Origin of the sequence: Microvirga sesbaniae, assembly GCF_025460805.1 — a bacterium.
Taxonomy (GTDB): Bacteria; Pseudomonadota; Alphaproteobacteria; order Rhizobiales; family Beijerinckiaceae; genus Microvirga; species Microvirga sesbaniae.
In genome coordinates this window covers 57,672-173,014 of sequence record NZ_JAMXFJ010000009.1, presented here as the reverse complement: position 1 = coordinate 173,014, position 115,343 = coordinate 57,672, and the positions used below count along the sequence as shown (strand labels likewise).

The 115,343-nt window shown below is 62.3% G+C and carries 100 protein-coding genes and 2 pseudogenes (2 of these 102 cut by a window edge); 38 read left to right on the top strand and 64 right to left on the bottom strand.

All coding sequences use genetic code 11. The features are described from left to right. The 13 genes from OCW50_RS14915 to OCW50_RS14855 all read right to left on the bottom strand — a co-directional run. A protein-coding gene (locus tag OCW50_RS14915; protein ID WP_262298107.1) for an ABC transporter permease subunit crosses the window boundary here: on the bottom strand, positions 1-374 show its 5' portion. Its footprint begins 634 nt before the window's first position; the window shows 374 of its 1,008 coding nt (coding positions 1-374); the start codon lies at positions 372-374; its stop codon lies off the left edge, out of view. Further along, positions 358-1,671 carry an extracellular solute-binding protein gene (locus OCW50_RS14910; protein ID WP_262298106.1) on the bottom strand — a complete coding sequence of 438 codons (1,314 nt, stop codon included), beginning with the start codon at positions 1,669-1,671 and terminating at the stop codon, positions 358-360. The genes OCW50_RS14915 and OCW50_RS14910 overlap by 17 nt, the downstream gene beginning before the upstream one ends. Before the next feature lie 713 nt (positions 1,672-2,384). Then, positions 2,385-3,332, bottom strand: coding sequence for a sugar-binding transcriptional regulator (locus OCW50_RS14905; RefSeq protein WP_262298105.1), 948 nt, complete (start codon positions 3,330-3,332; stop codon positions 2,385-2,387). A 7-nt stretch (positions 3,333-3,339) separates the two neighbouring features. After that, a complete protein-coding gene (locus tag OCW50_RS14900; protein WP_262298104.1) occupies positions 3,340-4,017 on the bottom strand; it encodes an HAD family hydrolase in 678 nt (225 codons plus the stop codon). A gap of 353 nt (positions 4,018-4,370) precedes the next feature. After that, positions 4,371-5,264 carry a class I tRNA ligase family protein gene (locus OCW50_RS14895; RefSeq protein ID WP_262298103.1) on the bottom strand — a complete coding sequence of 298 codons (894 nt, stop codon included), beginning with the start codon at positions 5,262-5,264 and terminating at the stop codon, positions 4,371-4,373. 358 nt (positions 5,265-5,622) lie between these two features. Then, complete coding sequence (locus OCW50_RS14890; RefSeq protein WP_262298102.1) at positions 5,623-7,134, bottom strand: alkaline phosphatase family protein; 1,512 nt, start codon at positions 7,132-7,134, stop codon at positions 5,623-5,625. A 71-nt stretch (positions 7,135-7,205) separates the two neighbouring features. Further along, positions 7,206-8,072 (bottom strand): inositol monophosphatase family protein, encoded by an 867-nt coding sequence (locus tag OCW50_RS14885; protein WP_262298101.1) that lies wholly within the window; start codon positions 8,070-8,072, stop codon positions 7,206-7,208. Positions 8,073-8,168: 96 nt separating this feature from the next. After that, on the bottom strand, positions 8,169-8,999 hold the full coding sequence (locus OCW50_RS14880) for an inositol monophosphatase family protein (RefSeq protein ID WP_262298100.1): 831 nt from the start codon (positions 8,997-8,999) through the stop codon (positions 8,169-8,171). 15 nt (positions 9,000-9,014) lie between these two features. After that, positions 9,015-9,638 (bottom strand): dual specificity protein phosphatase family protein, encoded by a 624-nt coding sequence (locus OCW50_RS14875; protein WP_262298099.1) that lies wholly within the window; start codon positions 9,636-9,638, stop codon positions 9,015-9,017. 111 nt (positions 9,639-9,749) lie between these two features. Then, positions 9,750-10,877 carry an ABC transporter ATP-binding protein gene (locus OCW50_RS14870; RefSeq protein ID WP_262269662.1) on the bottom strand — a complete coding sequence of 376 codons (1,128 nt, stop codon included), beginning with the start codon at positions 10,875-10,877 and terminating at the stop codon, positions 9,750-9,752. A gap of 35 nt (positions 10,878-10,912) precedes the next feature. Further along, complete coding sequence (locus OCW50_RS14865; protein WP_262298098.1) at positions 10,913-12,151, bottom strand: ABC transporter substrate-binding protein; 1,239 nt, start codon at positions 12,149-12,151, stop codon at positions 10,913-10,915. Positions 12,152-12,199: 48 nt separating this feature from the next. Next, positions 12,200-14,035, bottom strand: a complete 1,836-nt coding sequence (locus tag OCW50_RS14860) for an ABC transporter permease (protein ID WP_262298097.1) — start codon at positions 14,033-14,035, stop codon at positions 12,200-12,202. A 773-nt stretch (positions 14,036-14,808) separates the two neighbouring features. Continuing rightward, a complete protein-coding gene (locus OCW50_RS14855; RefSeq protein WP_262298096.1) occupies positions 14,809-15,864 on the bottom strand; it encodes a LacI family DNA-binding transcriptional regulator in 1,056 nt (351 codons plus the stop codon). A 295-nt stretch (positions 15,865-16,159) separates the two neighbouring features. Here OCW50_RS14855 and OCW50_RS14850 point away from each other — a divergent pair, with 295 nt between their 5' ends. The 3 genes from OCW50_RS14850 to OCW50_RS14840 all read left to right on the top strand — a co-directional run bounded on the left by OCW50_RS14850 (position 16,160) and on the right by OCW50_RS14840 (position 18,585). Continuing rightward, a complete protein-coding gene (locus tag OCW50_RS14850; protein WP_262269702.1) occupies positions 16,160-16,552 on the top strand; it encodes an NUDIX hydrolase in 393 nt (130 codons plus the stop codon). A gap of 364 nt (positions 16,553-16,916) precedes the next feature. After that, the gene (locus OCW50_RS14845; protein ID WP_262269658.1) at positions 16,917-17,561 is read left to right on the top strand and encodes a DUF47 domain-containing protein; all 645 of its coding nucleotides are present in this window, start codon (positions 16,917-16,919) and stop codon (positions 17,559-17,561) included. Between the two features lie 13 nt (positions 17,562-17,574). Then, positions 17,575-18,585, top strand: coding sequence for an inorganic phosphate transporter (locus OCW50_RS14840; protein ID WP_262298095.1), 1,011 nt, complete (start codon positions 17,575-17,577; stop codon positions 18,583-18,585). Between the two features lie 258 nt (positions 18,586-18,843). On the opposite strand, the gene OCW50_RS14835 is transcribed toward OCW50_RS14840, so the two are convergent. From OCW50_RS14835 to OCW50_RS14805, 7 genes are all read right to left on the bottom strand, one after another. After that, on the bottom strand, positions 18,844-19,785 hold the full coding sequence (locus OCW50_RS14835; protein WP_262269656.1) for a 2-hydroxyacid dehydrogenase: 942 nt from the start codon (positions 19,783-19,785) through the stop codon (positions 18,844-18,846). A gap of 52 nt (positions 19,786-19,837) precedes the next feature. Then, a complete protein-coding gene (locus OCW50_RS14830) occupies positions 19,838-20,599 on the bottom strand; it encodes an amino acid ABC transporter ATP-binding protein (RefSeq protein WP_315974430.1) in 762 nt (253 codons plus the stop codon). 23 nt (positions 20,600-20,622) lie between these two features. Further along, the gene (locus tag OCW50_RS14825) at positions 20,623-21,351 is read right to left on the bottom strand and encodes a transporter substrate-binding domain-containing protein (RefSeq protein ID WP_262269655.1); all 729 of its coding nucleotides are present in this window, start codon (positions 21,349-21,351) and stop codon (positions 20,623-20,625) included. Positions 21,352-21,490: 139 nt separating this feature from the next. Next, positions 21,491-22,147 (bottom strand): amino acid ABC transporter permease, encoded by a 657-nt coding sequence (locus OCW50_RS14820; RefSeq protein WP_262269654.1) that lies wholly within the window; start codon positions 22,145-22,147, stop codon positions 21,491-21,493. Positions 22,148-22,159: 12 nt separating this feature from the next. Then, positions 22,160-22,834: an amino acid ABC transporter permease gene (locus tag OCW50_RS14815; RefSeq protein ID WP_262269653.1), complete on the bottom strand. Its 675-nt coding sequence runs from the start codon at positions 22,832-22,834 to the stop codon at positions 22,160-22,162. Between the two features lie 134 nt (positions 22,835-22,968). Beyond that, complete coding sequence (locus OCW50_RS14810) at positions 22,969-23,727, bottom strand: 2-keto-4-pentenoate hydratase (RefSeq protein WP_262298094.1); 759 nt, start codon at positions 23,725-23,727, stop codon at positions 22,969-22,971. A 41-nt stretch (positions 23,728-23,768) separates the two neighbouring features. Continuing rightward, positions 23,769-24,797, bottom strand: coding sequence for a LacI family DNA-binding transcriptional regulator (locus OCW50_RS14805; RefSeq protein WP_262269651.1), 1,029 nt, complete (start codon positions 24,795-24,797; stop codon positions 23,769-23,771). A gap of 321 nt (positions 24,798-25,118) precedes the next feature. On the opposite strand from OCW50_RS14805, the gene OCW50_RS14800 reads away from it, so the two are divergent. From OCW50_RS14800 to OCW50_RS14790, 3 genes are all read left to right on the top strand, one after another. After that, entirely contained in the window at positions 25,119-26,114 is a 996-nt protein-coding gene (locus OCW50_RS14800) for a tripartite tricarboxylate transporter substrate binding protein (RefSeq protein ID WP_262298093.1), read from the top strand. A gap of 376 nt (positions 26,115-26,490) precedes the next feature. Further along, on the top strand, positions 26,491-26,988 hold the full coding sequence (locus OCW50_RS14795; protein ID WP_262298092.1) for a tripartite tricarboxylate transporter TctB family protein: 498 nt from the start codon (positions 26,491-26,493) through the stop codon (positions 26,986-26,988). Further along, the gene (locus OCW50_RS14790) at positions 26,988-28,493 is read left to right on the top strand and encodes a tripartite tricarboxylate transporter permease (protein ID WP_262298138.1); all 1,506 of its coding nucleotides are present in this window, start codon (positions 26,988-26,990) and stop codon (positions 28,491-28,493) included. Before OCW50_RS14795 ends, OCW50_RS14790 begins: the two co-directional genes overlap by 1 nt. Before the next feature lie 261 nt (positions 28,494-28,754). Here the strand turns inward: OCW50_RS14790 and OCW50_RS14785 are convergent, their stop codons facing one another. Beyond that, positions 28,755-29,648: a LysR family transcriptional regulator gene (locus tag OCW50_RS14785; protein WP_262298091.1), complete on the bottom strand. Its 894-nt coding sequence runs from the start codon at positions 29,646-29,648 to the stop codon at positions 28,755-28,757. 144 nt (positions 29,649-29,792) lie between these two features. Between OCW50_RS14785 and OCW50_RS14780 the strand changes: the two genes are divergently transcribed. Then, positions 29,793-30,758: an MBL fold metallo-hydrolase gene (locus tag OCW50_RS14780; protein WP_373371400.1), complete on the top strand. Its 966-nt coding sequence runs from the start codon at positions 29,793-29,795 to the stop codon at positions 30,756-30,758. 34 nt (positions 30,759-30,792) lie between these two features. After that, positions 30,793-31,455 (top strand): pyridoxamine 5'-phosphate oxidase family protein, encoded by a 663-nt coding sequence (locus tag OCW50_RS14775; protein WP_262298090.1) that lies wholly within the window; start codon positions 30,793-30,795, stop codon positions 31,453-31,455. A gap of 397 nt (positions 31,456-31,852) precedes the next feature. Here the strand turns inward: OCW50_RS14775 and OCW50_RS14770 are convergent, their stop codons facing one another. The 12 genes from OCW50_RS14770 to OCW50_RS14715 all read right to left on the bottom strand — a co-directional run bounded on the left by OCW50_RS14770 (position 31,853) and on the right by OCW50_RS14715 (position 45,398). Beyond that, positions 31,853-33,265: an FAD-dependent oxidoreductase gene (locus OCW50_RS14770; RefSeq protein WP_262298089.1), complete on the bottom strand. Its 1,413-nt coding sequence runs from the start codon at positions 33,263-33,265 to the stop codon at positions 31,853-31,855. Continuing rightward, positions 33,262-33,876, bottom strand: coding sequence for a cysteine hydrolase family protein (locus OCW50_RS14765; RefSeq protein WP_262269643.1), 615 nt, complete (start codon positions 33,874-33,876; stop codon positions 33,262-33,264). Before OCW50_RS14765 ends, OCW50_RS14770 begins: the two co-directional genes overlap by 4 nt. Further along, the gene (locus OCW50_RS14760) at positions 33,873-35,936 is read right to left on the bottom strand and encodes a hydantoinase/oxoprolinase family protein (protein ID WP_262298088.1); all 2,064 of its coding nucleotides are present in this window, start codon (positions 35,934-35,936) and stop codon (positions 33,873-33,875) included. Before OCW50_RS14760 ends, OCW50_RS14765 begins: the two co-directional genes overlap by 4 nt. Further along, complete coding sequence (locus tag OCW50_RS14755; protein WP_262298087.1) at positions 35,933-37,666, bottom strand: hydantoinase B/oxoprolinase family protein; 1,734 nt, start codon at positions 37,664-37,666, stop codon at positions 35,933-35,935. Before OCW50_RS14755 ends, OCW50_RS14760 begins: the two co-directional genes overlap by 4 nt. Continuing rightward, entirely contained in the window at positions 37,663-38,541 is an 879-nt protein-coding gene (locus OCW50_RS14750; RefSeq protein ID WP_262269640.1) for an isocitrate lyase/PEP mutase family protein, read from the bottom strand. Before OCW50_RS14750 ends, OCW50_RS14755 begins: the two co-directional genes overlap by 4 nt. Continuing rightward, positions 38,538-39,968, bottom strand: coding sequence for an MmgE/PrpD family protein (locus OCW50_RS14745; RefSeq protein WP_262298086.1), 1,431 nt, complete (start codon positions 39,966-39,968; stop codon positions 38,538-38,540). Before OCW50_RS14745 ends, OCW50_RS14750 begins: the two co-directional genes overlap by 4 nt. A 13-nt stretch (positions 39,969-39,981) precedes the next feature. Then, positions 39,982-40,683, bottom strand: a complete 702-nt coding sequence (locus OCW50_RS14740) for an ABC transporter ATP-binding protein (RefSeq protein ID WP_262298085.1) — start codon at positions 40,681-40,683, stop codon at positions 39,982-39,984. After that, on the bottom strand, positions 40,676-41,419 hold the full coding sequence (locus tag OCW50_RS14735) for an ABC transporter ATP-binding protein (RefSeq protein WP_262298084.1): 744 nt from the start codon (positions 41,417-41,419) through the stop codon (positions 40,676-40,678). The genes OCW50_RS14740 and OCW50_RS14735 overlap by 8 nt, the downstream gene beginning before the upstream one ends. Then, a complete protein-coding gene (locus OCW50_RS14730; protein ID WP_262269636.1) occupies positions 41,412-42,380 on the bottom strand; it encodes a branched-chain amino acid ABC transporter permease in 969 nt (322 codons plus the stop codon). Before OCW50_RS14730 ends, OCW50_RS14735 begins: the two co-directional genes overlap by 8 nt. Then, positions 42,377-43,249 carry a branched-chain amino acid ABC transporter permease gene (locus OCW50_RS14725; RefSeq protein WP_315974431.1) on the bottom strand — a complete coding sequence of 291 codons (873 nt, stop codon included), beginning with the start codon at positions 43,247-43,249 and terminating at the stop codon, positions 42,377-42,379. The genes OCW50_RS14730 and OCW50_RS14725 overlap by 4 nt, the downstream gene beginning before the upstream one ends. A gap of 62 nt (positions 43,250-43,311) precedes the next feature. Continuing rightward, the gene (locus OCW50_RS14720) at positions 43,312-44,529 is read right to left on the bottom strand and encodes an ABC transporter substrate-binding protein (RefSeq protein ID WP_262269634.1); all 1,218 of its coding nucleotides are present in this window, start codon (positions 44,527-44,529) and stop codon (positions 43,312-43,314) included. Further along, positions 44,526-45,398 (bottom strand): GntR family transcriptional regulator, encoded by an 873-nt coding sequence (locus OCW50_RS14715; protein WP_373371399.1) that lies wholly within the window; start codon positions 45,396-45,398, stop codon positions 44,526-44,528. Before OCW50_RS14715 ends, OCW50_RS14720 begins: the two co-directional genes overlap by 4 nt. A gap of 150 nt (positions 45,399-45,548) precedes the next feature. On the opposite strand from OCW50_RS14715, the gene leuC reads away from it, so the two are divergent. Continuing rightward, the gene (gene leuC, locus OCW50_RS14710; protein WP_262298082.1) at positions 45,549-46,967 is read left to right on the top strand and encodes a 3-isopropylmalate dehydratase large subunit; all 1,419 of its coding nucleotides are present in this window, start codon (positions 45,549-45,551) and stop codon (positions 46,965-46,967) included. Continuing rightward, positions 46,967-47,605 (top strand): 3-isopropylmalate dehydratase small subunit, encoded by a 639-nt coding sequence (gene leuD / locus OCW50_RS14705; protein ID WP_262298081.1) that lies wholly within the window; start codon positions 46,967-46,969, stop codon positions 47,603-47,605. Before leuC ends, leuD begins: the two co-directional genes overlap by 1 nt. A gap of 351 nt (positions 47,606-47,956) precedes the next feature. Here the strand turns inward: leuD and OCW50_RS14695 are convergent, their stop codons facing one another. The 3 genes from OCW50_RS14695 to OCW50_RS14685 form a co-directional block, all read right to left on the bottom strand. Beyond that, positions 47,957-48,994 (bottom strand): magnesium transporter CorA family protein, encoded by a 1,038-nt coding sequence (locus OCW50_RS14695; protein WP_262298080.1) that lies wholly within the window; start codon positions 48,992-48,994, stop codon positions 47,957-47,959. Positions 48,995-49,368: 374 nt separating this feature from the next. After that, positions 49,369-49,506, bottom strand: coding sequence for a hypothetical protein (locus OCW50_RS14690; protein ID WP_262268748.1), 138 nt, complete (start codon positions 49,504-49,506; stop codon positions 49,369-49,371). A 210-nt stretch (positions 49,507-49,716) separates the two neighbouring features. Continuing rightward, positions 49,717-49,986: a helix-turn-helix domain-containing protein gene (locus tag OCW50_RS14685; RefSeq protein WP_262298079.1), complete on the bottom strand. Its 270-nt coding sequence runs from the start codon at positions 49,984-49,986 to the stop codon at positions 49,717-49,719. Positions 49,987-50,136: 150 nt separating this feature from the next. On the opposite strand from OCW50_RS14685, the gene OCW50_RS14680 reads away from it, so the two are divergent. After that, the gene (locus OCW50_RS14680; protein WP_262298078.1) at positions 50,137-50,445 is read left to right on the top strand and encodes a DDE-type integrase/transposase/recombinase; all 309 of its coding nucleotides are present in this window, start codon (positions 50,137-50,139) and stop codon (positions 50,443-50,445) included. A 107-nt stretch (positions 50,446-50,552) separates the two neighbouring features. On the opposite strand, the gene OCW50_RS14675 is transcribed toward OCW50_RS14680, so the two are convergent. The 7 genes and pseudogenes from OCW50_RS14675 to OCW50_RS14645 form a co-directional block, all read right to left on the bottom strand. Then, positions 50,553-51,710 (bottom strand): mandelate racemase/muconate lactonizing enzyme family protein, encoded by a 1,158-nt coding sequence (locus OCW50_RS14675; RefSeq protein WP_262298077.1) that lies wholly within the window; start codon positions 51,708-51,710, stop codon positions 50,553-50,555. Positions 51,711-51,915: 205 nt separating this feature from the next. Beyond that, positions 51,916-52,653, bottom strand: coding sequence for a ribonuclease activity regulator RraA (locus OCW50_RS14670; RefSeq protein WP_262298076.1), 738 nt, complete (start codon positions 52,651-52,653; stop codon positions 51,916-51,918). A gap of 20 nt (positions 52,654-52,673) precedes the next feature. Next, positions 52,674-53,203 (bottom strand): annotated as a pseudogene (locus OCW50_RS14665) (enolase C-terminal domain-like protein); the annotation flags it as partial. 152 nt (positions 53,204-53,355) lie between these two features. Beyond that, positions 53,356-54,453, bottom strand: coding sequence for an ABC transporter ATP-binding protein (locus OCW50_RS14660; RefSeq protein WP_262298075.1), 1,098 nt, complete (start codon positions 54,451-54,453; stop codon positions 53,356-53,358). A gap of 12 nt (positions 54,454-54,465) precedes the next feature. Then, positions 54,466-55,344 carry a carbohydrate ABC transporter permease gene (locus OCW50_RS14655; RefSeq protein ID WP_262268754.1) on the bottom strand — a complete coding sequence of 293 codons (879 nt, stop codon included), beginning with the start codon at positions 55,342-55,344 and terminating at the stop codon, positions 54,466-54,468. Then, a complete protein-coding gene (locus tag OCW50_RS14650; protein ID WP_262298074.1) occupies positions 55,344-56,303 on the bottom strand; it encodes a carbohydrate ABC transporter permease in 960 nt (319 codons plus the stop codon). Before OCW50_RS14650 ends, OCW50_RS14655 begins: the two co-directional genes overlap by 1 nt. 60 nt (positions 56,304-56,363) lie before the next feature. Then, entirely contained in the window at positions 56,364-57,848 is a 1,485-nt protein-coding gene (locus tag OCW50_RS14645; protein ID WP_262298073.1) for an ABC transporter substrate-binding protein, read from the bottom strand. Between the two features lie 183 nt (positions 57,849-58,031). Between OCW50_RS14645 and OCW50_RS14640 the strand changes: the two genes are divergently transcribed. The 4 genes from OCW50_RS14640 (at position 58,032) to OCW50_RS14625 (ending at position 62,807) form a co-directional block, all read left to right on the top strand. Next, on the top strand, positions 58,032-58,745 hold the full coding sequence (locus tag OCW50_RS14640; protein ID WP_262268757.1) for a GntR family transcriptional regulator: 714 nt from the start codon (positions 58,032-58,034) through the stop codon (positions 58,743-58,745). Positions 58,746-58,797: 52 nt separating this feature from the next. After that, a complete protein-coding gene (locus OCW50_RS14635; RefSeq protein ID WP_262298072.1) occupies positions 58,798-59,958 on the top strand; it encodes a mandelate racemase/muconate lactonizing enzyme family protein in 1,161 nt (386 codons plus the stop codon). Between the two features lie 169 nt (positions 59,959-60,127). Beyond that, positions 60,128-61,486 carry a mandelate racemase/muconate lactonizing enzyme family protein gene (locus OCW50_RS14630; RefSeq protein ID WP_262298071.1) on the top strand — a complete coding sequence of 453 codons (1,359 nt, stop codon included), beginning with the start codon at positions 60,128-60,130 and terminating at the stop codon, positions 61,484-61,486. Positions 61,487-61,604: 118 nt separating this feature from the next. Then, positions 61,605-62,807 carry a mandelate racemase/muconate lactonizing enzyme family protein gene (locus OCW50_RS14625; protein WP_262298070.1) on the top strand — a complete coding sequence of 401 codons (1,203 nt, stop codon included), beginning with the start codon at positions 61,605-61,607 and terminating at the stop codon, positions 62,805-62,807. Between the two features lie 251 nt (positions 62,808-63,058). Here the strand turns inward: OCW50_RS14625 and OCW50_RS14620 are convergent, their stop codons facing one another. The 3 genes from OCW50_RS14620 to recA form a co-directional block, all read right to left on the bottom strand. After that, on the bottom strand, positions 63,059-63,883 hold the full coding sequence (locus OCW50_RS14620) for a hypothetical protein (protein WP_262298069.1): 825 nt from the start codon (positions 63,881-63,883) through the stop codon (positions 63,059-63,061). An 818-nt stretch (positions 63,884-64,701) separates the two neighbouring features. Then, positions 64,702-65,055 (bottom strand): hypothetical protein, encoded by a 354-nt coding sequence (locus OCW50_RS33375; RefSeq protein ID WP_373371398.1) that lies wholly within the window; start codon positions 65,053-65,055, stop codon positions 64,702-64,704. Positions 65,056-65,284: 229 nt separating this feature from the next. Continuing rightward, entirely contained in the window at positions 65,285-66,328 is a 1,044-nt protein-coding gene (gene recA / locus OCW50_RS14610; RefSeq protein ID WP_262298067.1) for a recombinase RecA, read from the bottom strand. Positions 66,329-66,824: 496 nt separating this feature from the next. Here recA and OCW50_RS14605 point away from each other — a divergent pair, with 496 nt between their 5' ends. Next, positions 66,825-67,334 (top strand): 3'-5' exonuclease, encoded by a 510-nt coding sequence (locus tag OCW50_RS14605; protein WP_262298066.1) that lies wholly within the window; start codon positions 66,825-66,827, stop codon positions 67,332-67,334. Here OCW50_RS14605 and OCW50_RS14600 read toward each other — a convergent pair. Next, entirely contained in the window at positions 67,331-67,699 is a 369-nt protein-coding gene (locus OCW50_RS14600) for a hypothetical protein (protein ID WP_262268766.1), read from the bottom strand. The two genes, OCW50_RS14605 and OCW50_RS14600, sit on opposite strands and share 4 nt — an antisense overlap. A 2,026-nt stretch (positions 67,700-69,725) precedes the next feature. Here OCW50_RS14600 and OCW50_RS14595 point away from each other — a divergent pair. Further along, entirely contained in the window at positions 69,726-69,995 is a 270-nt protein-coding gene (locus tag OCW50_RS14595; RefSeq protein WP_262268769.1) for a hypothetical protein, read from the top strand. Between the two features lie 146 nt (positions 69,996-70,141). On the opposite strand, the pseudogene OCW50_RS14590 reads toward OCW50_RS14595, so the two are convergent. Then, positions 70,142-70,297 (bottom strand): annotated as a pseudogene (locus OCW50_RS14590) (IS6 family transposase); the annotation flags it as partial. A 560-nt stretch (positions 70,298-70,857) separates the two neighbouring features. Here OCW50_RS14590 and OCW50_RS14585 point away from each other — a divergent pair. The 4 genes from OCW50_RS14585 to OCW50_RS14570 all read left to right on the top strand — a co-directional run bounded on the left by OCW50_RS14585 (position 70,858) and on the right by OCW50_RS14570 (position 76,460). Further along, on the top strand, positions 70,858-71,016 hold the full coding sequence (locus tag OCW50_RS14585; RefSeq protein WP_262298065.1) for a hypothetical protein: 159 nt from the start codon (positions 70,858-70,860) through the stop codon (positions 71,014-71,016). A gap of 33 nt (positions 71,017-71,049) precedes the next feature. Continuing rightward, the gene (locus OCW50_RS14580) at positions 71,050-71,307 is read left to right on the top strand and encodes a hypothetical protein (protein WP_262298064.1); all 258 of its coding nucleotides are present in this window, start codon (positions 71,050-71,052) and stop codon (positions 71,305-71,307) included. Positions 71,308-73,919: 2,612 nt separating this feature from the next. Beyond that, a complete protein-coding gene (locus tag OCW50_RS14575; protein WP_262298063.1) occupies positions 73,920-75,434 on the top strand; it encodes a coiled-coil domain-containing protein in 1,515 nt (504 codons plus the stop codon). Positions 75,435-76,145: 711 nt separating this feature from the next. Then, the gene (locus OCW50_RS14570) at positions 76,146-76,460 is read left to right on the top strand and encodes a hypothetical protein (RefSeq protein WP_262268774.1); all 315 of its coding nucleotides are present in this window, start codon (positions 76,146-76,148) and stop codon (positions 76,458-76,460) included. A gap of 601 nt (positions 76,461-77,061) precedes the next feature. Here OCW50_RS14570 and OCW50_RS14565 read toward each other — a convergent pair. Beyond that, positions 77,062-77,700 (bottom strand): SGNH/GDSL hydrolase family protein, encoded by a 639-nt coding sequence (locus tag OCW50_RS14565; RefSeq protein WP_262298062.1) that lies wholly within the window; start codon positions 77,698-77,700, stop codon positions 77,062-77,064. 1,793 nt (positions 77,701-79,493) lie between these two features. On the opposite strand from OCW50_RS14565, the gene OCW50_RS14560 reads away from it, so the two are divergent. From OCW50_RS14560 to OCW50_RS14540, 5 genes are all read left to right on the top strand, one after another. Continuing rightward, the gene (locus tag OCW50_RS14560; protein WP_262298061.1) at positions 79,494-81,038 is read left to right on the top strand and encodes a sugar ABC transporter ATP-binding protein; all 1,545 of its coding nucleotides are present in this window, start codon (positions 79,494-79,496) and stop codon (positions 81,036-81,038) included. 5 nt (positions 81,039-81,043) lie between these two features. Then, positions 81,044-82,039, top strand: coding sequence for an ABC transporter permease (locus OCW50_RS14555; RefSeq protein ID WP_262298137.1), 996 nt, complete (start codon positions 81,044-81,046; stop codon positions 82,037-82,039). Positions 82,040-82,144: 105 nt separating this feature from the next. After that, positions 82,145-83,086, top strand: coding sequence for an ABC transporter substrate-binding protein (locus OCW50_RS14550; RefSeq protein WP_262298060.1), 942 nt, complete (start codon positions 82,145-82,147; stop codon positions 83,084-83,086). 742 nt (positions 83,087-83,828) lie between these two features. Next, positions 83,829-84,098, top strand: a complete 270-nt coding sequence (locus OCW50_RS14545; protein WP_262298059.1) for a hypothetical protein — start codon at positions 83,829-83,831, stop codon at positions 84,096-84,098. Positions 84,099-84,627: 529 nt separating this feature from the next. Next, positions 84,628-85,218 (top strand): TetR/AcrR family transcriptional regulator, encoded by a 591-nt coding sequence (locus OCW50_RS14540; protein WP_262268781.1) that lies wholly within the window; start codon positions 84,628-84,630, stop codon positions 85,216-85,218. A 23-nt stretch (positions 85,219-85,241) separates the two neighbouring features. On the opposite strand, the gene OCW50_RS14535 is transcribed toward OCW50_RS14540, so the two are convergent. The 3 genes from OCW50_RS14535 to OCW50_RS14525 all read right to left on the bottom strand — a co-directional run bounded on the left by OCW50_RS14535 (position 85,242) and on the right by OCW50_RS14525 (position 91,598). Next, positions 85,242-88,448, bottom strand: a complete 3,207-nt coding sequence (locus OCW50_RS14535; protein ID WP_262298058.1) for an efflux RND transporter permease subunit — start codon at positions 88,446-88,448, stop codon at positions 85,242-85,244. A 29-nt stretch (positions 88,449-88,477) separates the two neighbouring features. Further along, positions 88,478-89,686 carry an efflux RND transporter periplasmic adaptor subunit gene (locus OCW50_RS14530; RefSeq protein ID WP_262298057.1) on the bottom strand — a complete coding sequence of 403 codons (1,209 nt, stop codon included), beginning with the start codon at positions 89,684-89,686 and terminating at the stop codon, positions 88,478-88,480. A 556-nt stretch (positions 89,687-90,242) separates the two neighbouring features. Continuing rightward, on the bottom strand, positions 90,243-91,598 hold the full coding sequence (locus tag OCW50_RS14525; RefSeq protein WP_262298056.1) for an RNA-guided endonuclease InsQ/TnpB family protein: 1,356 nt from the start codon (positions 91,596-91,598) through the stop codon (positions 90,243-90,245). An 18-nt stretch (positions 91,599-91,616) separates the two neighbouring features. On the opposite strand from OCW50_RS14525, the gene tnpA reads away from it, so the two are divergent. The 4 genes from tnpA (at position 91,617) to OCW50_RS14505 (ending at position 95,993) form a co-directional block, all read left to right on the top strand. Further along, the gene (tnpA, locus tag OCW50_RS14520; RefSeq protein WP_262298055.1) at positions 91,617-92,027 is read left to right on the top strand and encodes an IS200/IS605 family transposase; all 411 of its coding nucleotides are present in this window, start codon (positions 91,617-91,619) and stop codon (positions 92,025-92,027) included. A gap of 185 nt (positions 92,028-92,212) precedes the next feature. Continuing rightward, a complete protein-coding gene (locus tag OCW50_RS14515; protein WP_262298054.1) occupies positions 92,213-92,743 on the top strand; it encodes a (2Fe-2S)-binding protein in 531 nt (176 codons plus the stop codon). Beyond that, on the top strand, positions 92,740-93,756 hold the full coding sequence (locus OCW50_RS14510; protein ID WP_262298053.1) for an FAD binding domain-containing protein: 1,017 nt from the start codon (positions 92,740-92,742) through the stop codon (positions 93,754-93,756). Before OCW50_RS14515 ends, OCW50_RS14510 begins: the two co-directional genes overlap by 4 nt. A 5-nt stretch (positions 93,757-93,761) precedes the next feature. After that, positions 93,762-95,993 (top strand): xanthine dehydrogenase family protein molybdopterin-binding subunit, encoded by a 2,232-nt coding sequence (locus OCW50_RS14505; RefSeq protein WP_262298052.1) that lies wholly within the window; start codon positions 93,762-93,764, stop codon positions 95,991-95,993. Positions 95,994-96,041: 48 nt separating this feature from the next. Here OCW50_RS14505 and OCW50_RS14500 read toward each other — a convergent pair whose 3' ends face one another. Genes OCW50_RS14500 through OCW50_RS14485 form a run of 4 tightly spaced genes read right to left on the bottom strand, consistent with a single transcriptional unit; the run spans position 96,042 to position 98,663 of the window. Next, on the bottom strand, positions 96,042-96,629 hold the full coding sequence (locus tag OCW50_RS14500) for a nucleotidyltransferase family protein (RefSeq protein WP_262298051.1): 588 nt from the start codon (positions 96,627-96,629) through the stop codon (positions 96,042-96,044). Further along, positions 96,626-97,645 carry a molybdopterin-binding protein gene (locus OCW50_RS14495; protein WP_262298050.1) on the bottom strand — a complete coding sequence of 340 codons (1,020 nt, stop codon included), beginning with the start codon at positions 97,643-97,645 and terminating at the stop codon, positions 96,626-96,628. Before OCW50_RS14495 ends, OCW50_RS14500 begins: the two co-directional genes overlap by 4 nt. Beyond that, on the bottom strand, positions 97,642-98,334 hold the full coding sequence (locus OCW50_RS14490; RefSeq protein ID WP_262298049.1) for an XdhC family protein: 693 nt from the start codon (positions 98,332-98,334) through the stop codon (positions 97,642-97,644). The genes OCW50_RS14495 and OCW50_RS14490 overlap by 4 nt, the downstream gene beginning before the upstream one ends. A 5-nt stretch (positions 98,335-98,339) precedes the next feature. After that, the gene (locus OCW50_RS14485; RefSeq protein ID WP_262268790.1) at positions 98,340-98,663 is read right to left on the bottom strand and encodes an XdhC family protein; all 324 of its coding nucleotides are present in this window, start codon (positions 98,661-98,663) and stop codon (positions 98,340-98,342) included. A 564-nt stretch (positions 98,664-99,227) separates the two neighbouring features. Here OCW50_RS14485 and OCW50_RS14480 point away from each other — a divergent pair. The 8 genes from OCW50_RS14480 (at position 99,228) to OCW50_RS14445 (ending at position 106,968) form a co-directional block, all read left to right on the top strand. Next, positions 99,228-99,686 (top strand): iron-sulfur cluster assembly scaffold protein, encoded by a 459-nt coding sequence (locus OCW50_RS14480; RefSeq protein ID WP_262298048.1) that lies wholly within the window; start codon positions 99,228-99,230, stop codon positions 99,684-99,686. A 164-nt stretch (positions 99,687-99,850) separates the two neighbouring features. Continuing rightward, on the top strand, positions 99,851-100,312 hold the full coding sequence (locus OCW50_RS14475; RefSeq protein ID WP_262298047.1) for an SRPBCC family protein: 462 nt from the start codon (positions 99,851-99,853) through the stop codon (positions 100,310-100,312). Positions 100,313-100,487: 175 nt separating this feature from the next. Then, positions 100,488-100,982 (top strand): (2Fe-2S)-binding protein, encoded by a 495-nt coding sequence (locus tag OCW50_RS14470; protein ID WP_262298046.1) that lies wholly within the window; start codon positions 100,488-100,490, stop codon positions 100,980-100,982. Positions 100,983-101,121: 139 nt separating this feature from the next. Next, a complete protein-coding gene (locus OCW50_RS14465) occupies positions 101,122-103,485 on the top strand; it encodes a xanthine dehydrogenase family protein molybdopterin-binding subunit (protein ID WP_262298045.1) in 2,364 nt (787 codons plus the stop codon). A gap of 11 nt (positions 103,486-103,496) precedes the next feature. Continuing rightward, positions 103,497-104,303: an FAD binding domain-containing protein gene (locus OCW50_RS14460; RefSeq protein WP_262298044.1), complete on the top strand. Its 807-nt coding sequence runs from the start codon at positions 103,497-103,499 to the stop codon at positions 104,301-104,303. Positions 104,304-104,326: 23 nt separating this feature from the next. After that, positions 104,327-105,295: an AAA family ATPase gene (locus OCW50_RS14455; RefSeq protein WP_373371397.1), complete on the top strand. Its 969-nt coding sequence runs from the start codon at positions 104,327-104,329 to the stop codon at positions 105,293-105,295. Next, on the top strand, positions 105,292-106,512 hold the full coding sequence (locus tag OCW50_RS14450) for a vWA domain-containing protein (RefSeq protein ID WP_262298042.1): 1,221 nt from the start codon (positions 105,292-105,294) through the stop codon (positions 106,510-106,512). Before OCW50_RS14455 ends, OCW50_RS14450 begins: the two co-directional genes overlap by 4 nt. Positions 106,513-106,731: 219 nt before the next feature. Next, on the top strand, positions 106,732-106,968 hold the full coding sequence (locus tag OCW50_RS14445; protein WP_262268798.1) for a hypothetical protein: 237 nt from the start codon (positions 106,732-106,734) through the stop codon (positions 106,966-106,968). 582 nt (positions 106,969-107,550) lie between these two features. On the opposite strand, the gene OCW50_RS14440 is transcribed toward OCW50_RS14445, so the two are convergent. The 8 genes from OCW50_RS14440 to OCW50_RS14405 all read right to left on the bottom strand — a co-directional run. Next, positions 107,551-108,606 (bottom strand): malate/lactate/ureidoglycolate dehydrogenase, encoded by a 1,056-nt coding sequence (locus tag OCW50_RS14440; protein ID WP_262298041.1) that lies wholly within the window; start codon positions 108,604-108,606, stop codon positions 107,551-107,553. A gap of 73 nt (positions 108,607-108,679) precedes the next feature. Next, a complete protein-coding gene (locus tag OCW50_RS14435) occupies positions 108,680-109,483 on the bottom strand; it encodes a transporter substrate-binding domain-containing protein (RefSeq protein ID WP_262298040.1) in 804 nt (267 codons plus the stop codon). An 87-nt stretch (positions 109,484-109,570) separates the two neighbouring features. Beyond that, entirely contained in the window at positions 109,571-110,239 is a 669-nt protein-coding gene (locus tag OCW50_RS14430) for an amino acid ABC transporter permease (protein WP_373371396.1), read from the bottom strand. A gap of 18 nt (positions 110,240-110,257) precedes the next feature. Then, positions 110,258-110,983, bottom strand: coding sequence for an amino acid ABC transporter permease (locus OCW50_RS14425; RefSeq protein ID WP_262298039.1), 726 nt, complete (start codon positions 110,981-110,983; stop codon positions 110,258-110,260). Beyond that, entirely contained in the window at positions 110,980-111,903 is a 924-nt protein-coding gene (locus tag OCW50_RS14420) for a C-terminal binding protein (RefSeq protein WP_262298038.1), read from the bottom strand. The genes OCW50_RS14425 and OCW50_RS14420 overlap by 4 nt, the downstream gene beginning before the upstream one ends. Positions 111,904-112,016: 113 nt before the next feature. Then, on the bottom strand, positions 112,017-114,443 hold the full coding sequence (locus tag OCW50_RS14415) for a thiamine pyrophosphate-dependent enzyme (RefSeq protein WP_262298037.1): 2,427 nt from the start codon (positions 114,441-114,443) through the stop codon (positions 112,017-112,019). Between the two features lie 3 nt (positions 114,444-114,446). After that, the gene (locus OCW50_RS14410; RefSeq protein ID WP_262298036.1) at positions 114,447-115,244 is read right to left on the bottom strand and encodes an SDR family NAD(P)-dependent oxidoreductase; all 798 of its coding nucleotides are present in this window, start codon (positions 115,242-115,244) and stop codon (positions 114,447-114,449) included. 80 nt (positions 115,245-115,324) lie between these two features. Further along, on the bottom strand, positions 115,325-115,343 hold the 3' portion of the coding sequence (locus tag OCW50_RS14405) for a GntR family transcriptional regulator (RefSeq protein WP_262298035.1). It continues 755 nt past the right edge of the window; the window shows 19 of its 774 coding nt (coding positions 756-774); its start codon lies off the right edge, out of view; it ends in the stop codon at positions 115,325-115,327.

Genomic DNA, 115,343 nt, shown 5'->3' with positions numbered 1-115,343 from the left:
GTCAGCACGTTCTGGGCGATGGTGAAGATCAGCGTGACCTGCGCCGAGGACCAGTAGACTCCGCTGCGGAACAGTCGTTCGAAATTCTCGAACCCGACCCATTGCGTCGTGGCGCCGAAAGGGTCGGTCAGCTGGAAGGCCTGGATCAGAGCCCGGACCGACGGGATGAAGAAGAACAGCAGCAGGATGAAGAGCTGCGGCGCCAGCAGCCAGATGGGCAGGCGCCATTCCCGGAAATGCGCACGCTTCAGCCCGCTTTCGGACTGTGCATCGTCGGCGCTCCTGAGGAAAAGGCGCCTCAGTGGCCAGCGGAGGCGCAAAGCGCCGCCGCCGGCCGTGCCGGGGAGAGCAGCCGTGCTATTTCTTGCCGGCATTGAGCTGCTCGTAGCGGCGTAGCGCCTCGTTGCCGCGAGCCACGGCGTCGTCAAGCGCCTGCTGCACCGGCTTCTTGCCGAGGAAGGCGGCCGAGACCTCTTCCATGATCGCGACGTTGATCTGGTTACTGTTGCCGATGCGGAAGCCGAGCGAGTTGTCGCTGGGCGTGCCGCGCATCAGCTGCAGCACGGCGATCTCGCGCGTCGGGTTCTTCTGGTAGTAGCCTTGCGCCTTGGCCGCTTCATACGCTGCGGTCGTGACCGGCACATAACCCGTTGCCTGATGCCACCAGACCTGCGTGTCGGTTTTGGCGAGGAAATCGTAGAAGGCCGCGACCGCCTTGTACTTCTCCGGCGAATGCCCCTTCAGTGTCCAGAGCGCCGCGCCGCCGATGACGCTGTTCTTCGGGGTGACACCCTGCTCATAGGGCAGCTCGGCCGCGCTCCAGTCGAATTTCGCGGCGGCGACGACCGCGGCGTGCGAGGCGGTGGAGGCGATGATCGTCGAGCATTCGCCCGAGGTGAAGAGCTGGATTGGAATGATGCCCTGGCCGGCGAGCTGCATCACACCGGACGAGACCAGCCGCTTCATGCGCTCGACCTGATCGACGAGCTTGCCCTTGTTGAAAACGTAGCTGGTGTCCAGACCATCCATGCCGTTGCGCTTGGTTGCATACGGGATGTCGTTCACCGCGCTGTAATTCTCGAGGAAGCTCCACTCGTAGTCGCCGGGGAGCACCATCGCGCATTTCGACACCCCCTTGGCCTTGATCGCGTCGAGCTGCGGCTCGAGCTCCTGCCAGGTCGCGCCGGGCTTGTCGAATCCGGCGGCTTTGAAGTGGTCGCGATTGTAGAACAGGATCGGAGTCGAGGAGTTGAACGGCATCGCCTGGAGCTTGCCGTCGATCGCGTAGTAACTGACGACCGGAGCGATGAACTGCGAGGCGTCGATCGGGTGGCCCTCCTGTGCCATCAGATCGCTCGTGGGAACGATGGCGCCGGAATTGACCATCGTCAGGAAAGAGCGCTCGTTCGACTGCACGATCTCGGGCTGGCGCTTGGCGCGATAAGCCGCAATCGTGCCGTTCAGCACCTCGTCATAGGTGCCCTTGCCGATCGCCTTGACGACGTATTCCTTCTGGGAGTCGTTGAACTTCTTGACGAGTTCCTCGACACGCTCGCCGAGCGCGCCGCTCATGGCGTGCCAGAACTCGATTTCAGTCGCCGCCCGCGCGGGAGAAAGCCCCGCTAGCAGCATTGCGCCCGCACCCGCCAAAGCACCGTAGAAAGATCGCATGTAAAGCCCTCCCTCATTAGGTTGTGTGAGCATATGCTCTTTATTGAAGCATATGCTCGCACACTGGCTTGTTATGTCAACCGTTGATGACGGGTCGATGACGGCTGGGCCTGCTTGGGCCTGGAGGGCAATGGGGCAAGGCGGATCAGCGCGTTGGAGCATCCTGAAGCAGCGCATCGATCGGGGCGGCCCGCTTTTCGTCCGCACGATGCGCGCGGCGGTCTTTCGATCGCGTTCACCGGGACGAACCTGGTGACGACGTGGTGCGTGTGTGGTCCGGTCCTGCCACCTTCCCACGTCATGGCCGGCCAGTCATTACCCGCCTCTCGCCGGCCATCCCGATCCGGTGAGGCGCGGCGCCTCTCGGAAGCGGGATCACCGGGACGAACCTGGTGATGACGTGGTGTATGTGTGAGGCGGTGCGAACACCCTCTCACGTCATGGCACCCTCCGCCCTTCCTGCCACCCTCCCCACGTCATGGCCGGGCCTGTCCCGGCCATCCCGATGGTTTGAAGCGCGGCGCTCTTCCGACCGGGATCACCGGGACGAGCCCGGTGATGACGTCAAGGGTGGTGTGAGCGGATGCTCAATTCCCTCAGTGGCGCACCGTTCGGCGCGAAAAGCCGGGTCCACTTTTCACTGACGTGGCCCTTCGGGTCGCTGACGCGGCCCTTCGGGTTGCTCGCGTGGCCCGCTGGGTCCGCACGGTGCGCTAGTCCGCCAGGAGGGCCCGGGCCGTGTCCTCGTCGGTGACGAGGCCGTTGACGATTCTCCCTCTCAGCGCGGCGCGCAGGGGCGCGACCTTGGCCGGGCCCTGGCCGATGCAGATGCGCCGCCGGGCGCTTCCGGACTCGGGCGGCACGCTGGTCACGCGCAGGTTGGTGCCGCGGTCGAGGAATCGGCCTTCGGCATCGAAGACCCAGCCGGTCACCTCACCGACGGCGCCGTGGCGAACCATGTCGAGCAGCTCGCCGCGCGTCATGAATCCGTCCCGATATAGCACTGCATCCTCGCCGATCTGGCTGATGCCCATCACCCAGAGATCGGCCTCGCTGGCGATGGCGCGGATGCGCCTGATCGACTCGATCTGGATGAGCTGAGCGCGCTCTTCGGGGCTCGACACATAAAGGGGCAGCGGCATTGGAAAATACTGCGCCCGGGTAATTTCGGCGAGCTTGACCAGCGTGTCGAAGGGGCTGGCCGAGCCATCGGGCGAGATGGTCCCGACCAGCGAGACGAGCCGATGCAGCGGGCAGGACATGGGCGGAACGCGCTCGATGCTGGCCCGCATGGAACGGCCGGTGCCCAAGGCCATGACCAGCGATTGGCGTGAGCGCAGCCAGCGCTCGATCAGCACGCCGCCGAGCGCGGCGACGCCGGCCGCGCCGGTCTCCGCCGAGCCGTCGGACGGGGCAACGTCGCAATGCAGCAGCTCGAAGCGGTCGCGCAGCCGCGCTGCGAGCTCCATGCAGGTGCTGATCGGGTGGTTCATGCGGAAGCTGATCAGCCCCTCGCTGCGGCAGAGCGAGACGAGGCGCTGCGCCGCCGGGCGCGAGATGTTCAGGATCTGGGCGATGTCGTCCTGCGTGCGGCCGGCAATATAGTAGAGCCAGCCGGCCCGGGCGGCGTCGTCGAGGCGGGTGCTGTCGTTCTCGGCCATCGGACGCTCAACCGGTTGCAGGCATCGGTGCCAGTTCCCGCCAGGATTCGAGCACCTTGTCGGCTCCGGCGTCCAGGAGCGCCTGTCTCTGGTCCAGAACTGCGAAATGGCTGCCGGCGGCGAGGCCATAGGCTGTCATACCAGCCGCCTTCGCCGCCATGACGCCGCTGACGCTGTCCTCGATCACAAGGCAGCGCTCCGGCGCCACGCCGCGCTCCCTGGCGGCCAGCAGGAACAGGTCGGGCGCCGGCTTGCCGCGCGGCACGCGGGTCGTGCTGAAGATCCGCCCCTCGAAGAGATCCCATAACCCAACTTTCCGGAGGCAGATCTCGATGCGCTCCTCGTCGCTTGACGAGGCTACGCAATAGTCGCTCGCGAAGGCCTCGACCGCGCCGCGCACTCCTTCCACCGGCTGAAGCTCGCGCGCGAATGCGGCAAACAGGCGGGCCCGCCAGCCCTCCGTGAAGTCGCCCGAGGCCGGGCGGCCTGTCATTCTCTCGTAATCCTCGACGACGACACTCGAGGGGCGCCCGAGATAGCGGCGCATCACCGTCTGCAGATCGTAGCCCGGGTCGAGAGGAGAGAGAATATCGACCAGAGTCCGGCAGCTGATGACCTCACTGTCGACGAGCACGCCGTCGCAATCGAGGATGACGAGGTCGAAGGGCGATCTCTGGACGGGCATGGGACAGCAACAACCTTGAGCGGATGCTCGCATGAAGAGCATCTACCCGATTTGCTGTCAAACCCAAAATGTCGGGGGCCTCCAGCACCGCCCAGGTCGCGCCGCTGCCATGGTCACCCTCCACGTCATCACCGGGCTCGTTCCGGTGATCCCGACACGGTGAGGCGCGGCGCTCTTCCCATCGGGATGGCCGGCACAAGGCCGGCCATGACGTGAGGAGGGTGACGCGAACCGAACGATCAACCGCCACGTCATCACCGGGCTTGTCCCGGTGATCCCGGTCGGAAGCCCACCGAGCGCATCGTGGGGCCCTTCGGGTCGCTGACGCGGCCCTCTGGGTCACGTCCGAGGCTCTAGTGTGTGCATGACCGGAATCCCGGCGCGAAGACGCGCAGCACCTCCTCGATCCGTCGGGCCGTGTCCTCGTCCGGTCGCAGGTGCTTGTGGCGGTTGTAGAACTCCATGAACCCGCTCACGACCTTGTTGAACTTGAAGGCCCGTGTGTCATGGTCGACCTGATCCTTGAAGGCCGAAAGATCGATCCGGTCGGAGCCCCGGCTTTCCAGCCACCGCCGCATCCGGGACAGGAACCGGCGCTGCCCGGTGATGTGCTCGTCCGACCACTCCCCACCCTCGAAATAGGGACCGATGAACATCAGGTACAGCCGCAGCTCGTCGGGATCGTAGTCGTCAGGGCTGACGGCATTCCCCTTGGACTTCGACATCTTCGCTCCGTCCTTCCTGATGACGCCCTGATGGATCACCTTCCTGAATGGCTCCTCCCGTGGGACGACACCTAAGTCGAACAGCACCATGTGGATGAACCGGGTGTAGATCAGGTGCATGCAGGCGTGCTCGGCCCCGCCGACATACAGATCGACGGGCTGGTAGCAGCCTTCCGGCAGGAACTCGGTGTCGCTGTCGGTCAGGTAGCGCAGGTAGTAGAATGAGGAGTCGACGAACGTGTCCAGGGTGTCCGTCTCACCCTCGACCGGGATTGGGCACCCCCATGTCCGCTGCCGCGAGACGCACCAGTCCCTCAGATCGGCCAGCCACGCCCGCTGCATCCGCTTGGTGGAATCAGGCATGTCGATCCTGTCCAGGCCAGTGATCAGACGGTCCCGGTAGTCCGTAATCCGGAAGGACCACTGGTTCATGGTCCGGCGCTCGACCGCGCTGCCGCACCGTTCTGTGCGCGGCTTCGCCGCCCTGGAAGGTGCCTGTCGCCATAGCTGCCCTGCTCGCATAAGGTGGAGTTTGAGCCGACCCAGGTCTTCTCGCCTGGATTCACTGCCGTGTTGAATGGTCAACGAGGCTTACTGCTGCGGCATGTCGAGTCAAGGTATATATTCAGGCACGAAGCAGGCTTGATGGTCCTGTGACATATTGAGCGGGCGAACCTCTCTTGGCTTGTTACTGTGTTCGAATGCATCCTTGCTCTGGGGGCGGCTCTGGGTTGAACGAGCCTTCGGGCGTGGCCTCACGAAGGTCAGTTGATCCGATGCCGGCGGAAATCCGGCATTCGTTCCAGGGCATATCGGTCGGCTCAAGGACATATGGATCTGCGGGGCGGATGGGCCGGGTCCGGCCCACCCGCGAGAGCTTCTACTGAGCGGCTGCACGCAGGCCTGAGCGTTCACCCAACTTCGTGGCATGATCGATCACGTGGTAGATGTAGTTCTGTTCCACCACGCCGGCGAAGAGGTGAGCCCAGGGGCCGCCGGCAAAGATCGCGACGTCCTCGCCGCCGTGGGTCTCGCTGTCGAGCGGGACCAGGGACTGCTGCTTGTAATCCGGCGCGGTGGTGTCAGCTGGCGTCGGACGTGGTTCATTCGCTTTCACGGCGCCCGGGCCGTTGGCGTAGCCGAGTGTCGTGAACGGCTTGCCATCCTTGCCGAGCTTCGGCTTGCCGTCCGGCTCGACGATGGTCTCCAGGATCGGGTTGCCGCGCTTCGGATATCCACTGATCGTCAGCGTATGGCTGTGGTCTGCCGTCACGATCACGAGCGTCTCATCGAGGTTCACCTTTTGCAGCGCTGCCTTGATGGCATTGTCGAAGGCGACCATGTCCTCGAGCGAGCGGTACGCATTGCCGTCATGGTGCGCGTGATCGATGCGCCCGCCCTCGACCATGAGGAAGAACCCGCTCGGGTTCTGGCTCAGGATGTCGATGCCCTTCACCGTGAGTTCCGCCAGGGACGGCTCGCCGCCATTGTCCTTGAGACGGTCCGCCTCGTAGCGCATGTGCGAGCGCTCGAAGAGGCCCATCACATGAGGGGTCTTTCCATCGAGCTTGTCGAACTGCTCCTTGTTCCAAAGAAACACGCCGCTGTTGGAGTAACGGTTCTGCCATTCCTGGACGAGGTTGCGCCCATCCTTGCGCGAGCCCTTCTTGTCCGTGTCCTCGGGGTCGTTCACGGTCTCCGGGAGGAAGCGGTCGCGTCCGCCGCCGAAGATCACCTCGAAGCCGTCGCCTTGGGACCAGGCGGCAAGCTGCTGGGCGATGTCCTTGCATCCGGCCGCCATGGCCTCCGGCGTCATGTTGGCGTCACCTTCCCAGTCGCGGTGAGGTGTATGGGCGTACATGGAGGCCGGCGTGGCATGGGTGATGCGGGCGGTGGAGATGACGCCGGTCGCCTGCCCGGCCCGCTCGGCCATGGCCGCCAGGCTCAGCACCTCCTTGCCCTTGGACCCGGCACAGTCGCCGACCTCGACCTCGCTGTTCACGCCGATCACGTCGTTGCGCGTTTTCACGCCCGTTACCATGGCCACGGCGGTCGGGGCGGAATCGGCCACCTGCGCGTCATGGGTGTAGGTCTTCGAGAGAGCCGCAAAAGGCAGCTTTTCCATGGTCAGCGAGTTCGACTCGCCATCGACGCCGCGCTTCTGCCCCTCGTAGATGCGGCCCGCGGTAACCGTGGAGATGCCCATACCGTCGCCCACGAACAGGATCACGTTCTTGGCGCGATTGGTGTTCGGCGTCACGCGCAAGCGCTCCTGGAGCGCGGACTGAGCTGCGCGGAAGTAGGCGTCGTTGGTTTGAGGCAGGGTGTTCTGAGCGTACGCAATGCTCCCTGAAGCGGCCAGCAAGGCCGCAACACTGACGAGTCGTCTCATGATTGTCCTCCCGTGCTGCCGACGGCCCGCGTGCGGGCAGTGGCGCACAGGAGTAAATAGCTCACGCGCGCTTACCGCCCAGCCCCGAAAGGGCTCGCGAGCGACATTGCAGAGAGGCCAAAGAGCCTCTCGTGAATCGTCCGCCAGCTCTCTGCATCGGGAGCGCATAGGATGCCCCCATCATGGAGGGTGGGGCGATAAGGCGCTCCGTCAAACCGCGCGGCGTAGCCGCCGGCCTCCCGATGGAGCAGCCAGCCTGCCGCATGATCCCACGGCATCAGCTTCCCGTGGAGAAGGAAGTGGCAATGTCCGGCGGCGGCCATCCGATACTCGTGCGCCGCGCAGCGATAACAGGCAACGGCCCCGAAACCCGGGAGGTTCGCCGCCACGGCGGACCGCATGGGCTCCGGCATATGGTGCCAGGAGGCGCACCCTGACATTTCTTCGATCGCGACCGAAGACGCAACCCGAAGATCGGTTCGTCTGCCATCGGGATGCTTGATCCAGGCCCCCTCCCCGCGGATGGCCATCGCCGTGTCGTTCCCAACCGGGTCATGGATCCAACCGGCAACGACCTCCCCTCGCACAACGGCCGCCGCCATCACCCCGAACAACGGGAGACCCGAGGCGAAATTCTTGGTGCCGTCCACCGGATCGATCAGGAAGGCAAGGTCCGCGTCCGCCAGCCTGTTCAGCAGAGACGGGTCGCACTCCGTGGCCTCTTCGCCAATCAGGACAGCATGCGGAAAGGCCCGCCCCAACTCTCTGGCGATCATCCGCTCGGCAGCCACATCGGCATCCGTCACAAGATCCATGGCCGACGACTTCTGCCGAACCTCATGCGCCGACAGGTTCCGGAAGCGGGGCATGATCTCCGACCGGGCCGCTGCGCGGAGCAGCTGCTCCACGAGGCCGGCATGATGGGTTGAGAACAGCATGGGCAATCGCTTTCACAATTCCCGGGAGCGCAAGCCCCGCCGCGACAACCCGGGATCAGGATCCGTCGCGCTCCAGGATCGAACACTTGAGTGCGGTCAGGCCATTCCCATCAGCCGGACGAGCGGGTCCCTCAGACCGGACGTGCAGCCGAGTACGATGTTGCCGTCGCGCAGTCCTGAACCGGTGAGAAAGTCATTCACCCAGCCGCCCGCCTCCTCGATCAACAGCATCCCGGCCAGGGCATCCCACGAGTTCATGTGCAACTCGCAATAGCCGTCGATCCGGCCCGCCGCCACGGAGGCCAGGGCCAGGGCGCCCGACCCTCCGCGACGAACGCCCGCCCCGGCCGCCAGGATCCGGCCGACGAGATCGACGTACTGGCTGAGCGGAAGCCGGGTCGACCAGCCGGCCTCGATGGTGGCGGACTGCATGTCGCCCAGCCCGCTGACACGGATCGGCTCGCCGTTCAGCGTCGCACCCCGGCCCCGCTCGGCCGAGAACAGTTCATCGTGCATGGGATCATAAATGATCCCGATCCGGGTCTGGCCATCGCGGACATAGGCGATGGAGATGCAGAATTGCGAGATCCCGCGCACGAAGTTCGCCGTGCCATCGATCGGATCGACCACCCAGACATTGTGATCGAACGATCCCCCGCCCTCTTCGCCGAAGAAGGAATCCTCGGGAAAGCTCTCCAGCAGCCGGCTGCGCACCAAGCTCTCGACCTCGGCATCCACCGCCGAGAGATAGTCCTGATGTCCCTTGAGGTTGATGCCGGTCGTTCCGGGGCGTCCGTTGAACCGGCGGCGGGCCAGGGCCCCCGCCTCCCGCGCCACAGCGGACGCGACAGACAATCTGAGGTCGGATTTCTCCGCTGCGGACAACGAGACGGGATCCGCGACCCTGGCTATGGTGGAGACGGGCATGAAGGTTTGTCCTGCTTACTGGCTGGAGGAAACGGGCTCTCGTGCCGGATGCTTCTCGCGCTCGATCCGCCGGATCCACGCAGCGGCATGGCGGGCGGCTTCGATCAGCATCGGCTTTGGTGTCTCCATCCATTCATCAGGATGAAGCTCGCGCGTGACGCGCAGGTGATCGATGGCGGCCTCGAGGGTCAGGAACCGGTCAGGCATCTGGATGTGGATGTACAGGGCCGCCAGGATCACGGACCGGCTGCGCCCGCCGCGGCAGTGCAGCAGCACGTTCCCACGGCGACGGTGAGGATAGGTGCGGCGGTCGGGCAGCTGCTGATGCAGGGCGCCATCGAGCAGGTAGTAGCCGGCCAGCAGCATCGTGTCCGGGTTGCCTGCATCGTCGATGAGACCCAGCTTGTAGTTTCGGACCGGCCCGTGCGGCGACGCGATGTCGGAGGCTCCGACCCCGGCCGTATAGTCGATATCGAGGTTGACGGCGCAGTTCACCACGATGGCGATGTCGTTGCTCTTGAGCAAGGCCTTGTCCGACGCCGCATTGGCGTCCCCGACGAAAAGCTTCACCCCGAACGGCGGGAGATCCTCGACGATGAGGCTCATCGGAGGGCGTGGAAAGTTGAACTGGGTCACCATCGAAACTTTGATCCTGATCTTCGTGGTATGGCTGTTGCGGCACGCTCATCGGGAATGGCGTGCCACAGGGTTGAGCGTTCTGCCTGTTCGACCGGCAGCCGACCGTCGCCTTCAGGCCGCGTGGGAGGCTCCGACAGCGGGTGGGGCCGACGGGAGCCGATTTCCGCTGCCCTTATCGAAGAATATGATCTGGTCGGGCGGGAACTCGACCCAGATGGTTTTCTTCGGGAGCGAGGTCTCGAAGCGGGGAATGAGCGCCGTGACCCGGTGGCCTTTGACCGTGAGCGAGATGATCGTCTGCGATCCGGTGGGCTGGACGATGTCGACCTCGGCCTGCAGGCTGAACGGGCCCTGCCGCTCGACGATCGTGATGTTCTCCGGGCGGATCGCGAACGTCACCGGGCCATCCGGGCCCCGCAGGCCGGTCGGCGCGGGAATGGCCGCATCCTGGAAGCGCACGGCCCGCTCGCCCCCGGCGGTCGCCAAGGTTCCGTCCAGGAGGTTGATCCTGGGATCGCCGATGAACTCGGCGACGAAGAGGTTGGCGGGGTTGTGATAGATCTCGTAGGGCGAGCCCTGCTGCTGGATGACGCCGTCCTTCATCACCACGATGCTGTCCGACATGGTCAGTGCCTCGACCTGATCGTGCGTGACGTAGACCGTGGTCGCCTGCAACTCGCGGTGCAGGCGCTTCAGCTCCGTGCGCATCTCCGTCCGGAGTTTCGCGTCAAGGTTGGACAGCGGCTCGTCCATGAGCAGGATCGCGTTGCGGGCCGCAATCAGGCGGGCCACGGCCACCCGCTGCTGCTGACCGCCCGACAGCTCGGACGGATAGCGGTCCGCAAGCCCGGTCAGCTGGACCTTCGCGAGCGCCTCCGCAAGGCGCTCCTTGACCACTCGCGCGGGCTGCCTGGCCTCCGACAAAGCCAGGGTGATGTTGCGGTCGACCTTCATGTTGGGCCACAGAGCGTAGCTCTGGAAGATGAAGCCGAGGCCGCGCCGCTCGGGCGGAACGAAGATTCCGGTCCGGCTGGAGTAGACCGTCTTCCCGCCGAGCACGACCTCGCCCGTGGTCGCCTGCTCCAGGCCGGCGATGACGCGCAGGGTCGTGGTCTTGCCGCAGCCCGATGGCCCGAGCAGGGTCACGAAGCTGCCCTTCGGGATGTCGATGTCGAGGCTCGGAAGGGCCAGATGGCTTCCGTACGACTTGGTGATGTTTCTGAGGGTGATTTCAGACATGGGCACTCTCTCGTGCGGAAGCCATTCAGGTCAGGTTACCGGCTCGTCTCGGCCATCCAGAAGTCGCTGATCTTCGCGATGTTGTCCTTCACGAACGCGGGCGACGCGGTGAGCTTGTTGGCCTTCGGCCACATCTCGCTGTAAGGCGGCGGCGGCACGTCCGTGCGCGGTGAGAAGGTGCCGACCTGGTAAAAGGCGGCCATGCCCTGCAGCAGGTCCAGGGACTTTCCGGACCGGAACGGCGCCTTCAGCTCCGAACTGCTGTTCAGCTCCTTGCTGCCCATGAGGAACGACACGAAGAGCTTCGCGGCATTCGGATGCGGCGCCTGTCCGGCAACCGCCACATAGGTCGGATACGAGAACAACGCCGCGGGCTGCAGGTCGTAGGGGATCGCATTCGCGTAGTTGTCGGACTGGTTCTTGGTCAGGTAGTGGATCACCGAGAACGCCATCGGGGGCTTGGCCTGGCCGCGCAGCCCGACGGCTGTCGCGATCTTCGAGCTGTTGTCGGAGATGACGATGTCGTTGCCGATCAGCCGGTGCAGGAACTCGTAGCCTGCGTTCTCGATGCCGGGCGAGAGCTCGAGCTTCTTGCCATAGTGATTCTCGTACGCCTTCTGCATCTCGTCGGAGTGCTCGACGATGGCAGCGAGCATCATCAGGGTGGTTAGCGAACCGGCCGGCGACTTCATGGAGAAGCGGCCCTTCCATTGCGGTTCGGTGAGTTGCCAGATGCTCTTGATCGGCGGCTCCGGGTAGGTCTCTGAGTTGTACAGAACACCGTAGGCTTCGATCACATGCGTCAGCAGCGGCTCCCGGTGTTCGGCGGGAATCCTGTCGACCAGGTACGACGGCACGTAATTGACGATGTGTTGGTTGGGAAGCAGGTCGAACACCATCTGCTCGGTGCCGCCCGAGTAGATCACGTCGGCCGCGTACACGCCGGCCTGGTGCTCGCGCACGACCTTCTCAATGGTCTTCTCGGAGCCGAGGTCATAGGCCTTGACCTTGATCTCTGGATAGAGCTTCGCGAAGTCCTCCGCCACCTTCAACATCGTGCCCGATGAGGAATAGACGACGACCTCGCCCTCCTTCTTCGCGCCGGCAATCACCTCGTCCCAGTTCTCGTTCTTCTGATAGGGGCCGAGCTGGCTTTTCTGGAGCCAGGCGTCCCACTTGGGGTCGGGCTGCTGCGCCATGGCCGGCGCTGCGAGGGCAAAGGTCAGGGCTCCGGCCGCGAGCCAGGCTTTGGCACTGCGGAAAGTCGGTGTCATGATGGGCTTCCTCCTTCGTTTCTCGTTGTGTCGACCTGGATGGATTGGTCAGGCCGCCCCGATCCTCGCCTTCGTCGACAAGGCGCGGACGGCCAGGTTGACCGCAATCACGATGGCGACGAGCAGCACGGTGGCGACGCCGACGAGTTGGGGCATGTCCTGGTTCTGGTAGTTGTAGATGACGCCGGCGAGCACGTTGGTCGACGGCGTGACGAGCAGGATGATGAGCGACAGCTCGCGCATGATGCTGATGAAGCTCAGCAGCATGCCGGAGAGAAGCCCGCCGGCGGCGATGGGCACGATGATCCGCACCATGCGGCGGAACCAGCCGATGCCCTGGACGCGGGCCGCCTCCTCCAGCGACTTGTCGATCTGCAGGAGCGCCGCGATGCCCGTGCGGGACGTAAACGGCAGCGTCTTGACCGAGCAGATCAGGACGAGCAGCGCGAAGGTGCCGTAGAGGGCCGGGATCGGCCCGAACGGACGGGCGAACATGCCGATATAGATCGCCCCGAAGGCCAAGGCCGGGAAGATATACGGCAGGAAGGCCACCGTCTCCAGGGCGCGCGAGGTCAGCGAGCCGCGGGTCCTGACGACGACATAGCCGATGAGGAAGCCGAAGACGCCGGTCGTCATGGCGGTGAGGAACGCCAGCTTGAGGCTATTCCAGGTCGCATCGAGGATGTTGCCGTTGTCGACCAGGGCAGCCTGGAGTTGGTCGACGCCCTCGCCTCCCTGGCCGGTCCAGTAATGCAGGGTCAGGTTGCCGAGGCTGTAGTTGCCTGCCGTCTTGATCAGCGACTGAAGGACCAGCAGGACAAGCGGGAAGGCGACGGCTGCCGTCATGAGCAGCATGACAAGGATGAAGAGCGGCCAGCGCCAGCGCCCGAGATCGATCTCCTTGCTGCGGAAGCCCTTGCCGGAGAGGGTCACGAAGCTCTTGCGGACACCGATGAGACGCTGGTTGATGAAGATGAACAGGCAGGCGAGGACCACGAGCACGAGCGCAAGCAGGAAGCCGTCGCCCGCGTTGCGCGTCCCCATGGCGGCATAGATCTGCGTCGGCAGCACGAAATAGCGCACCGGCATGCCGAGCACCGCGGGCGTGCCGAACGATCCGACCACACGGATGAAGGTCATCACGACCGCGGATCCGATAGCGGGCAACAGGAGCGGCGCGGTGATCCACAGGAACTGCTTGAGGCGCGAGAGGCCCGCCATGGCCCCGGCCTCCTCGAGCTGGCTGTCGACGCTCGTGATCGAGCTCGACACCGAGAGATAGGAGTAGACGTAATAGTGGAGCGACAGACAGATGACGATCGGGATCGGGCCATAGGCGATCCAGTCCGGCGGCTGCACGCCGAAGAAGTATGCAAAGGCACCTGACGCTCCGCCGATGCGGTCGTTCTTGAAGAACGTGATCCAGGCCAGCGCCATCACCCAGGACGGGAGCATGTACGGGATCATCACCAGCGTGTGCAGAAAATTCCGGAACGGAATGTTCGTGCGCACGATCAGCCAGGCGAGACCGGCGCCGAAGGCCAGGCAGATGGCGGTGGCGGCACAGGCCGTGACCAGCGAGTTGAAGAAGGGTTTGTAGAAGATCGCCCAGGAGAGGCGACCGGCGAAGACGCGCTCATAATGGAAGAGCGTGAACTCGCCCGGCTGAGCCTTGGGCAGATAGGCGCGGTCATAGGGCTGAACGGTGAGGGTCTCCCGGACCAGCTCGAACAGCGGCACGAGGACCAGCGCCCCCAGCACAACGGCGAGCAGGATGCCGAGAAGGCGTTCGGGCTGGGTGAAGACGTGCCGCAGGTACCCCACGATGGCGCGTGCGGACGATCGGCTCGATGGGGTGTGTGCTGGCGCCGCCGAACTCGTCATTCCGTCACGTCCTTCCCGGAGCCGGGTGCAGGCTCACAAGCGTTTCCCATGGGCGGCCGACTTCTGGTGCTCTCGTCCGGTCGGGCCGGAGGGCGGTCAGCTCGCGATTGTCCTGTGCGTCCCGTTGCGGCACGGCTCGGCCGCTCGAGGATCACAGGATGAAGCCAGAGGAGCTTTGCACACGTGTGCAAAGCTTGCAAGCAAGCATTTTTCGGCGAAGTGGATCCGGGTTTGGGATCCGATCCGATCTCATCCTCCCACGTCATCACCGGGCTTGTCCCGGTGATCCCGCTTCTGAGAGGCGCCGCGCCCTTCCGGATCGGGATGGCCGGCACAAGGCCGGCCATGACGTGCGGAGGGTGGAGCGCGAACCGAACGATCATCCTCCCGCTGTCATCACCGGGCTTGTCCCGGTGATCCCGATACGGTGGAGCGCGGCGCCCCAAAAGATCGGGATGGCCGGGACAAGCGCGGCCATGACGTGGGAGGGTGGCAGGACCGGCTTCTACCAACACTCCACGTCATCACCGGGCTCGTCCCGGTGATCCCGATGCGAGAGGCGCCGCGCCCTTCCGATCGGGATGGCCGGGACAGGCCCGGCCATGACGTGCGGAGTGACCCAACGGGCGGAGGGTGGCCATGACAGCCATGACAGGGCGGACTCGGAGGGTCACGAGCGTGGCCCGCTTTCATCCGCACGATGCGCTCGGCCAAGAAGAGAGATGATTCCCCATGAGGGGAAGCAACACCAGGCCTTCTGAATGAGGAACGGACTAGGATCGGATGGAGGGACGGACGGTCGCCCGCTCGACGAGTTCAACCGGAAGGACTTCATGCACGAGCGCCATGCCCTCTCCATGCATCTCCCGCTCGATGGCCGTCAGCACGGATCCCGTGAGATCGCTCATCGACTGCCTGACGGTCGTCAGGCGATAGGGAGCCCATGCGGATTGCGGGATGTCGTCGAAGCCGACGACCGAGAGATCCTCGGGAATGCGCCGTCCCATGCCACGGGCACCATCGAGGAAGCCGAGCGCGAGGAGATCGGTGACACAGAAAACGCCATCCAGGTCATGGGAGCCAAGCAGGCCCTCGGCGGCCTCCATGCCGGTTTCGTAGGTGGTCTCGCCCGACGACCAGACGACCGGCTTGAACCCGGCTTCCTCGATGCACTCGGCAAAGGCGACGCGTCGGCGGATCTGGGTTGGCGTCCGTGCCCCGCTGCCGACGACGCCGATCCGCCGGCATCCGGCCCTGAGCAGACGCTCGGCCGCAATGTGGGCACCGCCCAGATCGTCGCTGATGATCGTATCCGCTTCGGCGTCGTCGGCCTGCCGGTTGACCAGGATCACTCGAACGCCGTTGGCCATGCACTCATCGATGATCGACGAGGGCGGCGAGCCGGACATCACCACGATGGCCCGCACGCGGAACTCCAGGATGAGTTCGATCAGCGGCGTGATCCCCTGCTCCGCCTCGGCGGCGTTCAGGAGCAGGCACTGCATGCCGCGCCTCAGAAGCGCCCGGCTCAGCTCGTCGAGCTGGCGCGCCATGAAGGGCAAGGACAGGTTGGCGCCGACGACGCCGATGAGATTGGACTGATCGCTGATCAGGCTCCGAGCCAGGCGATTGACCCGGTACCCTAAGGTCTTCGCGGCCTCCTGGACCCGTTGCCTCATATCGGCCGAGACACTGGCTCCCGGCGTGAACGTGCGGGACACGGCCGACCGGGAGACGCCGGCGTGACGGGCGACGTCTTCCGCCGTAACGAAATTACGCGGCGCGCGGTCGCGCTTCAGCTGGTCTTCACGGTCTGAAGACGCCTCCATGAGGGCTTGCTCCGGTCAATCGATGCTCTGCGTGAGGGCGACAGGCATTCTGCGATCAGGGATGGATTTGCCGTCAAGCTCACGTCAAAAGTCTATGCACACGTGTTCAGCAACGCAAGCTATGGGATGGCTCGGGACGTTGTCAGCGGGAGCCCTCATTGGCGTTGCAGCCTACACCGCCCCCCGTGCGTTTGTTCGCGGAGGTCACAGGAGTCAACCCGGTTTGGACCAGCCGTCCGTCACCCAGTACGCCTGCCTGCCCTTTCGGGAGCGGGCCGATGGCAGCATCGAGGTCATGCTTATCACCTCCCGTGGCACCCGCCGCTGGGTCATCCCGAAGGGCTGGCCGATGAAAGGGCGTAAACCGCATGCCTCGGCCGCGCGCGAGGCTCTGGAAGAGGCTGGTTTGGTTGGCGAAGTCGGCAAGGTGCCGATCGGCTCGTATGGCTACGGTAAGCGTCTCAAGAGCGGAGAGGTGGTCCCCTGTCAGGTCGACGTCTTTCCGCTCAAGGTGAGAAGTCAGCGCAAGCGCTGGCCGGAGAAGGGGCAACGCAGCCTGCGATGGTTCGACCCGGCGCAAGCCGCCGAAGCGGTCGATGAACCGGAACTCAGGGACGTCATTCAGAAGGCGAAGTCACTTCTCTCGAGGGTGGGGTCTGCCCATGTCGGCGATGGAAGCAGGAGTTGATATCGTCTTCCCGGCTCCGGCTCATCCAGCCGGCGCATGGTTCACCCATGACCCCGGGAAGAGCCCCGACGACGGGATCGGAGTGGTTCGAAGGATCGCGATATCCGCCGCGTCAGCTTGGAATGCCCACCCTTGCGGCGCGAGGGAACGTCTGTGGCGTGACCGCGGCAGCACCCCTCCGAATGCCGAGCTCGATCGGCATGGACCCCGAAAGTCCCATGCACCCGATCGCTCCCGCCGGTTTGATTGTCGCGATGCCGATCGTCCCCGTGCCGCGCCTTGCCGCGACATTCCTCCGGGTGGCCCGGGCGAGATCGCTCATGACGGCCGACATGCGTGCCCTGCCCTTACAAGGAGATGACCCATGCTTCGATGGTTCCGTGCGCTGATGCCCAAGGAAGATCAGTTCTTCGATCTGTTCGAGGAGCATTCGAGGATCGTTCTGGCCGGCGCGGAAGCCCTTCGGGCGACCTTGGCGGGTGGCCCCGGGATCGAGCAGAACATCGCAACCGTGATGAACCGCGAGGACGACGCGGACAAGATCACCGGAGAAGTGCTCGCTGCCATCCGGCGATCCTTCATCACGCCGTTCGATCGGGGCGACATCAAGGACCTCATCACGTCCATGGACGATGCAATCGACCAGATGCGCAAGACCGTCAAATCGGTGGCCCTCTTCAAGGTGAGCCGGTTCGAACCTGAGATGGTCGAGATGGCGGATTGCATCGTCCAGGGCGCCCGAATCGTCCAGGAGGTCATTCCGATGCTGCGCTCGGTCGGCACGAATGCGGGCCGGATCAGCACCCTGTCGGAGCGCATCACGCAGATCGAAGGACAGACGGACGATCTTCACGATGCTGCCCGCAGCCGCATGTTCCAGGCGATGGGATCGGCTCACGCTCTCGACTTCTGGGTCGCGTCCGAGGTGCTTGACCATCTCGAACGGGTGATGGACCGTCTGGAGGATGTGGTCCACGAGGTCCACAGCATCGTGATCGAGCACGTCTGAGGAGCGCCGCACAATGGATGCCGCCTCCATCTCGCTGCCACTGCTGGTCGGTCTCATCACGGTGGCCTTGCTGTTCGACTTCATCAACGGCCTTCACGACGCCGCCAATTCCATCGCAACCATCGTCTCAACCCGGGTTCTGAGGCCGCAACTCGCGGTGATCTGGGCTGCGTTCTTCAACTTCATCGCCTTCCTGTTCTTCGGGCTCCATGTGGCGAATACCGTCGGCAGCGGCATCGTTTCGGCCTCCATCATCGATGCCGCCGTCATCTTCGGCGCCCTCATGGGGGCGATCATCTGGAACATCATAACCTGGGCGGGCGGCATTCCCTCCAGCAGCTCCCACGCCCTGGTCGGCGGCCTCGTGGGCGCGGGCGTTGCCAAGGCAGGCCTGGGAGCCGTCGTGTGGGGCGGACTCGGGCCCACTCTTCTGGCCATCGTCCTGTCGCCCCTGATCGGGTTCGGGCTCGCACTTCTCCTGGTTCTCATAACCACCTGGTCGGCTTCCCGCTCGTCCCCCTTCGCTGCGGACCAGGCCTTTCGCGGCCTACAGTTTCTGTCGGCCGCCCTCTATTCCCTCGGGCACGGCGGCAATGACGCCCAGAAGACCATGGGCATCATTGCCGTGCTGCTGTTCTCGCAGGGCCATCTCGGCAGCGAGTTCTACGTCCCCTTCTGGGTTGTCATCTCCTGTCAGGCCGCCATGGGCCTGGGCACCCTGATGGGCGGCTGGCGGATCGTGCATACGATGGGATCGAAGATCACCCGCCTCACCCCCATGCAGGGCTTCTGCGCCGAGACGGGAGGAGCCATGACGCTCTTCATGGCAACCTGGCTCGGCATTCCGGTCTCGACGACCCACACGATCACAGGGGCGATCATCGGGGTCGGAGCCGCGCGGAGGACCTCGGCCGTCAGGTGGGGCGTCGCCAAGGGCATCGTGATGGCCTGGGTTGTGACGATCCCGGCCTCCGCGATCATCTCGGCGTTCTTCTACTGGATCGCAGCCTCAGTCCTGTTGTGAATCGGCCCGGCGACCGTAGAGGTCATGGTCCGGGCAAGCCCGCCTATCGGGTTGCCTTGAATCGGCGGCTGGCGGAGGGCATCGGACAGGCCCCCTTCAGGCCATGTTGCTTGATGGACAGCCTCACCAGGAATTCCGCCCGAACGGCCTTGAGCTGATCGTCGACCGCTTTCCTCGCGTCACTGTGTTGGCGCGCGGCTGCTGCGGACGACACCGGGTTGGGCTTTCTCGGTTCCGCACCCGTGAGCCGCGCCGCGCTCAAGTCACCGGGGACGGCAACTCCTGGCCTGCGAAATAAGCCGCGACATTCCTGAGCACGAGCTCGCCCATTGCAAGACGAGTTTCAATCGTGGCGCTGCCCTGGTGCGGCATCAGGACCACATTATCGAGGTCGAACAGCTCCGCTGGCACATGCGGCTCGTGTGCGAACACATCGAGGCCCGCGCCCGCGATCCGACCCTCTTTGAGCGCGCTCACGAGTTCCAGCTCATCGAGCACGCTGCCCCGCGCCACATTGACCAGAAAGCCCTCCGGCCCGAGAGCATCCAGCACCGCACGATCGACCAAGCCTCGGGTCTGAGCGCCGCCGGCGACGCTGACCACAAGGATGTCGCTATCCCGGGCCAATGCCTCCAGCGACTCGGCGCGCGGCCATGGCGCATTGGGCACATCGGATCGGTTGAAGTAGCTGACCTGCGTCGAAAAGGCCTCAACCCTCCTGGCGATAGCCTGGCCAATCCGTCCAAGCCCAAAGAGCCCGACGCGCTTGCCGCTGATGCTCCGGCCGAGCGCGAGCCGCTTTCCTTGCGCCCACGCTCCCGCCCGCACCAGGCGGTCGCCCTCGGCTATGCGCCGGCAGCTCGCCAGCATGAGCGCGATGGCTAGGTCGGCGACATCGTCCGTGAGAACGCCAGGCGTGGTGGTGACCCGCACTCCTTGGCGGCGGGCCTTGTCGAGATCCACCGCGTCCGTCCCGATGCCGTTGATGGCAATGAGGCCGAGCTGCGGCAAGGCGTCAAAAAGAGCCGGGCTGACACCCGTTCCTCCCCCTGTCACCACGGCGCGAACACTGGGGCCGATCTCTGCCAGAAGTGCCGCGGGATCCTCTGCTCGGGACAGGCGATGAACGTGGTAATCGGCGTCGAGCGCAGCTTCGATGGGAGCCATCATAGGCTCGACGAGGATGATGTCTGGCTTCATGTCGATATCCCGGCGTCGCAGCGACGCCTGTGTGGTTCGGGCAGAGGAACTCTCAGTGAGAGAGGATCTGGCCCAGGAAGTTGCGGGTCCGTTCGTGCTGCGGGTTGCTGAAAAAGGTGTCCGGCGCCCCCTCCTCCACGATCTCGCCCCGGTCCATGAAGATGATGCGGTCAGCGACGCTGCGGGCGAAGCCCATCTCGTGGGTCACGCAGAGCATGGTCATGCCCTCCTCGGCCAGGCTCACCATGGTGTCGAGCACCTCCTTGACCATCTCGGGATCAAGTGCCGAGGTCGGCTCGTCGAACAGCATGATCTTCGGGCTCATGCACAGCGCGCGGGCAATCGCCACGCGCTGCTGCTGGCCGCCCGAGAGCTGGGCCGGGTACTTGTCTGCCTGATCCGGAATGCGCACGCGCGTCAGATATTTGCGCGCGGTCGCCTCGGCTTGGGCCTTGGATGTGCCGCGCACCTTCATGGGCGCCAGCATGCAATTCTCCAGCACGGTCATGTGCGGGAAGAGGTTGAACTGCTGGAACACCATGCCCACCTCGCGGCGGACGGCATCGAGATCGCGGCTGCTCGCGCCGACGTCGATGTTGTCGACGATGATGCGACCCTTCTGAGCATGCTCAAGCCGGTTGATGCAGCGGATCAACGTCGACTTGCCTGATCCTGATGGGCCGCAGATCACGATGCGTTCGCCGGTTCTGACCTTCAGGTTGATGTCTTTCAGGACCTGGAAGGTGCCATACCACTTCTGTACGTCCTCCATGCGGATGATGATTTCATCCTGGAGGCGAGACGCTTCGCTCATTGTCGACATCGGCGATCTCCGGTTCAGGGCTTCTTCATTTCAGGCAAATCCGCCCCAACCCACTTTTTATAGGTCGCGGCCAAAGCACCGCTCTTCTGCTGCTCGGCGACGAAATCATTGACGGCCTTGAGGAGCTCGTCCTGGCCGGGACGCAGGGCAATGCCGTGCACTTGCTCGCGAAGCGTCAGCTTGGTGTCGAACTGACCCGGCGCCACCTTCTCGATCTCGCCGACCACGGGAGTGGCTGCCCCGATCACATCCACCTGACCGGACAGCAATGCCTGAACCGCGGAAGCGTCGTCGTCGAAGCGGCGGATTTGGGTGCCTTCCGGCGCAATGGCCGTAAGCGACACATCCTGCGTGCTGGCGCGGGCCACGCCCACCGTCACCGTCTTGAGATCGGACGGCTCCTTAACGACTGCACTCTTCTTCCCATATACGACGATGCGGATGCCCGCATAAGGATCGGAGAACGCCACTTGCTTCGCCCGTTCCGGCGTGATGGCCAGGGACGCGACCAGCATGTCGACCTTGCCGGTGAGCAGGAAAGGAATGCGGTTCGGCCCCGTAACCGGCACGATGTTGGCTTTTACGCCCAGGTGCTTGGCAAGGGCCTTGGCGATGTCCGCGTCGAAGCCGTCCGGCTGGCCTTCAAGGTTCGTAATTCCGAAGGGTGGAAAATCCACCAGCATGCCGACGGTGACCTGTCCCTTTTTCTTGATCTCATCGACCGTTTGAGCCTTCGCGGCCATCGTGGCGCCGACGGATACCGCGAGGACCGCACCGAGGGCGAGAGCCCTGCGGAATTTTCCGAGGTGGGATGACCAGTTCATGAGAAACTCCCTATGCTGAAGTGCTTGTTGGATCGGGGCGCGATGCCCCGTCGCTCCGCTACCTTGCACTGGCTGCGGCGAAGCGGCGTTCCAGTCGCATGCTGATGTGCGACAGCGGCCAGCACAGGGCAAAATAAATGGCTGCCACGGTGCCGAATACGAGAAACGGTTTGAAGGTTGCGTTGTTGATGATCTGCCCAGCGCGCGTGACCTCGGTGAAGCCGATGATGGCGGCGAGCGATGTGGCCTTGATGAGTTGCACCAGGAACCCCACCGTCGGCGGCAGAGCAATCTTGAACGCTTGAGGCAGGATGATGTAGCGCATCAGGCTCGGGTAATGCAGACCGAGCGCGCCGGCGGCCTCCCACTGCCCCCTCGGCACGGCCTGGATGCAGCCGCGCCAGATCTCGCCCAGGAATGCGCTGGCGTTCAGGGTCAGCGCAATCGCCGCCGCAACCCAGGGATTGAGGTCGAGCCCCAAGGTGTTCGCGCCGAAGAACACGAGGAACAATTGCATCAGGAGAGGCGTGCCTTGGAAGACCTGGATGAATCCCCCGGCCGTCGCGGACAGGATCTTCAGGGGCGAGACCCGCATGAGAGCGATGGCCAAGCCGCCGACGATCCCGCCGGCGAAGGCAATCAGGGACAGCAGCACCGTCCACCGTGCTGCCGCCAGAATGAACAGGAACTCGTTGGTGCCGAACTGGCGAAGCATATCGGTTACTCCTCAGCGCCGGTCAGGATAGGAGAACGTCATGCGGTAGATCATGGAGAACAGGCCCGAGAATGCCAGTGACATGACCAGGTACATGAGCGTCACCACGAGATAGACTTCGAAGCTCGTGAAGGTCAGGGACTGGATGTTGTTGGCTATCGATGTCAGATCATCGGCCGAGATGGCCGAGACGACGCTCGACGTCAGCATCAGCAGAATGAACTGGCTGGTCAGAGCCGGATATACCGTCCGGAGCGCCGGCTTCAGGATGACGTAGCGAAACACCTGCAGGGGTTTCAGCCCGAGCGCGAGACCGGCCTCGACCTGACCCCTATGGATCGACTCGATGCCTGCGCGGATGATCTCGGTTGCGTAGGCGCCGACATTCACCACCATGGCGAGGAGCGCGGCGGCATTGGGCGACAGTCGCAACCCGAGCGTCGGCAGGCCGAAGAAAATGAAAAAAATCTGAACCAGAAACGGTGTGTTGCGGATGATCTCGATATAGCCGTTGACGATCAGCCGAAGGGACTTGGGCCCCGAGGTTTTGATCCAGGCGCAGATGATCGCAACGACGAGACCGAGCAGCATCGCTCCCGCCGACAGCTGGATCGTCAGCCAAGCACCGGCCAGAAGCTCTCGATAGGATTCCAGCACCGGGCCGAACCGGAAGGTGTAGGTCAACATCTCCTCCCCGCAGCAAAGGCCAACGACGACGCGCAATCCTCGAGCGGATTGTCGTCCGCGATGTCGGTCATCGCTCTTTGGACCAAACGCTATTAGATCGATCTAAATGACGCAAGGACCAAAAGAGCCATTGCTCAAACGATTTCCAGAACCGCCTCGCCGATCCCGTCGAAGGAGGCACGCACTTGGGTGCCCGGCCCCACGAACAGGGTACCTGTCCAGGATCCCGTCGTGATGGTTGCGTCTGCCGCCAGTCCGCCCTGGCTTGCCGCTCCGCCATTGGCGAGCCAGATCAGGAGATTGACCGCATCTCCGGCCGAGTTTCCGCCAGCCTTGCGCACGGCAGGCTCTCCGTTCAGGTCCAGCTGGACCATCTGCTTCTGCGGATCGACCTCGAACCCGTGTGCCCGCCCTTCACCGATGATAAGCGCTCCATGATTGAACTGGTCGACGATCTGGCTCGGCCGCTCGACGATGCCCCAGGCGGCAAAGCGCGTATCGACGATTTCGATTGCGGCATGAACCGAACCGATGGCCGCGAGCACCTCGGCCCGGGTATAGGGCTCCGCCCGGACCGGCAGGGGATGCGCGAGGGTGTAGGCGATTTCAGCCTCCACGCCGATCACATTGAAGCCTCTCCTGCCCAGTTGGGCCGGCGAGAGGTGGATCGTCGACGCGGTCAGGCCGGCGCGGAACGGCTCGGATGCCGGACTGTCCGCGCCCACCTTCCATCCCGTGACGGCCCCGAGCCGCGCCAGAAGGGCATCCTGCCATCCATAAGCCTGGGCGAGGGTGTCGGGGGTCGCTTCGGGCTTGAGCCGCACCGGCCGCGGTCCGCCTCGGCGGGCGGCCATCAGGCTGTCAAGGGCCAAACTCATCTGGGCATGAGCCATCATGTTCTCCGTTCGAATCCGTTCTCAAAAGGCAGCTTCTCTCAGGCGACCCTCTGGGATCGCAGCGCCCCGCAGGATGCGCGCACCACCAGACGGGTCGGGAGGATCACGCGCTCCGGCAGCCCGTGCGGGTCGGCGATCCGGCGCAGGAGCAACCGAGCGGCGTCCTGCCCGATCTGGTTCGGCAGGGTTGCAACGGTGGTGAGCGGCGGGCGGCTCAGGCTCGCCTCCGCCACATCGTCGAAGCCGACGACGGCGAGGTCGACGCCGGGCTCCAGGCCCCGATCGCTGAGGCCCAGGAGCATGCCGAAGGCGACCACGTCATTGAAGCAGATCGCTGCCGTAGCGGCCTCATCCTGCTCCAGAACCGCGGCAACGGCATCCATGCCGGCCTGACGCGTCAGCGGCGTCTTGAGAATGAAATCGGGCGAGAGGCCATGGCGGCGCATGCAGGCGACAAAGCCGTCCCGCCGCTCTCGATAGGCCGAATGCATGTGCTCGCCGCCGACGAAGGCAATGCGCCGATGCCCAAGCCTGATGAGATGCTCCGTCGCCCGATCCATCCCGATTTCATAATCCGCCCCCGCGTAATCGCCCTGCGGCGATATATGCCGAAGCGCCTGCACGAATGGAAATTTCCAGGCATCGAGCCGGGAAATCAGGTCCTTAGTCGTGCCGACCGCCGGGCAGATGATGATCCCGTCGGCTCCATGCTCCCGCATGCGAAGAATGACCCGCTCCTGCTTGGCGACGGATTCGTTGCTGTCGGCAAGAAACAGAGCAAGGCCCGCCTCGTCCAAGATCTGGTCGACGCCTGCCGCCAGCTCGGCGAAGAAAGGATTGCTGAGCCCGGGAACCAGCAGGCCGACGGTTCGGCTCCGGGACGCTCGCATGCTCGCGGCGCTTCGGTTGTAAACGTAGCCGAGTTCGTCAAGGATCCTCTGCACCTTGATGCGCGTACTCTCCGCGACAAGAGGACTGCTGCGCAGAACGAGGGACACGGTCGCACGAGAAACGCCGGCACGCTCCGCAACGTCCGCAAGCGTCAAGCGATCTGGTCTTCCCGCCATCTGGGATTCCTTCCCCGGAATTTAGATCGATCTAAATTCGTGATGTTCCAGATGTCAATCGCAGTTGGCCAATCCTTCGGAAGCTGCCCCGTAAGGCTGCGGGAGTCCCGGCCCGAAGCCCGACCTTTGACGCACCAGCAGGGCGGCCGGCCAGACGAAGATCACGAGCAATCCCGGCAAACCGCAGCAGCCGCGCGCCGAGCAATACCAAAGAATCTCGGAGAAAGCGGTTGCAGCGTCGGAAAGGCTACCTAGAATGACCCAAGGTCAAGCGTCGGGAACAGGCGAGGCCATGGCTGGATAATCGCCCGGAGGAAATGCATGACTTCGTTCACGAGACGCGGTTTTGTCGCGTCGGCGTCCACTGTATTTGCAAGTTCAGCACTTGGACTAAGACCAAGCTTCTCACAATCGAATTATCCCAGTCGTCCCATCACCCTCATTTGCCCCTGGGGCGCGGGTGGCGGCACCGATGCGACCGCGCGCATCATCGCGCAGGTGATGGAGCAGAAACTCGGCCAGCCGGTCAACGTGGTGAACCGTACGGGCGGGAACGGCGTGGTCGGACACTCGGCGATTTCGGCTGCACCACCGGATGGCTACACAATCGGACTTCTCACCGTTGAGATTGCCATGATGCATTGGCAGGGACTGACGGAGCTGACGCCCAGAAACTACGCGCCCCTTGCGCTGATGAATGTTGACGCCCCCGCCATCCAGGTGAAGGCCGACAGTCCCTACAAGGATATCAAGGAGCTCGCCGACGCCATCAAGGCGGCGCCTCCCGGCAAGTTGAAGGCTTCGGGGACCGGCCAAGGCGGGATCTGGCATTTGGCCCTCGTGGGATGGCTGCAATCGTTGGGTCTTCAACCCAATCACGTGGCCTGGGTGCCCTCGAACGGCGCCGCGCCGGGGATGCAGGACCTGGCGGCCGGCGGAATCGATATCGTGCCTTGCTCGCTGCCTGAAGCCCGTCCGATGATCGATGCGGGCCGGGCCAAGAGCCTCGCCATCCTGGCAGCGGAACGGAATCCGCAATTCCCCAGCGTGCCGACGCTCAACGAGCAGATGGGCTCCCATAAATCGGTCGGTGTGTGGCGCGGCATTGCCGGCCCCAAAGCCCTTCCGCCCGAGATTCAAGACAAGTTGGTTTCCGTCCTCAAGGACGTTTACGCTTCCAAGGAGTACAAGGAATTCATGAGCGGGCGGGGCTTCGGGATCCAATGGGCCGAAAAAGCCGAATTCGGTCAATTCATGGATGAGTCCGATCGGCAAATGGGCGAGGCCATGAAGGCCGCGGGGTTGGCGAAGGCCTAGAGCATCGGACGTGACAAGTGGACCCACTCTTGGGATCGGATCCGATGCTCAAGCCTTTGAGCGGCGCACCGTTCGGCGCGAAAAACCGGGTCCACCTTTTCGCACGGTGCGCTCGAGCATCGGACCCAAAAGTGGACACCACTTTTGGGATCGATTCCGATGCTCCACTCTTGGCTGGCGCACCGTTGACTGCAAAAAACCGGGTCCACTTTTTCGCACGGTGCGCTGGACCGTCCAGCGCCGGAGCAGTTCCGAACTGCCCGGCCGCCATCCTGCCGACCCGTGACAGCGAGATCTGCACGTGGCTTGTCCGGTCTCCTGCTTCGGTCAAGGCGCCCGGATCGTTCCCATTCAACCAGCCGAGGAGGGCCCGTCCATGCGTCTGTCGGATCGCATCACCGGTTCGTTTGTCGCGGTTTTAGGCGTGTTGGCGACCTATGGCGGCTCCCAGCTTCCCCCCGTCCCCGGTCAGGACGTCGGGCCCAGCGCGTTCCCGATCGTGATTGGCATCGGCCTCGTCCTCTGCGGGGCCATGATCGCTCTCGGAATCGGGCATAGCTTCGAGGAGGAAGCCGAGGCCGACCTTGCCGCAGTCGAGGGGCCTCCGCAGCGGGCGCAGCCTGCGGATTCTCCGATCCATAAGCTGCGCGCGCTGCTGCCGCCCGGTCTGCTTCTCTTCTACGTCTATGCAGCCGACCGTCTCGGATTCGTTCCCACGGCGGCCATCATGATCTTCGCCGCCTCGGTCGCTTTCGGTGCCCGGCTGCGCGTTGCTCTTTCTCTGGCCATCCTCGCGCCGGTTGCCATTCATCTCGTATTCTACAAGCTCCTGCGTGTCCCGCTGCCTCCCGGCCTTCTCCCGATGCCTTGGTGATCATGAGCGAACTCATTGAAGCCTTCCGCCTCGTCGTTGCCCCCGATGTGCTGATCGCGATCCTGCTGTCGTCGATTTACGGCCTTGTGATCGGATCGCTCCCCGGCCTGTCGGCCACGATGGCGACGGCGCTGCTCGTACCGGTCACCTTCTATCTCTCGCCGATCGCGGCGGTGGCCACGATCATCGCGGCCTCGGCCATGGCAATCTTCTCCGGCGATATTCCAGGCTGCCTGCTGCGCATCCCCGGAACTCCTGCTTCCGCCGCCTACACGGACGAGGCCTATGCCTTGACCCGCAAGGGGCAGCCTGAAATCGCCCTTGGGGCCGGTCTCTGGTTCAGTGCCCTCGGCGGAATCGCAGGAACGATCTCCCTCGTGGTCATGGCCCCGCTCCTTGCCGAGTTGGCCCTGAACTTTTCGACGTTCGAATACTTCTGGCTCGCCTTCCTCGGACTGATGTGCGCGACATTGGTGGCGCGGTCGTCGCCCGTGAAGGCAATCGCCAGCATGCTGCTCGGGCTGCTCGTGGCCTGCATCGGCATGGAGAACCCGGGCGGCGTCCCGCGCTTCACCTTCGGCCTGTCTGATCTGCTGGGCGGCGTCGAGGCCATTCCGGTCCTGGTTGGCGTCTTCGCCGTATCCGAGGTGATCCGCGCCTTGGTCTCGCCCGAGCCGCCCCCCCTGCCCCGCCGCAGGTTCGGCAGCATCCTGGCAGGCCAGCTCGCCCTGACTCGCAAATACTGGCGCCAAATGACCCGGGGCAACATCGTGGGCATCATCATCGGCGTTCTGCCGGGAGCCGGCGCCGACATGGCGGCGTGGGTCAGCTATGCCATGTCGAAGCGATTCTCCAAGGAGCAGCATAAATTCGGCACCGGCCATCCGGAAGGGCTCGTGGAAGCTGGCGCGAGCAACAACGCGAGCCTTGCGAGCGGCTGGGTTCCGTCGCTGCTGTTCGGCATCCCCGGCGACACGATCACCGCGATTGCCATCGGAGTCCTGTACATGAAGGGCCTCAATCCGGGCCCGACGCTCTTTACCGAGAGGGCGTCGAGCATGTACGCGCTCTACATCATCTTTATTCTGGCCAACATCCTGATGATCCCCCTGGGGATCATCATGATCCGTTTGGCGAGCCAGGTTCTGCGAGCGCCGCGGGCTACGGTCATGCCGGTCATTCTCGTCTGCTGCGCCGTTGGAGCCTTCGCGACCGGGAACAACCTGTTCGCGATCGTTCTCGTCGCGGTATTCGGCGTGATTGGTTACGTGATGGAGAACAACGGCTATCCCGTCGCCGCGATGGTGCTCGGCATCGTGATGGGCACGATGGTCGAGCAGAGCTTCGTTACCTCGTTGATCAAGTCTGACGGAAGCCTGCTGCCATTCTTCGAGCGTCCTGTTTCGGCCGTTCTTGCTGCGATGACCATTTCCGCTTTGCTCTGGCCCGCCTTCATCTGGCTGTGGAAACGGATCCGGCCCCGGCCGCAGGAGCACGCGCTGTGACGACAGGAGTGATCTGCGCCCATCGAAGAATTCTGTCGCCTGTGAAAGGGTCGATCCGATGACGGCTCTGCCATCAAGGATCTTCTGGCCGGACTCGGGCGCCTCGACGTGCTCGTGAACGCAGCAGTCGTGATCCGGCGGGACTCGGCCAGACGAGACATTCCCAAGCTCCTTTGACGCCAGGAGCGCTCCGATTGGAGGCCGCCATTGCAAGGTGAGAGGAAGGCTGACCGGACCGGGGGTGAATTGCAGGGCCCAACGTCATGATAGTCGAACTCGGAGCCGCGGCGCCGCCCAATCGATGAAGGCCCGAGCCTTGGGTGCGAGCCGACCTCCTTCGGGATAGACAAGGCTCACCGGCATGGGCTCGGGGGCGAAGTCTCCGAGAATTGCAAGCAGGGCACCCGAGCGCAACTCCTGCTCGATTTGGTATGACAGGAGACGCACAATCCCCAAACCCGCGACTGCAGCGGCCACGGCAGCTTCGGTCGAGTTCACAGCGAGGCGCGTCCGCGGCTCGGCCGTCCAAGCCGGGCTGTCGCCGCGATAGCGCCACTCGGGCGCGCGCTCGAACCCCTGGAACGTAATGCCCTCATGCGCCGCGAGCTCACCTGGCGTCCTGGGGACTCCGCGTCGGGCCAGGTAGGCAGGGCTGGCGCAGGCAATCCGGCGGATCGCGCCAACCTTCGTCGCCCGTAAGCCGCCATCGACCAAATGGCCAATGCGAACGGCAACATCGATGTGTTCCTCGACCAGGTCCACTTGGCGGTCATTGAGCAGGAGCCGCAGGTCGATATCAGGGTGCTCCATCAGGAAGTCGAGAGCGATCGGCAAGACATGAAGTCGACCGAACATCGTCGGCGCCGTCACGTGAAGCTCACCCCTGAGCGCAGTGTACTCGCCCGCCGCCTCGCGCTCTGCTTCCCCGACTTGCTCCAGGATGCGCTTGGCCGCCTCCACATAGGCGCGGCCCGCGTCGGTCAGCTCGACCCGTCGGCTTGTGCGCACCAGAAGCTGAGCGTTCAGGTGGCGCTCGAGATCCGCAACCTTGCGGCTCACCGTAGCGAGGGGAGCGCGCAGGCGGCGCGAGGCGGCCGACAGGCTCCCCTCCTCCACGACGGCGATCAGAACGGTCATGGCGTCCAAGCGGTCCATAGCGCCTTCCAAAAAATGAGAGGGAAGGTCTCATACTGGCAGGATATCGCTGGGAAAAGGAAGGGTCTAGTGTCAGCTCGGCCTCGGGCATCGACACCAATCAGGTTCAATAGCCCGGCTGACCCAGATCTGGAGCCTGATCCCATGCCCCTGTCGCTCTCCCGTCGCGCTTTCACCTTCGGCCTTCCGACTGCCGGTTTCATGGCCGGTGCCCGGACATCCCCTGTGCGAGCCGCAAGCAGTCAGGCCGCCTCCCAGGTCACGCCGCTCGCGCAACTGAAGGTGGGCCGCTTCACCGTGACGGCCCTGTCGGACGGCTACGCGGATATGCCCTATGGCTACTTCCCGGGCCGCACGCCCGAGCAGGTCGAAACCGCGGCCAAGGCCCAGTTCACGGCACGGCCGAGCGGTGTGCGCTTTCTGTTCAATCAATATCTCGTCGAGGATGGATCGAGCCGCATCCTGATTGATGCCGGACCTGCCGGCACGCTGGGCCAGACCGGGCGCCTTCCCCAAGCGCTCGCCGCGTGCGGGCTGAGCCCGGATCACATCGATGCCGTGATCGTCACCCATATGCACCAGGATCACCTGGGCGGCCTTGTCGTGGGAGGGCGCCGTGTCTTCCCGCAGGCGGAGGTGTATGTCGACCGGCGCGACATCGCGCATTGGACCGATCCGGGCAAGCAGGCCGCCGCGCCCGACTATCTCCAAGCCAGCTTCCAGCTCTCGTCCGACCTCGTTCGCCTGTATCCGAAGCTCCAGGCCACCCAGGGCGACCACCAGATCACACGCGGCGTGTCCCTTGTTGACCTTGCGGGACATACTCCAGGTCACATCGGCGTGCGGATCGAAGATGGGGGACAAAGCCTGATCATGGTCTCCGACATGCTCTTCCCGGTGGTGCACCCGGCCATGGGAACCGATGTGAACTTCCTGATGGAGGCGGATCGGCCGGCTGCACAAGCCATGCGGGCCCGCTTCTTTCCCCGCGCAGCCGAGGAAGGTGCGCTCATTGCAGCAACGCACATGCCTTTCCCTGGTCTCGGCCGGATCGTGTCCGACCAAGGCCGTCTGCGTTGGCATGCCGCGGACTGGGCCTACCAGGACTGATGCCGCGATCTTCCTGATTTCCACGAGGTTGACCATGCTCCACAGATGGCTCGAGATCGCGTCGACCCCTTCCGTGAAGGCCGCGCGTGAGCGCTACGGAAGTGCCGCCCAGTATGCGCGCCTGGATGGCACGCTGGGCGGGACTGGTCCGGTCCGCAACGACCGGCTCGGTCAAGCAGAGTCTGATTTCATCTCGGGGCGCGACGGGTTCTATCTCGCCTCCGTCTCCGAAGCCGGCTGGCCTTACGTGCAGTACCGGGGTGGCCCGGCGGGATTTCTGCGGGTCCTGGACGATCGCACGCTCGGTTTCGCGGATTTCCGGGGCAATCGGCAATATGTGACGACCGGCAACGTCGCGGCGAACGACCAAGTCTCGCTGTTCCTGATGGACTACGCTCATCAGCGGCGGCTCAAGATCTTCGGGCACTTGCGGATGATCGATGCGAGCGCGGATCCCGAACTGGTCGCAACCCTTGCCGTGCCGGACTATGCAGCTCGTTCCGAGCGCGCAGCCCTCATCCGGGTTGAGGCTTTCGACTGGAACTGCCCTCAGCACATCACCCCTCGCTTCACGCAGGAGGAATTAGAAGGGGCGCTTATCCCGGTGCGTGCGGAGATCGAGAGCCTGCGCGCCGAGAACCAACGTCTCCGCCATCGTCTTGGCCACGACATCAGAGCAGCGAGACAGGACGAGTGAACATCTCTGGCAGCGACGAGAGCCGCACCTCTCGCAAGCCGACGGGGAGATAGAAAGTGTCCCGCCCGCCACGTCATCACCGGCCTTGTGCCGGTGATCTCGATACGAGAGGCGCCGCGCTTCACCGCATCGGGATGTCCGGCACAAGGCCGGCCATGACGTGGGGAGGGTGTTGTCACAAGGATGCGCCAGTCGTGCCCGAGGCGCATGCACCGCTCCAGGAACCGGCTGTCGGCGCCCATGCCGTAGGAGAACACCAGGAACTCGAAGGCTGCGAAGACATAGAACTGTTTCCACTGGCGTGGAATCACCTCTCGTCTTGGCCGTGCCGCATTGTTGATGGCGAACCGGATCCACTTCGCCGAAAAATGCTCTCACCTCATATGTGTGAGGCCTTTCAATTGATTTTATCCAACATCGTTCCTGCTCGGGCAGTTGCGAGGCCAGCCACTCGACCCAAGGCGACGGCTGAAAGAAGTCCGTTTCCGGATAGGTAGCCTTCCGCCTTGGAACCTGAGACACCGCAGGCCGCTCCGCCGACAGCGAAGAGATTGGGCAGGGCCGTTCCGTCCTCGCGCATGACGCGGGCGTTGCCATCGACCACAAGCCCCCCTTGGGTGTGGAACAGCGCTCCGGTGACTCTCACGGCATGAAACGGGGACTGCAGAGGTGGCGCGCCGGCGAAGTTGCGTCCGAAGTGGTCCAACCCGCCAGCCAGCTTCAGCCCATCAACATCCTCGAAAGTGACCTTGAGGCTATCAACAGGGAGGTTCGTCTGCCGCGCGAGATCCTCGACGGTTTCCGCTGTCAGAATGGCGCCGAGCGCTTCTGCTTGACGGAAATCCTCGAACTGGCGGGCAATGCCGGCGATGCGCGCATCGAAAATTGTCCAGGCAAGTCCCTCCGGTTGCCGCAGCACGACAGCCGCCTGCTCCGAATAACCGTGGCTTTCGTCGGAGAAGCGCTCGCCGCGCAGATTCACCTGAAACCCGCCTTCCGTGATCGTCGCCCATGTGATGAGAATGCCATGGGGATGCGCGACCGACCCATGCCCCTGGTGACCCGACAGGTGCCGCGTGGCGCCCCGCAGCACCTGCCCCCAGAGCAGGGCATCACCCTGATTGCCCTCGTGGCCGAAGTAAAGCGCGTTGCCGAGTTCCGGAATGTGGCGCTGCACGAGATCCTTGTTGCCGCCATAACCATTGCAGGCGAGGATGAGCATCACGCACCCGATCCTCTCCTTCGTGCCGTCAGGGCGCTCAACCTCGATTCCTGCAACACGGCCGTCCAGCTCTGCGAACAACGACGTGACACGGGCATCGCAGAGAAGATCGACGCCCGCCCGGTCCGCCGCCTCGCGCAGACGATCGACCAATTCCGTACCGGACCGGGTCGGCAGGCCGTGCATCCGGCACACGGAGTGTCCCGGATAGCGAAAATTCTCGATGACGGAAAATGGCAGGTCGTGATGATCCGCAAGCCATTCGAGTGTCGGCCCGATCGCCTCGGTCACCGTCTCCAGGAGCAGGGGATCCGGCTCGCCGCTCGCCTTGGCGGCGATATCGCGAGCGAACGACTCCGGGCTGTCGACGATGCCGGCCGCTCTCTGCCACCGGGTGCCGGGAGCGGGGATCAATCCGGCCGAGAGAGCCGTCGAGCCGCGCGGCACGGCATCCCGTTCGAGAACCAGAACATCCTGTCCGGCCTCACGGGCCGACAGGGCTGCGACGAGGCCCGCCGCGCCGGCCCCGATGATGATGACCGGAACCGTCAAGTCGAAGGCAATCCCATGCGCTGAAAGAATGCTCATGCGCCTTCGATCTCTCTCACGACCTCGGAAAGGGAAGCGACACGGCAGACTGGCCGCAAGGCATCGATGGCCGTGGCATGCACGGTAGGCGAGAAAGCCGCGCAGGCATCTTCGAGCACAACGGTGTCGAAGTCGCGCACATGCGCATCACGCACGGTCGATGCGACGCCGCCGTTGGTGACGATGCCGCAGACGAGAAGCCGCTCAATGCCGCACTTGCGCAGCACCCATTCGAGTCGGGTCATGTAGAAGGCCGAATAGGCGATCTTCTCGACGCTCAGATCGGCCGGCTGCAGGGCATCCACGAGCTGATGCCCCCAGGAGCCGGGTTGGAAGTCCCCCTTCGTGAGGAAAGGCCGAAGCTGCTTGAGATGAGGCGAGATCAGCGGCTCACCGCCTTTCGCCGGCACCAGGGTGAACTGCGTCGAGACGACATAGCCGCCCTTGGCGCGCAACAGGTCGGCCAGTGGCTTCACTCGTTCCGGAAGCGCTGCGATTTCCGGTGCTCTCTGCTCCGCCCGCCCGTAGGCGCCCTCCGGATGGAGGAAGTCGTTCTGAAGATCGACAATGAGGAGCGCCGTGCGCTCCACCGGGATGGCGGCTTTGCTCATACGGCACGCTCCACGATGATGTTGCCGAAATCGTCCACCCGCGCGTCGAGATCCGGATCGATCACGGTGGTCGCGTCAGGCTGCTCGAGAATGGCCGGCCCATGCACGACCGCGCCGGCCGGCAGGTCGAGGCGCGCATAGATGGCGGTGTCGTGCCAGCCGCCGTCGAACCAGACCGGCCGGCTGCCGAGCCTTGCCGTCTCCAGGCTCGCCGAAGACTCGGGCGCGAGCGCCGAGAGGTCGAAATGAGGCCTGCGTCCCACGGCGGCTGTGCGCAGGTTGACGATCTTGGCCGGCACCCCCGGCAGGAGGCGGCTGAACGAGGCCTGGTAGGCGCGCTCGAAAGCCTCCCGGACGACGGACGCAGTCGTTCCCGTCGTTCCGTTCTGGAGCGAGACGGGCAGCGGAACGCTGACCGTGTGGGTCTGGCCTACATAATGCATGTCGAGTTCGAACAGGATGTCGATCCGCTCGACCGAAAGGCCGGCCTCTTCTACAACCGCGCGGGAGGCTTCCGCCTCCTCGACCATGCGCTGATCGAGAGCCTCGGCGTCGAGCTGGTCGAGAAGCAGGTTCACGGTCTGCACCTGATCGTGCCGGATATCCGCGATGACACAGCCGAGCGCCGAGGTCACGCCCGGATAGCGCGGCACGAGCGCAGCCTTCAGGCCCACATCCTTGATCAGCGCTCCCACATGCAGGGCTCCCCCGCCACCGAACGGCACGGCGGCAAAGCGGCCGGGGTCATGTCCGCGCTCGATGGACACGAGGCGGATGGCGCCGGCCATCTTACCGTTGGCGACCCGCACGATGGCCTCTGCCGCCTGCATGGGATCGAGCCCGAGCGGCTCCGCCACGTGCTTGGCGATGGCGGCCTTCGCGGCCTCGACATCCAGACGAGAAAGCTTTCCACCGATGGGGCGCTCGGCGTTGATGCGCCCCAGCACGACGTTGGCATCGGTGAGCGTCGGGCGCGTGTTGCCCTGCCCATAGGCCACCGGCCCAGGGCGCGATCCCGCGCTCTCGGGCCCGACCTGGAGCAGCCCGCCCGCATCCACATGGGCGATCGAGCCTCCGCCCGCTCCGATCGTGGTGATCTCGATCATGGGCGTCCGGATGACGAGGCCGAAATCGATCGTGGTCTGCGCCGCGAGCGCCGTCTCGCCGTCGACCACGATCGATACGTCGAAGGAGGTTCCGCCGAGATCCCCCGTGATCACGTCCGGAAAGCCCGCGGCTTTCGCGATGGCGGCGGCTGCAATCACGCCCGCCGCCGGGCCGGACAGGGCCGTGCGCACAGGCAGGCGCCGGGCCGTCGCGGTGGACATGACACCGCCGTTCGACTGAACGATGTGGAACTTGCCCGAGAAATTCTCCTTTGCCAGGGCCTGATTCAGCTTGCCGAGATAGCTGCCGACCACCGGCTGAAGATAGGCGTTGAGCGCCGTCGTCGAAGTGCGCTCGAACTCGCGGATTTCAGGCAGGATCTGAGCCGAGCACTCGATGTTCTCGTTAGGCCAGACCTCTCGGGCCGCGGCAAGGGCCTTCAACTCGTTCGAGGGATTGGCATAAGCGTTGATGAAGACGATGGCGAGGGCCTCAGCGCCGCGCGCCAGCAATGTCCGGGCGATCTCCTTGACCTCGTCTGAATGGATTTCCTCCCGGATGGTTCCGTCCGCCATGGTGCGCTCGCCCACTTCGAGGCGCAGGTCGCGGTCGACGACCGGAACGAAATCCCCCCAGAGCCCCCAAGTGTTCCGTCGGTCGCGACGGCGCATCTCGAGCACGTCCCGGAACCCGCGTGTGGTGATGAGGCCGATCCGAGCCCCCTTGCGCTCCAGCAGGGCATTGGTGCCCACCGTCGTGCCGTGCACGATGGAGCCGAGCTCTGCGAGAGGTCCGAAGGACTTCAGGCCTTCGAGAAACCCGATGGCTTCGTCGCCGCGGTTCGACGGAACCTTTGCCGTACGGAACCGGGCTGCATCCTCATCGTAATAGAACAGGTCCGTGAATGTCCCGCCCACATCCACGCCGACGATCTTTCCCACGACGGCGTTCATGCGGCCGCTCCCTTTCTCAGAGCGACGGTCGCGCTCTCGTTCACTTCGCCATTCTCCGTCACCACGACGCCGTAATCCCGCGCCGCCGTCTCGGCACTGACATAGCCAAGCCGCACGTCACGGGCGACGCGCTGCGGGTCACGCTTCAGAGGATGACCCCACCCGCCTCCGCCGGGCGATTCCAGGCGCACGCGCTGTCCCGCGCGGACCTTCACGTTCGCCACCTTGGATGCCATCAGCGGCGATTGCTCGCCCTCATCCGTCTGCCAGAAGAACTGGTTCAGGGACGCGGGCAGCCCACCAGCCACGCCGAACGGCGCGAACCTTCCGCGCTCGCCGAGGAGGAATACATCCGCGTCCGTCAAGGACTCGATCTCGTAAATCGCGCCGACACCGCCGCGATGGGTTCCCGCTCCCGCGGAATCCGGCCGCAGCGCCCATTGGGTGAACATCACCGGATAGGCGGCCTCCAAGATTTCCGCCGGCGGAATCGTGGCCGTCGAAATCGGATTGTTGGCATGGTTCAGGCCATCACTCTCCGGATTGCCGCCGAGGCCTCCACCGAAGAACGAGAACATCACCCAGCGCGATCCGTCGGCGCGGTGCCCGGCCAGCGACAGAGCATTGATCGTGCCGAACGGCCCGGCCGTCGCCCGGCTCGGATCGGCTTGGGCCAGAGCGCCGAAGACGACGCCGATGACGCGCAGGATCGTCTCCGTATATCCCCCAACGGGCTTCGGCGCTTTGACGCCGAGGAGCGTCGTGCTTGGAATGACGAAGGTGATCGGCCGCAGGCAGCCGGCATTGGCCGGAACGTCGGTGAAGACGTGCTTGAGGGCCACATAGCAACAGGCGACCGCCGTGGAATAGGCGATGTTGAGCGGTCCGGCGCAGGGCGCGGAGGAGCGTGAGAAGTCCAGAACCATGGAATCGCCGGAGACGGTCAGGTCCAGGGCGATCGTGAGCCGTTCATCGGTGATGCCGTCGTTGTCGAGGTAATCCTCGAACGAATAGGTGCCGTCCGGCAGCGCACTGACGGCGGCGCGCATCATCGCCTCCGCGCGATCCGAAAAGGCGTCGAAAGCCGTAGCGATCGTCTTATCGCCATATTCGTCGAGAAGGTCCGTCAGGCGCCGCTCGCCGAGATCGAGAGCATTGAGCTGTCCGTTGAGATCGCCGAAATTCGACACCGGCACGCGGGCATTTGCCGAGAGGATCGCCAGGATGTCCTCGTTCATCACCCCTGCCCGGATGAACTTGACGGGCGGAAAGCGCACGCCCTCCTGGAAGCTTTCGGTGGCCTGCGCGTTGAAGCCACCTGGCACATTGCCGCCGATATCGAGCCAATGACCAACGGAAGCGAGCCAGCAATAGAGCTTGCCGCCCCGGAAGATCGGCCGCACGAGGCGGAAGTCATTCAGGTGCGTACCGCCGTCGTAGGGATCGTTGAACAGGAAGGTATCGCCGGGCTCCAGCCCCCCTTCCCGCTCGACCTTGTCGATCACGGCCTTCACGGCAAACGCCATTGCACCGACGAAGATGGGCAGCCCGTTCGTCCCCTGCACGAGGGTCGCTCCGGTGACGGGATGGTAAAGCCCATGGCAGGCGTCGCGGGCTTCCGCAATGATCGGGTTGAATGCGGAGCGATAGAGGGTTGCGTCCATCTCGTCCGCGATCTGCTCGAGGCGGCCTTTCAGGACGGCCAGGGTGACGGGATCGACAGCACTCATTGGCCATTCTCCCAGTCGAAGGATTTATAGCGCTCGCCGAGCGCCAGCATTTCAGGGGTGCCGATGAGACGGTTCAGCGCCGTAAAGTCGAACATGCGATCGCGGAAAGGTTCGTTGGTGCCGTGGGTGTGAAGCGAGCGGTAATAATCCTGCGCGGCTCGCGCCAGGGCACGCACGATGCCGCCCGGGAAGATCACGAGCCGGAAGCCGAGTGTGGCGAGGTCATGCGCCGATGACAGAGGCGTCTCGCCGCCCTCGACCATGTTGGCGAGGAGCGGGCGCAACGAGCCGAGGGCGGATGTGACCGCGGCGAGTTGCTCGCGAGACTTGGGAGCCTCCACGAACAGCACGTCGGCCCCCGCCTCTGCATAAAGCCGAGCCCTCTCGATCGCCGGCTCGAAGCCCTCGACGGCGACCGCATCGGTACGGGCGACAATGATGGTCTCCTCGGAAGCGCGGGCATCCGCGGCTGCCTTGATCTTGCCGGCCATTTCATCGGCAGGAATAATCGACTTGTCCTGCAAATGGCCGCAGCGCTTGGGGAAGCTCTGATCCTCGAGCTGGATTGCCGACGCGCCGGCCCGCTCGAAGATCCGCACTGTGCGTTGGACGTTGAGCGCATTGCCGTAGCCGTTATCCGCGTCCACCACGAGCGGCGTCGACACCCGGTCACGCACCAGCGCAATGGTCTCGGCGACCTCGCTCATGGACACCAGGCCGATATCGGGGCGCCCGAGGCGGGTATAGGCGATCGCCGCGCCGGACAGGTAGAGCGCCTCGAAACCCGCCTCCGTTGCGATCGATGCGGTCAGCGGATCGTAGACGCCGGGGGCGACGACGATCTTGTTCTGAAGGAGCCGTTCTCTGAAACTCATTGTGAAAAACCGTGTTGGGGAGAGCGGGCAAGAAGGTCCAAAAGCCCGCGGATGTCGGATGCGCCATCGATGGCGTCGACCGCGGCCATGATGCACTCCGCATGCGGGCCGCCCCAGACGGGCTCCGCCAGCTCACGGAACTTGGCGCACACATCCTCGGGCGAGTACGGATTTTCGGTGTCACCCTTGTTGGTGAGCACCTCGGCCGCCAATTGCCGGCCATCCCTCAGGCGTACCCGCACCCGGGCCGGGCGAAGACCCGGAAGCATCGCCGTCAGCGCTGCATCCTCACGCACCGAGACGCGGCGTGCGAGATCGCGGGCGACGGCATTCGCCTGGGCCGCTTCGCGGAAGGCCGGCACGCTGGCGCCGTCATTGACGATGTAGGTGGCGAGCGCGAACGGCAGGGAGAATTTTGCCGCGAGCATGTTCTTGGGTTCGGCCGAGTCGAGTTGCGCCGCCCAGACATAGGTATCCACCTCGATCGCCTCGATGGAGGCCGGATCGATCGATCCACCCAGCTGGCGTGTGATTTCACCGAGCGCGTCAAGGGCGCCGTGCGTGTAGCGGCAGGCCGCATGGCGCTTGAAGTAGTTGCGGACGATCTCCCAGCGCTCGCCCAGCTCCCGTACCATCTCGTCCGGCTGGAAGTTCTCAGCGATTACGGTGCCATAGACGGTCCCGACGCCGTCGGTCTCCCCGATGAAGCCGGAAGCTTGCAACTCCCAGGCCACGAGACCGAGCTGGTTCGAGAAACCCGCATAGGTGTTGCGCACGGTTCCGCCTTCTAGCATCGTGCGCCGGCTCGTGGAAAGGCCGAGGCTCGAGGCCAGATTGATGGTCTCGATGATCTTCTCCGGCGTGGCCCCTTCGAGCCGGGCTGCAGCCAGCGCAGCGCCGATCGTCCCCCAGGTGCCGTGGGGATGCATGGTCACCCGCAGTTTCGACGCGATGCCGACGCGGGACCCGATTTCATAGCCGAGGGCGATCGCCAGGATCAGGTCCGGGCCGGAACGGGCAAGGCGCTCGCTCGCCGCCAAGGCCGCCGGGACCACGTGGATTCCGGGATGTCCGCGGGCATATTGATTGCCCTCGTCCAGCTCCAGCATCGTGCCCGCAGTGCCGTTGAGCAGGCTTGCGAGCAGCGCGCTCATGCGGCGCCCGGCTCCGATCACCGGAACCTGCCCCTCTGTCCTCTCGCGCTCGCCGAGCCGCGCGACGAGGCCCCGCATCTCGGGCTCCTGCATTCCGGCCGCGATGGCGCCGATGCAATCGAGGATCACGAGCTTAGTGCGCGCGACCACGGGCTCCGGCAGGTCCGAGAACTCGATCCGGGCCGCGAAGCCGCCCCATTGCCGGAGCCATTCGGGCTGCCCGTCCTGCAGAAGGACGGATGCGGGAATGACATTCTGCGTGACGATCGTCATGAGGTCCTCTCCGTCACATGCCGAGATAGGCGCGCTTGAGCTCAGGATCGTTGCGGACCTGCTCGGCCGATCCCGACAGGGCGATGGTTCCGTTCTCCAGGATGTAGGCGCGCGAGGCGCATTCGAGCGATTGCACCACGTTCTGCTCGACGAGGAGGATCGGCAGGCCCTCCTCATTGAGGCGGCGGATCAGGACGAACATCTCCTCCACGAGGAGCGGCGACAGGCCGAGCGAGGGCTCATCGAGGATGAGCAGGCGCGGTTCCGCCATCATCCCGCGTCCAATGGCCAGCATCTGCTGCTCGCCGCCGGACAAGGTGCCGGCCGCCTGGCCGCTGCGCTCCCGCAGGCGCGGGAAAGTGTCGAAGACGCGTTCCAGATTGCTGGACCGGCGCTTGCGCCCACGCCGATAGCTGCCGAGCTCGAGATTCTCGCGCACCGACATGTTCGGGAAGATCTTGCGGCCTTCCGGCACCTGGATGAGGCCCGCCTCGACGATGCTCGCCGAGGATGCGCCGCTGAGGAGCTTTCCGTCGAAGCGGATCTCGCCATCGTTCGCGCGCAGGACACCGGAGAGAACCTTGTTCAGCGTCGTCTTGCCCACGCCATTGGAGCCCAGCACCGCGACGATCTCGCCGGCGCCGACGGACAGGTCGAGGCCCCGCAGCACCTCCGTGCCGCCATAGCCCGCTCTCAAAGCCCTGACCTCAAGCATGGACGTTCTCCCGCTTCAGCCGCTCGGCCGCGCCGGCCCCGAGATAGGCTTCGATGACCTTCGGGTCGTCGCAGACATCGGCAGGAGGTCCTTCGGCGATGATGCGGCCCTGCGCCAGCACATAGACCTGCTCGCAGAGGTTCATCACGGCCTGCATGACGTGCTCGATCATGAGGATCGTGACGCCCTCGTCACGGATCGTCCGGATGACGGGGATGATGTCGCGGATCTCGGAAGGATTCAGCCCGGCCAGCACTTCGTCGAGCAGCAGCAGCTTCGGCTCCGTTGCGAGGGCGCGGGCGAGTTCGAGCCGCTTGCGGCCCGCCACCGTCAGGCTCGAAGCTGGTTTATCGAGTTCGGGACCGAGACCGACACGCTGGCCTACCCTTTCGGCACGGGCCAACGCATCGCTGCGCTTTGCATGGCGCAAGTGCGCGCCCACGGCGATATTCTCGAGGACGGAAAGGCCCGCGAAAGGCTGAACGATCTGGAATGTCCGGGCGATGCCGCGGCGGGCCCGCACATGCGGCTCGTCACGGCTGATATCCTGCCCCTCGAACAGCACGCGCCCCTCGCTCGGCTTCTCGAAGCCGGAGATCAGGGTGAAGAGGGTCGTCTTTCCGGCGCCGTTCGGGCCGATCAGGCCGGTAATGGAGCCTGCCTCCGCCTTGAGGGACGCTCGGTTGACGGCCACGAGGCCGCCGAACCGCTTGGTCGCATTCTGCACCTCAAGCATGGCGAGCGGCTCCTCTCGATCGGGCAGAGCGGCGCAGGAGGCCGAGGATGCCCGCGGGAGCGAACGCGACGGCCGCAACCAGAAGTCCGCCGAACACCATGAGATCGATGCCCGGAACGCTGCCGGCCGCGAGCTTGGTGATCTCGCTCAGCCCGTGCAGGGCCACCGCGCCGACCAGAGGCCCGAACACGGTTCCAAGGCCGCCGACGATGGGGGCGAGGATCGCCTCCACCGAAATCCAAGTGCCGTAGGCGATATTGGCATCTACATAGAGGAAATACTGGGCATAGAGGCCGCCGGCCGCCGCCGTCACGGCCCCGGATACAGTGATCGCCCCGAGCTTCACCCGCAGCGTATCGACGCCGAGCGCCTTGGCCGCCGCCTCGTTCTCGCGCACGGCCACGAGTTGTGCGCCGAAGCGCGAGCGCTCGATCCAGCGGGTCAGGAGGAGCACTGAGCCGACGAGAGCCAGCGCAATCCAGAAGAAGGTGCCCCGGCTCTCGAACTGGAAGTTGCCAGGCCGCACATCCAGCTTGATCAGAACGCCCGCAGCTCCGCCCGTGAAGGTCGCCGCATTGGCGAGAATGCGCAGCACCTCGGCGAAAGCGAGCGTCACCAGGGCGAAATAGGAGCCGCGAAGGCCCGACCGGAAGCTCAGATACCCGATCACCCAGCCGACGGCCGCGCCCGCCACCGTTCCGATGGCGAAGGCGATCCAGGGATTGATGCCGAGGCTAACCTGGAGCAGCGCAGCCGCATAGGCGCCGGTTCCGAAGAAGGCGGCATGGCCGAATGAGAACTGCCCGCCGAATCCGCCAAGGATGTTCCATCCCTGCGCGGCGAGGGCGATGATGAGGGTGAATACAAGGAAGTTGAGAACCGTGTTCGCCGTGATGAAGGCGGGCACGAACGCCAGGAGTGCGATCAGGACGACGATTGGGGCGATGTCACGGAATGTCATGCCTTCGCTCCGAACATTCCCGTTGGCCGTACGAGCAGCACCAGGATGAAGATGAGGAAAATGCCGATCTGCCCGAGAGAATCGCCGAGGAAAAGCCCGCAGAGGCTCTCGATGACCCCGATGAACAATCCGCCGAGGAGAGCGCCTGGGATCGATCCCATGCCGCCCAAGACGACGATCGTGAAAGCGACCAGCACGAAAGCTTGCCCGATGCGCGGATTGACGTAGAAGGTGGGCATGAGCAGGCAGGCCGCCACGGCGAGGCAGGCGCAGCCGAGCCCGAATGTCACGGCATAGACATGGGCGACATCGATGCCAACGAGGCTCGCACCGAACTTTTCCTTGGCAACGGCCCGGATCGCCTTGCCGGTATCGGTGCGCGCGAGCAGAAGCCACAGGAGCACGGTGACCAATAGCGCCGCTCCGAAACCGATCAGACGGGGCTTGGAGAGTAGAAGCGGCCCGAATTCCACGACCTGAAAGCCGTAATCGGTGTTGAGCGTGCGCGTGTCCGAGCGAAATCCGGCCAGCAAGGCGTTCTCGATCGTGATCGAAAGCCCGAGGGTCACAAGCAGGATGTTGCTGTCGTTGCCATGGCTTGCCGGCCCGATGACCAGACGCTGAACAGCATAGCCCAACCCGAAGAAAAGTGGCGTCAGCGGCAGGATTGCGAGATAGGGATCGAGGCCGAAGGCGTCATACGCAATCCAGACGGCGAACATGGCCGCGGTGAGAAGCGCGCCATGGGCGAAATTGATGATGTGAAGAACACCGTAAACGAGGGTAAGGCCAAGCGCGATGAGCGCATAGACGGCACCCGTCATCAGTCCGTTTACGACGGCCTCCGCTATGATGGCGGGTGAATACATCATCGAAATCACTCCTCAGAGGCCTGGGGGGCGAATATGCACCCCAGGGCCATTGCTCAGGATCAGCCGGTCACCGGGAAATGCGGCTTTGCATCCGCGAAGGTGTCGGGGAAGATCACTTTGATGTCTTTGCCCTGAACCTGCGTGTTGACCGGCGCCGCGCCCATGTTCTGTCCGTTGACGAACTTCGTCTCGCCATAGGGCATGATGTGGTCCTTGAAAGTCGAGGTGTTCAGCGCCTCGATAATCTTCGCGCGGTCGGCCGAGCCCACCCGGTTGATGGCGTCGGCCAGGAGCATCACGCAGGAATAGTTCAGCGGCACGTTGTATGCGAAGACCTTGCCCTGCGCCTCCACCTGCTTCTTGAGCTCCAGAGCCTTCGGGTTGCGCGGATCGTACCAGTGATTGCAATCCATGATCCCGTTGGCGGCTTCGGGGAATTCCTTCACGAAACGGTAGTTGGAGGCCGCGCCGTTCAGGACGGCATAGACCCCCTTGGGCCGGATGCGCTGCTGTTGCATCGTCCGTGCGAGCAGCACAAACTCACCGAAATAGCTCGAGGGGATCACGAGATCCGGATTGAGCGAGCGGATGCGCAGGGCAACATTCGACATGTCGCGCGCGGGTGTCGGATGCGCGATGGTCTCGAGGATCTCGAAGCCGCGCTTCGGCAGTTCCGCCTGCATGAGCTTGGCGAGACCCGAGCCGAACAGGCCGTCTTCATGCACGAGCACGACCGTCTTGGCGGGCTTGCCGGCACTGTCGTTCAGCTTCACCAGATTGTCGAGCGCGAATCCGGTGACGATGCCGAAGCCGGGGGCGAAGCGGAACGTGTTCTTGAGGCCACGCTGCACGATCGGGTCGCTGACGCCCACATCGACGATGTAAGGCAGATCGTAGCGCGCCGCGGCCTGGGTGGCCGCCAGGCAGATGGGGCTTGCGAATCCGCCGACGATGGCGGCAACGCCATCCGCCTGCATCTTCTCGACCTCCTGGGTGCCCGCCTCGGGGTTCGAGCGGGCATCGCCGAACACCATCTCGATCCTGGCCCCGCCGAGACCCTTGAGGCCGCCGGAATCGTTGATCTCCTTGATGGCCATTTCGGCGCCCATGCGGCCGAACTCACCATCCTGGGCGAGCGCGCCGGTGACAGGCTGCAGAATGCCGATCTTTACGGATTGCGATTGCGCGCGCAGGTAGGCCGGCATGGCAAGCACAGCCGCCGAGGCGGCCCCTGCGCGCAGGATCGAACGGCGCGTCGGGCGCGTGATGTTCTTCATGTCGATGTTCTCCTCTGGTTGGACACCCGCACCGGGCGGGGCTTTGGCTTGAGGCTCTTCGGCCCCTCAGCTTTGCGCTTTTTCGGCTCGGGCTTTGCGGTGGAAGGCCTTGCCACCGGATTCCATCGGCGGGCGCCAACGGCGCCGGTCCGCACAAGGTCCATATGGAAGGAGTAGCGATCCGGCCTGTAGAGGGCATGGAGGTGCTCCACACCCTGGCCCGACGGATCCCACACGACACGGGTGAGCGAGAGAAGGGGCGAGCCGATCTCCAGCGCCAGAGCCTCGGCCACGTCCGGTCCGGCCAAGGTCGCGCCGATGCTCTGGCTCGCCTCCTCGACCACGATGCCCGATCGCTCCAGGAGCCCGAGGAGCGGCATCGAGGCGAGATCGGCCTCGGAATAGGTGACGCCGATGCGCTCCGGCACATGGGTAACGAGATAGGAGAAGGGGGCCCCATCGATGAGACGCACGCGGATTGAGCGCTGCGCCCGCTCCCCCGGCCCAAGCCCGAGCGCCGCGGCAACGCCCTCCGACGGGTTCACATAGGCAAAGGACAAAAGTCGCACGCTGGTCCGGCGACCCATCTCGACCAGATGGGACAGCACGTTCGAGAGATCCGCCACGATCGGCTGCACCGAGCTGTTCTCTTGAACGAAGGTTCCCGAACCGGGGCGGCGGTCGATGAGGCCGTCGATGGCCAGGGTATCGAGCGCACGCCGCACAGTCACGCGCGACACCCCGTACTCGGCTGCAATCGAAAGCTCTCCCGGCAGGCGGGAGCCAGGCTCCAGCCCTCCGTTCAGAATGCGCTCGCGCAGGAGAAGATAGATGCGCCGCGCTTTGAGGGGTTCGACTGCGTCCACCAAGGCCGTCCGCTCCAATCTGCAACAGTGTTGACTGCTGAAAAGGACAGATACCTGTCTACCTTATAAGACATTTCCCTTGCGTCAAGCCGCCGCTTTGGAAATACTGGCGATGCTCTGACATGACCATGAGAGCGCATTCGGGAGAGCGATATGGCGGGAAGCCCCTCCGGTCCGCGGACCCTGTTCGACAAGCTATGGGATAGCCACGCGATCGTGACGCGGGAGGACGGACAGACCCTGCTCTGGGTCGATCGCCACTTCGTGCACGAGGGTTCGTTCCATGCCTTCAATAAGCTGAAGGAGCGCGGCGCCAGGGTTGCGCACCCGGAACTCACCTTCGGCGTCGCCGATCACTATGTGCCGACGCGCCGTTCCGGACGCAGCATCGATCCCACCATCCAGAACATGATCGATCAGCTGGAGCGCAACACGTTGGAGAACGGCGTGTTGCTGTTCGGACTCAACGATCCGCGCCAAGGCATCGTCCACGTGGTGGGTCCCGAGCAGGGCCTGACGCTTCCGGGCCTGCTCATCGTCTGCGGCGACAGCCACACCTCCACGCATGGCGCCTTCGGCGCATGGGGTTTCGGCATCGGCGCCTCGGAGGTCGCTCATGTGCTGATGACGCAGACGCTCTGGCAGCGAAAGCCAAAGCGCATGCGCATCGCCGTCGATGGAACGCTGGCGCCCGGAATCGGCGCCAAGGACATTGCCCTCTCGATCATTGCGCGCATTGGTGCCGACGGCGCGCAGGGACATGCGGTCGAATATGCGGGCTCCGCCATCCGTGCGCTGTCGATGGAGGGGCGTCTCACACTGTGCAATCTCTCGATCGAAGCCGGTGCGCGCTGCGGCATGGTCGCTCCCGACGAGACGACGATCGCTTACCTGCGTGGCCGTCCCTTTGCGCCTGCGGGCGACGACTTCGAGCGTGCAGCGGAGGATTGGCTGCGGCTGAAGAGCGACGAGGATGCGGAGTTCGACCGTGAGATCGCCCTCAATGGTTCCGAGATCGCCCCGGTCGTGACCTGGGGCGTCAGCCCCGAGGATGCGCTGCCGATCACGATGGCAGTGCCGGATCCCGAGGCGATCTCGGATCCGGGCAAGGCTGCCCAGATTCGGGACGCATTGGCCTATATGGATCTCAGGCCGGGACAGAAACTGACCGAAGTTCCCATCGATCGCGTCTTCATCGGCTCGTGCACGAACAGCCGCATCGAGGATCTGCGGGCGGCCGCCCAGGTGCTCTCCGGCCGCAAGGCAATGGTGCCAGGCCTCGTCTCGCCCGGCTCATCCCTGGTGAAGCAGCAGGCGGAAGCGGAAGGCCTCGACCGGATCTTCAAGGAAGCCGGGCTTGAATGGGTCGAGCCAGGCTGCTCCATGTGCGTGGGGATGAACGGCGACATCGTGCAGTCCGGCGAGCGCTGCGCGTCGACAACCAACCGCAATTTCAAGGGCCGTCAGGGACCCGGCGCACGGACCCATCTCATGTCGCCGGCCATGGTTGCGGCAGCCGCCGTGACCGGATCCCTCGCCGATGTCCGTCCCCTGATCGAGGAGCGATCCTGATGCAGCCCTTTCAGCGCCTCACCGCCCCGGCGTGTCCCCTGCCCTACGCCAATATCGACACCGACCAGCTGATCCCGGCCCGCTTCATGAAGCGCTCACGAGCCGAAGGCTATGGCGGCTACCTGCTTCACGACATGCGCTTCTCGGGCAACGGTACGGAGATCGCCGACTTCCCCCTCAACCAGACGCCCCATCGCATTGCGCAGATCATCGTGGCAAGACGCAATTTCGGGGCGGGTTCCTCACGCGAGGCTGCTGTCTACGCCCTCGTGGATTATGGAATCCGTTGCGTGATCGCGCCGAGTTTCGGCGACATCTTCGCGTCCAATGCCGTCAACAACGGCCTTCTTCCTGCCAAAGTGGGCGAGAGAGACGGTGAGGCACTGATCGGGCTTCTCCAGGAGACTCATGCGGAACTGACCGTGGATCTTGAGACGCAGACGATCTCTGCGAAAGAAATCTCGATTCCATTCGCCATCGATCCTGTCTGGCGGACGAAGCTTCTGAACGGCTGGGATGATATCGATATCACCCTCAGCCAAGCCGATGCCATTGCGCTTTTCCGAGAATTGGATTCTTCGATACGCCCGTGGGTGACACCGAGGATACGCGACGGCGCAGGCCAGACGACCATATGAACCTTGTTGATTCTGGCGTAAATCCTGCCTACGGGCGAGAAAGCCGCAGATGCACTGCAGTTCCCTCATGCGGCGAGCAGGTGAAACTGCTCCGCGAGCGACAGCAGCGGCCTGCCGACAGACTTCGTCTGCTGTTTATGCAGCATATGAGCCAACCCGATACCAACCCGGATCGCCAGGGCACTGACAGCGTGTGGCGGTACGGGCCGCATCTCGGACCTTCGTAGCCCCTTCGGACCGTTTGGTCCCATGAGGATTGCTACCCTCGGCCTCACTTCTCAGGCGTGTCATGCGAGACGCTTCGAACCTGCAGCACTGGCCGGGGCGTGAGCGATACTTTCAGGTGCCCCTTCAGATCCACCCTCTGCGACGGGCCAGACCGGCCGCGATGCCGATGAAGGCCCCCAAGGCGCCGACGACAACCCAGAAGCCGATGACGCCGGTCTGGGTGTAGGGGGTCTCGAAGTTCATGCCGAACACGCCCGCCACCGCCCCAATCACACCCAGCATCACCGTGACGAAGGTCAGCCGCCGGACCAGGTCGTTGGTCGCCTCCGCGGTGCGGGTCGTGAACAACTCAAACGAGCCGTTCACCAGTTCGCGGGCATGGTCGACCGCGTCGACGGCCCGCTCGAACCGCCGCTCGAGCGACTGATAATGCGCAGCCGCGTCGGCCTCGAAGATCTGAGCAAAGTCCGGACGCGAGAGGCCGTAGAAGATGGGGCGCTGCTGGTTCAGGAAGTGACGAAGCTGGGAGACCTTGCGTCGCATCCCCACCACACCGGCCAGCAGGCTGCGGCGTGCCGAGTGCGCCAGCATCGCCTCGTCGAGCCGGTCCAGAAACTCCTCAAGTTCGCTGACGGCCTCGAAGTAGGTGCTCAGGTGCCAGTCCAGAAGCGAGGCCGCGAGCGCCGGCGGGGTGAGGGCTCCGATCACGGTTTCGCCCTTGCCCTGGTCACGGAAAGCCTGAAGGAAGGGCAACTCGCCATCGTGAACGGTGATGATCCAACGCGGGCCGACGAGGAAGTCCAGGTGGACGGGGAGCCATTTGGTGAGGGCGCGATCCCCGTTGCCGTTCTCTCCGCGCGAGAGGCTGACGACGTCGAACTGGAAGTACTCGCCGTAATTGTCGAGATAGGGCGCCTCTTGCGGATTGAGCAGTTCCCGGCTCGAGCCGCGGTCGAGATCGAAGAGGCGGGTCAGATGCTCCACCTCGTTGCGGTCTCGGCCATTGACGTCCACCCACAGGAGCGTCCGCTCGTCGAGGCCGACAAGGCATTGCTGGTCGAGTTCGACCTCCTTGTCGTGTCCGTCGGCGTTGTAGAGAAACGCCTGGATCACGGCCAGATCCCGCGAAGGACGAGTCTCGGCAGGAGTATTCGCGGTCAAGCTCGGCTGCTCCAGCACACCATCATCCCGGCCCACAATCCCACGGACGCCTTACGCCGCATCGGGGATACGCCAGCGTCATCTGCATGTGTCGGCATCATGCCGAGGCTCCGATCACTTGCCCGAGGCTGGCCGGCAAGAGACGTGTTCCAATCGAAGAGCCCAGGGACGCGACGAACAGAATCGAGGCACGCTTGAATGACGGTTTCGCCTCCACGCCTGATGTGCATGAATGAACACCTTGGGAATCCTCTACGCCTTGAAAACGAACCATGAGACGTTCCTGCCTGAGATGCACGCGCTCATGAGGGCTGAACGGAAGTGGCAGGCGGGTTATTCCAGGGCGAAGCGATAAAATATCTCGGGAACCGCGCTCAAAGAATGGCCGAGTAGGTGATTATGGCGATGGGCACCGTCACGCAGATAGCAGTCGTCACCAGCCTCTCAATACGGTCAATTTCCGCCTCAGCATCTCTGATTTTTGCATGAATTTCCAGATCTTGCATACTCATCAATCTATCCAAAAACATCATTCAACTATGAGATACTAACGTTTGGCGAGCGTGCTTGATCCAGCAAGCGCGGCCTTGAAGGGGTGCTGAGCGGGCCGGGATGGCAGTCTCAGGCCCTTAGAGCATTTTTCGGCGAAGTGGATCCGGTTCGCCGTTAAAAAATGCGGCACAGCCAAGAAGAGAGGTGATTCCACACCAGTGGAAACAGCTCTAGGCGGCAACTCCGTCACCTCCCGCACGGACGGAGCGGTCAAGGTTGTACTCATCATCCGGCCCCATGTGACCGTGAAGCGGGTCGACGTCTCCTGCCGCCCGCAACATCTGATCGCTCGAGATGTGCACCGGCACGTCTGCGGTTTGGATCAGGCCGTCCGCCTGCAGATCTTGCAGGATTCGGTTGAAATGGACCGTGCTGGTACCAGCCGCATCGGCCAACTCAACCCGGGCGAGCGTCAAGGTTAAGTAATAACTTTGCGTCATAAGGCTAAGGTCAGCCCAGTGCCACTACCGGACCTCTCTCTTTCGACGATTCATCTTGAGGAAACCCGTCGCGATCTGGCGGGTTCTTGATGCGTTCAAACAAGCGGTCCTCGCCGCACCCGGTTGCCTGCGGGATGGCTCCTTGCCTCCATGCTGTCCGGCCGGCGTGATAATGGTCCAGCGTATCGCTTCCTGCGCCTGCACAACGAAGAGCTGATGCCGGACGATGTGGGACACCGCAGCACGAGATACTCGAAAAACATCCTTGAAGCGAATCATGGCGCGCTCAAGCGCGTGATCCGTCCGACGCGCGGCTTCCAGAGCATGGAAACCGCCGCCGCAACTGTGATGGGTTTCGAAGCCATGCGCATGATCAGCCGCGGCCACAGCATCCAGCGGGAACGTGGAGCGACAAGCGAAATTCGTCTCGTCAATCAGCTCTTCGGTGTTGCCGCCTGAGCGGCCGGTTAAATCGGATCCATTATGCCATTATCAAGTTACGGCAACGGTGTTTCCCATAGGCGACCTCTGGGACTTTGGAGCTGCGGGCGGCGACGCATGAAGCCTTAATCAAAAACGCCATAGCCTGCGACGGCGTTGTTGCGGACGCCTTCGAGGTTCAATTCGACGCCAATGCCCGGCGCATCGGGCAAGGCGATGTGCCCGTCATGGACAATCGACTTTCCACCGTGAGGGACATGGACATAGCTGTCCCACACCTCGCGCTCCTGAAGGGCGTGCCACTCGAGGACGAGGAAGTTCGGCACCGAACCGCAGACGTGGCAGGTGGCCATAGTGCCAAGCGGAGTGGATACGAGATGCGGAGCGAAAGGAAGGTAGTAGATCTCCGCGAGATGCGCGATTTTCCGGCTCTCCGAGAGCCCTCCACACTTGGGAACGTCCGGCATCACCACGTCGGCGCACTGCCCCTGAAGGAGTTCGCGAAACCCCCAGCGCAGATAGAGGTTCTCACCGACGCAGATCGGTGTCTTGCTGCGCATACGTATCTGCTTCAGCGCTTCGACATTCTCTGCCGGGATCGGTTCTTCCAGCCAAAGCAAACTGAAGCGCTCCATCTCGCTGGCAATGCGGCAGGCGCTCGGCACATCGTACCGTGCGTGAAGGTCGATGCATAAATCGATGTCCGGCCCGATTGCGTCGCGAACTGCAGTCACTCGCTCGATCATCGAGCGCAGTTCTGCGCCGTTAATGGTGTGATTGGCCGCGTCGAACTTCGCCTGGTGCTCCAGATTGTCGATATCGAACTTGAGGGCTGTGAAACCCTCCGAGACCATACGCCTCGCTCTCACGGCGCAACCCTCCGGGGATCCTGAAGAATCGTCTCCGTCTCCGCAATCGGCGTAGAGGCGGATGCGGTCACGGAACTTGCCGCCGAACATGCGGTACAACGGTTGATCCGCCGCCTTGGCTGCGAGATCCCAAAGTGCCATCTCGATACCGCTGAGCGCGATCAGAAAGATGCCCGATTGTGCTCCGGAGAAAACGTGCTTGCGCCGGATCTTCTCCCAGCACGATTCGACGTTGCGAGGATCCTCTCCGACCAGTTCCGGCTTCAACTCGGAGATCAGACCCACGATCGCCGCAGCGCCGGCATCGGGGTTGGCCTCGCCATATCCCGAAATGCCCATGTCGGTATCGATCCTAATCAGCGTCGCCTGACCGTGATAGGCAACAACTGCCGTCTTGACGTCGGTGATCTTCATCGGTTTCCCCGTTACGCCGGAGGGTGGGCCCGCCGAACGTCCGCCCCGGCCGAGCCCACTTGACGCACCCATTCGATCGGCGCTGCCGTCGAGGCCCACCCTGTCTTTCGAAGCGGAGCGCCCCGAAGCGGTTGCAGCTTTCCATTTTGTTACTAGCCTGGCCTCTTCTGCAGGCATCACTGATCGCCAGCGAGGTTCGCGTAAGTTACCTGGGATGAGAGGCTCGCCAAGCTTGGTACTCTTCTTCAGCATCCGGGTGCAACGGGTAGTACCGCTGCAACGGCGCCCCCTCCAACAGCTTCATTCGTGAGAACACTTCCCACTCATGATGCTTCTGTGCCTCTTCTATCACCGCCTTTGCCATGGTAACGGGCACCACTACAGCCCCGTCGTCATCGGCCACGATGATATCGCCGGGCATCACGGTCACGCCGCCACATGCGATGGGAACATTCACGGCGTTGGGATAGATGCTTGTCTGGACATGGTAGTTGGGTGTCCAACCGCGCAACCAGAGCGGAAGGTCCAGTTGCGCGACATTGGGCCGGTCGCGCATGCACCCATCAATGATAATCCCTGCCCCGCCTCTGCCCTTGAAATAGGTGCTCATCATGTCGCCGAAAACCCCTGAACTCATGTCGGCGCGCGCGTCCACTACGACAACATCACCTTCCTGTACGTGGTACAGCACGTGCCGGTGCAGCTGCGTCTCCGGATCGGCATACTCACCTTCGGAAAAGAGGTCGGGGCGCTGGGGCAGGAACTGAAGAGTCAAAGCCGGGCCGACGATCGACTTGCCAGGGTTCTGCGCAACCGGACCCACCATGTGGGGATTGCGAAACCCCATGTGTCCAAGCGTGCCGGCGACGGTCGCGGCACCGATTTCCTTGAGCCCCTCGATCAGTTCTTTGGCAGGCCTTGAGATGTCCGATGTTTGTGTCATTGTCCCCTCGGTCGAATGGGTTACAAGTGAGTGACAGATCCGTCGCGGCGTCTGAGATGCGGCGCTTCCCAAAAACGCAGGCTCTGCGCCCGAACCACAGTTTCGTTGACGTCCACGCCAAGTCCGACAAGGGCGCTGACTGGATACTCGGCACCATCAAGGCGCGACTGGACCGGGAAGAAGTCTGAATTGTCAAAGCCCAGCTTCGTCTCAGCGGCTCTCGTTTCGAGCCAGGCGAAGTTAGGCACCGCTGCGGCGATATGCACCAAGGCGGCTGTGAAGACAGGACCAAGCGGATTGTGCGGCATCGAAGCGACATTGGGCGCTTCGCTCCAGCCTGCCACCTTCGTCGCCCTGGTGAGCCCACCAACGTTGCAAACGTCGTTCCGGTCAAACTGGTGAATGCCGCGCTCGATATCGGGCAGAAACTGCCACTTCCTGGAAAACTCTTCGCCGATGGAAAAAGAACGTCCGTAAGGGTCCCCAGCGTTTCACAGGCCTCGGGCGTCTCGTCCCGGATCGGCTCCTTCAGGACATCGAGCACGCCTCGGGGGCTTTCACCCCAGCCGAAGACACCCTGATCAGTTTCGACCTTCACGAGCATCTGGTTCCGGATCCAGACCCGGAATGGGTAGGGGATGATTGCCGCGATCTTGAGCTTTGAAGTCATCTGTGCCCCAGGTCACATCGGACTGACTCGCCTCAATCGGCCTTCAAGGCCAGTTCGGTCGCGCCATCGAAAAGGTGGATGCGCTCCTGGTCGAACTCGAGCCAGATCTGTTCGTCCGGTGCGATGGCGACGTTGGGCGGCACGCTTATGTTGACGACAGCCCCCGACAGTAACGCCTGCACGAAAGTCACATCCCCGGTTGGTTCCACCGTGTAGGCCTTGGCGGGGATCGCGTTCGGGGACGCGTTCTTGGCCAGCTTGATCGTGGAGTGGCGTGCTCCCAGCACGATCTTCCGGGTGGTCGAGCGCTGCACCTTCCGGGCGTTGAGCGGCGAGAGCGCCATGGTCCAGCCTTCCGCGCCGGTCAACACCGTTTGTCCATCGACCGTCGATGCCTCAAGCGGGATAAGGCTCATCGCCGGGCTGCCGATGAAGCTGGCCACGAACATGTTGACCGGATGGGCGAAGACTTGGGCCGGCGAATCGTACTGCTGCAGGAAACCACCATTCATCACGGCCATCTTGTCGGCCATGGTGACGGCTTCGAGTTGATCGTGCGTCACGTAAATGATCGTTGCCTTGAGATCCTGGTGAAAGCGCTTGATCTCGGAGCGCATCTGAACGCGCAGCTTGGCGTCGAGATTGGAGAGCGGCTCATCCATAAGGAAGACGGCCGGATCGCGCACCAGTGCCCGGCCAAGGGCCACGCGCTGCTGTTGTCCACCGGATAGCTCACGCGGCTTCCGCTCAAGCAAGTGCGTCATGTCGAGCACACGCGCGGCTTCCCTGACCTTCCGATCAATCTCGTCGCGAGGGAGCTTGCGCATTTGCAGCGGAAACGCCAAGTTCTTGTAGACCGATTTTTGCGGATAGAGCGCGTAGTTCTGGAACACCATCGCAATGTTGCGATCTTTCGGGTCCATATCGTTGACCACGTGGTCCCCGATCGCGATCTCGCCAGACGTGACCGGAATCAACCCGGCGACCAAGTTGAGCGTGGTTGTCTTGCCGCATCCTGACGGACCGACCAGCGCAACGAACTCACCGTCTTCGACCTTGAGTGAGACGTTGTTGACGGCCGTGAAGGCGCCATAGGTCTTAACCAGATTCTCCAAGACCACATGGGCCATGAAAGCGTTCCTCTAATGTTTGACGGCACCTTCAGTGAGAGCCCGGACAAAGTAGCGTTGCAGCAGGAGGAAGAGCACGACGACCGGCAGGCTCATGATAAAACTGGCCGCCATGAGGCCTGGGAAGTCCGTCGTGTTCTCAGAGAAGAAGCGTTGAATGCCGACCGGCAGCGTCAACTGCTCGTTCTTGTTGAGGAACGTGTAGGCGAAGATGTACTCGTTCCAAGCGCCAATGAAGGAATAGATGGCCGTGGCGATAATTCCCGGCGCTGAGAGAGGCATGACGATCAGAAAGAACGCTTGGAATCGGGTGGCGCCGTCGATACGCGCAGCCTGCTCAAGCTGATAGGGAATATTGTCGTAGAAGCCCTTGAGCAGCCAGATCGCGAGCGGTAGGCCGAACGTGAGATAGGTTAGAATCAGGGAGCCGTGCGTGTTCACAAGGCCGAGCAGCCGCATCAGGATGAAGAGCGGCACGAGAAAGATCACCGCGGGGAACATGTTGCGCAGCAGCACCGCGAAGAAGAGGAACTTACGCCCTGGGAAGTCGAACCTTGAGAAAGCGTAGGCCGCAGGCACGGCAACGGCGACCGCGAGCATCGTCGTCGTGGTCGAAACAAAAAGGCTGTTCCAGAAGAAGCGCAGAAAGTCCTGTCCGACGCTGTTGGTTGGATCGAGCAGCTTCTCGTAGCTGGCGAGCGTGGGTTCGTTGGGAAACCACTGGGGCGGGAGCTGCATGGCCGCGAAACCGGACTTGATCGACGTCAACAACATCCATGCCATCGGCACCGCTGTGTAAAGCAGCATCATCACAAGGAAGATCCGTCCACCCCAGCGCCAGGCGTCGATCCGCTTGCCTGCCCTGGTCTTGACAATGCTGGCCGTCGACATCAAGCAACGCGCTCCTTTTTCTCGCCGCCACTCAGAGCACGCACATAGAAATAGCCCAGTGTCATCAGAATGAGGAACAAGAGCACCGAATAGGCTGACGCGATGCCCCACCGCTGGCGTCCGAAGGCAAGCTCGTAGATATGGGTGATCCAGATATGAGAAGCATTCGACGGGCCACCCCCGGTCATGATCCAGGGAATGATGAAGGAGTTGAAGTTCGACACCGCGAGCAGCAGGATCGTTACGGTCGATACGCCCTGAAGGTGCGGGAACGTGACATGCCAGAAACGCTGCCACGCATTGGCGCCATCAACTTTCGCGGCCCGAAGCAGTTGGTCGGGAACGGTCTGCAGGCCGGCCGTCAGCATGATCATCGCGAACGGAAACTCACGCCATACGTTCACGACGATCAGCGACGGTAGAACGGTGCCCACGCTGTCGATGAGATTAGGCGGTCGTTCGGCAAGCCCAAGGCCGACCAGTACGGCGCCGACCAGGCCGAAATCCGAATGATAAATCCACTTCCAGATATAGGATGCGGCCACCGCGCTGATGACCCATGGGATGATGAGGATAGCGCGCAAGATACCACGGCCGAAAAACTCATGATTCAAAGCGAGCGCGCTTCCCAGCCCCAGAATGAAAGCAAACACAGTCGAGAAGAGAGTCCAGATGAATGTGTTGGCAGTAACGCGCCAGAACACGTCGCTACGCAGGATCAGCGCATAGTTGTCGATGCCGACAAACTCCTTGTCGCGCAGCTGGAGACTCGGTGGTGTGTTGAAAAACGATAGCTCCACGGTGTAGTAGATCGGATAGGCGATCACGATCAGCATCACCACAATCGCGGGCAGAACGTAGAGATAGTCGGAGCGATGGGTCCATGCCTGCCGAAGGAAGCCGAAACGCCTCGCTTTTACCTCCAGTGGAGCGTCAGCTAGGCCCGTCGCCATGGTCATTGGGGTGCCCTTCCCCTGTGAGGAAAAAAGACCGGCGGCGATCGCCGCCGGTCAAGCTGGCTAGAGCTTTCCGCCGTCCATGATGTTCTTGATCTTCTTGGCCGCATCGTCGGCGGCTTGATCGACCGTCAGCGCGCCCGTGAGCGCATTCTGCAGCATATCGGGCACAACGATGTTCATGATTTCGGGCGTCTCGGGAATCGTTGGGAACGGGACCCCGTAAGGCAGCATTGAGGTGGTGACGTCAAGGAACTTGATATTGTCCAGGCGCTCTTTCATCCACTTCGTCTTGAAGCCATTCAGATTGCCGGGGTTTGATCCGGCATAGGCCATTTTCAGCGACCATTCCGGGCTCGTCCAGAAACAAGCGAGCGCCTTGGCGGCCGGCAGGTCCACTTTGCCCCCATCGACATATTCCGGCTTCAGAATGTGCATATTCGAGCCACCGAACACGACCGCGCGCTTGCCGTCCGGCCCGGTCGGGATCAGTCCGTAGCGCATGTTGTCGATAACGGTCTGAGCTTTCTGGACATCAGTCCCGGAAGCTTTTTTCTTAAGATCCAGCATCACGTCGTAGTCCGACGGGTGCGAAATCATCATGCCGAGCTGACCCGCCAGGAAAAGCGGCTGGTTGTCGGCTTGCTGGTTTGTCAATGCGGAAACCGGTACTGACTTGTCGCGCACATACATGTCGTACGACGCTTGCAGGGCGTGCTTGCTCGCCGGGGAGTTGATCTGGACCTTCGCGTAGGTCGGGCTCTGCGCAGTCTCGTCGAACACGCCGCCGCCGTAGCCCCAGAGCTGTGGCAAGAAGCGGTAGGGCGTGTTGCCGGCGTTCTTGCGGGCGACGAGTCCGTAGCCCGCGATCCCGAGCTTGTCATGGATCTGCTTGGAATATTTGACGACGTCGTCCCAGGTGGCCGGCGGCCGCTCGGGATCCAGACCGGCCCGCTTGAAGATGTCCGCGTTCCAGATGAAAGCCATCGTCTCGTTGTTGGTCGGGATGCCGTACGTCTTGCCCTTCCACATGTTCGACTTCATGGCCCCGGGCCAGAAATCCTCTGTTGCGTAGCCGACGTCTTCGGGTTTCAGTTCCTGGAGATATCCTTTGGAGGCAAATTCGACGCCGCCCAGGATCTGCAGCCGCACCATCATCGGCCCGGCGTTGCCGAGCAGGGCCGTGCGAAACTTGTCGAGCAAGTCATTGTAGGTGAGCGCCTGGTCCTGCAGGTCTATGTTGGGATAGGTCTTTCGGAAAGCCACAAAGAAGTCTTTGTAGTACTGCCGCAAGAGGTCAGGGTCGCCTTCGAACACACCTTGGTACCAGAACGTTAGACGACCTTTGTAGTCGAGGGGCGTGACCTTGCTGCAGTCGGCGGCGGTGTCAAATTCCTTTGTGCCTGCAATCGAACGCACATATTCCGGCGACCACTTGCTCAGGTCGACGGGGGGCGCGGCCAACACGGGCGACGACATCAGGAACGATGTGAGGGCAGCCGTAGAAATGCCGCCGCGAATGGCGCGGCCGAAGTTAAAGGTCGACATCAAGTCCCTCCAATTCTTCCAGGCCAGCGCACACTGGCACTGTGGCTTCCATCCCAAGCGGAGCTTTTTCTTATTCGATGCTCCAATTGATCAACGATTACAGAACTGTACTTGTATGTCAATCGGTTCAGATCGTATATTGTCGCGGCCAGTTGACATATGATCTGGACATTGGAGGTAGAATTGAAGGAGGCGAGCGACTATCAGGCGGCGCCACCTCTGGGGATCGATCCGATCGGTGCCTCCACCGCTTCCACGGCGCTGCTCTACAAGGTGATCCGGGAGGACATCGTGTCGGGGCGGCTCAAGGCCAATCAGCGTCTCGTCGTTGCCGACCTCGCCAAGCGTCACGGCAGTTCGACGACGCCGGTTCGGGAGGTGCTGCAACTCCTGCGCGGCGAAGGTTTCGTCATCTTCACGCGAAATCGCGGCGCGCGCGTCCGGCCGATCGACCGGGATTTCATTCGCAACATCTACGAGATCGGCGTGCTGATCGAGCCGTCCCTGACGCGTTGGTTCGTCGGGATGGCCACGGAGGCCGACATCGCGGAACTCGAGGCGGTGCAAAGCCAGATCGAAGCCAATAATTTCGCCGACCAGATCCTGCACAGCGATCTCGACACGAAATTTCATACCCTGATCTACCAGCGGCACTACAATCGACATGCTACCGAACTGTGGTGGAAACACCGAGAGGTGCTCCGAGCGGTCAGCCGCCGGTTCGGCTTCACCCTTGCGCGAAGAGCGCAGATTATCAGCGACCATCGTGAGTTGATCAGTCACATCAAGGCAGGCAACGCCGATCAGGCTGCCGAACTCGTGGCGCGGCACGTCGAAGGGTCAGGACTTCATATCCTCGAGCATATGCGGGCTATGACGGCAGCCCAGGCAGGGTAGGTTTGCTTCCCCGTTCGCAATCTTTTCTCAACCTCACAGGAAAGCGGAGCACATGAAGATCACCAGCGTCACACCGTGGCTTATCAAGTCGGCCGCCTCCTACTGGGGCGAGTTCCTGTTCGTTGAAGTCAGTACGGATGAGGGCATTACCGGCTGGGGCGAGATCACCACGACAACAAAGATTGCAAACCGCGCACTGGCGGCGATGCTACGGCAGATCAGCTCGACATTGGCTGGTCAAGATCCCGCGCATATTGAACACCTTTGGCACAAGCTCTTTCGCAGCTTCACCTACATGGGGAGTCGCGGCGCTGCGGTGGAGTGCCTCAGCGCCATCGACATCGCCCTCTGGGACATCCGGGGAAAGGCACTCGGAAAGCCTATATACGAGCTTCTCGGCGGACCTGTGCGCGACGAGATTGCACTCTACACCCATCCTGATCAGCGCAAGTTCACGAGCAAGGAAGCCGTCGTCGCCGAGATCCAGGCCATTGTGAAGTCGGGACATACCGCGCTCAAGTTCGATCCGTTCCCTCTGCAGGGCCCACATGTGGACGGCATCGCGCGTGAGCAGCGCGACGGCTACCTCGACGGCAGCATGACGCGCCACGACGAGCGCGAGGCCGCCGAGCTGACAGCACTCATTCGCGAAGCGGCCGGACCTCAGATCGAAATTCTGATCGACGCCCACGGCCGCTTCGATGTGCCAACGGCAATCCGCCTCTGCCGATCCCTCGAGGACGCCGGCAACATCGACTGGTTCGAGGAACCCTGCCCGCCGGAAAGCATCAACGCCCTCAAGCAGGTGCGCGAGAAGGTCAATGTGCCAATCTCCTGGGGCGAGCGTGGACATACGAAGTGGGACTTCGTCCCTATTCTCGAGGGTAAGCTGGCCGACTACATCATGCCCGACGTGACTTGGACTGGTGGTATTACCGAGCTGAAGAAAATCTCGGCGCTATGCGAGGCTTATTACATCCCGGTCTCGCCTCACGACGCCGCCGGGCCGATCAATGTCGTGGCTGGCGCTCAGGTGATGATGACGGTGCCGAATTTCTACAAGCTCGAAACGTCGGAATGGAACCTCTCCAAATATGATCCCCTCATCAACGTGCCGCTTGATAATTCCAACGGCAGCCTCAAGCTCAACCCCGCACCGGGTCTCGGCATCGAGATGAACCGCGAGTACCTCGAGGCCAACATCGTCGACTGAGGCATCCTGAGCAAAGTGCGTCGAGCCGGCGCCGGAGTTGTCAAACTTCCGGCGCGCAGGCCACGGAGCGGTCGAGAGTGCGTAACGCCTGCGATCCAGCAACACACGCCGGTGAACCGGCCGCGGTCGACCGCGCGGACCGAAAATCCGGAACAGGGAGAATGCCGTCATGCCAAACCTGGATGGCGCCGACGAGGCGCTGAATCGAGTCAATCCGTTCTCCAAGCCGTCGGAACTTCGTATCACCGATATGCGCGTCGCGGAGATCGTCGGCGCACCTTTCACATCCGTCCTGGTCAAAATATACACCAATCAAGGTCTCATCGGTCTTGGCGAGGTGCGCGACGGCGCCAGCGCGACCTATGCGCTGATGCTGAAGAGCCGACTGCTCGGCGAGAACCCGTGCGACATTGACCGTCTGTTCCGGCGCATCAAGCAGTTTGGTGGACACGGGAGGCAGGGCGGCGGCGTCTCGGCTGTCGAGATCGCTTTGTGGGACCTAGCCGGGAAGGCCTATGGCGTGCCGATCTATCAGATGCTGGGCGGAAAGTTCCGTGATAAGGTACGCATGTATTGCGACACCGATGCGGAGCAACCCAGTGGCACGGCGACCGGCATCCGTCTCAAAGAGCGTATGGATCTCGGCTTCACGTTCCTCAAGATGGATCTTGGATTGATGCAGATTGCCGACTTGCCGGGCGCCGTAGTGGCGCCCGCCGGCACTCTCGAAGGCTTCCGCTCGCATGCGGCGCAAGGCAGGGCGCACACCCCGGAGGAGCGCCGACGGCGTAATGCCGCCTATGATGCGCAGAATGTGCGTCATCCGTTCACCGGTCTCCACTTTACGGACAAAGGCCTCGATTATCTCGAACAGTACATTTGCGAGGTCCGAGAGGTCATCGGCCCGGATATCCCGCTCGCCATTGATCACATTGGACATATCTCGCTGCAAAACGGCATCAGGCTCGCCAAACGCATCGAAAAATACGTTCCGGCCTGGCTGGAGGACGTGATTCCATGGCAATACACGGAACAGTATCGGCAGTTGCAGGCGGCGACATCGGTTCCGATTTGCACGGGCGAAGATATCTATCTGAAAGAGAGCTTCGAGCCGCTGCTCAGGGCGGGAATCTCGATGATCCACCCTGACCTGCTCACGTCGGGCGGCATTCTGGAAACCAAGAAGATCGGCGACATGGCGCAGGAGTATGGCGTCGCCATGGCGATCCACATGGCAGAAAGTCCTATCGCCGCGATGGCTGCAGCCCATGTCGCCGTGGCCACCGAAAACTTCATGGCGCTTGAGTATCACTCGGTCGATGTGCCTTGGTGGGATGACATCGTGACGGGTCTCCCCAAGCCGCTGGTGAAGAATGGCTTCATCAATGTCCCCGATAGTCCGGGCCTCGGCATCGATGATGTCGTTGATGAAGTCATCACCCAGCATCTGCAGCCGGGTGTCGCCGGCATCTGGCAACCGACAGACCACTGGGACCACGAGTATTCCTGGGACCGCACCTGGAGTTGACACTGCCGTTCGAGAGGCCAGCGCGCCTGCCGGCATCGCAACGGCGCCTGTCGCCGGTCATCAGGATCGCACCCGGCCGTCGCACTCCGCTCATCCGTCCTACGAAGAGGCACCAGCTATGAAGATCACCGATTTGCGCTGCGCCGTTATTGGCAAGCATCCGATTGTCCGCATTACCACCGACGAAGGAATCCACGGGCTTGGCGAAGTGGAACACACCAAGGGCTACATCAAGCCGTGGGTGATGCATTTTCGCGAAGCATTGATCGGCGAGGATCCGACCGATGTCGAGCGAGTGATGCTGAAGATTCGTCAGCGCGGCTCTTTCAAGCCCTACGGTGCGGCCGTCAGCGCCATCGAGCATGCGCTCTGGGACGTTGCTGGCAAGGCGGCAAACGTCCCGACGTACAAGCTGCTCGGCGGCAAAGTGCGCGACAAGGTTCGTTGCTACAACGGAAATATGCGCAGGAAGCGGACGGGTGATCGCCCGGAGGACTACGCTGCCGATGTGAAGTGGATGGCAGAGCTCCCCGAAAAGTTCTTTATGGTGAAGCAGGGCATCAGCTTTCACTCAAACATGAAGGATACGGTTGACGAGTTCCATTATGGCGTGCGCCAGACGCGCTCGGGCTACCACGGTGCAATGGACCAGGGCGCGATCAGTGAGCATGGTTTCAATCACATGCTCGATTGCGTCATCGCGATGAAGGAGGTGCTGGGCGACAAAGTCAGCTTGGCGCTCGATTGCGGCCCAGGCTGGATGTTGCCCGATGCGATCAAGTTCGCGCGAGCGGTCGAGAAATACAACATCGCCTGGCTCGAGGATATGCTCACGGGCGATTACGTGCCGTGGGTCAATCCGCAAGCCTATCGCGAACTGACCCTGTCAACGTCGACGCCGATCCATACCGGCGAGCAGATCTATCTGCGGCACAACTTCAAGGAACTCATTGAGACACAAGCGGTGCGCATTATCGGACCCGATCCGGCTGACGTCGGCGGCATCGCAGAACTCAAATGGGTTTCCGAGCACGCCTACATGCACTCGATCCTCATGGCGCCCCATGGCACCGCCAACGGCCTCCTGGGGTTGGGCGCGTTGATCAACGTGTGCGCCACGCTGCCGGCCAACTACATCGCCTTCGAGTATCCTACAGCATCGGACCCGTTGTGGCACGAGATCATCCTGGGGCTCCCGACAGGCCGCATCGTCAATGATTCGATGGTCGATCTGCTACCCGGTCCGGGTCTTGGTCTCGATATCGACGCTAAAGCCGCCAAGCGTTTTCTTGAAGACGAAGATGCCGGCTTCTTTGACTAGTTCTGAGTCATATTCAACGGTGTTGCCGTTGCTCGGCCCTGAACGATCGGGAGGCTAGTGCCTCGGACCCGGCGGGCCGCGCCAGCGAAAACCGGGTCCACTTTTCGCTCACGCCGCCCTTCGGGTCGCTGACGCGGCCCTCTGGGTCCGTCCGATGCTCGAGAGCCGTTTCCACGGGCGCGGAATCATCTCTCGTCTTGCCTGTGCCGCATTGTTGACGGCGAACCGGATCCACTTCGCCGAAAAACGCTCTAGTGGTGATCAGCGTCGGACGATTGATCAACGAGCCTCTTGATTTCGAACACCGCTGCCGTCACGAAGGCGGACAGCAGGACAAAGCCCAGAACAGTGGTGAAAGTGCCTTCCTGGACTCCAGGATTCAATCCGATCAAGGGAACTGTCAGAAGAGCCGGAATGCCGAGAGTGATGGCAGCAAGGATGTAGATGGGGTTTGCCCGCTCATCAGTCTGATGGTTCATCTGAAACCCGCCCGCCATTCTCTCTTGGTTCCAGACCTTCACCCGTCCCGGCGCATTCCTCACTCGATTCGGTGTCGCCTCAGCAGCCATGCGGGATGAGCCTTCCTCATCTCCACCACTGTCCGATTCGGGATGAGAGGAAATGAGGTGATGCTGAGTTGATTCCTGCCTCACGTCAGCTGGAATCTCTGCGCCTTCGCTCGCCTGTTGAGGTAGACCACCCGCGATGCCCTGATTGAGGCCTGTTGGACCATCATGATCCGCCAATGCGACCGTCTGTACCGGCTGCTCGTCCTCGACCCCGCTGTGCGGGCTTTGCTGATCCGACACGTTCTGGTCGCCTTCGGCGACAATGCTCCCGTCTCTGGCGAGAGGATCGCCCCGTTGGGATCCTCCGCTTGGGACAGAACTGCCCTCTAGGTCCTGCATCGCCCCTCTGGCCAGTTCTGCGCTCACGGAGTCCGATACCGTGTCGACATTGCGCTTCGGAGCCACGCGCGGCTTGCGGGTGGAGGATTTCGGGGGTTGCGAACCAGCCACATCACCCTGCTGTCTGAGGCTGTCACGTTGGCGCGGGCGCTTTGGAGCTTTGCTCATATCGAAATCAAGGCCAGATACCTTGGCTTTTTGATGACAGTGATCCGACGTCTCATGGATCCTGACGTCCGATGGCGAAATGGCATTCGGCGTGAAGCTCGGATGCTCAACTTCAAAGTGCGTCCGCTCCTGCGTTCACCAGCAGTGCCTGTTCCTATAGAACCGGAAAATGACTAACCGGAACCCTGATCGTGCATCTTTGTTGGCCTGACAGACTCATCAACGAGGAGGTCACGTCGATGATTTGCCCGTTCTGCAAGGAAGAGGTCGATGCACCCTGCCGCAACACTGTTGAGGTACAACGGCGAGCCGCCGAACATGTCGAGCGATGCGATCAGGCTCTCCGGAACCTGAAAGGGATCATACTTGGCTAACCGTGGCGGTTGGCGTATCGCCTCTTCTTGGTAAGGTTCTTCATCCCTTCGAGTGTCTTGGCTGGGGCGATCACCTCCTTGTAGCGTTTGGTATGCTTCTTGAACGAAGGTCGCGCGCGAGACTTACCAGCCATGAGTCTGTTCCTTTCTGTCGCAAGCAGGCGCCTGCAAGCGTAATGAGGGAATGATTTAACATTAAGCTTCGCGCTGCTCAAGGCGCGCGAGCCGCTCCACGAGTTCTGACAAGCGAGGCGGGAGGGAAACGTCGACTGGCCCATAGGCGATCCGCAGCCGTTCTCCCAACCAGTTGAGTTCACCGGAATCGAGAGACTGGTTCAGCACGGCATGAGTTGGGAAAGGAGACGTAGCCGTCGGGGCTTCAATCGGGTGCAGAGCCTGCATCGAAACACTTTCATTAGCGGCACGCAGTGCCGGTCAATGCCCCTATGTTCCCGCCCTTATCGGGTCTCTGTCGTGAAAAACAGCGGTCATTTGTGGCAATTGTGCGGACAGGGCGTCGCGTGATAGCTTTGGCAGAGCCGCCGTCCCCAGGATCAAACCAGGTTGCCGGCCGCACGCAGCTATGCTTTGCTTTCCACGCTTGGTTTGGCTGTTCTCGCTCTGCCTGCCGCTGTTCAGGCGCAGGGCATCGTACGCGGCGCTGAGCAAGGAGCCGCCGTGGGCAATCGGGCTGCTTGTCCCGTTGGCGGTGCCGTTGGCGGCGTGACGGGCGGCGTCGTCGGCGGGGTCAAGGGTATCCTTGGAATTCCGCAGAACACCGGTAGCGTCCAGCGGCATCGCACGTCTCATAAGAAACGGGCGGCTCACCACTGAGGCAGGCTGGCCCTAACCGGATCCACTTTTCCGCTCGAACGATGCGCTCTCCAAAGAAGCAGGAGCATCGGAGCGTCGTAGCTCAGGAGATTGCTGCTGTTCGTCGGGCTCGGCGTCCACGCTCAATGCCGGTGAACACATCGCCGAAACTGGTTGAGCAGAAGGCCGGCTCTTCAACCGGCCTTTCTCTTGACTATGCCACGTCGTCGGCAACGGCCTCGCCGGTATCGTTTGCCTGCAAATCGTGCATCAGGAGACCAGCGTTTTGGCGGATCTTGCTCTCGATGTCGGTCGCAATCTCGGGATTGTCCTTCAGGAAGGTCTTGGCGTTCTCGCGGCCCTGACCCAGGCGCTGGCTGTCATAAGAGAACCAGGCGCCGGACTTTTCCACCACGTTCGCCTTCACGCCGAGATCGATGAGCTCACCCATCTTGGAGATGCCTTCGCCGAACATGATGTCGAACTCGACTTGCTTGAACGGTGGCGCGACCTTGTTCTTGACCACTTTCACGCGCACTTGGTTGCCGATTGGCTCGTCACGGTCCTTGAGAGTCGAGGTCCGGCGAATATCAAGTCGAACCGAGGCATAGAACTTCAGGGCGTTGCCGCCCGTGGTCGTCTCCGGCGAACCGTACATGACGCCGATCTTCATGCGGATCTGGTTGATGAAGATCACCAGTGTGTTGGTGCGGTGGATCGAGCCAGTGAGCTTGCGCAGGGCCTGGCTCATCAGGCGGGCCTGGAGACCGGGACGGCTCTCGCCCATCTCACCTTCGATCTCCGCCTTCGGTGTGAGCGCAGCGACGGAGTCGATGATCACAACGTCGATCGCGCCAGAGCGGACCATGGTGTCCGCAATCTCAAGCGCCTGTTCGCCATTGTCCGGCTGGGAGACGATGAGATCGTCGAGATCGACCCCCAGCTTGCGGGCATAGCTCGGATCCAGGGCATGCTCGGCATCGATGAAGGCGCACACTCCACCCTTCTTCTGCGCCTCCGCAATCGCATGCAGGGTCAGAGTGGTCTTGCCGGAAGATTCTGGGCCGTAGATCTCGATGATCCGTCCCTTCGGCAGACCGCCCACACCAAGGGCAATATCCAAGCCAAGCGAGCCGGTGGAGATTGTCTCGACCTCAACCACCTGATCGCCGCCGAGACGCATGATCGCGCCCTTACCAAAGGCACGCTCGATCTGGGCGACCGCTGTCTCGATCGCCTTATTCTTATCCAAGCTCATAATGGCTCCGCACGTCAAAATATCTGGATCGAACTGACCCTATCCCGCACAGGGCGGAAAATCCAGAACAAAACAGGAACTGCGGTAACTTGTCAGCCTCTAAAGCTAAGCAGGAGCCTGTTACAGAGACAGTGGCGGATCCTCAGGCTGCTCGTTAGGGTTGAATGAAGTCGGTTTGTTCTGATCGGACGCCATTGCTGGCAAAAGCGTCTGGAAGCTGGCGCGGGCCAAGGCCGTGAGTCGGGTCTTCTGCCGGATCATGGGTTTGTTTTCCCACACCCGCTGGCGCATCGGACGGACCCGGAGGGCCGCGTCAGCGACCCGAAGGGCCACGCCAGTGAAAAGCGGACCCGGTATTCACTGGCGTGGCCCTTCGGATTGCCGGTTGTATCAAGATCGGCCTCGCATCCGGATTTGTCGTCTGGTAATTGGGAGGTCTCTCTTCCGGAAAGATCCTCGTGAGCCGATTTCCCTGCCTCTTGCCTTGCAGTCCATCATGACCAGACATGTGGTTATCGACGTCGAAACAGCACAATCTTACGATCATGTCATCGAAATCGCCGCTGTTGAAGTCATCGGCGGGGCGATCTCCCCGCGCTCGTTCGTCCGACGGGTCAAGCCCCGTTCATCCATGAGCCCCTTCTGCTACGCAGTGCATCGCATTTCATTGGCTGACTTGGAGGATGAGCCCTACTTTGAGCATGTGATTCACGACCTGATCGACTTCGTCGGCGCTGATACAATCATCGCCCACAACTATGCCTACGAGTACAACACGCTCAAACGGGAGTTCGAGCGCACGGGACAGCCGATCTATCCACGAGAGCGCTTCTATTGCACCATGGCTCTGGCCAAGCGATCCGGGCTTCCTGGCAAGCTCCGTCAGGCTTGCTCGCAGGCCGGCATCAGCATTGCTCACCTGCGTGCCGAGCACGATGCCTTGAACGATGCGCTGTTGGCAGCCCATCTGTTTCTGAAGCTCGGTCTCCCTGAGAACAAGACTTAGCTTCGCCTCAAGAACTCCAAGCCTGGCGGTAGGTCGTGCTCCTGTCGTGCTGGCCTCATGGCTTTGATGGAGGAGCTTGGTCTGGCTGGCACTTCATCAGTGATCCAGGCTGACCTCCCATCAGGCGTCTCCAACGGACACCCGGATTCAATATGGATCATGGCGTCCTGCAGCCATTCGGCTTGCTGTGCGGCAGAGAACTGCGACAGGTAGCGCCGATCCCGCTCGTGGAAAGCAACCTCCAAGTTGCCGTTCTTCCTGTCGCTGACCTGGATCATGATCTGATCCAACAGCCTTTCCTCGAGGAGGTACCCATGCAGCTGGGCGGTTGTGATAGGACCGGTGACCGTGACCAACCGCTTCATGCCATCGCCTCTCTGCAAGGTTCAGGCGAGTGTAGGCAGAACCTGCGATCGAATGATATGAGACTTTGCGAACATCCTTAACTGCCCGGGCGATAAAACGGGATACAGGGCCGACGAAGAGAAATGCCTGCTCGAGGACCTGTCGACCCGACCCACAGAGGTGCTCATGTCCGCCTTCTCACCAGGTCACAGTGGTGCGATGAGGTCGGTGCCATGGTGAGATAGAACACGGCTTTCAGAGGCCTTTACAGGGTGCCGGCACGGACAAGTGCCAACTTGGCAGTCGACTAGAGCCTCGGACCCAAAAGTGGACACCACTTTTGGGATTCATCCGAGGCTCCCTCTCTTAACCGGCGCATCGGATAAGGCGGAAAACCGGGTCCACTTTTCCGTCCGATGCGCTAGCTTCTATGCCTGTAAAGCGTCATCTCCTCGAGCGGATGCGATGGCTTGGTGACCTTCAGCCGTATTCATCCAGGTGAGAGCATCTGCTCGGCAGGTGAATTTCTCGCGACAGATCCTGGGCGTCAGTTTCCCCCGGACAGGGACAACCACGCGCCAAGACCGCTTCAGCTCCATTGCATAAGCGGCAGGATGTTCTTTGCTCATTGGACGCACCCAACGTGACACCCGAACGGATACAACCATCAGACCCGAGGCTTTGACCAAAGGCGAGTTGCACGGGACACTGTCCCTTGATCCCGATTAGGAAAAGGTTAAAACGGGGTGTCGAGACTCCTCCGATCACGCTCCTCGAGAGCTGTTTCCACTGGCGTGGAATCACTTCTCTTCTTTGCCGTTCCGCATTCTTGACGGCGAACCGGATCCACTTCGCCGAAAAATGCTCTAAAGCCGGCGAGGGCGGCAGAGGCACAAGACAAGTCTCGATTCTCGCAGGAGCTGACACGTTGCCTCGAACAACGTGCGGAGATGCGAAGACGCCTTGGACGAGATGCTGCCTTGAAGCCTCGGTCAAGGCGGTGTTGGTCCAAGGGAGAGAAACAGCACGATGAAGATATGCTTCCCGCCGATGACGGCAAGGCGCTCACAAACGACAACGCCCTGACAGAGTTAGCCGTGCGGAGCACGCTGTCAGGGCGCTTTTGTGATGCCGGTTGCAACACCACGCCACCACAATGCGCCATGAACGCTGGAAGTGCAACTGAACCCTGTGCACAAGTACGAAGCGCCCCGGCGAGGGGCTGAGCACCAGACCTCTCACCAGAGCGCGTACGATGTGTTCCGGCATCGCATGATCCTTATAGATTCGCGCACGACGAGCCGCCGTGTGACGACGCACACCATCGGTTCGGAACACGATGACGCGGCGCCGTCCTGACGAACCTCGAGGGGATGCGCTCCCACGAAACGAAGGCGTCCGATGATCGGCAGGTCGAGGCTGACGATCCGGCAGAGCGCTTCAGGCGTCTGACGCAGGCCGAGTGCCACCTTGAAGCTGCGCTTTCGAGGCGGGCGCCCTTGATCGAGGGGCGACTTGCCGCTTGGTTGCAGGGGCCCCGCATAAAGGCTGCATTGTCCTGCTTTGCTTTCGGGCTGCCACCGGAGATGCACTCAGATGTCGGTTCGGATGGCCAATTGATCATCCTTCGGACTTTTCGGGCGTCCCGAGAGAATGAGCCTGGTAAGAACCTCGTAAACGGATTGCGGGTCACACTCATGCGTCCGAGCCGCGCATTGCTCGAAGAAGCTGACGTACTCGTCACACTGGCGTGACCGTTGTGTCTTTGGGGTCACGGCACACTGTGTGTATGCCTGCCGCACAGTGGGTGGAGGATCGAACGCTTCGAACACCTGCTGGGCCGGTGAGCGGGTGATTGTCTCGTGGGCAACGATCAATGTGGCAGGGCCCAGGAGGACAGCGAGAGCGATGAAGCCGGGATGTATCTTCCGCATCGGCCTACCTCGGACCTTTATGGTTAAGACGAAGTTAACCCCTATCGCCCGAGATGGAAGCCCATAACAGCTGATCGTACGTCACGACGCTGATCCTAAGGAAGCTGAAGAGATGGCAAAGCGCCCCGAGCAAGAGGACGAAAAACCCGGAATGAACGAGACAGCCAGTACCCCCCAGTTGGATCGCCTGGAGAAGCTGGCCAACGCGGCGGCCAATGCTGCCCAGGCGAAGCAGTGGCGCGCCCGCAAGAATGGCATCAGTCAACAAGAGGAGCCGTCGGAAGTCCGCAACCTCAGCCATGACGCGGAAGCCAAAGCCCGGGCGGAGGAAGCGATGCGGCAGATGATGGCCAAGCCACATGGCAAACGGCGTGGGTGGTGACGATCGAGCAGGCCATGTGAACCCACCACCCTGAGGTCTGCATTGCCGGAGTGGAATTGAGGAAGTGTTCAGCTCTTGCTGGCCATGGTCCCGCCCCCTTTGCCTCCGCAGATGGCCGTGAGGCGTCCTTGAGGAGTTTCACTTGTCCAGCAGTGGATCGTAGCATGGTCGGCGGTGATGCCGCGCTCGGCCATCATCTCCTCAAGATCGCCCAGGCTCAGACTGCAAGCCAAGTGCCACCGGACACGGAGCAGGATGGCTGAGCGATCACAATGCCTGCCCTTGAACACGCTACACTCCATCCCTGAGCTCAGGGTGGACTAACTGAAACTCTGAAACAAGCTCTTGCGACAATTCCCTTCATAGCAAGTGGGGCAGATTGGCCCTCGAGAGGCTTATGGCGGCGCGATGATGGGGATGATGGGTCAGCAGCGGCAACGCTGACGGAGTTCTGGTCCGACGTGGCTCCTTTCCCCTTCTTTATTGGGAGCATCCAAAAGGATCATCCTTCCGAATTGCCAATAAAACGTTCCCTGACGCCACAATTCGGTTCCTATACCGGACATATCACGAGTGGAGATGGCTCATTAGCCACCAGAGCGCAACTCTGCTAACCGCGGATCTCTCGGGTGGCTCCCACTGCAACCTCCCGGGGATTATCCTCGAAACCAGGTCTCGGAGCATGGCACCCCACGAGAACAGGCTGGCACAAGACCATGCCACAGAAGCCTGCGCACGCCCGTGTGACCACAGCGGCTTTCTGGAGTAGCCATGCTTCGGGTGTCACTCATTTCCATCATCACCATTTCATTCCTGGCAACGCAGCCCGGCTTCGCCAGGGGTGGAGGCGGAGACGGTAGCAGTGGCGACAGTCCTGGAGCCGGAGGACACGGCAATGATCATGGCGGCGGCGGGAAAGCGGGAGATGGTGGCAAGGGTGACGGTAGCAAGGGCGACGGCGGCGGGAGTGGAGGCGGCCGAGGCAACGGAAATAGCGGTGGCGGCAGCCAGGGCAGCGTGAGTAGCGGCGGCAGCACCGGGAGCAGCGGCGGCGGTGGACAAGCCAACGGAAATGGCGGGGGCAAAGGTGGTGGGAACGGCGGAGGCGGCGGGAGCCATGGTTCCGGGAACAGTGGCAGCGCCGGCCAAGGAAGTGGAGGCGCCGGAAACGGTCCCTCAGGTGGCGGCAAAGGTGGCGGGAGCATTGGTGAGCCTAACAGTCAAAGTACCGGGAACCGTGACGGTTCCCGCCACGGCGGTGCGGGAGGAGGCAGTGCCGACCCCAGAGGCGCCGCTAGCGGTGGAGGCATAACCAGTCAGACGAGCAGTAACAGTGGGGTTAAAACCGGAAACACGCCGGCTTCAGCATCCCCGCCGGCAGCACCGGCTACGACAAGCACGACGAGTTTACGCGCGACCCAGGCCGCCGCGGGTCTGCACCCGCCCGCAATGGCGACAAGTCTGCCGGCTGCGCCAACGTCGACCGCACTGCAGGTCAAGGGAACTAGCGCCGGATTAGCCCTGCCGCTCTCCCTTCTGCCCCGGCTTGAAGCGTCAGGCTCAGCGACTGCAGACTTCCGAGAGCCACTTGCTCAGCGACCCGGCGTTCCTGGTCAGATTGTACAAGCCTGCCGCGCCTCCATTGTTACGGCAGCGCTTCCTTACGGGGCTGTGCAGGTAGACACAGCCAGCGTTGGGCGGGTGAGCCGCACTTCAGACGGTGGGCTCATGGCTCCGATGGCGGTGAGAGTCGTGTACGCCCGGGCACATGCACGCCAGGTCCGCCAGTCCGGCATTACGTGCCTGCTCAACGTATCCGGCGCAGTGGTGGCACTCCGCTGATTGCGGGTTTGTCGCAACAATGAGCCAACTCGACAGAACCCGATGCGAAACTCCGCAACAACCTCATTTACCTGTCTGAGCCCCTGCCAAGTGCAAGAGGTTCTCCGACTCTAGCGCATCGGACGGACCCAGAGGGCCGCGTCAGCGACCCGAAGGGCCACGTCAGTGAAAAGTGGACCCGGTATTCGCTGACGCGGCCCTTCGGGTCACTAGCGTGGCCCTTCGGGTCCGCCTCTTCCGATGCGCCGGACAAGAGAGAGAGCCTCGGATGGATCCCAAAAGTGGTGTCCACTTTTCACGTCCGAGGCTCTAGGTCGGCTCTATGTCTATATGACTGTGTCCGCCATGAGCGTCTTTCTCGGCCGACTGAGGAGCAGACCCGTTCGCACATGGTCGGCCCCTACCCGCAGTGGGTACTCTCCATCGCCTTATGCCCGCCTTGCTCGCGCTCGTTTGGTCAATAGTCTGAAGATCCGAACGTACTTCGTCGTGCCTGCAGGAGCGTGACAGTGACGGGTAGTCTCGCGATCGACCGAACTCAACCGGATTTGGGTGCAAAGTTCTCCCTTATGGCTCTGTTCCTCTTAGTCTTTACGGTTGCGCAGGTCCGGGAGGGGGCTGCGTTCGATGTTGGAGTGAGCGCAGGTGCGGTCGGTCTAGGCGCGGGAGCGAGCGCCAGCGTTGGATCCGACGGGCTCAGTGCAGGAGCAGGGCTCGGCAGCGGCGGCAATCGGGCCTCCGCGAGCGGCGGCCTTGGTCGCAGTGGTATTGGAGGTGACGTTGATACAGCCGCAGGAGGAGCCTCGGCTAGTGCAGGTGCTGGGTCTCATGGGCTCAGTGCGGGTGGAGGTGCGAGTGCTGGACGAAGCGGCGCTTCGGTCGGTGCCGCCGTCGGCTCGAATGGGATGAGTGGCGCACTCGGAGTCGATATTGGCCCGACAGGGGTGGCCGCCAATGCAGGTATGGGGACAAATGGCGTTAGCGCGGGGGGAAGCGCGAGCGGCGCAGTCAACACAAGTGGGTCAGGCTCCAGTCGCGGAGCGGGACATAGCCCAGCCGGGAACGGAACACTCACTGGCGGCAGTATGAATTCTGCAGGTCTGGCAACCAATGGAAGCGCAATTTCTGCAACAGGCTTCGACGGCACAGGTTCGTCGGCCTCAAGAGGCGGGGCCCATCTCGATCAGCATGCTCCGTCCGCGGCACCGACTCCAGGGCTTCTTGCCAATATTGCTCCCACCGTTCCCCCAATATCCTCCTTGAGTGGAACCGCCATCCCAAGATCCTTGTTGCCGGTTCAAAACGGCGGAGGGGACGGGGGATGGTTTCGCAGCATATACCTGCTCAAGCCTCTGCGACCTAAGCCCGGGACGCCGCTGAGCGTCGTTCAATCCTGCCGAGACGCACTTGTCTCAGGCGCCGTTCGCTACGGAGCGATGCATGTTGATGTCGCCAGCGCAGGACGTGCTTCCCACCTTAAAGATGGCAGCCTGTCAGCTCCCGTCGAGGCAAGAATCCTGTTCCAGCGGGGTAGCCTCGTCCAGATCCGGCAAGCCAGGGTTACCTGCCGCATGGATCAAGCAGGCCGCGTCACCGCGATATTCTAAGCCTTGGCCCATGACAACGTCCCGGCCAATGGAGGAAAGCAATATTGAGAACGTCCTGCAGACTTCCCCTTTAAGGAGGGCGTGACGAGACGGCTGAGAGCTACATGCAGGGCGGATCGCTGAACGTTACATGGGGAGACTACAGGAGCCCGCTTGTTTCAAGCCTGGAACTCCCCACTCGCTTCAGTGCTCTACCTGCATTTCGCCGACCAACAACCGTCCTGGGAGGAAAGTCATGGTTCCACAGATCAGTTGGCTTTCAGGCACCTCAACCCGCATCCGATCCGTACCAATGGAGGATAGCGGACGGGGTCGCCTTAGACTCTCGATCGTTGCCGCAGCTCTATTTGCGTGCTCCTCGCACAGTCTCGCACGGGACGAGCTGGGGGGAGCAGTGCCCCGATTGCCTCAAGGGAGTGAGGTCTCACCGCGGGACTCAGCACAATCACCAACGAACCACGCGGAGCGGGACAATGTGGTATCCCCTCGCATCGATGTCTCGCAAAGGGATTGGCCGTCGCTCTTCCACAGCCTCTTAGCAAGCCCTGGCCGAACCGAGCTTGCTGCTGATGTTGGGAAAGCTCTGCAGCAGAATGATTTCGACGGGGCACGACAGCGGCTCAGCCTTGCTGTCAACGCCGGGACACTCGCCATCCTCATCGGAGATGATATTCATAACCCGGAACTACAGAGCTTGCTGCTGGCTGTAGCACGTGAGCAACATGACGCTCAGTCGACTGCGCGGATCGAAGCCGGTGAGGTCACGTCAAATGCCATGAATGGCAAAGGTCCGGACGATACGGCTGAAAAGGAGAGAGTGCGTGCCGAGGCAGCGGTGCAAGAGCTGCGCACCGTGCGAGAGCAACTCGAAGCATTGAAAGAAAAGGAGGCCAGAGCGGTCGAGCTGGAGCAATCACTGGAGCAGGAAAGAGGACGGACGGCTTCAGCCGCCCAGGACCTGAACCTCATGCGAGGGCAGCTGACCGCAATGGCTCAAAACGCGATAAGCGCCTCGGACGCGCGCGACGCCTATGCCAGAGAGGCGGAGAGGAATAAATCTGCGCTGGTCGAACTCGCAGCCAAATTGACGGCTGCGCAAGAACAACTTGCGGCCCTTGAGGGGAGCGCCGCAGAAGCGACCGAGTTGCGGTTGGCTCTTGCGCGGGAAAGAGAGGCGGCAAAGGCGTCAGCAGGCGAAATCGACTCGTTGAGGCGAGAACTGGTCTCGCGGGAGACAGAGAGAGCTGGCTCAGCCGGGGCGGGAGACTCAACGCATATCGGGCGCGAACCAGCAAATGTGACGCCAGAGCACTCGAGAGTCGGACAGGGCGAGCCCGCTGATCTCCGAGCGAGTGAGGCCAAGTTGCAGAATGAGCTCAATCAAGAGAGAGAGCGCAGTGCTTCGGTCGTTCAGCAGCTAAGCGCCTCTCAAAGAGAAATTTTGGCTCTGAAAGCCCAAGTTGCGGGCATCGCTGCGATCAAGGAAGCCCTCCGTCAGGAGAAGGAGAATACCGCCACGGCCCTCCGGGACCGGGAAGCCTTGGAGGAACAAGTGAAGGCTTTCGAGACGTACACAGCTTTCATACCTGGTACATTGATTTTCCAGACCACACCGATCCTACTCGAGCCCGTGATCCAAACATTCCGGAGTGGCGTCCGGTCGAGCAACAGAACCGGCATCGATGGCGCCAGCCCGCAACCCAGGGATCGACAGGTGTCATCACCTCTCAACGTCGAGACGGAGCGCAAACTGCCTGATGACGGAACGATGCGAATCCACCGCGATCCTCCGCAGAAAACGTCACAGAAGCCGGTTGTGCCGCCCACCGGCAAACCGAATTCGGATGACGTGGCAAGCAGAGACGCTCCCGTTAAGCTCAAGCGCGGCCCTCGCCTGCCAGGTAACCGGAACTCCGCTCCTCCTGGGCCGTTCGCTCCGGATCTTCCGGTGACTCTGCGGCCGGTCGATGGGCTGTGGGCGCTCTATTAGGTAGCCGTTTGCTCTGCAAGCGCGTTGCCCAACGGACGACGGGCGCGCGGTCACGTGAATCTCATGCCGAGGAGAAAGATTCTGGCCGATGCGCCCACTCCAGAAGCCAAGGGAGCGCTTGGCCTCGACAGGGTGCGCGAACAGGCTTTCTCGGAAGCACGCGCGATGAGCGTGTAGCTCACCACCGCTATGGTCACTCCACTGTTTCGTTGAAGCTGCCTTGAGTCCGCGATGTTCCAAGCGGGGGAGTCGTCTGCGCTCGACGGTGATGATCCTGATGATGGAGATCTCCCGCTCGATCCAAAGGGCTTGCCGCCGGGCCGCGCCAGCGAAAGCCGGATCCACTTTTCACTGGCGTGGCCCGCTTTCGTCCGCACGATGCGCTAGATCCCTGCCGGGAGAGTTGTTGAGAGAAAGGAACTTCTGGTCAAGAACTTAAACCATTTGTTAACCCCGCAGGCGCAGCCTCGTTGCGTGCCGAGATGGCACGGTCCTTGTTTCCTCTGAAACTGGCCGTGAAAGGAGGCCTACCTGGAGCGCCAAGCGCAACCGGCGCTCTTACTTTGATGACCGCTCCATGATGAAGACGGTCCACTTAAGCTAGGTTGCGCCTGTCCGTCAGCAACAAACGAAGCGGCGGATCTGAAGACGGGCCGGGGTTTGATCCCTCCCATGAACGATGCATTCCAAACAGCAAAATGAGGAATTGCCATGATTGTTCGAACCTTGATTGTCACTAGCTTCCTGCTCGCTGCCACGGGTGTCTTCGCTGCACCTTCAAAGCCGAATTCTTCCGTCGTCGTCACCAATGCTCGCGATGTCTCGGCAACCGATATCGCTATTGGCGCGAATGGACAGACGGTTCGGCTGGCAAAGCCGCTCGCCCCAAAGGCGAAAGCCACTTTGAGGCTTCCAAGGGTCACCGGCTGCATGGTCGCTGTCGCCGCAACCTTTGAGGATGAATCAACGGCCGAACTTCCTGAACTCGATATATGTAAGGATGGAACACTTCGCCTTACTGACTAGACATGGCTGCATCACAGCGACGTTGACACAACGGCAGAGAATTCATCAACATGAGCCAGCGCAGCTCAAGGCGCGAGCCGACGCGGGTGCGCTGGACGATTGACGAGCAGGAGGCAACTCGTTCCCATGCTGCAGAGGGGTGCCGTATGCCAACTTGTGGTGGCGGCGACACGCCTGAAAGGCAGTTTTGGGTGAATGTGAGGAGGACCCGAGCCAATGGTCGGCCAGAACCCATACGAGCGTCGTCCAGCCGATTGAGCGGGTGACCGGAGCCTGCCCGGTTGGAATTATCCGTTGAACCGAGTTTGAAGGGTGTCGCCAGGACACAGAGAACTGACCGATACGATCTCGACATCGCGGATGGCCTCCGCCCTCGCTGCGCTCCGTCTCGCGAAGCTCATCTCGCGCCTGGCTCCAATGACCTCGGCGCACCTCGCGGCTTGCTTCTCGATTGCGAGATCGCCCGCCGGGCGGGGCGTCGTCCCCCGGGTTCTGGTTGTGGATGAGAATTGCCGTCATCGTCATCAGGACAGCTACTCTCCAGGTGCTGCCTTGGCCACGGTCGATCCCGCGACGAGGTGTGGACTTCGACACGGCGCTTTCAGAACCGGCCGACCGTCTCCGCTACAGCCTTGCCGAGCTTCCGATGTGCGTCAGGCTCCAAGTGGATACCGTCAACCGGACTGACCTGGATCAGCGCTCCGGCATCGATGAAGCCCACTCCCCGTGCCTCCGCCAGTACGGCATAAAGCGCGGGAAGCTTGAGTGACACTTCGCGCGCGCCGACAAACTCGGAGCGGATCGGCCCCTGCTCGAGAACCGGCGGCGGGCAGATCACCAGGATGCGAAAGCCGCCATGTCGTTGCTGCATCTCAAGACCCATGGCGATGTCGAGGAGACTGGCAATCCCTGCCGTAATCTTTTCGGGTGTGGCGCCAAAGCGGGTCTTGGTATCGTTCGTCCCAAGCATGATCGCCAGAGCGTCGATGGGACCGTGACTCTGAAGGGCGATCTTCAGGCCCTCGCGTCCGTCCATGTGGGCGCCTGCCACCGGATCGGGGAACTGAGCCGTCCGTCCAGGAAGTCCTTCCTCCGTGACCTCCCAGTCCGGGAGTATTGATGCGACCAGACGCGGCCAACGCGTCTCCGCATCAAAGCGGTGGTAGGCCTCTCCCCGTGTAACAATTGGTGGGGATCCGTGGGTGTTGCTGTCGCCGAAGCAGAGAAGGGTGCGGGCCATGGAGACATCTGTCATTGACACTTCACGCTAGGGCCGCGTCCTTGGCCGGTCAACACTCTCACGACGGGGAAAAGCCAACTCTGCCGACGGATGCGACGCGTTGCCGAATGCTTTTACCCTTCGGACAAGCTCAAACGTTTGTAGGTTACAATCGGGTCTGTACGTGAGGGTCTCCCAAAATGCCTTCGGAACGAGGCCGACGTCACCACAAGCACCACGAGCTAGAACGGGTTCCGAAGCAACACTCAAGGTGAAGATCCGACCCTTGCCTCGTCCCGGGCCGACCAGCGAAGAAGATGCTGATCCAACGCTTAGGAGTATTGATACCACATGGCATGTCGCGAGAGTGGAACGAGGGTCAAATCCCCGTTCGCAGATCGCCCTTTGTGCAACGATTTTCAGAAAGTCTTGTTGATTCCGAGCGCAAATTGCCGCGGGATCTCCTCCGCGCAGTTTTTCTTCGCTACCCTGACGACGAGATCAGGAGGGTTGGCGAGGGGATGCATAAGTTTTGGGTATTTACTGCCCTGACGGTGAGTTGGGCCACCGCATCTTGCGCCGAAAGAGTGGTGAATGCGACCGACATACCTCATGCCCGTCCTTTGAAGGCTGCGCCCAAGCCACAGCCGAACAACATGGGGGAGAGGCGTCGGGCGGGGACGATATCCGAGATCGATAGAAACCGTCCGGGTATCCGTTCCTATCAGGTCGCCCGAAGTGCAACCGTGAGGCGAGTTCAATCGCTCCAACATCAGGCTGATTTGCTGCATGGACCGCAATCGCCAACGGAGCTTCCGGTCAACCACGACCTGTCCATAGGCGCCACAACGCCGTCGCTCTCGGAAAGGACCGAACTCGAGGTTCCGGTGACCAAGCTGATGCCGCCACCTCCGGAGCCTGCCGAACCGACCTTCCCTTCCACATCGCTTGTCGAAATGCCACGGCCGGAGCCGCCCACATCCTTCCTGCCAGAGGTGCCATCGGAGGCCGCAATGCCACCGCGGCCATCTCCGGACGAGACAAGTTTCCCTCTGGCTACCTCCATGCCTGCACTCCCAGAGCCCGTTGAGCCGTCTCTGCCTTCACCCGAGCAGGTCGTTCCTGCAACTCCAACCTCGATTCCATTCCCAGACCTTCCATCATACGTTTCTCTCAGGCCGCGTTTCGATTGGGTCGACAGCGTCGGCGCCATCGAACTCCCTCAACCTCCGCTGCCTCAGGCGTTTGAACCTGATTCAGAAGAGCGTATTCCTATGCTCATCCGAACGCCTTGGCCGGTTCCGCTGGAACAGACCTAAACGGCCCGATGCACATCCGCAGGTTCAAACGATCAGGACACTCCCCTCCTGCTCGCCATCCTATCCGAAGAACAATCCATTCAGGGCGGCCACCGGTCTGCCACCGGTCCGCCAGCATAGTGTTGCAGAGCGTCCCAGTCGCAGGTCGATCAGATCCATATTTTCAGTTGCCTGCCCTTGGCCTTCATGAATATCATCCTCGAAATAGCGTGAGCGTCTGCGTCTTAATCAGATCTGGCTTCGCGAGAGGTCGAACTGAAAAGCCGCCAAGAGCGCGAGATCGCCGCAGGATGGCGATCGGGAGCGATCGATGCGGGTACAGGAAAACGTCCTGCCGGAGACCGCGATGGCTTGGGATCTCAAGTGTCCGAGCGAGATCTGGCGTACGTGTAGCGATCCCCCGGACGTAATGGATGCGGCAGGTGTCGTCGCTCTTGCAGGCTCACTCTGTAGCGTCGTGCAGGTGAGGAGCCCCAGCCAGGTGGATCCCGGCTCATGACGCCGCTTGTCGTGATCAAAGACCTCGATAAGTCTTTTCCGGGCGTGAAGGCGCTCAAGAAGGCACGCTTCGAACTCCTTCCTGGGGAAGTCCATGCCCTGATGGGCGAGAACGGCGCCGGCAAGTCCACCCTGATGAAGGTTCTTGCCGGAATCTATCGAAAGGATGCCGGCGAGATCTGCATTGAGGGCGTTGCCCTCGATATTCCTTCGCCGCGGGCCGCGCAGGATCTCGGGATCAGCATCATCCATCAGGAACTGAACCTGATGAACGATCTCACGGCGGCACAGAACATCTTCATCGGCCGCGAACCTAAGCGATTTGGAGGACTTCTGCTCGATGAAGAGGCTCTCAACCGAGCCGCTGCCGAAATTTTCGAACGCATGCACCTCAAACTTGATCCGCGGGTCGAGGTTGGCCAACTCACCGTGGCCAAGCAGCAGATGATCGAGATCGCCAAGGCCCTGTCCTTCAAGTCCAGGGTCTTGATCATGGACGAGCCCACTGCGGCTCTCAACAATGCGGAAATTGGCGAGCTTTTCAGCATTATCCGGAAGCTCAGGGCTCAAGGTGTCGGCATTGTCTATATTTCGCACAAGATGGATGAGTTGAAGGAAATCTCCGATCGCGTCACTGTCATGCGCGATGGCGAGTATGTTGGAACTGTTCCGACCGCTGCTGCGAGCGTTGATACAATTATTTCAATGATGGTTGGCCGGAGTCTTACCGAAGAGAAGACGGAGGTCCCGGATCTGTCGAGCCACGACGTCGTGCTGGAGGTCCGCAATCTTCGACGCAGCAATGTCATTCAGGATGTAAGCTTCAAACTGCGGAAGGGCGAGATCCTGGGATTCGCTGGTTTGATGGGAGCTGGGCGGACAGAGGTCGCGCGCGCCATTTTTGGCGCGGACCCCCTTGATGGTGGCGAGATTCTCATCCGGGGCAGACCCGTGACGATCCGGTCACCGCAGGATGCCGTGCGGCTCGGCATTGGCTATCTCTCCGAAGATCGGAAGCGCTTTGGTCTAGCGACAGGCATGGACGTGGCGGCCAACATCGTCATGCCATGCCTTGGACGCTTCCTTTCCATGAACATGTTCCTCAAGAAGCGCGCCATCCGTGAAATGGCACGCTCCTGTATCCGGCAGCTACGGATCAAGACGCCTTCTGATGCCCAGGAGGTGCGGTTTCTGTCGGGTGGCAACCAGCAGAAGATCGTGATTGCAAAATGGCTTGCCCGCGACTGCGAGATCCTGTTCTTCGACGAACCGACCCGTGGCATCGATGTGGGGGCGAAAAACGAGATCTACAAGCTCCTCAATACACTCGCGGCCGAAGGCAGAGCGATCGTGATGATTTCCTCCGAGCTGCCCGAGATCCTGCGCATGAGCCACCGGATCGCCGTGATGTGCGAGGGGCGGCTGACCGGCGAACTCCTTGCCGAGCGAGCCACGCAGGAGGACATCATGCGCCTCGCAACGCAGCGGCATAGTCTCACAACCACTACAGCAAACGCGGCGACCGAGGGATCAACGACGTGACGACCATCGCAGAAAAGGAAGCCCAGACCGTCATCAAGTCTGCCGCGTTCAGCCAAGGAGCATGGCAGAAGATCCTGGCCTTCGCCAGCCTGATCGCCCTGATGGCTGTCTTCAGCGTTGCCTCCGAGAACTTCCTTCAGCCTGACAATCTCATCGGCATTCTGCAGGCAACAGCCGTGAACGGTGTTCTCGCCGTGGCGGCGACCTTCGTCATCATTACCGGCGGAATCGATCTGTCGGTTGGAACGTTGATGACGTTCTGCGCAGTCATTGCCGGCGTGTTCCTCACCTACTGGGGCCTGCCGATGCCTGTCGGCATCGTGGCGGCTATTGCCGCAGGCGCTCTCTGCGGCTCAGTCTCCGGCACCCTCATTGCCAAGATGAAGATCCCGCCGTTCATCGCAACTCTGGGCATGATGATGTTGCTGAAGGGACTCGCGCTTGTGATCTCGGGAACCCGTCCGATCTACTTCAACGATACACCGAGTTTTCCGCTGATCTCGCAAGAATCCTTGATCGGGTCGATCCTCCCGTTTCTCCCGATCCCTAATGGCGTCCTGATCCTCTTCATGGTTGCGATTGCCTCCAGTTTCGTTCTTACGCGCACCGCCTTCGGCCGATACACATTTGCCCTGGGATCCAATGAGGAGGCGGTGCGACTCTCCGGGGTGAATACCGACTTCTGGAAGATCATCGTCTACACAGTTTCAGGCGGGATCTGCGGCATTGCCGGCCTCATCATCGCCTCGCGACTCAATTCTGCCCAACCGGCGCTCGGTCAAGGCTACGAGCTCGACGCCATCGCGGCCGTCGTCATCGGAGGCACTTCCTTGAGCGGTGGACGCGGCACCATTCTCGGGACAATCATCGGAGCTCTGATCATCAGCGTGCTCACCAACGGCCTCCGTATTCTCTCGGTGGCTCAGGAATGGCAGACGGTCGTGACCGGAGTGATCATCATTCTCGCCGTGTATGCCGACATCCTGCGCCGCAAGGCCTGAGGATCTCTCTTTAACTTCTCACGAGCCCAAAGGAGCACGCGACCCGGTCATCTGTCCTAACTCATTCACCAATAGGCCAAAGTATACAACGATCAGGAGGAAACGATGTGGAACAGACGCACTTTGATTGGTGCCATCAGCATTGGTGCATTAGTCGGTCTTGCCGGACCTGCAGCGGCCCAGGAGACCTACATCCCACTTATTTCGAAAGGATTCCAGCATCAATTTTGGCAGGCTGTCAAAACCGGAGCCGAGCAGGCAGCCAAGGACTATAACGTGCGCATCACGTTCGAAGGTCCAGACAGCGAAACCATGGTTGACAAGCAGATCGACATGCTATCGGCAGCCCTTGCCAAGAACCCGAAGGCCATCGGATTCGCGGCCCTCGATAGTCAGGCCGCAATCCCTCTGTTGCGCAAGGCGCAGGCCGCCAAGATACCCGTCATCGCGTTCGACTCCGGCGTCGACAGCGACATTCCCCTGACCACAGCAGCGACCAACAATCTGGCGGCTGCGGCTCTGGCTGCTGACAAGATGGCGGAGCTCATCGGAGGCGAGGGCGACATTGCTCTCGTGGTGCATGACCAGACCAGTCGCACGGGTATCGATCGGCGAGATGGATTTGCGAACCGGATCAAGGAAAAGTATCCGAAGATCAATATCGTGAGCATCCAATACGGCTCAGGCGATCACCTGAAATCGACCGAGATCACCAAGTCGATCCTCCAGGCGAATCCCAAACTCAAGGGAATCTTTGGCGCGAATGAGGGCTCGGCAATCGGAGTCGTCAATGGTGCCAGGGAAATGAACCGTAAGATCGTCATCATTGGCTACGATTCCGGTAAGCAGCAGAAGCAAGCTATCCAGGAAGGCCTCATGGCAGGAGCCATCACGCAGAACCCTGTTGGTATCGGATACAAGACGGTTGAGGCTGCCGTCAAAGCACTCAAGGGCGAGAAGCTCGAGAAGATCATCGACACTGGCTTCTTCTACTACGACAAGTCCAATATAAGCGATCCGAAGATCGCAGCCGTCCTGTATGACTAGGCGGCACTAGAGCATTTTTCGGTGAAGTGGATCCGGTTCACCGTCAAAAAATGCGGCGAGGCAAAGACAAGAGATAATTCCACGTGAGTGGAAGCAGCTCTAGGCGTGACAGGGACAAGCCTCTAGCTCTGCGGCAATCGGCTCATGACAACTCGCGAGCAGGTGACGTGGACTGAAGGCGGGCTTCACTGGCCCTTTTTGGATCATGGGGACGATGTGACCCCACGGGATGACCCAAGCGGATACCATTGTGGGTATTCGCTTGGATTGTGTTGCAAGCACCAAGCAAGGCGCTATCGCAAACGTCTTGTCTTAGAGTTTCAGCGACTGAGATGGAGGTCTCAGGCGGCGGAGGAACAGGTATTCGACGAGACCTCTATCAAGCTGGGAGATCGCTGGATGGACCATTCCCGGGTGATCGACGGCAACGGCGACACGGTTGAATTCTGTTCGTGAGGACCAAAGGAAAGCCTTTCCTTTGAACCGCTCACCGCAGAAATGACCGTGATCGCTCTCTCACGAGCCATGTGTGGCCCGGGTCACAGAAGGATAGTCTGTTTCGGTCGATCTTGGTGACATCGCAGGAGGTCACCATGACACGATCCTCAAAACGCCAAGCCAGACGCTGGATCATCCAAGAGCTGACACGCTCCATGGAGCAGCGCAGTCAGCCCCTCCCCTCCTCCAAGCCGGTTGCGGAGTGATCATGCTGTACGCGCGGACCCAGGAAACATCCGACCTCATGGACAGCCAGATCAGGGTCAGGGCGAAGGCCCTCTGCGTCGACGATGGCTTTGATCCGGATCTGACCGTGACTCATGCCTATGGCGACGACTTCACGGCCCAAGAGTGGGATTCCTGGTGGACGTCCAATCCGGAAGTTCCTTTCCAAGAGGTGGTCAGCCCGATGTGGAGGTTGTACCGCGCCCACGCATTCATCGAGCTGTCGCAGCTCCGGAAGGTGGTCGAGATGAGCGACAATGTCGTCTTCTTCGGGCGCAGCAAAGCTTAGAGCATTTTTCGGTGAAGTGGATCCGGTTCACCGTCAGAAAATGCGGCTCGGCAAAGACAAGAGATGATTCCACGTGAGGGGAAGCAGCTCTAGCGTGGGCCATCACCCGATGTTGTGCTGACCGTCGGGAAGGGTCAATCTGAGCGCTTAAGCTTGGCCGTATGATGGTCCGCAGCCCCTACGGCTGCTGACCTTCGGGCGGCTTCGGCTCCGCGCAATCCTATGCCTTCCGGCGATCCGATCTGCGCAAGCCAAAGCGCTCCCACGGCCTGCAGCAGCCCTGCCCGACCATGCAACCGTGCCGAGCGAGGCAACCGCCAGTAGTGAGCAGATCGTCATGATCGCGTACTTCGCCTCCGCGCCCGGCGAGATGCGACCCTGGACTGGCGTGTCGATGATCCCCGAGTTGAATTGTTCCCCGTCATGTAAGATCTTGAAAATCTATGTAAAACCGTTATCATACCGGTCGGTATATTTCACTGGCGCGCTCGGCAACGGTGGAACATCACAGTGAGGAGACGGGACAATTATGGGCCGCCACCGGGAATTTGACCCTGACGAGGCACTGCACATTGCACTTCAGGTCTTCCGGCGCCAGGGCTATGAGGGCACATCTATATCGGACCTGACGGATGCCATGGGGATCACGCGCCCAAGCCTCTATGCCGCGTTCGGCAACAAGGAGGACCTCTTCCGCCAGACCCTCGACCTCTACGAGCGCCAGCACCTGTGCTTCGCGCACACGGCCCTCCATGCACCGACGGGACGGGAGGCGGTCGAACTGCTCCTGCGTGGCTATGTCGATGTGCTGACCGATCCCATGAACCCACCCGGCTGTCTTGGCGTGAACGGAGCCGTGGCCTGCAGCGAGGCGAGTGAAGCCATTCGCGAGGAACTCATCGCGCGTCGCATGGTCAACGAGAACAATCTGCGCGACCGTCTCGAGCAGGCGCGTTCCAATGGTGATTTCCCCAAGGACGAGGATCCGGCCGACTGGGCGCGCTATGTCGTGTCGGTCGGCCTTGGGATGGCCGTTAAGGCCGCATCAGGGGCCTCACGCGAGGAACTTCATCGTGTAGTGGACTTCACTATGCGGGGCTGGCCAACGACAGCGGGCTGAAGGTTCGAGTTCTGCTGCACCCTCTAGCTCACCGGCGCGTTCACGGGGTGCGTATTCGGGCTCGAGCCCAGTGTGGCCAGTTCAGGCTGGTGCTGAAGACGGCGGTTCCCTGTCAACCGGCGAACCAGGGCGTAGAAGACGGGCGTGAAGAACAGGCCGAATGCCGTCACGCCGATCATGCCTGAGAACACGGCCACACCCATGGCAGCTCGCATCTCGGCGCCTGCGCCCGTCGACAGCACCAGCGGCACCACGCCCATGATGAAGGCGAGTGAGGTCATCAGGATCGGCCGCAAGCGCAGGCGGCTGGCTTCGATCGCGGCTTCAATGGGGGTACGCCCCTCAAACTCAAGCTCGCGAGCGAACTCAACAATCAGGATTGCGTTCTTGGCCGACAACCCCACGAGGACGATGAGGCCGATCTGCGTGAACACGTTGTTATCGCCAGCTGTCATCCACACGCCGGCCAAAGCCGCAAACAGCGCAAGCGGCACGATCAGGATAATCGACACTGGGAGTGTCAGACTCTCGTACTGGGCCGCCAGCACCAGGAAGACGAGGAGGATCGCAATCGGAAACACCACGATCCCTGAATTGCCGGCCAGAATCTCCTGGTAGGTGAGCTCGGTCCACTCGGCCCTGAATCCTTTGGGCAACGTTTCGGCTGCAATCCGCTCGACAGCCGCCTGTGCCTGGCCTGAGGAGTATCCGGGGGCCGCCTGTCCGTTGACGTCGGCCGACAGGAACCCGTTATAGCGCATGGCGCGCTCCGGACCGACGCTCGATTGTATGTTCAGCAGGGCCGTGAGCGGAACCATCTCGCCCGCGACGGAGCGGACCTTGAGGTAGCCGACGTCCTCGGCACGCGCCCGGAAGGGAGCATCCGCCTGCACCCGTACGGAGTAGGTCCGGCCAAACTTGTTGAAGTCGTTCACGTAGACTGAGCCGAGATAGATCTGGAGCGTGCTGAACACCTCCGAGATCGGAACCCCGAGCTGACGCGCCTTTGAACGATCAACATCCGCATAGAGCTGGGGAACGTTGATTGAATAGCTCGAGAACAAGCCTGCGAGCTCGGGTGCCGCCGCGGCCTTGGCCAAGAAATCCTTCGTGGCTTGATCGAGCGCCTTGTAGCCGAGGCCCGCCTGATCCTCGATCTGCAGCTTGAAGCCGCCAATCGTGCCCAGGCCCTGCACCGGCGGGGGCGGGAACATCGCGATCACGGCCTCCGAAATGGCCGCGAACTGCTGATTTAACTGACCCGCGATTGCTCCAGCCGCAAGGCTCGGATCCTGACGTTGTTCAAACGGCTTGAGAGTGAGGAACACGATGCCCGCATTCGAGCTGTTGGTAAATCCATTGATCGACAGACCCGGGAACGCCACAGCGCTCTCGACCCCGGGATGCTTGAGTCCGATGTCCGTCATCCGTCGAATGACGTCCTCGGTCCGATCAAGCGTCGAGGCGTCCGGCAACTGGGCGAACCCGACAAGATACTGCTTGTCCTGCCCCGGAACGAAGCCGCCCGGCACTGTCTTGAACAAGAAGCCGGTTGCGCCCAAGAGGGCAACATAGACGCCCAGCATCAGGGCTTTCGTCGAGATCGCCCGCCTCACGCCGGTGGCATAGGCGCCGGAACCCCGATGGAACAGCGCGTTGAAGCCGCGGAACAGCCAACCGAACAATGCATCAATGATGCGGGTTAGGCGGTCCTTGGGTGCCTGATGATCCCGAAGCAGAAGAGCCGCCAAGGCCGGTGACAGGGTCAGTGAATTGATCGCGGAGATCACCGTCGAGATCGCGATCGTGACGGCGAACTGCTTATAGAATTGTCCTGTCAGGCCGCTGATGAAGGCAAGCGGGACAAACACGGCCACCAGCACCAGCGCGATCGCAATGATTGGACCGGCGACTTCCTGCATGGCCCGATAGGTCGCTTGGCGCGGGCTCAAGCCTTTCTCGATATTGCGCTCCACGTTCTCAACCACCACGATAGCGTCATCGACCACGATGCCGATGGCCAGCACGAGGCCGAAGAGGCTTAGGGCGTTGATGGAGAATCCCAAGGCATGCAGAACGGCGAACGTACCGACAATGGAAACTGGAACGGCAACGAGCGGTATGATGGAGGCTCGCCAGGTCTGCAGGAACAAGACGACCACGAGTACGACCAGCAGCACTGCTTCCAGCAGCGTATGGACCACCGCATCGATCGAAGCTCGTACGAACTGCGTCGTGTCATAGACGATCTGGAAATCAACGCCTTCCGGCATGTTGGCCTTGATGGCAGCCATCTCCGCACGAACCTTGTCCGCAATCGCGATGGCGTTCGATCCTGGTGCCTGCAGGACGGGAATGGCCACGGCCGGCTTGTTGTTCAAGAGGGCCCGCAGAGCGTAGTCGGCGGCACCCAGCTCAATGCGGGCGATGTCGCGCAGGCGGGTGATCTCCCCATGCGCGCCGGTCTTGACGATGATGTCGCCGAACTGCTCCTCGTCCTGGAGGCGTCCCTGCGCGTTGATCGACAATTGATGATCAATCCCCGGCAGGCCGGGAGAGGCGCCGACGACGCCGGCGGCGGCCTGTACGTTCTGGGCGCGGATCTCATTGACGATGTCGTTCGCTGAGAGGCCATGCTCGGCGAGCTTCTGAGGATCCAGCCAGACGCGCATCGAATAATCGCCAGATCCGAACAGCTGGACCTGACCCACGCCTTGGATCCGGGCGAGCCGGTCCTTGACATTGAGCGCCGCATAATTGCGCAGGTAGGTGACATCATAGCGGCTGTCGGGCGACAACAAGTGGACGACCATCATGAGGTCGGGCGAACTCTTCACAGTCGTAACGCCCAGGCGCCGCACCTCCTCTGGGAGTCGGGGCTCTGCTTGCGAGACCCGGTTCTGAACGAGTTGCTGTGCCTTATCCGGATCGGTGCCGAGTGCGAAGGTTACGGTGAGTGTCAGCACTCCGTCCGTGGTTGCCTGACTGCCCATATAGAGCATGCTCTCAACCCCGTTTATGGCCTCCTCGAGCGGAGCGGCCACGGTCTCGGAGATGACCTTGGGGTTCGCGCCCGGATATTGTGCCCGGACGACCACTTGGGGCGGCACAACCTCAGGATATTCCGAGATCGGCAGGACCCTCAGAGCGAGCAGTCCGACCACGAAGATGAGTACTGACAGAACCCCGGCAAAGACGGGCCGGTCGATGAAGAAGCGGGAGATGTTCATAACGGATGACTCAGGACTGTCGCGTGCGATCAGTTTGCCGCAGACGCGGTTGAGTTGCGTGTCTGCAGCTTGGCCGACATATCGGGCTGCGGCGCGATCAAGGCTCCTGGGCGGACCTTCTGGAGCCCGTCGACAACAATCCGTTCCCCTGCGTTGAGGCCGCTGGTGACGATTCGCCCCCCATCCACGGCAGCCCCGAGTTTGATCTCGCGGTACGCCGCTTTGTGATTAGGATCGACGACGAGCACAAACTTCTTGTCCTGATCGACACCGACAGCTCTCTCAGGCACCACCAACGCAGGGGTCGTCCTGGCCTGGCCCAGGCGAATGCGGGCGAATTGGCCCGGCATCAGGCGATCGGCGGCGTTGTCGAATACCGCCCGCACCTGGACTGTGCCGCTGGTGCCGTTGACGGTATGATTGATGAGTTGCAGCTTGCCGCGTATAACTTCGGCCTCAGGCCCGGAACGCACCTCGACCGGGATAAGGGCCAGATGGTCACGCCGGTCACCGCCTGCAGGCAGCGTCTCGAGAGCCTGCTGCACCGTACGCTCATCCGCATCGAAGCTCACATAGATCGGATCGGTTGAGACGATCGTCGTCAGAACGGGCGCACCGGATCCGCCATTGACGAGATTGCCTGCAGTCACTTCAATCTTGCCGACGCGTCCAGAAATCGGCGCGCGCACTTCAGTATAGGAAAGGTTGAGACGGGCAGTCCTTACCGCAGCCTGCGCAGCACGCAGACTAGCCTCTGCCTCGCGCAAGCTGTTCTCCCGCGTATCAAGGTCACGTTGTGTGATCGTCTGGTGGGCCGTCAGCTTCATCCCGCGATCCAGTTCATTGCGGGCAAAGGCGATCCTTGCTTCGGCCGCGCTGACCTGCGCCTCCGCCCGGTCGACTTCGGCACGATAGGGTTCGGGGTCTATGGTGAAAAGCAGGTCACCCTGCTTCACGAGTGATCCTTCACGGAAATGAACGGCCTGGATGGCGCCAGGGACGCGGGGCCGCAAGTCGACGCGCTCGATCGCCTCAAGGCGGCCTGAGAACTCCTGCCACAATGTCAAATCTTGGTTATCGACGGCAAGCACGGTCGCCGGCATGGCAGCGGGCGTCGATCCGCTGTCGCCCCCTTGGGTTGTCGTATTGCCGACCGCAATCGAGAGGGTTGTGCCGGCGAGGAGCAGAGCGATCGTTCGTGCGAAGGCACGTGGAGCAGGTTTGGAGAAGACTGTCATCAGTGAGGCATCCATTGGGCAGACCATCGACCGGGCCGCGCGGCCTTATTAACGTACTGAATGGTATAATACCGATTGGTAGCTTTCGAAAGGGGCGTGTTAGGAATTTTTAGGCCGATCAGTGCAAAAAAAGCCGACAAGGCTGAACTCTGCGCTACCCTTGTGCGCTAGCGCACCTGCCAAAACCGGAATTCTGCGAACAGCGCCGCAACTATGTTCGGTAGTCTCAATGGAGCGTCGGATGTGCTGACGTCCGGGGAGGCAGAGTTTCTTGGTGTCGGTCTCGCATGCTCGAGAACGGTCCACGCTCAACGGTTTTATCGCAATTTCAGACGACGAACAAAAATCTGGGAGCGGTCCGTTTCCCCTCTTGTAACGAAGCGCCCGAACCGCTCAGCGACGGATCCTTTCGAATCGAATGTAGACTTCGCCCGATCTGATGGAATGGACGCCCCGCAGCAGCTCTCCTCCTCGCGGGCCACAATCTTCGAGGGGAGACGCCACCTTCTGTCGTGTGACACTCCCGCCCCCCGAGGGGAGCGGGCTTCCTGCTTTTTCAGGCTGCTTGGGACTGCGCCTTGCGGCGCACCGGCGATCCGGCTGTCCTGTCACGGCGTGAAGCTCCTCCTTGTGGAAGGGAGGTCGCAGGCAACTGCGGTGCTGGCGGGGCACGCCCCTCCCGCAGGCCCGTGCCCGGGCTACTACGACGGGCCGGTAAGCTCGGCACCGGGCTCTTCACTCCCCGCGCCGCCCGCATCGGGCCGGCTCGTCGATACGTCACTGAAGCAGGGAACGTGACTTTCGCGTCATACGCGTTGAGATGCATGTTCACGGCACCCACCACGTCGCGGTGGCCCATGAACCCACATGCCTTGCACTGCCAGTCCCGGCCCTTGGGCCGGTGGCGATGGCCGCATTCCGGACACCGGGAGGACGTCCCTCGCTCATCCCCGGTGGAGCACGCAATGCCTGCCCGCTCGGCCTTGTGGCCGAGATAGTCCATGTCCTTGCCGACCTCCCAGCGTGCGATGCGCTGGTTGTGGCGCCGCCCGGACTTCAGCTTCCGCACGCCGCGCGGGTCGCCCACGTACAGTGTCCCGACCTGATGCTCGACGCAGTAGTCGATCACCTTGCGGGTTCCCTTGTGGCGCTTGTCGCGGATGCGACGCCGCGACAGCAGCGTGCGCCTCTCGCGCGCCTTCTGGAGCCGCTTGGCCCGCCGCGACCCCTTCCTGCACCTCGAGCGCTTGCGGGCGATCTCGCCGAGCTGCTTCGACAGCAGCCGCTTGTCGCTCCTGATGCCACGGCCCGACACCACCAGTGCCTCGCCCGTGCTCGTGGCGACCGCCGCCAGGTGGATCTCGCCGAGGTCGACCGTGGCGCGGTTCCCGCCCGGCGCGTCCTTGGCCTTGGCGAGGTCCGAGCGCACGATGTGCAACTCGTAGCCCTCGTTCCACACCAGCTTCACGCCGCCCGGCTCGAAGTCCAGGGCGAGCCTGAACACCAGGGACTTTCGTCCCCGTCCCATCGGCAGGACCAGGCGCTTCGCCGTCGCATTGTAGTCGACGGCCTGTGCGGGCCAGTACAGGGCGAAGAACCGCTTTTCCTTGTACGGGTAGCGCAGCCACCGCTTCGAGGACGGCTCGTTGCGCCGCCGCTCGGAGGTGGCCTGGACGTTGGCCAGGAGCTGGTGGCAGATCATCTGCACTGTCTGGGAGTGCAGCCTGTACCGCCCCTTGGTGTGCTTCTGGAGCATGTCGCGGGTCGGCCATGGAGCCCGGTCCTCGCGCGCCTTGCGGTGCACGCCGACGATGTCGGACCACAGGCGGCCAGCCTCCATCTGCGCGCCCAGCAGGGTGGCCTGCATGGCGCGCGGAATGTCGCTAGGCCTATGGATTGACACGGTTTCCATGGATCATAAGCTACATCAATGGAACGTGGCCTTCAAGCCGGACGCACGCGCTGGACGCATTACCAGACAGGATACCATCTCGTCTGGATTCCCAAGTATCGCCGCAAGGTTCTGACGGCGGACGTCGCCGCGGCCACGAAGGATCTGATCGCCGAGGCATGTCAGCGCAATGGGCTGATGCTTCTCGCGGTTCAGACGGACGTCGATCACGTCCACGTCTTCGTCTCGGCTCCGCCGCGATGGTCGCCCGCGCAGATCGCCAATCTGCTCAAGGGCTACACGTCTCGCTATCTTCGGGAGCGGTTCCCGGAGCTGCAGTGGATTTGCGGGCGGGACCAGTTGTGGACGCAGACCTACTACGTCGGCACGGCGGGTCAGGTCGCGGCGGAAACGATCCGGCGCTACATCGAGGAATGCCAGGGGAAATAGCCGCTGCGCGGCTGGCCTGCTCTCATCCCAATTCCCTGAAGGGAATGGGACTTCCCGCAGGCGTTTTGTTAACGTCCTGTGCACACCGTCTTATGAAGTTCCGGCGAGAGCAATAGCCCGCCACAAATTCTGCAAATTCAATTGGGACTGTAGTCCGCCCTGCAAATTCGAATCAGGGGAGACAGATGAGCCCATCGTCCTTCCCAGGCGGCTTGGAACGCAAGTCGACCTCCAGGCCGGCAGAGATCCCTGTCAGGATCACTGTCAACGGGCAAGAACACAGGTTGGCGATCGCACCCTGGACGACTTTGCTCGATGTCCTACGGGACCATCTCGATTTGACCGGCACCAAGAAGGGCTGCGATCACGGTCAATGCGGGGCCTGCACCGTCTTGGTCGACGGTCGCCGGATCGTCTCGTGCCTGACGCTTGCGGTCATTAAGGATGGTGCTGAGGTCACCACAGTGGAAGGCCTTGCCACTAACGGTGTCCTCCATCCCGTGCAGCAGGCCTTCATCGATCACGACGCATTCCAGTGCGGCTATTGTACGCCGGGTCAGATCTGTTCGTCGGTCGCTCTCATAGCCGAAGGCAAGGCAACGACGGCGGATGAGATCCGCGAGTTGATGAGCGGCAATATCTGCCGCTGTGGTGCCTATACCAACATTGTAGCGGCGATCCAGCAGGCAATGGCATCAATGGATGGCAAGCCATGATCGATTTTGACTATGCGCGGGCCTCCGACATTCCCGACGCTATCCGGCAGATCGCGGCGGATCCGAACGCGAAGCTCATCGCCGGCGGTACGAACCTTGTCGATCTGATGAAGTACGAGGTCGTAAACCCAACTCGATTGATCGATATCACGCACCTACCGCTCAACACGATTGAGGAAACCGCGAGCGGCGGCTTGCGCATCGGCGCGCTCATGCCCAACAGCGATCTCGCCTACCACCCCCTGATCGAGAAACGCTACCCGCTAGTGTCGAGCGCGATTCTGGCCGGAGCATCGCAGCAGCTGCGCAACATGGCCTCGACCGGCGGCAATCTGATGCAACGTACGCGATGCTTCTACTTCTATGACATTGCAACGCCCTGCAACAAGCGAGTACCAGGCAGCGGCTGCTCGGCGATCAATGGCATCAATCGGATCAATGCCATCCTCGGCACGAGCGAATCCTGCATCGCTACGCATCCCTCGGACCTCTGCATCGCGCTCGCGGCTCTGGACGCGACCGTTCATGTAGCCGGACCCGCGGGAGAACGCGTGATCGCGTTCACCGACTTCCATCGATTGCCGGGTGATACACCGCAGATTGACACCAATCTCGCACCTGATGAAATCATTGTCGCCATAGAACTGCCCCCAAGGGGATTTCCGGAAAACTACAGTTATCTCAAAATTCGCGACCGGCTGTCCTATGCGTTTGCGCTGGTTTCCGTTGCAGCTGCGATGGAGATTGAGCGAGGCCGCATCAGGGACGTTCGGATTGCGCTTGGCGGTGTGGCCCACAAGCCCTGGCGTAAGGTTGAAGCCGAGGCGGCATTGCGCGGCGAAGCGCCTGAGAGGAAGGCATTCACGCGGGCGGCCGGCATCCTGCTTCAGGATGCGAAGGGATACACCCATAATGCTTTCAAGATTGAGCTAGCGCGTCGCGCGATCGAACGCACGTTGACGCAGGCAGCAAACGGCACGCCCCAGATGCAGGCCATCAAGAAAATCCGGTGACTGTCATGACGTATATCGGTGCCGCCACGTCCCGCGTCGACGGACTTGCAAAGGTCACGGGCGCTGCGAAATACGCTGCGGAGGTCCGCCCTGCCGGCCTCGTCCATGGCGCCGTCATCACGTCCACGATCGCAAGGGGACAACTCAAGCGCATCGACGTGAGCGAGGTCCTGAAGGTCAAGGGCGTGCTCGACGTGCTCACCCACCTGAATCGGCCGGAGATATCGGCTGACGACCAGTCCTACAAGGATGATGTGGCACCGGACGGCTCCCCGTTCCGGCCGCTTTACGACGATCGAATCCTGTTCGACGGTCAGCCAATTGCCCTGGTTGTTGCTGAGACCTTGGAAGTCGCCCAGTATGCCGCCTCGCTGGTACAGGTCGAGTATGACCGAGGACCACATATCACCGACGTGCACCGCAGGATGAAAGAAGCGCCTGCCCTGGAGCCTACAGACGCGACAGGCGCTGACGCATATGCTCCGCCGAACCCGCGCGGTGCAGCGGAGAAAGCTTTCGCTGCTGCCGACGTGCGCCATCAGGGTGAGTATCATGTTCCGATCGAACATCACAACCCGATCGAGCTTTTTGCCTCGACGGCCGTCTTCGAGGGCAACGGAAAGCTCACGATCTACGACAAAACCCAAGGTGTGCAGAACGTTCAGCGCTATGTCTCTCGTGTCCTGAAGATGAAACCCGAGGACGTGCGCATCATGTCGCCCTTCATGGGTGGAGGCTTCGGATCGGGTCTGCGCCCGCAGTATCAGGTGATTCTTGCGGGTCTGGCGGCGCTTGCATTGAAGCGCTCGGTCCGGGTGGTTCTAACCCGTCAGCAGATGTACGGGCTGGGCTATCGGCCGGCAATGGTCCAGCGGATCGAACTCGGTGCCAAAGCCGACGGAACACTCGAAGCAGTCATGCACGATGCTGTCACGGTTACGTCGCAATACGAGAGATTTTACCGACAGGAGACCGGCTGGTCGGGGCTGCTCTACAGGTGTGACAATGCAAAATATGCACACAGGATCGCGCCTCTCGATCTTGTGACCTCATGCGACATGCGCGCCCCGAGCGCGGCAACAGGCGTCTATGCCCTCGAATGCGCGATGGACGAGCTTGCAGTCGCGCTCGGGATCGACCCGCTTGAGCTGCGCCTCAAATGTTACTCAGACCGTGACCAGCACAATGGCAAGCCCTATAGCAGCAAGAACCTCCGTGAATGCTACCACCAGGGTGCAGAAGCGTTCGGCTGGGGCAAGCGCAACCCCGAGCCACGCTCGATGCGCGACGGCAGCGATCTCGTGGGTTGGGGGATGGCGACAGGCGTCTGGGAGGCGTTGCAGGTGCCAATCGCAGTGCGCATTGCGCTCACCTCCAACGGCCATGCGGAGGTCTCATGTGCGACCTCTGACATCGGCACGGGCACCTACACGATCATGGCCCAGGTCACAGCCGATATGCTTGGTTTACCGCTCGAGAACATAACCGTGAAGCTCGGGGATTCGACATTGCCGCAGTCACCGGTGGAAGGTGGCTCGTGGATTGCAGCCTCAGTGGCGAACGGGATTGCAACGACTGCCGATGCGGTTCGCCGTGAACTGCTGGGCCTCGCCAGCAAGATGCCGGATTCGCCGCTCGCGGGCCTCGTGCTCGAGGAGGTCAAACTGGCCGACGGCAAGATCGTAAGTCAGCAAGACCCTGCTCGCGGCATATCGATCGCTGATGCCATGCGCCACGGCGGCGTCGATCGCATCGAGCAGGAGAAAGCCACGCGCTTCGCCAAGGATGAAACGCAGGCGCACAACGTTCATTCGGCGGTGTTCGCGGAGGTCAAGATTGACGAGGAGTTGGGAATCATCCGCGTTACCAGGGTCGTTAGTGCCGTTGCAGCCGGGCGTATCCTGAATCCGAAGACAGCCAGCAGCCAGATCCTGGGCGGCGTGGTCTGGGGCATCGGCATGGCGCTCCATGAGGAAACCCTCATCGATCACGGTTTCGGGCGGGTCATGAATGCCAACATCGCGGAATACCACGTTCCCGTGAACGCCGACATACACGACATCAAGGTGATCTTCGTCGACGAACCGGACCAGAGCATCAACCGCCTCGGGATCAAGGGACTAGGAGAGATCGGCATCGTTGGAGTTGCGGCCGCTATCGCCAATGCCGTCTATCATGCCACGGGAACCCGGGTGCGTGACCTGCCTATCACATTGGACAAGCTCGATCGACCATAGGTGCCAGATCGGTGGCGTCCCTGTATTCGCATAGGCAACGGCGGACAGCTACAATCGATGTTTGGCGAGTTCGTCTCTCGTATCGATGTCCTGTGCAACAGCAGGGTCCGCAGTGGGCCATTCGATGACATCAAGCCTTCTGCGAAGGAGCGGTCCCGCGCCAACGTCGCCGCACAGGTCATTGATGTCGGATTGGATGACGCGAGACAGCACGACGGGGTTGCCGCGTCTGCCATTGACCGTAGGAACCAGGGCCGGCGGCTCTCCTCTTTTCACCCACTCGTCCACGAGAGCGTCGATGAGCTCGGCTTTCACGAAGGGCATGTCGCCCAAGAGAACAACCACTGCCCGCGTCGTGGCAGGGACGGAGGAGAACCCGGCTTTCAGCGAAGTTGAAAGACCTTGCGCGTACAACATATTCCGGACGGTCTGAACGGGGAGCGTTCGCAGATCCGCTTCAATCTCCTCCGACCGATAGCCTGTCACCACGATAACCGGATCGACCGTGGAGGCAACGGCGGCCTCCGCCACATGGCGAACCAAGGTCTTGCCATTGATCTGGGCCAGCAGCTTCGGCTCATCCCCAAACCTAGTTCCGCGTCCCGCTGCCAGAACGATGGCGGCTACAGCGCTCATTCTTCAGCCTCACTCTCGCCACCCCCGCGCGGCTGTGGCCGGGAGACGATCTCCATGAGAAGCCCTCCGACGCCAAGGGCCACGATGTCGGCTCGGGTCACGGGCACGTCTGCCAGAACGCGATGGAGGATCCAGTCGAAGCCGTTCTCTCTCGGAGACCGGGCGCAGCCAGGCGCGCCGATGACGGGTTTCCCACCGATGGAGCCCGCAAGAAGCAGATTTCCCGGGTCGACCGGCATACCGAAATGCTCCACCCGCCCGCCCGCCAACTCAATGGCAGAGGGAATGATGTCGCGTCGGTCGGCAATAGCCGAGGCGCCGAAGACAACGATGAGCTCCATGGGGCCATTCGCCTGCCGGGCCAATTCTTCTGCCAGAACGATGGCCTCGTGTGGCACGCGCCGTTCCTGAGCGATCCGCGCCTGCGCCGGCTCCAGTCGTCTGCCGAGGGCAGCAAGGGTCTTGTCGATGACGCTCGGCTTGAGGCCTGGGAGAATCGTGGAGACAACCCCGACGATGCGACGTGTGTAGGGTGCGACGCGCAAGGCCCCCTGGCCTGCTTTCTCGATCCCCTTCTGCAGCAGAACCTCCGGAACCGCATAAGGGATGATCTTGACGGTTCCGACCATCTCTCCTGCGACAACCGGTCGATACGCCGGCAGGGTTGCGGCCGTCATGGCCTCGTCAACGGCGTTAAGGCGGTGGATCGCGTCGACATCGATGACGAGAACGCCCGAGGCCTCGGCATAGAGGTTGGAGCGACCGGTGAAGGGCGCTTCGACAGCGACGTTGCTGCCTGCGAGCGCACGAGCAAGCCGGGAGGCCGCCTCGTCTTCGGCTATGTCACCAGGCTCGAGCCGGGCTGCGATGAGGGTCTCGACGCCAGCCTGCTTCAGGCAAACGGCCATGTCCGACGTCACGGGGGTTCCCTTCCTGACGACCATCTCGCCAGCCCGGACGCTGTGAGCCGCCAGGGCCCCAATGGCTTCCTCGATGGGAACCTCTCCGAACCTCACGCCGAGCGCCTCCGCTCGTTGCGCAGGCTCGCGATGATTTCAGCCAGGATGGAGAGTGCGATCTCGGCAGGCGAGACGGCCCCGATGTCGAGGCCGATCGGCGCGTGGATCCGGGCGAGATCCGCTTCGGTGAACCCGGATGCCATCAGGCGCTGGACGCGACGTTCATGGGTTTTGCGGGAGCCGAGCGCGCCAATATAGAAGCACTTCGATCGTAGGGCGGCCATGAGCGCAGGGTCGTCGATCTTGGGATCGTGGGTAAGTGCGACGACGGCTGTATATGGGTCTATCCCAACGTCGGGGAGAGCGGTATCGGGCCATTCGGCCAGCACCGGCACATCCGGGAACCGCTCAGGGGTCGCAAAGGCCGTGCGCGGGTCGATGATCGTGACATCGAGGTCGATGCCTTTGGCCATGGGCGCGAGCGCCTGGCTGATATGGACCGCCCCGATGACCACCACCCGCACGGGAGGCGTCTGTACGGTCAGGAAGAACTGCAGGCCATCCTGTTCGGCGAGCCTGCTCTTACCCTGGCGCAGACTGTCTTCCAGGTCCTTAGCCAGCGGGTCGCTACCGACCTGCCCCTCCCGGACGAGACGCTGCTCGCCCGACCCCACCTCGGTCACGAGGACGGCGGCGCGCCGGGCGGCGCGCTCTTCGTTGAGATCGGACAGGAGGCTCAGGCGCATGCCGTCTAATCCACTCGCTCCACGTAGATCTTGATCCGTCCCCCGCAGGACAGTCCGACCTGCCAGGCGGTCTCGTCGGCCACCCCGAACTCGATCATGCGCGGCTTTCCGTCGGCGATCACATCAAGAGCCTCCGTAATCACCGCACCCTCGACGCATCCTCCGGAGACGGAGCCGAGAAAATTCGTATCCTCATCGATCACCAGATGGCTGCCCACGGGTCGAGGCGCCGATCCCCAGGTCTCGACGACGGTCGCAATGGCGACGCCCCTGCCCTCGCGCCTCCAGGCTTCTGCTGCCTTCAGAATATCTGTATCAGTCGAGCGCATAGGGCCTCCCGGCCGAAGGAGCGGGTGTAGAGACCGCTCGATGATCGATACTGCCACCACCAGGCCTCGAATCGCAACCGTGATGCAGGCCTCGTTAGAGCATCGGACGTGAAAAGTGGACCCACTTTTGGGATTGATCCGATGCTCAAGCCCTTGAGCGGCGCACCGTTCGGGACCCTGTCTTGATCGCTCGGCCGATCCACCACCCCGTCATCACCGGCCCGTCCAATCCACCACCACGTCATCACCGGCCTTGTGCCGGTGATCCCGCTTCTGAGAGGCGCCGCGCTCTTCCGATCGGGATGGCCGGCACAAGGCCGGCCATGACGTGGGGAGGGTGTTCGCACCGCCTCACACCTCCCTCCACGTCATCACCGGGCTCGTCCCGGTGATCCCGATTGTCCGATGCTCCACTCTTGGCCGGCGCACCGTTCGAGGCGAAAAACCGGGGCCACTTTTTCGCACGGTGCGCTGGGCTTCACATTCTGGAGCATTGACAGGCATGGCGCTGCGGCGTTTGATCCGTCTCGAACAAGCACCTCCGTCGGATGGATCGCGGGCAGGATGCTGAACGATGTCTACAGCCGCCGCATCTTGGAGCTTGCGGCCGATATTCCCCTTCAAGGAACGCTGCCGGATGCGCATGGAAGCGCGAGGGCTCATTCGAAACTGTGCGGGTCGACGGTGACGGTCCATCTGAAGCTCGACGGCGACGTCGTCAGTGCCTTTGCCCAGGAGGTGAAGGCCTGTGCCCTGGGGCAGGCCTCCTCGTCGGTCATGGGGCGGCATGTGATCGGCTCGACGACCGGGGAACTCCGGGCGCTCCAAGAGACGATGCACCGCATGCTGAAGGCAGGCGGCGACCCTCCTTCCGGCAAATGGGCCGACTTGGCGCTTCTGGAACCGGCGCGGGACCTGAAAGCCCGTCACGCCTCCATCCTCCTCACCTTCAATGCCGTCGCTGATGCCCTTGCCGAAGCTGAGGCCCGCAAGGAACAGGTCAGCACGGGTTTCGACATCTGAGCCTCACTTCCGATGCTTGATCCGCCAAGCAGCGCATGGGTCGGCACTCCATCTAAAGAACGCACAATGGGCTTTTGTGCGCTGCAGCAATGCCTGGCAGGTGACGGGCCGCCCGATTTGCACTTACTCTGCCGTTCGGACTGTTGACAGGAGGAGATCTCAGCATGGCGATGACAATGCAGGGTGAAGTCGCGCTTCCAGCCGACCGGGCAACGGTGTGGGCGGCCCTCAACAATCCTGATGTCCTGAAAGCGGCGATTCCCGGATGCCAGGACCTGGAGAAGATTAGCGATACGGAATTCCAGGCGACCGCCAAGGTCTCGGTTGGACCCGTAAAAGCAACCTTCAAAGGTGGCGTCACCTTGGCCGATCTCGACCCGCCCAACGGCTACAAGATCAGCGGCGAGGGTCAGGGCGGCGTTGCCGGCTGGGCCAAGGGCGGAGCGAGAGTGCGGCTCGAGGACATTGAGGGTGGCACCAAGATGATCTACGACGTCGAGGCCAATGTGGGTGGCAAGATTGCTCAACTCGGCGGGCGTCTCATCAACGGCGTTGCCAAGAAGTATGCCGACGAGTTCTTCGCGAATTTTGCCAAGATCCTCTCGCCAGCCGAAACAGCCGCCTGAGCACGTCCTCACCGACTGTCCTTTGAGTCATTCCGATGCTTGACCACTCCAGCGGAGCGGTTCACACTCGATTCTGGCGGATCGAGCGTTTCGGCCGTCCAATAAGAATGCCTGTCGGTGCCTGAGACCACCTGAAGGTTGGCCTGGTTGCCGGCAACACAGGAGGAAACCACGCATGACCACCGTCTCCCTGACGGTGAACGGTCAACCCGTCACCGCAGACGTCGATCCCCGTACCCTGCTCGTTCAGTTTCTTCGCGAAAACCTAAGACTAACCGGAACCCATGTGGGCTGCGACACCAGCCAGTGCGGCGCCTGCGTCGTTCACTTGAACGGACAAGCCGTGAAGTCCTGCACGATCTTGGCTGTTCAGGCCCATGCCAGCGTGGTCACCACCATCGAGGGCATCGCTGGAGGAGGCGAGTTGCACCCGATGCAGGCGGCCTTCCGTGAGCATCACGGCCTACAGTGCGGCTACTGCACGCCGGGCATGATCATGTCCGCCATCGACATCGTCAATCGCAAGGGGAATGCGCTCGACGAACAGACCATTCGAGCCGAGCTCGAAGGTAATCTGTGCCGCTGCACGGGCTATCACAACATCGTCAAGGCCGTTGCCGCCGGTGCCCAGGCTATGGCCCAGGCGCCCCTGCAGCAGGCGGCGGAATAGCTCGTCCGAGACACGGCCCCTCCCGAGCTGGTGCAAGCTGCAGGGGAGCCTCGAAGCAGGCGGCCTATCTCCAGAGCCTCCTTCGTGGTTCAGCTTCGCTTTCACCTGGGGAGGGACAACGAGGACAACGGAGGAATTCATGACCGCATCAGGGATCGGCGCGCCCGTCCGCCGGAAAGAGGATCAGCGTTTCGTCACCGGCCAGGGGCGCTACGTCGACGACTTCAACCGACCTGGCCAAGCCTATGCATATTTCCTTCGGTCGCCGCACGCCCATGCCGCGATCCGGTCCATCGATACAAGCCCTGCCATGATCATGCCAGGCGTGGTCGCCGTTTTCACAGGGGACGATCTCGCGGCCGACAAGATCGGCGGCCTCATCTGTGGATGGATGATTCATTCCAAGGACGGCTCTCCGATGAAGGCCGGGCCTCATCCAGCTCTCGCTCAGGGCAAGGTACGCTACGTGGGCGACCACGTGGCGGTGGTGATCGCTGAAACGCTTGCCCAGGCGAAAGATGCAGCCGAAGCCATCCTGGTCGACTACGATGTCCTCCCGGCCGTCGTCGATACGGCTCAAGCCACGAAAGCACCGGTCCAGGTGCATGACGTGTCGCCTGATAACACCGTGTTCAACTGGCATCTCGGCAATAAGGAGGAGACGCAAGCCGCCTTCGCGCGGGCGAAGCACGTCACCAAGATCGACCTCATCAACAATCGCCTCGTGCCGAACCCCATTGAGCCTCGCGCGGCGGTGGGCGAGTACGATTTCGGGACGGACAACTACACGCTCTATACGACGAGCCAGAACCCTCACGTGGCCCGGCTCGTTCTCTCGGCTTTCATCGGTGTGGCGCCGGAGCACAAGCTGCGCGTCATCGCACCGGACGTCGGCGGTGGGTTCGGATCCAAAATCTTCATCTATGCGGAAGAGACAGTCTGCGTTTGGGCGGCAAAGAAGGTCAGGCGGCCGGTGAAGTGGACCTCGGATCGCTCGGAAGCGTTCCTGTCCGACGCGCACGGCCGCGATCACGTCACCCATGCGGAGATGGCGACCGACGAGAATGGCAGGATCCTGGGCCTGCGGGTTCACACCACGGCCAATCTCGGCGCCTATCTCTCGACCTTCTCCTCTTCGGTGCCAACCTACCTCTACGCCCCGCTCCTGTCGGGCCAGTACGACATTCCGGCGATCTACTGCGAGGTCGATGGGGTCTATACGAACACGGCGCCCGTCGACGCCTACCGCGGCGCCGGACGGCCTGAAGCCACGTTCGTGGTCGAGCGGCTCGTCGAGAAGGCCGCGCGCGAACTTGGAAAGGACCCAGCCGAGTTCCGACGGGCGAACTACATCACGCAGTTCCCGCATACGACCCCGGTCATCATGACCTACGACACGGGCGATTATGCCGCCTCGCTCGACAAGGCATTGGAGGTTGCCGACTACCGGAACTTCCAGCAGCGCAAGCAGGAAAGCGCCCGCAACGGCAAGCTGCGGGGCATCGGCTTCTCGAGCTATATCGAGGCCTGCGGCATCGCTCCCTCCCAGGCAGTGGGCTCCCTGGGCGCCGGCGTGGGGCTGTGGGAATCGGCCGAGGTGCGCGTCAACCCGACAGGATCTGTCGAGGTGCTCACGGGCTCGCACAGCCATGGGCAGGGTCATGAGACCACCTTCGCCCAACTCGTCTCCGACCGTCTCGGCATTTCGATCGACCAGGTCAGCATCGTCCATGGCGATACCGACAAGGTGCAGTTCGGGATGGGCACCTACGGCTCGCGCTCCGGCGCCGTCGGTATGTCGGCCATCGCCAAGGCGATCGACAAGGTGATCGCGAAGGGCAAGAAGGTGGCGGCCCATGTGCTCGAAGCATCCGAGGGCGACATTGAGTTCAAGGACGGCAGGTTCGGCGTAGCCGGCACCGACCGCTCGCTGGCCTTCGGCGAGGTGGCCCTTCAGGCATACATCGCCCACAAGTTCTCGGGTCAGGATCTGGAGCCGGGTTTGAAGGAAGGGGCATTCTACGATCCCACCAACTTCACGTTCCCGGCCGGCGTCCATATCTGCGAGGTGGAAATCGACCCGGATACCGGCGTGACCAAGATCGAACGATGGACGGCGGTGGATGATTTCGGGGTGATCATCAATCCGATGATCGTCGAAGGGCAGGTTCACGGCGGCATCGCGCAGGGTGTCGGGCAAGCGCTCCTCGAAGGCACCGTCTACGATCAGAGTGGTCAGCTCATCACGGCCAGCTTCAACGATTACTGCATGCCTCGCGCCATTGACCTGCCATCCTTCCAGGTCGGCATGACGGTGACCCCCTGCCCTTCGAACCCGCTTGGAATCAAGGGCTGCGGAGAAGCCGGAGCCATCGCGGCTCCGCCGGCGGTCATCAACGCGATCACCGATGCCCTCGGACATGAGGACATTGCCATGCCGGCGACCCCTCAGGCGGTCTGGCGTGCCGCCCAGAAGGCCCGCACGCTCTTGGCGGCAGAATAAGGGAGGACGGAATGTACGCTTTCGAATACCACCGCCCGACGAGCGTCAAGGAGGCCGGGAGCCTTGCAGGTCAGGCCGAGGACACCAAGTTCCTCGCAGGTGGGCATACCTTGCTGCCGACCATGAAGCTCCGGCTCGCCGGCCCGGCCAATCTGATCGATCTCGGACAGATCGCCGAACTGCGCGGTATTGAGCGCACCGGCGACACGATCACGATTGGCGCGATGATGAAGCATGCGGAGGTCGCGAACTCCGCCGATGTGAAGGAGGCGATACCGGCTCTTGCCGAGATGGCCGAGCTCATCGGCGATCCGCACGTGCGCAATCGCGGCACCATCGGCGGTTCCGTCGCCAACAATGATCCCTCTGCCGATTATCCGGCCGCGTGCCTTGCCCTGAACGCGACGATTGTCACCAACCAGCGGAAAATCGCAGCAGACGATTTCTTCCAGGGCATTTTCACGACGGCTCTGGAGGAAGGAGAGATCATCACCCAGATCTCGTTCCCGATCCCATCCCGGGCCGCCTATGCCAAATTCCGCAATCCAGCCTCGCGCTACGCCCTTGTCGGCGTATTCGTGGCGAAGCATGCGGATGTGGTGCGCGTGACCGTGACGGGAGCCGGATCGAACGGGGTGTTCCGGGTGCCAGAGATGGAGCAGGCCCTGAGCGGCAACTTCGCGGCCGAAGCTCTTGACGGCATTGCCGTGGGGGAGGACGGGATGAACAGCGACATCCATGCGGATGCCGCCTATCGGGCTCACCTCGTCGGCGTCATGGCACGACGCGCTGTGCAGGCCGCTGCCGCCCGGGGCTGAGCCGGTCCACCTGAACGACAGCGATGAAATGCCCAGGCTCGGTCTGGGCATCTTACCCTCATGGAGCAGCACAGCTCGTGGCCGACCAACCCGGTTCCATCGACAGCACATTGGCTCTCCTGAAGAGCACCGGCTATGTGGCCGACCGCCCGCTCGCGACCGTGCTGTTCCTCGCATTGAAGCTCAGACGACCTCTCCTTCTTGAAGGAGAGGCCGGCGTCGGCAAGACGGAGATTGCGAAAGTGCTCTCCTCTGCACTCGGACGCCGCCTTATCCGCCTGCAATGCTACGAAGGCCTCGACGTCGCCTCCGCCGTCTACGAATGGAACTATGCCGGGCAGATGATGGCCATCCGGTTGGCCGAGGCCGGCGGAACGGTCGATCGGGACACGTTAGAGAGCGACCTGTTCTCGGAGCGCTATCTGGTGAAGCGCCCGCTCCTGCAGGCTCTTGAGCCCGACACAGCCGGAGCGCCGGTTCTCCTGATCGACGAACTCGACCGCACGGACGAGGCTTTCGAGGCCTTTCTTCTGGAGGTGCTCTCGGATTTCCAGATCACCATACCTGAGCTCGGCACAGTCAAGGCGGAGCATGCGCCGATCGTCATCGTCACGTCGAACCGCACGCGAGAGATACACGATGCGCTTAAGCGCCGGTGCCTTTATCACTGGGTCGATTATCCGGACGCCGAGCGAGAGCTTGCCATTCTCACCAGCCGGGTTCCACAGGCCGCCGAGCGTTTGTCGCAGGAGATCGTCGCCTTCGTTCAGGCCATCCGAAAGGAGGATCTGTTCAAGGCACCGGGCGTGGCGGAAACCCTCGACTGGGCTTCGGCCCTCGTGGAACTCGATGCGGTGGCGCTCAACCCGGCGCTGGTCTCGGATACCCTCGGCGTTTTGTTGAAATATCAAGATGACATCCAGCAAATGCAGGGTAGCCGGGCGAAGGACATGCTGGATCGAATCCAGAGCGCGCTGAGGACAACCGGGTGACTGCGACGTTCACCCGTCAGGGCGAAGGTCGTCTCGCGGACAACATCGCCTATTTTGCGCGGGCATTGCGCGCCGCAGGTCTGCCGGTCGGACCTGGCGCAGTTCTCGACGCCGTTACGGCCGTCGAGGCGGCTCGGATTGGCCCGCGCGAAGATTTCTACTGGACGCTCCATGCCGTGTTCGTGAAGCGGCACGAGCACAGCATCCTGTTTGACCAGGCCTTCAGGATCTTCTGGCGGCGGCGCGCGCTGATCGAGAAGCTCATTGCTCAGATGTCGCCGATCTCTCCCGGGGGAGCCAAGGAGAAGAAGACCCCGCAAGCCGGTGCGCTGCGCGTGGCCGACGCCTTGGCCACGCCTCGACAGGAGAAGCCGGAGCCGGTCGAAAGGACTGAATTCTCTGCCCGCCTCACCGTCTCGGACCGTGAGGTTCTGAAGGCCAAAGACTTCGCGCAGATGTCGGCCGCCGAGATCGCAGCCGCCAAACGGCTGGTAGCCGAGATGTCCCTGCCGCACGACGAGATGACCACACGCCGTTTCCTGCCGGATCCGAGGGCCCGACGGATCGACCTACGCCGAACCTTTCGACGATCGCTGCGGGCGGGAGGCGCCACCATTGACCTGGCCTACCGCTCCCCGGCTGTGCGGCATGCGCCAGTGGTCGCACTGATGGACATTTCGGGTTCCATGGCCGATTACTCTCGCCTGTTCCTCCATTTCCTTCATGCCATCGCCGAGAAGCGGCGACGGGTGCATTCCTTCGTCTTCGCGACACGTCTGACCAACATCAGCCGCGAACTCACGATCCGCGATCCCGATGAGGCTCTGGCCCGCGCCTCGAAGCGGGCGCAGGACTGGGAGGGTGGCACGCGAATTGCGCATGCGCTGCACGACTTCAACCGCCACTGGTCCCGCCGGGTGCTCGGCCAGGGCGCCATCGTCCTGCTCTTCACCGACGGGCTCGAACGGGAGGTGACGCCGGAGCTGACCTTCGAGATGGACCGGCTCAAGCGCTCCTGCCGCCGCCTGATATGGCTGAACCCGCTTCTTCGGTTCGACGCGTTCGAAGCTCGCGCCTCCGGCATCCGGGCGATGCTGCCTTATGCGGATGAATTCCGCCCCATTCACAACCTCACGTCGATGGAGGACCTCTGCCAAGCCCTGTCCGGCAACCTGACCAAGCGAACTCATCCACGTCAGTGGCTGCAGGCGTCGTGAGGCTCGAACGGTATTCGCCAGGATGACGCCGCGCGTGTGTCTTCGGTATCCGCAGAGGCTCAGGATGGAACGCCTCGCGGCGCCATGAATTGCCTTTAGAGCATCGGACCCGCTTTTGGGTCGGATGCTCACGTCCCTAAGCGGCGCATCGTCAGGTCCTTCTCGTCCGTACGATGCGCTAGGGAATGGCGACGAAGCTGCCTAGGAGGAGTTCGCCCGATGCCTGATCGCATGCAGGATGGTCAACAGCCAGAGGCTCTACGCTCCCTGAAATCCGCCGCGAAGGCGGGGAGCCGGAAGCCCCAGGAGCAAGGTCTCGAAGCTCGCGGCGACACTGCGCCCATCTCCGCGCCTCTGGAGCAGGAACAGGACGCTGCCGCGAAGGTGCTCCGGGAGGGAGCCGAGCAGAACCCGCAGGGGATGGAGAGCGCAGCCCGAAAAGCTCCTAAGCGATAGGTTCCCAAGTCCAAGCCTTTCCCGACGAGGGCTTGAGACGCGTCCATACGGCAGCGCATCGGTCTTGGCAGTTCCAGCTCGCCTCGACGGCAGCGATCCTTCGATCAATCCGCCTTTGCGAGGCGCCGCACTGTATTCGGTCGCTCGACCCAGGCACAGCCCGGGGCGGGCCCGCTTCCCGTTCTCTCGGCCCATCGATGCGCTGGAGCGGCGACAGCCGCAGGCCGGGCACATTCGCCCATTCAGCCACAGCGTCGCCGTGAGCAGGCGCTGGCAACACTTCTCATTTTAGAAGGTTTTGACACCTCTGGAACGGTGATGATCCTCGCCAGCACCTCGCGTACAGACAGATCGATCCCGATCTCCCGTCGATGCCGGAATCAGAAACTCACCTAGCGCATCGGACGGACCCAGCGGCCCGCTGGGTCCGTCTCTTCCGATGCGCCGGTCAAGAGAAGGCGCCTCGGATGGATCCCAAAAGTGGTGTCCACTTTTCACGTCCGAGGCTCCAGAATCTTCGCTTCGAAGGAAAAACCGTCTCAGAGCCGGAAAAGCGGGATTCCGTGTTGCCGATCCGTCCGATCAGTCAAGTCTTGGCACGCCCACGGATTTGGCTGCCGCCCCGATCTCGTCCCAGGTCCTCGCATCGATCGGGATTCCGTGAGCCTTGCGCCACTGCCGGGTTTCCCGCTCCGGGTCGCCCGGCATGAGGATTGCCGAGGCGCGGGTTGCCTCCGACCGAACCCATGAGACGAACGCGTTTGTCTCATCGTCCAGGCTCGCCCTCGTGCCGAGGCGGTCCGGGGAGACGAGGATGGACAGCATGGAGTTGATGATACCGTTGCCCCGTTTTGGACCCGATTGAGTCTTGCCGCCGATCAGTGCCGCGCCGAGGAGTTCGCAGGCAACGGACAGTCCCCAGCCCTTGTGCTCCCCAAAAGGCACGAGGGCGCCCGGCGGGTCCGTGAACAGGTCGGATGGATCAGTCGTTGGGTGGCCGCCGGCGTCCAGCAAGGCTCCTTCTGGAATGGAAACACCTTTGTTGAGGGCGACCTGGACCTTCCCGGCCGCAAGGCGGCTTGTCGCGAAATCGACCACGATAGGGGGCTTGCCGGCCCGCGGGATTCCGACCGCGAACGGATTGGTGCCGACCCGCGCCTTGGTGCCCCCGAACGGCGCGACCGCCGGGGTACTGACGACATTGACGAAATGGATGGAGATGAGGCCGGCTGTAGCGCATTGCTCAGCCCAGTGACCGATGCGGCCGATGTGATGCGAATTCCGCAGCCCCACGATGCAGGCGCCGGTCTGCGCCGCCCGTTCGATCCCAGCCTCCATCGCATCGCGGGCCATAACCTGACCGACGCCTGAGCCGCCGTCGCAAATGACGAACGGGCCGCTGTCCACGGCGATCGACAACGTCTGATTAAGGACCAGGCTGCCGTCGAGTGCATTGGCGATGTAAGCGGGGATCATGCCGACCCCGTGGGAATCGTGACCGCGCAGGTTCGCCTCGACGAGGTGATCGGCGACGAGTCGCGCTTCCCGATCGGTCGATCCGGCTGCCGAAAAAATCGTGACGACGATGTCCCGAAGCCTATCCGGCGGGACGATCATCGCAGCGGAAGCGGAACTCATCGGCTCTCCTCAGAGGCATAGCGCGTTCGACGGGGGATGCCGGATGAACGGCATCCCTGCTGGTTCAGGAAATCTAGAACACCGGCAGCGGAATCATAGGCTGGCCATTGCGGAACTTGCGGGAGATCGCATCCAGTTCGCCGCTGTTCTTGATCTGATAGACGAATGTGTTCAGCCATTGCAGCAGATCGGGATTGCCCCGGCGGATACCGATTCCGAAATGGGCCGCTCTCAAGGGAAATTTCTGCTCGTATTCTTCACCCTTGGCACCTTTTCGGAGATAGATCTCGCCGTAATCTCCGCCGCCCATGGCGTCAATCTGGCCGGACAGCATGGCCTGTGCAACCGAGGGTCCGTCATCGAAACGAAGCAGGTTCATGCCGGCTGGGTTCATTTGCGTGAGGGCGCCGTCCTCCAGCGCGCCGCGCGTGACGCCGACTTTCAGCGTCTTGAGGTCGTCCGGGCCTTTGATGCTGCTCGTCTTGGGCGCGATGAGGACGGCCGACTGTCCCGCATACGGGATCGAGAACGACACCTGAAGGGCCCGTTCCGCCGTGATCGAGAAGATCGCGACCACCATGTCGACACGGTTGCTGAGCAGCGCGGGAATACGCCCGGGCGAATTCACCGTGACGAACTCGACGGGAACCTTGAGATTCCTGCCGATAAGATTCGCCACTTCGACGTCGATACCGGTCGGCTGGTTGTTGGTGTCGAGCATGCCGTAAGGCGGCACCGTCGTATCGATGGCGATGACGACCTTGCCGCGCTTGATGATCTCATCGACGGTCTGGGCTTCTCCCGGTATCGTGGACAAGCCGACGATCGCGAATGCCGTCAGCGCAAGCAGGGACTTCATGATTCCTCGCATAGCCATGGTCTCCTCCCTCCTTTTCAGACCGCCGTTGTGACGGTCATACGTCGCACGCGGACTTCCCTCGCCCGCCAGCCGTATCGCGCTTGGTCACATGGCCTGGACGTTCACGTGACCAACCTTCAGTTGCCGTTCGAGATAGCCGCTGAGCAGCGACAGGGGCCAGCAAATCAGAAAGTAGATGCCAGCGACCGTTCCGAAGACGAGAACGGGCTCGAAGGTGATGGTGTTGATCTGGGCGCCGGCCTTCGCGAGTTCCGTGAAGCCGATCAGAGCCGCGAGAGAGGTTCCCTTCACGACCTGCACCATGTAACCGACCGTCGGCGGCAGGGCCATCCGAACCGCCTGTGGGATGATCACCAGGATCAGGGCTTTCGGGAAGTTCAGCCCGAGCGATCGGGCCGCATCCCATTGTCCCGCTGGAACGGCCTGAAGGCAGCCGCGCCAGATCTCCGCCAGGAAGGCGCTTGTGGACAGAGTGAATGCGAGCACCGCCGCGGTCCATGCGTCGATCCGGATACCAAACAGGTTCAGGCCGTAGTAGAACAGGAGCAGGAGCATGAGCGCCGGTATCGCCTGCACGAATTGGATAGTGCCGGACGCGATGTATCGCAGCGCTTTGAACGGCGAGATCCGTGCAATGGCGAGGATCAAACCGACCGCTCCTCCGCCGGCGAACGCTGCGAGCGACAAGGCGATCGTCCATCGGGCTGCGAGGACGAGAATCCAAACCTCGTGGAGAGTGAAAGTTCTCAGCAATGTCCATGCCTCTCGAACTCATCCGCGCCTCGCGAAGGCGTAGGCGTAGATCGACGTGAATATAGCCCTGAACCCGAACACGATCGCCACGTACATCAGGGCCACGATCGTGTAGATCTCGAAGCTCCGGAATGTCTGCGAGTTGAGGGTATTCGCGACGGCAGTGAGCTCGTCCGCGGCAATGGCGGAGACGATGCTCGACCCGAGGAGGACGAGAATGAACTGGCTCGTGAGTGCAGGGTAGACCGCCTTCAGGGCCGGGAACAGGATCAAGAAGCGGATGATTTGCAACCGCTTGAGTCCGAGAGCCCGTCCAGCCTCGATCTGGCCGTGTGGGATGGACTCGACTCCGGCCCTCACGATCTCGGCCGAGTAGGCGCCGAGGTTGATCACCATCGCGAGCAGGGCGGAGTTGTTGGGACTGAGGCGCACCCCTAGGTGAGGAAGCGCGAAGAACACGAAGTAGAGCTGGATCAGGAATGGCGTGTTACGGATGAGTTCGATGTAGAACGTCGCCAACCACCGGAACGGTCGTGGCCCATAGGCTTTGGCCACCGCGCACAGCATGCCGATGAACAATCCGAAGACCATCGTGAGCGCGGACAAGCGGATCGTCAGCACGGCTCCGGCGAGCAGGTCCGGAAAGTGGTCCAGCACGGTGCCAAACTGGAACGTATAGTTCAATGGGTCACCTTTCCGCTTGCCGCTGCCCGGACGCTCGGGCTCGTACGAGGTCTTGTTCATTCTTCCCCGTTTCGCGCCGGGCGGCGCACGAGAAACTCCCTGTTGACGCAGTTGGCGAGGTCTCCGCTGCGGAGGTGCCGGAGGACGGTCTCCATGCTCTTCACACGCATGTCGATGACGGATGAAGGCGAATAGAAGGCGGCATGAGGCGTGAGCACCAAACGCCCTGACAACCACTCGTCTCTGCGGCGCCAGGCGTCGATCAGCGGATGCGCAGGGTCCGCCGGCTCCTTCGACAGGACGTCAAGCCCGGCGGCCATGATCCGCCCCGTCCTGAGAGCGTCGTGCAACGCGTCGAGATCGACGATCGAGCCGCGTGCGGTGTTGATCAGGATAAGATCGGGTTTTGCGTGCGCCAGCGCCTCTGCGCCGATAAGACCACGAGTCGCCTCGCTCGAGGGCGCGTGGATGCTGACGACGTCGGAGATCGCCATCAACTCATGGAGGCTGGCGCATCGCTGCGCCCCGACGGCGATCTCCATGCCGGATGGAAGGTACGGATCGTAGAAGGCGATCCGCATGCCGAAGGAGCGGGCCCGCATCGCAGCGGCCAACCCGATGCGGCCAAGACCCACGATCCCGAAAACGGCGTCCCTCAGCCGGCGAACGGCAGGCGCGATGCCCTGCGTCCAACCGGTCGCCGGGTCGGCGCGTATGGCATCGTTGTAGGTCACCACCCCCCGGGTGAGTGCCAGCATCAGACCGATCGCGTGATCGGCGACTTCCGAGGTGCCGTAATCCGGTACGTTGAAGACGGCCGTGCCGTTGCGGCCCCAGGCCTCAAGGTCCAGCCCGTCATACCCGACCCCGGATCGGACAAGCGCCCTGGCGTTTGGGTAGTCCGAGGGGCGGCCATCCACGTCCGTGCCCGGGGGAGAGTGAATGATGCCATCGATGCTCGCACGCACATCGTCCGGCATTGTGGACCACGCGCCACCGCTGCCGGTTTGCACGATGAGTTCGCCTTCGCGGCCTAACGTCTGCCGCTCGAGTCGATCATCGGGATACCTGAATTGAGACAGCAATATGCGCATCAGCTCGCCTCCCGAACGATCCCGATGGGAGATCCCATGGCCACCGTCGCCCCATCCGCCGCCATTATCTCGGCGAGAACTCCGCTGGCGGGGGATTCGATCTCGACGACAGCCTTGTCCGTCTCGATATCCGCTACATGATCGCCCTGAGCGACGCTGTCCCCGAGACGGCGGTACCATTTGACGAGCTTGCCTTCATTGACCGTCAGGTCGCCGAAGGGCATCGTGATCGGAATACCTTCGATAGTGCCGCGCATGGGCGCCACAGCTTCGACATGAGGCCGGGTTTGACGAACCGGGAGATGATCGACCTCCTCTGCCGCCCCACGTCCGGCAGCGGCAAACCGGCCCGCCCGGTCGATGGGATCGACCTCACCGCGCAGAAGCCTCCTCGCAGCGGCGACAATGCGATCCGTCGATACGAGCATGGCGCCTTCGAGAGACGGCGCGAAGGGGTGAGTCACGGGCGCCGTGTGAAGACGGGCGACGGGCGCGTCCAGATGATCGAAGCAGAGTTCGTTCATGGATTGGCCGAGCTCGGCGCCGACCCCGAACATTGCATAGGCCTCGTCCACGACGAGAAGGCGATGGGTGCGCCTGACGCTGTCGGCCACGGTTTCCACGTCCAGCGGTTGAATCGTTCGCAAATCGATGACTTCAACGGAGATGCCGTCCTCGGCCAGGATGTCGGCGGCCTCAAGTGACTTGATTACGAGTTGCCCGGCGCTGGCGATGGTGAGGTCAGTCCCCTTCCGGGCAATTCGGGCGAGCCCGAAGGGCACGAAATGCTCGCCTTGCGGCACAGGACCCTTCGACGAGAACAATGCCTTCGTCTCCAGCATGATGACTGGATCGCGCGCCCTGAGGGCCGTCTTCATCAGCCCCTTGGCATCGGCAGGCGTTGAAGGAAGGCAGACGACGAGCCCCGGAACGTGCGCCCAGACCGGATGGTAGGTGCCCGAGTGGTGCGGGCCTGCCGACCGAACCGCTCCTGCGCCGACGCGAACGACCATGGGAGCCTGCATCTGGCCGTTCGACATGTAGCGCAGTTTCGCTGCCTGCAGGACGATCTGTCCGGCCGCCTCGAACAGGAAGTCCGCGAACATGAGATCCGCGATGCAGCGAGTGCCCGTGGCGGACGCCCCGAGCGCCGCGCCGGTGAAGCCGAGTTCCGAGATCGGCGTGTCGACCATGCGATCCCCGCCGAATTCCTGGTACAATCCTTTGGTGTGCGCAAAGGTGCCCCCGCGCTCGCCGGTCCCCTCCCCGAAATAGATCAGGTCGCGGTTGCGACGCATCTCCTCGGCGATTCCGTCCCTGACGGCGTCGAGCCACCCCGTCTCGACCGTGGGACGGCCTCGGGGCATCGCTGCCGTCGCCTCGGTCGGGTTGATCGGATCCGCGAAGACGTGAAGCGAATAGGTCTCCGGCTCCGGTGCGGGCGACCGGCGGGCATAGTCGATGGCAGCCATGACCGAGGCGTCGACGGAAGCGTCGATCCGGTCGAGCTCACGTCCCGTGACGATCGCGTAGTCCTCCACGATCCGGCGCCTGAAGGTCTCGACCGGACACCGCCTTGTCCACTCGTCCACCTCCTCCTGGGTCCGGTAAATGCCGATCACGGGATCGCCCTCGTGATGGCCGACGGTGCGGTAGGTTTTCGCCTCGATGAGCGTCGGCCCATGTCCGTTTCGGGCGCGCTCCACCGCGTCGCGGGCCGCCTGCCAGACCGCTATCACGTCGTTGCCGTCGACGGCGATGCCTGGAATGCCATAGGCAGCCGCCCGGCTCGCGATCTCGGGGTTGAGGGTGACCGACGAGAGCGCGGTTGCCGTCGCATAGAGATTGTTCTCGCAGACCAGCACGACGGGAGCCCGCCTCACCCCGGCGAAGTTCAGCGCTTCATGGAAGGCGGCATGATTGGTCGCTCCGTCCCCGAAGAAGGCGACCGAGACGTCCCGCGTGCCCCGATACTTGGCGCTGATGGCAGCCCCGACCGCCGAGGGAATCCCTCCTCCCACCAGACCATTCGTCCCGAAGAGTCCGATCGTCGGATCGTACAGGTGCATGGTGCCGCCGCGGCCGCCGCAGCACCCGTCGTGCTTCCCATAGAGCTCCGCCATGAGCACGCTCGGATCCATGCCCTTCGCCAGCGCATGCCCATGGCCGCGATGCGTGGACGTGATCCAGTCGGTCGGCCGCAGGTGAGCGCAGATGCCAGAGGCAGTCGCCTCCTGGCCCACATAAAGGTGGAGGAAGCCAGGCGTCTCTCCGGTGCGGCACGCGACCTGCGCTGCCAGCTCGAACTTCCTCAGGAGGACCATGCTCCTGTAGAGATCAAGCATCGCTTGGGCGGAGAGCCCCTCCGGCAGCGGAAGCCGGTTGCTGAGTTCTTCGCGACCGATGTTCCGCTGCAATTGCGCCATGGTTCAGAAATCCCGCGCGAAGCCGGCGGTCCAACCGCCATCGATGGGAAGGACATGCCCCGTAATGTAGGAGCTTTCCGGGGCCGCCAGGAAAAGCGCGCCATTCGCGATTTCCTGCGTCGAGGCGGGCCTCCCCAGGGGGATATGCGACAGCAGCCTCGCGTGGAGGTCGAGCTCCTCGCTTTCTGCGGCACCGATCCAGCGTTTCCAGCCTTCCGTTGCCGTCGAGCCCGGAGCGATCCCGTTGACCAGGATGCCATGAGGCGCCAGCTCGAGCGCCATCGAACGGGTCAGGTTCACAACGCCTGCCTTCGCGGCCACGTAGGAGCTTTGAAGGCGCATCGGCACGAGGCCTAGGACGGATGCGATGTTGATGATCCGTCCGGAGCGCTGCGACTTCATGTGCGGAATGACCGCGCGACTGACCCGGAACACACCGGTCAGATCGATCCTGAGCATCTCCTCCCAGGTATCGACCGGGAATTCGTCGATGGTCTTTCGGTCTGCCGCTCTCACGCCGATGCCGGCATTGTTGACGAGGATATCGATCCGGCCCGCGGCCTCTGCCGCCTCGGCTACCGTTGCGTCGATGCCGGAGCCGTCGGAGACATTCATCGCGAAGGCGAGATGCCCTTCATTGCACGGAGCTGAACTGCGTGCAGCCTCGGCCACACGATCGAAGTCGAGGTCCGTATAGATGACCCGCGCGCCGTTTCGCGCCAGCGTATCGGCTATGGAACGGCCGATCCCTTGCGCCGCGCCAGTCACCAGTGCGACCTTCCCTTGGAGGCCGACCTGCATGGCGTTTCCCTCTAGGGCGTCCGAGCTTGCGGCTGGGTTATACCCTCAACTTGTTATAACAACCTTTGTCGAAGGAATTGTCAAGAATCCCTCGTCGAG

Bases quoted from the DNA above. Each gene is read 5' to 3' on its own strand.
- OCW50_RS14910 (WP_262298106.1), bottom strand. From the start codon at position 1,671: ATGCGATCTTTCTACGGTGCTTTGGCGGGTGCGGGCGCAATGCTGCTA.
- OCW50_RS14905 (WP_262298105.1), bottom strand. From the start codon at position 3,332: ATGGCCGAGAACGACAGCACCCGCCTCGACGACGCCGCCCGGGCCGGC.
- OCW50_RS14900 (WP_262298104.1), bottom strand. From the start codon at position 4,017: ATGCCCGTCCAGAGATCGCCCTTCGACCTCGTCATCCTCGATTGCGAC.
- OCW50_RS14895 (WP_262298103.1), bottom strand. From the start codon at position 5,264: ATGCGAGCAGGGCAGCTATGGCGACAGGCACCTTCCAGGGCGGCGAAG.
- OCW50_RS14890 (WP_262298102.1), bottom strand. From the start codon at position 7,134: ATGAGACGACTCGTCAGTGTTGCGGCCTTGCTGGCCGCTTCAGGGAGC.
- OCW50_RS14885 (WP_262298101.1), bottom strand. From the start codon at position 8,072: ATGCTGTTCTCAACCCATCATGCCGGCCTCGTGGAGCAGCTGCTCCGC.
- OCW50_RS14880 (WP_262298100.1), bottom strand. From the start codon at position 8,999: ATGCCCGTCTCCACCATAGCCAGGGTCGCGGATCCCGTCTCGTTGTCC.
- OCW50_RS14875 (WP_262298099.1), bottom strand. From the start codon at position 9,638: ATGGTGACCCAGTTCAACTTTCCACGCCCTCCGATGAGCCTCATCGTC.
- OCW50_RS14870 (WP_262269662.1), bottom strand. From the start codon at position 10,877: ATGTCTGAAATCACCCTCAGAAACATCACCAAGTCGTACGGAAGCCAT.
- OCW50_RS14865 (WP_262298098.1), bottom strand. From the start codon at position 12,151: ATGACACCGACTTTCCGCAGTGCCAAAGCCTGGCTCGCGGCCGGAGCC.
- OCW50_RS14860 (WP_262298097.1), bottom strand. From the start codon at position 14,035: ATGACGAGTTCGGCGGCGCCAGCACACACCCCATCGAGCCGATCGTCC.
- OCW50_RS14855 (WP_262298096.1), bottom strand. From the start codon at position 15,864: ATGGAGGCGTCTTCAGACCGTGAAGACCAGCTGAAGCGCGACCGCGCG.
- OCW50_RS14850 (WP_262269702.1), top strand. From the start codon at position 16,160: ATGCTTATCACCTCCCGTGGCACCCGCCGCTGGGTCATCCCGAAGGGC.
- OCW50_RS14845 (WP_262269658.1), top strand. From the start codon at position 16,917: ATGCTTCGATGGTTCCGTGCGCTGATGCCCAAGGAAGATCAGTTCTTC.
- OCW50_RS14840 (WP_262298095.1), top strand. From the start codon at position 17,575: ATGGATGCCGCCTCCATCTCGCTGCCACTGCTGGTCGGTCTCATCACG.
- OCW50_RS14835 (WP_262269656.1), bottom strand. From the start codon at position 19,785: ATGAAGCCAGACATCATCCTCGTCGAGCCTATGATGGCTCCCATCGAA.
- OCW50_RS14830 (WP_315974430.1), bottom strand. From the start codon at position 20,599: ATGAGCGAAGCGTCTCGCCTCCAGGATGAAATCATCATCCGCATGGAG.
- OCW50_RS14825 (WP_262269655.1), bottom strand. From the start codon at position 21,351: ATGGCCGCGAAGGCTCAAACGGTCGATGAGATCAAGAAAAAGGGACAG.
- OCW50_RS14820 (WP_262269654.1), bottom strand. From the start codon at position 22,147: ATGCTTCGCCAGTTCGGCACCAACGAGTTCCTGTTCATTCTGGCGGCA.
- OCW50_RS14815 (WP_262269653.1), bottom strand. From the start codon at position 22,834: ATGTTGACCTACACCTTCCGGTTCGGCCCGGTGCTGGAATCCTATCGA.
- OCW50_RS14810 (WP_262298094.1), bottom strand. From the start codon at position 23,727: ATGGCTCATGCCCAGATGAGTTTGGCCCTTGACAGCCTGATGGCCGCC.
- OCW50_RS14805 (WP_262269651.1), bottom strand. From the start codon at position 24,797: ATGGCGGGAAGACCAGATCGCTTGACGCTTGCGGACGTTGCGGAGCGT.
- OCW50_RS14800 (WP_262298093.1), top strand. From the start codon at position 25,119: ATGACTTCGTTCACGAGACGCGGTTTTGTCGCGTCGGCGTCCACTGTA.
- OCW50_RS14795 (WP_262298092.1), top strand. From the start codon at position 26,491: ATGCGTCTGTCGGATCGCATCACCGGTTCGTTTGTCGCGGTTTTAGGC.
- OCW50_RS14785 (WP_262298091.1), bottom strand. From the start codon at position 29,648: ATGGACCGCTTGGACGCCATGACCGTTCTGATCGCCGTCGTGGAGGAG.
- OCW50_RS14780 (WP_373371400.1), top strand. From the start codon at position 29,793: ATGCCCCTGTCGCTCTCCCGTCGCGCTTTCACCTTCGGCCTTCCGACT.
- OCW50_RS14775 (WP_262298090.1), top strand. From the start codon at position 30,793: ATGCTCCACAGATGGCTCGAGATCGCGTCGACCCCTTCCGTGAAGGCC.
- OCW50_RS14770 (WP_262298089.1), bottom strand. From the start codon at position 33,265: ATGAGCATTCTTTCAGCGCATGGGATTGCCTTCGACTTGACGGTTCCG.
- OCW50_RS14765 (WP_262269643.1), bottom strand. From the start codon at position 33,876: ATGAGCAAAGCCGCCATCCCGGTGGAGCGCACGGCGCTCCTCATTGTC.
- OCW50_RS14760 (WP_262298088.1), bottom strand. From the start codon at position 35,936: ATGAACGCCGTCGTGGGAAAGATCGTCGGCGTGGATGTGGGCGGGACA.
- OCW50_RS14755 (WP_262298087.1), bottom strand. From the start codon at position 37,666: ATGAGTGCTGTCGATCCCGTCACCCTGGCCGTCCTGAAAGGCCGCCTC.
- OCW50_RS14750 (WP_262269640.1), bottom strand. From the start codon at position 38,541: ATGAGTTTCAGAGAACGGCTCCTTCAGAACAAGATCGTCGTCGCCCCC.
- OCW50_RS14745 (WP_262298086.1), bottom strand. From the start codon at position 39,968: ATGACGATCGTCACGCAGAATGTCATTCCCGCATCCGTCCTTCTGCAG.
- OCW50_RS14740 (WP_262298085.1), bottom strand. From the start codon at position 40,683: ATGCTTGAGGTCAGGGCTTTGAGAGCGGGCTATGGCGGCACGGAGGTG.
- OCW50_RS14735 (WP_262298084.1), bottom strand. From the start codon at position 41,419: ATGCTTGAGGTGCAGAATGCGACCAAGCGGTTCGGCGGCCTCGTGGCC.
- OCW50_RS14730 (WP_262269636.1), bottom strand. From the start codon at position 42,380: ATGACATTCCGTGACATCGCCCCAATCGTCGTCCTGATCGCACTCCTG.
- OCW50_RS14725 (WP_315974431.1), bottom strand. From the start codon at position 43,249: ATGTATTCACCCGCCATCATAGCGGAGGCCGTCGTAAACGGACTGATG.
- OCW50_RS14720 (WP_262269634.1), bottom strand. From the start codon at position 44,529: ATGAAGAACATCACGCGCCCGACGCGCCGTTCGATCCTGCGCGCAGGG.
- leuC (WP_262298082.1), top strand. From the start codon at position 45,549: ATGGCGGGAAGCCCCTCCGGTCCGCGGACCCTGTTCGACAAGCTATGG.
- leuD (WP_262298081.1), top strand. From the start codon at position 46,967: ATGCAGCCCTTTCAGCGCCTCACCGCCCCGGCGTGTCCCCTGCCCTAC.
- OCW50_RS14690 (WP_262268748.1), bottom strand. From the start codon at position 49,506: ATGAGTATGCAAGATCTGGAAATTCATGCAAAAATCAGAGATGCTGAG.
- OCW50_RS14685 (WP_262298079.1), bottom strand. From the start codon at position 49,986: ATGACGCAAAGTTATTACTTAACCTTGACGCTCGCCCGGGTTGAGTTG.
- OCW50_RS14680 (WP_262298078.1), top strand. From the start codon at position 50,137: ATGCTGTCCGGCCGGCGTGATAATGGTCCAGCGTATCGCTTCCTGCGC.
- OCW50_RS14675 (WP_262298077.1), bottom strand. From the start codon at position 51,710: ATGAAGATCACCGACGTCAAGACGGCAGTTGTTGCCTATCACGGTCAG.
- OCW50_RS14670 (WP_262298076.1), bottom strand. From the start codon at position 52,653: ATGACACAAACATCGGACATCTCAAGGCCTGCCAAAGAACTGATCGAG.
- OCW50_RS14660 (WP_262298075.1), bottom strand. From the start codon at position 54,453: ATGGCCCATGTGGTCTTGGAGAATCTGGTTAAGACCTATGGCGCCTTC.
- OCW50_RS14655 (WP_262268754.1), bottom strand. From the start codon at position 55,344: ATGTCGACGGCCAGCATTGTCAAGACCAGGGCAGGCAAGCGGATCGAC.
- OCW50_RS14650 (WP_262298074.1), bottom strand. From the start codon at position 56,303: ATGACCATGGCGACGGGCCTAGCTGACGCTCCACTGGAGGTAAAAGCG.
- OCW50_RS14645 (WP_262298073.1), bottom strand. From the start codon at position 57,848: ATGTCGACCTTTAACTTCGGCCGCGCCATTCGCGGCGGCATTTCTACG.
- OCW50_RS14635 (WP_262298072.1), top strand. From the start codon at position 58,798: ATGAAGATCACCAGCGTCACACCGTGGCTTATCAAGTCGGCCGCCTCC.
- OCW50_RS14630 (WP_262298071.1), top strand. From the start codon at position 60,128: ATGCCAAACCTGGATGGCGCCGACGAGGCGCTGAATCGAGTCAATCCG.
- OCW50_RS14625 (WP_262298070.1), top strand. From the start codon at position 61,605: ATGAAGATCACCGATTTGCGCTGCGCCGTTATTGGCAAGCATCCGATT.
- OCW50_RS14620 (WP_262298069.1), bottom strand. From the start codon at position 63,883: ATGAGCAAAGCTCCAAAGCGCCCGCGCCAACGTGACAGCCTCAGACAG.
- OCW50_RS33375 (WP_373371398.1), bottom strand. From the start codon at position 65,055: ATGCCGCTGGACGCTACCGGTGTTCTGCGGAATTCCAAGGATACCCTT.
- recA (WP_262298067.1), bottom strand. From the start codon at position 66,328: ATGAGCTTGGATAAGAATAAGGCGATCGAGACAGCGGTCGCCCAGATC.
- OCW50_RS14605 (WP_262298066.1), top strand. From the start codon at position 66,825: ATGACCAGACATGTGGTTATCGACGTCGAAACAGCACAATCTTACGAT.
- OCW50_RS14600 (WP_262268766.1), bottom strand. From the start codon at position 67,699: ATGAAGCGGTTGGTCACGGTCACCGGTCCTATCACAACCGCCCAGCTG.
- OCW50_RS14595 (WP_262268769.1), top strand. From the start codon at position 69,726: ATGGCAAAGCGCCCCGAGCAAGAGGACGAAAAACCCGGAATGAACGAG.
- OCW50_RS14570 (WP_262268774.1), top strand. From the start codon at position 76,146: ATGATTGTTCGAACCTTGATTGTCACTAGCTTCCTGCTCGCTGCCACG.
- OCW50_RS14565 (WP_262298062.1), bottom strand. From the start codon at position 77,700: ATGGCCCGCACCCTTCTCTGCTTCGGCGACAGCAACACCCACGGATCC.
- OCW50_RS14560 (WP_262298061.1), top strand. From the start codon at position 79,494: ATGACGCCGCTTGTCGTGATCAAAGACCTCGATAAGTCTTTTCCGGGC.
- OCW50_RS14550 (WP_262298060.1), top strand. From the start codon at position 82,145: ATGTGGAACAGACGCACTTTGATTGGTGCCATCAGCATTGGTGCATTA.
- OCW50_RS14545 (WP_262298059.1), top strand. From the start codon at position 83,829: ATGGACAGCCAGATCAGGGTCAGGGCGAAGGCCCTCTGCGTCGACGAT.
- OCW50_RS14540 (WP_262268781.1), top strand. From the start codon at position 84,628: ATGGGCCGCCACCGGGAATTTGACCCTGACGAGGCACTGCACATTGCA.
- OCW50_RS14535 (WP_262298058.1), bottom strand. From the start codon at position 88,448: ATGAACATCTCCCGCTTCTTCATCGACCGGCCCGTCTTTGCCGGGGTT.
- OCW50_RS14530 (WP_262298057.1), bottom strand. From the start codon at position 89,686: ATGACAGTCTTCTCCAAACCTGCTCCACGTGCCTTCGCACGAACGATC.
- OCW50_RS14525 (WP_262298056.1), bottom strand. From the start codon at position 91,598: ATGGAAACCGTGTCAATCCATAGGCCTAGCGACATTCCGCGCGCCATG.
- tnpA (WP_262298055.1), top strand. From the start codon at position 91,617: ATGGAACGTGGCCTTCAAGCCGGACGCACGCGCTGGACGCATTACCAG.
- OCW50_RS14515 (WP_262298054.1), top strand. From the start codon at position 92,213: ATGAGCCCATCGTCCTTCCCAGGCGGCTTGGAACGCAAGTCGACCTCC.
- OCW50_RS14510 (WP_262298053.1), top strand. From the start codon at position 92,740: ATGATCGATTTTGACTATGCGCGGGCCTCCGACATTCCCGACGCTATC.
- OCW50_RS14505 (WP_262298052.1), top strand. From the start codon at position 93,762: ATGACGTATATCGGTGCCGCCACGTCCCGCGTCGACGGACTTGCAAAG.
- OCW50_RS14500 (WP_262298051.1), bottom strand. From the start codon at position 96,629: ATGAGCGCTGTAGCCGCCATCGTTCTGGCAGCGGGACGCGGAACTAGG.
- OCW50_RS14490 (WP_262298049.1), bottom strand. From the start codon at position 98,334: ATGCGCCTGAGCCTCCTGTCCGATCTCAACGAAGAGCGCGCCGCCCGG.
- OCW50_RS14485 (WP_262268790.1), bottom strand. From the start codon at position 98,663: ATGCGCTCGACTGATACAGATATTCTGAAGGCAGCAGAAGCCTGGAGG.
- OCW50_RS14480 (WP_262298048.1), top strand. From the start codon at position 99,228: ATGCTGAACGATGTCTACAGCCGCCGCATCTTGGAGCTTGCGGCCGAT.
- OCW50_RS14475 (WP_262298047.1), top strand. From the start codon at position 99,851: ATGGCGATGACAATGCAGGGTGAAGTCGCGCTTCCAGCCGACCGGGCA.
- OCW50_RS14470 (WP_262298046.1), top strand. From the start codon at position 100,488: ATGACCACCGTCTCCCTGACGGTGAACGGTCAACCCGTCACCGCAGAC.
- OCW50_RS14465 (WP_262298045.1), top strand. From the start codon at position 101,122: ATGACCGCATCAGGGATCGGCGCGCCCGTCCGCCGGAAAGAGGATCAG.
- OCW50_RS14460 (WP_262298044.1), top strand. From the start codon at position 103,497: ATGTACGCTTTCGAATACCACCGCCCGACGAGCGTCAAGGAGGCCGGG.
- OCW50_RS14455 (WP_373371397.1), top strand. From the start codon at position 104,327: ATGAAATGCCCAGGCTCGGTCTGGGCATCTTACCCTCATGGAGCAGCA.
- OCW50_RS14445 (WP_262268798.1), top strand. From the start codon at position 106,732: ATGCCTGATCGCATGCAGGATGGTCAACAGCCAGAGGCTCTACGCTCC.
- OCW50_RS14440 (WP_262298041.1), bottom strand. From the start codon at position 108,606: ATGAGTTCCGCTTCCGCTGCGATGATCGTCCCGCCGGATAGGCTTCGG.
- OCW50_RS14435 (WP_262298040.1), bottom strand. From the start codon at position 109,483: ATGGCTATGCGAGGAATCATGAAGTCCCTGCTTGCGCTGACGGCATTC.
- OCW50_RS14425 (WP_262298039.1), bottom strand. From the start codon at position 110,983: ATGAACAAGACCTCGTACGAGCCCGAGCGTCCGGGCAGCGGCAAGCGG.
- OCW50_RS14420 (WP_262298038.1), bottom strand. From the start codon at position 111,903: ATGCCGGACGATGTGCGTGCGAGCATCGATGGCATCATTCACTCTCCC.
- OCW50_RS14415 (WP_262298037.1), bottom strand. From the start codon at position 114,443: ATGGCGCAATTGCAGCGGAACATCGGTCGCGAAGAACTCAGCAACCGG.
- OCW50_RS14410 (WP_262298036.1), bottom strand. From the start codon at position 115,244: ATGCAGGTCGGCCTCCAAGGGAAGGTCGCACTGGTGACTGGCGCGGCG.